This is a genomic window from Gammaproteobacteria bacterium (assembly GCA_019911805.1).
Taxonomy (GTDB): Bacteria; Pseudomonadota; Gammaproteobacteria; order Thiohalobacterales; family Thiohalobacteraceae; genus JAHJQQ01.
In genome coordinates this window covers 173014-288356 of record JAIOJV010000077.1, presented here as the reverse complement: position 1 = coordinate 288356, position 115343 = coordinate 173014, and the positions used below count along the sequence as shown (strand labels likewise).

Below are 115343 nucleotides of genomic sequence, written 5' to 3'. Positions count from 1 at the left end.
CTTCGCGGCAGGCCTGCGCTGGGTTGCCGCGCAGGGGCCGGACGTGCGCAGTGCGTTGCGACAGGCGGCACTCGACACCGCCGCGGCCTTCTCCATGCCCCGCTGTGCCGACCGCGCGCTCGCCTGCTACGCTGCGCTCCAGCCGCGCGCGGCGGCCGACACCCACGCGCACGAAACTGGTTGGGAGGAGGTCATCATCGCGATCAAGACGGAGTGGGACATCCTGAAGAGCATGGCCGGTGCGGGGGATGCGGCGCTCGGCACCGGTCTGTTCCCGGAAAAGGAGGACTGATGCGGATGCTGCGTCCCCCGCCGACGCATAGGAGCCTCTCGGACGTGAGACTGATCTGCTGCGCTCCCACCTTGCTCGCCATGATCGCTCCAGTCCGGCAGGCTCCCGGGCAGCGATGATCGCCCGGATCGAGATCGGCCTCCGGCGTCTGCGCCACCGCCTCAGCCGCAGCGTCTGGCTGGCGCGCCTGCTGCGCCTGCCGGTATCCGCGGGTGCGCCGACACGGCCGGGGCTGGTCATGATCCAGATCGATGGGCTGTCGCGGCCGGAATTCGAGCGGGCGCTGGCGCGCGGCGAGCTGCCGTTCCTGCGCCGGCTCATGGCGCGCGAACAGTACCGCACCCACAGCCACTATGCGGGCCTGCCGGCAACCACGCCCGCCGTCCAGGCGGAGCTGTTCTATGGCGTCGCCGGCGCGGTGCCGGCCTTTTCCTTCCTGGACCGGGAAAGCGGGGAGGTGGTCCGCATGTACGACCCGGAGGCGGCGGCGCGGGTCGAGGCGCGGCTCGTGGCCGATGGCGATGAGCCGCTGCTCAAAGGCGGCAGTGCCTATGCGGATGTCTTCACCGGCGGCGCGGCGGAGTCGCACTTCTGCCCGGCGTCCATGGGCTGGGGTCCGACGCTGCGCGCCGCCAATCCGCTGGTGGTGACGGCGTTCCTGTTAGCCAACCTCTACAGCTTTCTGCGCGTCGGGGTGCTGATGCTGCTGGAGTTGGGCCTGGCGCTGGTCGATTGCGTGCGTGGCCTCCGGCGCGGGTACGACTTGCTGAAGGAGCTGAAATTCATCCCGACCCGGGTAGGCATCTCCATCCTGCTGCGCGAACTGTGCGTGATCGGCGGCAAGATCGACGTCGCCCGCGGTCTGCCCAGCGTGCACATCAACTTCCTCGGCTACGACGAACAGTCGCATCGCCGTGGGCCGCGCTCGCTGTTTGCGCACTGGACGCTGAAGGGTATCGACGATGCCATCGCCCGGCTATGGCGCGCCGCCAACCGCTCGCCGTGGCGCCAGTACGAGGTCTGGGTGTATTCCGATCACGGTCAGTCCATGACCCAGGCCTACCGGGACCGGCAGGGCTATCCGCTGGACGAGGCAGTGACGGCGGCCTTCACGACGGCCGGGGTGCATGCGCCTGGCATCGACACCGGCAGCGGCGCCGGTCCGGGGGATGCCGGCGGCATCCAGACCCAGCGCGTGCGTCTGCTCGGCGGCCGCCACGTGCAGCGCCTGTTCGCGGTGCTCGGTATGGACGGCCTCGCCCACAACGAGGCCCGACCCCGCGTGGCCGCGCTCGGGCCGGTCGCTCATGTCTATTCTCCGCTGGCCCTGGACGCCGCCGTGCGCGACGTCATCGCGCGGGACCTGGCGCATTCCCACAAGGTGCCGGTCGTGCTCCACCGAGACGGGACGGGGCAACTGCACGCCTGCACTAACGTTGGCGAATTCCGCCTGCCGCAGGACACGGCCACGCTGTTCGGGCCGGACCATCCCTTCCTCGACGCGCTCGGCCCGGACCTGCTGCGTCTGTGTGAACATCCGGACGCCGGCGATTTCGTCCTGCTGGGCTGGCGTGCGGGCGTGCCGCCACTGACCTTCGCCACCGAGAACGGCAGCCATGCCGGTGCCGCACCGGACGAGACCCACGGCTTCGCCCTGCTCCCCGACGATGCCCCACTGGCGGCGCGCAGGGCTCCCTATCTGCGCCCCCTCGACCTGCGCACCGCGGCGCTACGCCACCTCGGCCGGTCGGTCCGCCGGCCGGCGGACGCCACCGTGGGCGTACCCGTACGCGCACCCTCGGATGCGCCCATACGCCCAGCCGCGGCACGCGCGGAGACCCTGCGGGTGATGACCTACAACGTGCACAGCTGCATCGGCATGGACGGCAAGATCGATCCCGAACGCATCGCCCGTATCATCGCCCGTGCCCGGCCGGACGTAGTGGCGTTGCAGGAACTCGACGTCGGCCGCGGCCGTACCCACGGTCTGGATCAGGCGCAGCTGATCGCGCGTTGCCTGGAGATGGATTTCCATTTTCATCCGGCCGTGCACCTGGAGGAGGAACGCTACGGTGACGCCATCCTGACGCACCTGCCACGCTGTCTGGTCAGGGCCGCCCCGCTGCCGGGGCTCGCCGACAAACCGCAGCTCGAACCGCGCGGGGCGCTGTGGGTAAGCGTCGACCTGCACGGCAGGACGGTGCAGATCCTCAACACCCATCTGGGGTTGAACGTGCGCGAGCGTATGGCGCAGACGGAGGCACTGCTCGGCGCAGACTGGCTGGGGAACGTACACTGCCGCACGCCGGTGATCCTGTGCGGGGACTTCAACGCCCTGCCGTCGTCGGCGGTATGCCGACGACTCGCCAGGCGCCTGAACGATGTCCAGATCGAGGCGCGCCAGCACCGCCCGCGCAGCACCTTCTCGGGGCGCTTCCCGACGCTGCGCATCGACCATATCTTCGTCAGCCCGGACATCGAGGTGACCGGCATCGAGGTACCGAATTCCGCGCTCGCGCGCGTCGCCTCCGATCATCTGCCGCTAGTGGCGGACTTGCGGATCCCGTGTGGGGTCGCCGGTCACGCCGGCGGTGATCACGAAGCGCATGGCCTCTTCCATGCCCATGTCCAGCGGGTGCACCGCGCTGCGTGGCACGAACACGGCATAGCCACCAATCTGGTAGCTCATGGGCAGATAGACCAGCACGCGGTCCTGCCCGTGGAATTCTGTGGGCAGGCGCCCGGTATCCGCCTGCGTGACGAAGCCGATCAGCTGCATCTCACCGAGCGTGACCGCCACCACCTGGCCGAAGTCTTTCTTGCGCTCAGGTGAGAAATAATCCATCAGGTCGCGGAGCGCGGAGTACACCGATTTGATCAAAGGCAGGCGTGTGAAGATCCGCTCGCCCAGCGCGAACAGGCGCCGCACCGCCAGGGCGCGCATCAGTAACCCCACCACGAATGCCGCCAGCAGACCGATGGCCACGCCCATTCCGGGCCAGTAGGCGCCCATCGGGAGTACCGTCTTGAGCAGCGTACCCAGCGCTGCCTCGGCAGACACCACCAGCCAGTAGAACAGGTAGAGCGTCAGCACCACGGGCAGAATCGTGATCAGGCCGGTAAGGATGTTCCTGCTGATGGCGCGCATCATGTCGGTGTCCTCGTTCGCGATGTCGCGCCATGATGCAGCACAACCGCCCGCCTTGCACGGGCGGCCGGTGACGGTCGCAACACGCGGCGGCGGCCCTCAGAGATCGTCTGCGAGACGCAGCCCGCTGAACTGCCAGCGGTCGTGCGGATAGAAGAAGTTGCGGTAGCTGGCGCGTATGTGCCCGGCCGGAGTCGCGCACGAACCGCCGCGCAGCACGAACTGACCACACATGAATTTACCGTTGTATTCACCCAGCGCCCCACCCAACGGCCGATAGCCCGGATAGGCCGCATAGGCCGAAGACGTCCATTCCCAGACGTCGCCGAACATCTGCGTCAGACCGGTGTGCGCAGTGGCGGCCGGTTGCAGCCAGCCGTTGGTGGCGAAGTTGCCCCGTACCGGCAGGCGCGTCGCAGCCACCTCCCATTCCATTTCCGTGGGCAACCGCTTACCACACCAGCGCGCGTAGGCGTCCGCCTCGAAGTAGCTCAGATGACAGACCGGTGCATCCGGATCGAGTGGCGTCCAGCCCGCGAGCGTCATGTGCTCCCAGTCCCCGGCCGTGCGCTCCCAATAGAGTGGATGATCCCATTTCGCGTTGCGTATCTGTGCCCAGCCCGCGGACAGCCAGAGCTCGGCGCGCCGATAGCCGCCGCCCTCGACGAAGGCCAGGTACTCGGCGTTGCTCACCGGCCGGGATGCGAGCAGGAACGCCTCCAGAAACACCCGGTGGCGCGGAAACTCAGTATCGAAACCGAAGCCGTCGCCGTCATGACCAATCTCATGGAGCCCCGCTGGAAAAGCGATCCAGTCCGCCTTCGGCGCGGCACAGCGCGGCGCGGCGTTCGCGTGATACACCGGACGCAGCGGGCTGTACGCGAAGATGTGCTTGATGTCCGTGACCAGCAGTTCCTGGTGCTGCTGCTCGTGGTTCAACCCCAGCTGTACCCGTTGGCGAATGGCATCGGCATGTTGCGCGGGCGGATCCGCCAGCAGCCGCGCCATCGCCGCATCGACATGCCGGCGGTAGGCGAAGACCTCTGCAACGGTCGGCCGCGCCAGCAGGCCGCGTTCCGGGCGCGGGTGAAAGGTGCCCACGGTTTCGTAGTAGGAATTGAACAGGTGCGCGAACTGCGGGTGGAACTCCGTGTAGCCGCGCGCGAACGGCTTGAGCACGAAGGTCTCGAAGAACCAGGACACGTGGGCGAGGTGCCATTTCGGCGGACTGACGTCCGGCATGGTCTGAATCCCATAGTCCTCGACTGCGAGCGGGGCGCACAACGCCTCCGATGCCGCGCGCACGCGCCGGTACTCCTCGCTGAGCGACGCGGCGCGCTCGGACACGCGGGCCGTGGATATCTCTGACAGGGTCATAACGCACCTTCCTGTGAACAGAAGAAGCCGCTGCCGGACTCGGGCGGATATCCGCGCTGCGTCCAGCTGTATTGAAGTCTAGTTGATCATGCGCCGTGTGCCGCACGGCCGCTGCAGGGCAGCGAATCGTAGCAACGCAGCATCAGCGCCTGGCAGGTAACGCGGAATGTAGTGGGTAGCCTTGTGCAGCCTATGGTCTTGTGGTCTTGTCTGTGTTTTTCCGTGTGCTTCCGTGGCCAATAACAGATTTTCCGCCTCACGCCTCACGCCTCACGCCTCACAACCCATCCCGCCTACCACATCAGATCATCCGGAACCTTGTAGTCCGCGTAAGGATCCTCCGCGTCCTCTGCCTGCGGCTGCGCGGTCGCGCGGCTGACGATACAGGCGGGATCGCGCTGCAGGATCCGGTCCGCCACGACCGCCGGGACGACTTCATAGCCCTCGTCGTAGCGGACGATGGCGAGCACACCACCCGCCAGCCGGTCGCGGATCATCTCAGTGACAAAGATCTTTCTGATGGCCGCGCCATCCTGGAAGTTGTAGCCGACCTCGCCGTCGTGCGGCAGTCGGTTCAATTCGATCAGCTGCCGGATCTGCGCCTGCACCGCCTTGCGCTCGGCCTCCTCCTGGTGCCGGCGGTTGAGTTCGCGGTCGCGCTCGGCGGCCTCGGCCGCGGCCTGCCGCGCCGCCACTGCCGCCTCATCGACCGTCTCGATCTTCTGTTTCAGTTTCTGCTTCTGCTGCTTGCTCTTCGCCTTCTGCGCCTCGTTGAGCCTGGCCTTGTTCACCAGGCCGGCCTTGAGGAACTGATCGCCAAAGGAATTGGCCATGGGTTTCACCTTCGTTTTTGCGATGTGGAGGGGCTGGGGTGGCCTGGGGTGATTCTAACCCAGGGGCGGCCCAGGGGCGGCATACTGCCGACCGCGGCCCGCCCGGCAGCGCCGTCGGCGTTGCCGCCGGCCGGACACTTGGGCACTATGACGCGCTAGACTGTGAACATGGGCGCTGTCCCCACCGGCACGGACCGGAGGCCGCTGTTTTTGGCCACGGAATCCACGGAACAACACGGAAAAAGTCATGATATAAAATCCGGAAACCCGACCGCGATGAGATGACTGCGGGCTACGTCGCTGCTGCCCCATAAACCAAAACCTATATTGGCCACGGAAACACACGGAAGACATTGAAGGAGCCTCTGATTAATCCGTCATTGCGAGAATGCCTAGACCCGAAGGGTGAGGTACCCATAATGAAGCCCGCAGGGCTTCTATGGGCGTAGCGACGCGGCACCAGCGAGCTTGCGAGCGCAGAACGCCCGCAGGGGTGAGCGCAGCGAATAATCTCCAAGCTGTTGATCTACCGTAGAAGGAGATTGCTTCGCTTCGTTCGCAATGACGGTACGACGAATTAATCAGATTCCTGAAATGAAACTGCGTCACGAAGCTCTGCCTCAGCACCTGGCGGGTGACGTAGGTTGTCGTATGACGCATATGATCTTGTCCGTGTATTTCCGTGTGTTTCCGTGGCCAATATAGGTTTTGGTTTATGGGACGGCAGTGGGTATACAGAGTGAATTTTTCCGGGCAAGCACGAACACCCACCAGGAGCATATCCATGACAGGTAAACCGCAGACCCAGAACATGGCCTTGTTCTGCGACTTCGAGAACGTCGCGCTGGGCGTGCGCGACGCCAAGTATGCCGACTTCGACATCCAGAAGGTGCTCGAGCGCCTGCTGCTCAAGGGCAGTATCGTGGTCAAGAAGGCCTACTGCGACTGGGACCGCTACAAGGCGTTCAAGGGGGCGATGCACGAGGCGGCCTTCGAGCTGATCGAGATCCCACACGTGCGCATGTCCGGCAAGAACTCCGCCGACATCCGCATGGTGGTCGATGCCCTGGATCTCTGCTATACCAAGTCCCACGTCGACACCTTCGTGATCATCAGCGGTGACTCCGACTTCTCGCCGCTGGTCAGCAAGCTGCGCGAGAACAACAAGATCGTCATCGGGGTGGGTGTGAAGAACTCCACCTCCGACCTGCTGATCGCCAACTGCGACGAGTTCATCTACTACGACGATCTGGTGCGTACGGAGCAGAAGCAGCGTCGTACCAAGAAGAAGACCCCAACCAACAAAAAGGTCGCCGCCGTGAAGCCGGCCGAGAAGACCGACGCGGACCGCAAGCAGGAAGGCATGGATCTGCTGCTGGCGATGGTCGAGGACCTGTTCGAGGAGCGCGGCGAACAGGAGAAGGTATGGGGCTCCATGGTCAAGCAGGCCATCAAACGCCGCAAGCCCGGCTTCGCTGAGCGCTACCACGGCTTCCGCAGCTTCGGCGAGATGCTCGAGGAGGCCGAGGCACGCAAGCTCCTGCAGCTGCAGCGCGACGAGAAGTCCGGTGGCTACGTCATCACGGGACTGGCGCCGGTGGGGTGAGGCGGTGCGATCGCTGCGCCGGCGGCCCGGACAATGCACGGGGCGCTGAGAAATACGCCCCAAAATACCCTCCAAGATACCCTCAAGGTGCACCGTACCCACCCATCGCTGTGTGACGCGATCACTGACCCGCGCCTCCCGCCTGGCCGATGATCGTCCAGCCCGCATCCGGGCATGGCATTGAGGGATGGGGAGAGCTCCGATGATCGAACTGCACCAGTTCCGGCCCTTCTGGGGCCTGCCGAACGCCAGTCCGTTCTGCATGAAGGCGGAGACGTATCTGCGCTTTCGTGATATCCCGTTCCGCGCGGTCCCGAGTGGACCGCGGCGGTCACCGACGGGGCAGATCCCGTTCGTCGTCGACGACGGCCAGATGATCGCGGATTCGGAGGCGATCGTCCGGCACTACGAGGCACGGCAGGCGACGCCGCTGGATGCAGGACTGAGCGCGGCAGAGCGTGCGACGGCATTCTTTGTCCGTGAACTGGTGGAGGAGCGGCTCTATTGGCAGGTGGTGTTCATGCGCTGGGGCGATCCGGCGGGCTGGGCGGTGTTCCGGCCCGACCTGGTGAAATCGCTACCCCTGTTCATGCGCGGCCCCTTGCTGTTCCTGATCCGCCGCACGCTCTTACGGCAGCTGCGCCGGCGCGGGCTGTCGCCGGCGGACCCGGTGGGTGCATATGCACAAGGCCAGCGGCTGCTGGATGCACTCGCCGACCTGCTGGGCGACCAGCCCTTCTTCCTCGGCGACGCACCGCGCACGCTCGACATGAGCCTGTACGCCTTCCTCGCCAACATCCTCGACCAGCCGCACGGCAATGCACTGCAGGCACACGGCCGCGCGCACGCCAACCTCGTCGCCTATTGCGCGCGCATGCGGGCGCGCTGCTATCCGGCCTGACGCGCCGGGCGACATGGGCATGGGTCGGCGGGAATCAGTGGCAGATCATGGCGGATGCCGGGCGTCACCCAGCCGGTACCACACCGCATACAACGCCGGCACGAACAGCAGCGTGATCGCCGTGCCGGCGAGCACACCGCCGATCAGGACATAGGCGAGCGGTCCCCAGAAGCCGTCGAAGGTCAAAGGTACGAAGGCGAACGCGGCCGCCACTGCGGTCAGCATCACCGGCCGGGCACGCCGCACGGCGGCCTCGATCACGGCGCTCTGCGCCGCCATGCCGTCACGCAGGTTGTCGGTGACCTGCTGGGTCAGGATCAGCGTGTTGCGCATCAGGATGCCCGCCAGGCCGATCAGACCGAGCAGCGCGACGAAACCGAACGGCTGATTGAACAGCAGCAGCGCGACGGTGGCGCCGATCAGCCCCAGCGGTGCGGTCGCGATCACCATGAAGGTGCCGGAGAAGCTGCGCATCTGCAGCATTACGAAGATGAGCATCAGGCCGACCATCACCGGCAGCAGCTTCTGAATCGACGCATCGGCCTTGCCCGACTCCTCCACCGTACCACCGATATCGATGTGATAACCCGCAGGCAGCGTCGCGCGGATCTGCGCCAGATCGCGCCAGATGACCTCGGTCACGTCCGGCGGCTGTGCGCCGCGCACCTCCGCGTTCACCGCCAGAAAAGGCTCGCGGTTGTAGCGCTTGATCACGACATCCTCGTACACCGTCTCGATGCGACCGAGGTGGATGACCGGTACCTTGTGGCCCGCGGGCGTCTTGATCTCCAGCCCCGCCAGTTGCTCCGGTGTCACGTCGTGCCGGCCGCGCGCGCGCACCTGCACCGCGCGGATACCCTGCCGCACCTCGGCGACCGCGACGCCGTCGAGCAGGAACTGCAGCTGCTCGGCGACCCCACGCGGCGTGAGTCCCATGCGCTGCAGCCGTTCGGTATCGATGGCCAGATGCAGCACGGGCGCCCGCTCGTCCCATTCCAGATGCGGTTCCACCGCGTGGGGATTCGCCGCCATCACCGCGCGCACGGCATGGCCGAGACGACGCAACTCGGCCGGGTCGGGACCGAGGATGCGAAAGCTCAACGGCCACACCACGGGTGGGCCATAGAGCAGCTGGGTGACGTGCATCCGCGCCTCCGGGAACTCGCCGGCGTCGATGTGGCGCTGGAGCGTGGCCATGACCGTGTCACGCGCGCTCACATCGTGGGCTACGGCGATGATCTTCGCGAATGCGGGGTCCGGCAGCTCGGGATTGGCGGAGATGAAGAAGCGCGGCGCGCCGGCACCGACGTAGGCCGACAGCGTCCTGACCTCGGGCATCTGCGCCAGGAGCGCCTCGATGCGCCGCACGACCGCGTCCGTGCCGGCGATGGCGCTGCCCTGCGGCAGCGACACGCCCACCAGTACCTCGGTGCGGTCGGAGGTGGGAAAGAACTGCTTCTGCACCGGCCCGGCCATGCCGACGACGGACAGTAGCAGCAGGCCCACGGTACCCGCGACCACCCACGTGCGGTGTACCACGCAGGCGCCGATGAGCGCGCGCAGCTGCCGGTAACGCGGTGTCTGATACAGTTCGATCTCGGCCCGGAGCGCCTCGCCCGCACGGATCTCCGGCAGCAGCCGATAACCCAGGTACGGCGTGAACACCACCGCCACCAGCCACGACGACAGCAGCGCATAGGCCAGCACCCAGAAGATGTTGCCGGCATACTCACCGACACCCGATTGGGCGAAGCCGATGGGCACGAAGCCGGCCACACTGACCAGCGTACCGAACAGCATGGGTGCGGCGGTGACGTTCCAGGCGTGCGCCGCGGCATGGGCGCGCTGCCAGCCCTCCTCCATCTTCACCAGCATCATCTCGATGGCGATGATGGCATCGTCGACCAGCAGGCCGAGTGCGATGATCAGTGCACCCAGCGTCACGCGATCGAGGTCGATGCCGGTGATCTCCATCAGCAGGAAGGTGATGCCGAGCGTCACCGGGATGGCGATACCCACCACCAGGCCGGCGCGCAGGCCGATGGCGAGGAAGCTCACCAGCATCACGACGCCGACGGCGGCCAGAAACTTGAGCTGGAACAGATCGACGGCCCAGACGATGGCATCGGCCTGATTGGTGAGCTGCGTGAGCGCCATGCCCAGCGGCAGTTGCGCACGCTCCTGCGCGAGAAAGCCGGCGAGGCGCTCGCCCAGCTCCAGGCCGTTTTCGCCCCGCTGCATCACGACGCCGAGCAGCAGCGCATCCTCGCCCTGGGCGCGCACCAGATAGGCAGGCGGATCTTCATACCCCGGGCGCACGTCAGCGAGTTCGTCCAGCCGCAGGATACGCTCGCCCACGCGCACCGGCACCGCACGCAGCGCGGCGGGGTCGGACAGATCCGCGTCGACCCGCAGATACAGCCGCGGCCCCTGTGTCTCGAACTGCCCCGCCGGCTGGACGCGGTTGTGCGCATCGATGGCGGCGAAGATCTGCTGCGGCGACACACCCAGATTCAGCAGCCGGGTCGTGTCGAATTCGAGATAGACGCGCTCCGGACGTTCACCGAGCAGCAGCGCCTTGTGCACACCCGCGACACGCTGCAGCCGGTCACGGACCGCCTCCGCCTCGCGCGTGAGCTCACGCAGCGGCAGCCCCGGCGCGGAGAGCGCCAGCAGCGTGAAGTAGACATCCGAGAAATCGTCGTTGACGATGGGCCCGACCACGCCCTGCGGCAGTTGCGGGGCCTCGTCGAGCATGCGCTTGCGCACCTCATAGAACAGATCGGGGATCTTCTCGCTCGGTGTGTAGTCGTGGAATTCGACCTGCAGATCGGCGCGCCCGGGCCGCACGGTGGTCTCGATACGGTAGAGGTACTCGACCTCCTGGATACGCTTCTCCAGACGGTCGACGGCCTGCATCTGCAGCTGCTCGGCGGTCGCGCCCGGCCACAGCACCGACACCACCATCACGCGCACGGTGAAGGCCGGATCCTCGGCGCGCCCCAGCGTCGCGAAGGCATAGATGCCCGCGAAGATCGACGCCAGCAGGAAGAACAGCGTGATCTCGCGCTCGCGCACGGCGAGCGCGGAGAGGTTCGGGAAACTCATCTAACCTGTTCCCGTACCGCCATATCCGGCGTCAGCAGATGCGTGCCGAAGGCCACCACGCGCGCCGCGGTGGGTAACGCGGCGCTGATGCGCGCCGTCTCCTGCCCCAGGGAGACGACTGTGACCGGCAACGGCTGCGCCCGGCCGTCCACCACCCGCCAGACGCGTGGCCCCTCGGCGCGTTCGTCGAGCGCCCCGATCGGCACGGCGAAGATCGGCCCGGCCGGTGCCGCCGCCTGCAGCGTCACGCGCACCACCGAGCCCAGGGCGAAGCTGGCGCCGTGCTCGAGCTGGTAGCGCGCCCGCCAAGTCAGACTGGCCGGGTCGGCGGCACCGGCCACCTCACGCAGCGTGATCGCGACGGGGGTCCCATCGGTACCGATCGCCTGCCCCCGCTGCGGTGCGGCGCCGTCGGGCAGCGCCACCTCGATCTCACGCATGCCCTCGACCGCGAGGAGCGCCAGGGTCTGGCCGCTCTCGACCACCTGCCCGGCCTCGCCCTGTACCTCGACGAGCACACCCGCACGGTCGGTACGCAACACGGCATAGCCGAGTCCATTGCGCGCGCGTTCGAGATCGGCCTCCGCCGCCGTGAGCCGGGCACGCGCGGTGCGTTCCGCCAGGACGGCACGATCATAGGCCTGCTGGCCGATAAACCCCTTCTGCAGCAGGTCCCGGTGGCGTTCGAGTTCGTCCTGTGCGGTCTTCACTTCGGCCGCGGCGGCCGCGCGCGCGGCCGCGGCGGCGTTCAAGGATTCGTGCAAGTCCTTGGGGTCCAGCTCGAACAGCACCTGTCCGGCCGCGACCGTCTGGCCGGCATCGACATGGCGCACCGCGATACGGCCATCCACCTGAAACGCCACCGGGGTTTCGAAGCGGGCCCGCACGCGGCCCGTCAGTCCGAGCTGCGGCGGGCCGTCACTGCGCACCGCGACCGTGCGGACCCAGGGCGGGGCCGCGGCGGCAAGCGGCGGCTCCTCGGTCTTCGAACACCCGCTCAGCGCCATAGCGATGAGCGTCAGGAGGACGGCGAAAGGCATGGTGGTGGTTCCCCGGCGGTACCGGCGTGTTGTCATAGTTGTGCCTATGGTAAGGGAATTCCGCCGAAGTCCGTACCATGGATTCCCACCTCGGCCTGCCTGACAACCACGGGCGGCCCCCCGGCCCCCGGCCCCCGAATCCCGAATCCCGAATCCCGAATCCCGAATCCCAAACCCCGGACATTCGTCAAATAAAGCTCAAAATTTCGTTATAGGGGCGTCAAGACAATTTTGTTCTATTCCGGCCCGTTCGTTGGTAAAGTGGCTCATCTCCTGTCTTTTCAACCTACTGCGAGGACTGGTCCGATGCACACGCGCGGCTCCCGGCGGGCGCTGGTGGTCACCCTGATCCTGGGGGCAGCCAGCGCCGGCCTGTACCTGTTGCTGTTCCTGTTCTCCGCCAAGCTGCCGGAGCTGGCCGAGGCCACCCGCCAGGGCGAGAAGCTCTATGCCCTCGTGCCGCTGGTGATCGCCATGGTGTTCTCGCTGGTACACGGCGCCTTCACGGGCTACTTCTGGGACCTGCTGGGCCTGCGCGCCAAAAAATAACGAAACCCATCCATGGAAAGTATCTCCTTCATCGAACTGAACCTCACCACGGTCGTGGTGCTGTTCCTGGTCGGCTTCGTCGGCGGCATGGTCAGCGGCTTCATCGGTTCCGGGGGCGCCTTCGTACTCACCCCGGCGATGATGAGCCTCGGTGTTCCGGGCGTGGTCGCCGTGGCCAGCAACATGGCCCACAAGTTTCCGAAGTCCCTGGTGGGCGCCTACAAACGCAATCTCTATGGCCAGGTGGACATCAAGCTGGGTATCGTGATGGGGCTGTTCGCCGAGGCCGGGGTGCTGTTCGGCAAGAATGTCATGGTGGCCATCCGCGACGCCTTCGGCGCCACCGGCACGAACCTGTACGTGTCGTTCGTGTTCGTCGTCGTGCTGGGCATCGTCGGCACCATCGTGCTGCGCGACAGTCTGCGCGAGAAGCGCGGCGAGACGACCGTCGAGGAAGGCCCCAGACCGCTCACCCCGCTGGTCCGCTGGGTACGCGAGCTGCGCATCCCGGGCACGATGATCCATTTCAAGAGCATCGACGCCAGGATCTCGTTCCTGGTGATCGCGCCGCTGGGCTTCGCCACCGGCCTGCTGGCGGCGACCATCGCGGTGGGCGGCTTCATCGGCGTACCGGCCATGATGTACGTGCTCGGTCTGCCGGCGTTGATGGCGAGCGCCACCGAGCTGGTCGTGGCCTTCGTCATGGGTCTGGGCGGCAGCTTCTTCTACGCGCTGGATGGCTTCGTCGACATCCGCCTGTCCATGATCATCCTGGCCGGCTCGCTGTTCGGTATTCAGATCGGCGCCATCGGCACCACCTATGTCAAGGACCATGTGGTGAAGTTCGTGATGGCGACGATCATGCTGCTGGTGCTGGTGAGCCGCTTCTTCTACATCCCCGGTTATCTCGTCGAGCTGGGCTATCTGGAGGGCTTGAACCAGGGAACCGTCGGCGTGCTCGATCGGATCGGACAAGGCACGCTCACGTTCGCGTTGCTGTTCGGTGCCGTGACGATTCTGGTGGCGTTGTATAAAGGGATGCGCGAGCACCGCCTGGTGGTCGCGGCTGCGGCCGCGACCGAAGCGGCCGTTGCCGTACCACTCGCCGAGACTGCACCGGAGGCCGCGCTGGCGGGCACGCAACTTTCGCCGCTGGGGCGCTTCGAGCGCTTCGTCGTCGCCAGTGACGGCTCGGAGTTCAGCGCCGCGGCGGTACGCGAGGCCATCTCCATGGCGCGCAAGTGCGGTGCTGAGCTGCATGTGATGTCCCTGGTTGCCACCGGCGTCGAACACGAAGGCCTGGGTGAGACTATCCTCAAACAGGAACTGGAGGCGGGCCAGGGCCACCTGGAGCAGGTGCAGGCGCAGGCGACCGAGGCCGGCATCAGCTGTGAGACACACCTGATCCACGGTCAGAACGTGCAGCAGGAGATCGTCGATCTCGCCGAACGCACCAAGGCGGACCTCATCATCATGGGCCGCCGCGGCCGCCGCGGCCTGGCGCGCATGATGCTCGGCCATGCCACCGCGCACGTGATCGGACTCGCACGCACCAACGTGCTGGTGGTACCCCGTACCGCCCATATCGAAGGCCGCCACATCGTGGTCGGCACCGACGGCTCACGCTTTGCCGAGACTGCCGCGGTGACTGCAACCAGACTGGCACGGCTCTGCGACGCCCGGGTCACGGTCGTCTCGGTGACGACACCGAGCCACGGGCCGGAACGCCGTGCGGAGGCGCAGACGGCCATCGATCTGGCTGTCGCCCATATGACATCGAAGGATGTGCGCGCCGAAGGCCTGCTCCTGGAGGGTCAGCCCGCCAGCGTGATCGTGGACGTGGCGCGCGACCGCAACGCCGACCTGATCGTCACCGGCAGCCACGGCCGCAGTGCCTTGGAACGGGTGCTGCTGGGCAGCACATCCGAGCGTATCCTCAGCGAAACACCCTGTGCGGTGCTGGTGGTCAAGGGGACGTGATGCGCGGGCCGGTGCTGGCCGGCACCGACTCGTCTGCAACCGCTGCTCCCGTTGACTCTGCCGGCTGAAATCCAACAGCCGACCCTGCTCCCGATCTGGAATCACCCGCCGGTTTCGGCTCTCACCTATACTCAGCCATGAGTGCGACAGTCAGATCGACGGCCGTCTGCGCAAGGACTCGATCAATCACCACTTGGCAGGTGCAGAGCGCTGGTGTGTGCAGCAGATGATCTTGTCCGTGTCGTTCCGTGGATTCCGTGGCCATTTTTTTCACGGCCAGACGATGATGGTCGGCTAGAACAACGGGAGAATCGAGCATGCTCTTCAAACAGCTTTTTGAACCGATCTCGAGTACGTATACCTATCTGCTCGGCTGCAAGGAGACCGGACAGGCCATTCTGATCGATCCGGTACTGCCTGCCTGGCAGCGCGACCTGGCCGAGCTCAGCGCGCTGAACCTCAAGCTCGCCTATACCCTGGATACGCACATCCACGCCGACCATCTGACCGCGGCGGCCCGACTCAAGCGTGAGACCGGCAGCCGCATCGCCAACCCGGCACTGGACCGGCTGCCATGCACCGATACCCCCATCGAAGAAGGTACACCGTTCACCTTCGGGAGCATCGCGCTGGAGCCGCTGCACACCCCCGGCCACACCGACAACCACTTCGCGTACCTGCTGGATGGCCGCGTGTTCACCGGCGACGCCCTGCTGATCGACGCCTGCGGCCGTACCGACTTCCAGAACGGCGATAGCGAGGCGCTGTACCACTCGATCACGGACAAACTCTTTACCCTGCCCGACGATACGTTGGTCTATCCGGCCCACGATTATGATGGTCGGCGGGTGTCCAATATCGGCCAGGAAATGACCCGCAATCCCTATTGCGGCGGCGGAAAAACCCTCGAGGAATTCGTCGAGATCATGGGTCAGCTCAAGCTGGCATACCCGAAATTCATTGACTTCGCCGTGCCCGGCAACCGCCAGTGCGGCGTCTGCCCGGAGGGTATCCCCGAGGATCTAATGCAGTACTGCGACGATGCTGCGGATAGCGTCCCGGGCTGAACCCTGTAATCAGGCGATCACCAGCGGCACGAGGGCGTAGAGCTTCTCGCACTGGCAGGTCAGATCCGCCTCGGCTACTATCCTGCCAGCATGTGCTGCCACTTGAATATTCCAAGTCCGACGGTCAGCCGGTGTGTTCAGCAGGATCGCCGGCTGCAAGAGCAATGACACGGGCCTTGCCTGGATACCTGCGAATGACAGGCGGACATCCCCGTTTTTCACCCAGCCAGCCGGTCCATCGCCCCAGCGCGGGAACTATCCGGAACACCATGCCGCCGCCCCTCCGCAAGATCCTGCACATCGACATGGATGCGTTCTACGCGTCGGTCGAGCAGCGCGACGATCCGGAGTTGCGGGGCAAGCCGGTGGTGGTCGCCTGGCGCGGCGCCCGTTCGGTGGTCTGCGCGGCCAGCTACGAGGCGCGGGTATTCGGCATACGCTCGGCTATGCCGGCGGTGCACGCGGAACGATTGTGTCCGCAGGCGATCTTCGTGCCACCGGATTTCGGCCGCTACCAGGCGGTATCGCGCCAGGTCCGCGCCATCTTTGCCCGCCACACCGACCTGGTCGAGCCACTGTCGCTGGACGAGGCCTATCTGGATGTCACTGCCAACCGCAGTGGTCTGCCCTCGGCCACCGCCACGGCGGAGGCGATCCGCACCGCGATCCGCGAGGAAACCGGGTTGACCGCCTCCGCCGGCGTGGCCCCCAACAAGTTCCTCGCCAAGATCGCATCGGACTGGAACAAGCCCGACGGCATCTGCGTGCTCCGGCCGCGCCAGGTCGAGGTATTCCTGACCCCGCTGCCGGTCGGCCGCCTGCCGGGCGTGGGTAAGGTGATGCAGGGTAAGCTGGCCGAACTGGACATCACCACCGTCGGCCAGTTGCGCCTGCTGCCGGTGGGCGAGCTGGAGCGGCGTTTCGGCCGCTGGGGCCGGCGCCTGCACGAGCTGTCGCTGGGCATCGACGACCAGCCGGTACGCCCGGAGCGCCCGGCCGTGCAGATCTCCGCGGAGGACACCTTCGAGCACGACCTGTTGCTGACCGAGCTGGAGCCCCACATCCGCCGCCTCGCCGAAAAGTCCTGGGCCCGTTACCAGCATGAGCGTTCGCGGTACCCGACCCGCATCGCCCGCACCGTCGTGTTGAAGCTCAAGACCGGCGACTTCCGCCTGCTTACCCGCAGCCTGACGCCCGCGTCACAACCGACGACCCTGGCGGCATTGACCGACATCGCCTGTGAATTACGCCAGCGGGTCGATCTGCCGCCGACCACGCGTTACCGCCTGGTCGGCGTCGGTCTGTCCGGCTTCATCGACCAGGACGACATGTGCACCCAGTCGGATCTGTTCGAATCCACCTGAGACCCACGTCCTGTTCATTGGCGCGGGCCGTCTGCACGAACGGCCCTCCCGCTGGCGCAGCAGATCAGTCCCGGTCCGACAGGCTCCTAGTCACGACCCAGCAACATGTCCACGAAACGACTCCGCATGGCGGGCGTCAGTTCCCGTCGGGTCGCGAACCGGATCGGTTCGTCCGGTCGCGAGGGGTCAAGCTCTATGCCCCACAGTGGTGCAATCCCGGTGGGGAGCATGGCGTAGCGCAGGTCACCGATGTAGTTCGGGTCGTGCGGATGGACGACCAACAGATGGTCCGAGTAGCCGTGGAAACGCTGGAGCTCGCGGTAGGCATGGGAGTCGTGCGGGAGATCCGCCCATGTTTCGGGAACGACCAGCTGCGCGGTGGTACCAGCGTACACGCGGGTGTCACCCGACACACTCACACGCACGGCGTCGATATGGGCGGTGGTGCCACTGATCGCGAGCGCGCGCCACAGCAGGACATTGCCCATGGTGGGTTTGACCAGCACGCGCTCGGGGGCCTGACCACGCTGAGATGCCAGCATTTCTGCGGCCCCGAGTGCGCGTTGGTGCTGAATCGCACCGAACCCGAGGTAGGCGATGGCCATGACGACGCCCAGCCGTGCCCAGTGGCGGTTGCGCGTTCGCCACGCGATGATCAGTGAGGCGATCAGGATGGCGCTGAACAGCGGGTCGACCACCGCAACGATACTCCAGGAAATCGATGCGTCGCTGAACGGCCACAACAGGCGGGTGCCATAGCTCGTGCACGCGTCGAGCACACCCGCCGTGGCGTAGCCGAGCAAGGCAAACCAGTAGATGCGACGCCACGTCAGGCGCCCACGCAACAGCGGCCACAACAGTACGGAGGCGATCAGTGCGCCGATCGGGATGAAGGCCAGTGCGTGACTGAAATGGCGATGATATTCAAGCACCAGCAGTGGATCAGTGTCACTGCGTATCAGCACGTCGGCATCGGCGAGCATGGCGGCGGCGGCCCCGCCGAACGCGGCGATGCGCACGTCGCGGCGATCGCCGCCGCTTTGTGCGGCGACCGCTCCGAGCAGGCCCTGGGTCACGATATCCATGCTGTTACCGAGCGTTGCATGTGCCTGACGGAGTACCCGTGGCCCGGATGCAGACCGTAAGGCCGGCATCCGGGACAAGATCACCGTTTTCCCGGGGTACGCTGCGCCCCCTCCGGGCTACGCAGCATCATGTGATTACGTGAACATCAATCGCAGTTCGGTGATAGTGCCATCATCCTGGTCGCGTTGCACCTGGAGATCGTGCCGGCAATCAAAGCGTTTTTCTTCTGGCGACTGTCAGGAGACCCATCAAACCGCTGCCGAGCAGCCATGCCGCCGCAGGTATCGGTACGACGGTGAAACTACCCTCTTCCACCGTGAAGGCGGAATAGATCACCTGGGCCTGGGAGAAGTTATAGAAACCCAGCCTGCCGTTGCTGAAGTCACCCGCGAGATCGAACTGCAGCACGTCATCGACATAGATCTGCAGGTCGTGAGGCCCGAAATCGAAGGTGAAGACGTAGTCGCGATTGAACTCCCAACGGGTACTGCCCAGGGTTGCGCCGCGGGCGAGCTCCTGGAGGCCGGATGTTTCCGGCGTTCCAGAGAGATTGGTATGCTGCCAGAACTCATCGGCATCCGGGATACCGAACACGCGGGATACCGCGAGCCCCGCAGGTGCGTTGCCGCCGGGTGAGGCCGACGGGGTGCCGAAATTGTATGACTGTGGGGCGCGTTTCCAGTCCACCAACAGGTAGTCCGCCGCCGGATTGGTCGAATCGTACGGTTGGAAACCGAGTACAAAACCGATGTAGTCATCGTCACCGCCGCTGTTCGCGACACGAATCGTTCCCTCGACCGCAGTACCGAACGCAGGAAAGTCACTATAGAAGACGGTCGGCTGTCCATTCACGGATTGAGTGACGCTGTCATTGGTCGCGTTGACGGTCCAGATGCCTGCACCGAAACCACTAACGGCCGGATATGACTCGGCAGACCAGAGCGAAAGATCGACCGCGGCTGCCGACACCGAGGAACTGACACCGGCCAGCGTCAGCGGCGCCAGCATGCAGATTCCGGCCAATCTCAGACGACCCATACTATTCATTTAGAACAATCCTCTTATTCGTTTGAATTCTGGTTCTCGCAGGGGCGGCATCTTGTGCGAACACCTGGTCTGCGATCTTGAGCTAGGCACTGCATCAACCGATGCCGAACCACCCCCGCTTGCCTGCACGCATTCCCAACGTCTGGTGCATGCGCCCATGAGACGCGACAAACCACTTCCCAACAGTCACGCAGCAGCCCGGCACGGCACAACGGCACCGCCTGTGGGGCACGTAGAGTCCAGGTTGGAATAATCGCGCTTCGACCCCGGTTTCAGTACTTGGCCGTGCGGATAGCCATTATTGGGTCTCACGCTGAAATACAGGAAATACGTTATTTCATGAGTTTATTTCTATTGTTGTCAGGGGCGAATTATAGCGATTCAACCCATTATGTCATGCGGTCGCATGGGCATTGTCGCGTAAGTTTTTGCTTACACTTCGACCGCCCCTCGTCGGGACGGTGCACTTAGCGCCTTTCCCGTGCCCATGCTTTGCGCGCGCCCCTGGCAGGGGTCCACGCAGTTTGTCTATAGCCTATCGCAAGGCTCGCTGACCACACATCGCTAGAGCGAGGCAAAAGACCCCGCCCGGCGTCCCAGCCCGGGGAATACCTGTACAGACGTCTGCATCACTGAACTGCTTCAGGGCGACCCCGGCTCGGGCGGATAGATATGCGTGCCATCACGCCCCAAACCCTCGACCAGACTTGCCTGCGGCCCGGCATCCCCAAGTGTTTCAACAAAGCGAACGGCATCTCCCACGTTGAGTTTGGAGAAGCCCGGTTTAGATACACTATTCTGGTGAAAATAGATTTCACGCCCGTCCGGCGTCGTTAAAAAGCCATAGCCCTCATCCGGGAACATCTTATTGATGACGGCATACGGCATTTCCTCACGTGGCTTTCGCGTCTCTCGCAGACGGTCGGAATAGCCCCGCAACTGCCGTTCAGCCGCATCGAATGCGTCACGAATCGTCACATAAATATCGCTGAAATTTGCGTGCTCGTTCGGCTCACGCGACACGACCAACTCTTCGCCCGGAACACTGACTTCGATGCTCACCCGATGGTTACGGACATCGTATTGCGGGGTCCGGTTAGGCACTTCCAGCGCGACACGACACGCTATGATATGCGGAAAATAACGACCCAATTTATCGACACGTTCACGCACGACCGCTTCTACCTGGTCAGAACGTTCCACGTCTCTGAAAGTAAGTTCTAAAGGTACCTGCATGATTCACCTCGTCTGGGAAACGTCGACGCGGCTACACCAGAAGCCGCAGATGGCGCACGTCGGTACAGCCCTTGCCACCCAAGGAGTGGACGCCTATCGCGGGTAAGTGGCATTCAAGTTCAACGCCCCTGAATACAAGGAGAATAGACACCCTTTTTGATCAAGTCCAGCGATCGCTCACAGCCCGAGACCCGGCGCGGTGGCCGTTCGTACCGTGGAATCGCATCATTCCTCCCGGTATTCGCATCGCGTACGGTGCTCGTTTAAACTGGCCCGCCTCCTACACCAGCAGATGCAACCCACATGAAACAAGCTGTCATCGTAATCGGTATCGGTGAACTCGGGGCGGTGTTTGCCCGCGGACTGCTGCGTCTGGGCCATCCGGTGCATCCCGTCACCCGCGACATGGACATTGCCGCGGTGGCGGATGCGCTGCCGACACCCCTGATGGCATTGCTGGCCGTCGCCGAAAAGGATCTCCAGGCGAGCCTGAGCACCATTCCCAAGGCCTGGCAGGATCGCCTGGCACTGCTGCAGAATGAACTCCTGCCGCGCGATTGGGAGGCGGCCGGACTGCCACAGCCCACCGTCATTTCAGTGTGGTTCGAGAAGAAGAAAGGTCAGGATGTAACGGTCGTGATCCCCTCACCGGTCTTTGGCACCCAGGCCACCTTGTTGAGTGACGCCCTGGAAGGGCTCGACATACCGACACGCATTGTGGCCAGCGCAGACGAACTGCTGTTCGAACTGGTGCGCAAGAATGTCTACATCCTTACCACTAATATTGCGGGATTGGTCGTTGGCGGGACGGTGGCGGAACTCTGGCGTGACCACGAGACTCTGGCGCGCACGGTGGCCCGGGACGTCATCGATATTCAGGAACAGCTCACCGGCAAGCAGTTCGACAGTGCCGCACTGATCGCCGGCATGCTGGAGGCCTTCGATGGTGACCCGCAGCACGCCTGTATGGGTCGCAGCGCACCGGCCCGTTTGCGCAGAGCCTTGGAGGAAGCGGATCTGGCCGGGCTGGCGGTACCGAAATTGCGGGAGATCGCCGCGGCACAGCTACCAGATTATTGAACGTATTATGCGCCTGACGGATCACCCAAGCCCGGATGCAGACCACCAGGCCGGAATCCGGGGTAAAAACCGTCATTTTCCCGAATTACGCTGCGCTCCATCCAGGCTACGCAGTGTCATGTGCTGACGTAAACAGCAATAATCACGAAGGACACGAAGGACACGAAGGACACGAAGGACACAAAGTAAAAGCCAAGTCCATGTTGGTGGAAGAAACATCGGTTCCCCCGGACGCGCGGGGCGGTCATTCTCTGCTGAACAGGTGAGTACTTTTGGTTTTGTATTGGCCGGGTTTTACTTCGTGTCCTTCGTGTCCTTCGTGGTAGAAGTTTTGTCCAGCCCACAACCCAGATACAGGCAACTCTCAATCACTGGGGTTTTTCGAGAACGACCGAAAGCCAGCGCTCCGCATGCTATAGATGACGCGCTACACGAGTTCGGGGACGGCTCAGTTCCGGGCCAACTGCGCCGCATCCCGTTCGCAGCGGAAGAAATCCGAGTTCGCCAGCCACTCCGGATCGGGATAGTAGGTGAAGAGGTACTGATTCTCCTTGATGCTATCGATCAGCGATGCGGCGACCTCCTGACGGACCGCAGGGCAGCCGTGGCTGCGGCCGAGGCGACCGGTCTGGGCGATGAAGGCTTCGCTGACATAGTCGGCACCATGGATGACGATGGCGCGCCGGTACGCCAGATCGTTCACCCCGGGTTCGAGCCCCTCCAGGCGCAACGAGTAGCCGTTTCTGCCCTGGTAGCTGTTCAGTGTGCGGAACAGGCCGATGCTGGACTGATGGCTCTCCGGTACGTTGGAGAAGGACCTGGCGACGGCATTGCCGGATCCCCGGCCATGGGAGACCAACTCCTTGAACAGCAGTTGCCGGTGCTGCAGGTCGAAGACCCAGAGGCGCGGCTCAGTGGAGGGCCGCGAAAAATCGATCACCGCCAGGCGCTCGGCATCCGGCGCGGCGCAAGTGATGGCCCGGGCCGCCAGACGCAGGACCTGAGGGTCGGCGTCAGGCGCCAGTCGGGTCAGCGTCTGGTCCAGGGTCCGCGAATGTCGTGTATCGGCGTTGTAGGCCGGAATCGGAACGGCATCGCTCGCCAGGACAGACAGGGTACCCAGCAGCAGGCTGCAGAGGGCCGTGCCGGGAAGCCAGCGATTCAGGCAGTGGGTCGGCATTCGGAAAACCTGCCTTGTGGCATGCTGTGCCCTGCTCCCGGCCGTTTCCGCTCGGCGGGGCGATCAGGCTGATAAGGTAAGGGCGCCGGCTTCTCCGCGGCCCCGTTTGGGCTGCCAGTATAACCCTGAGAGATACAATGACCAGACCTCATCGCCGCAGCAAGGAGGTCTCATGCCCGTAAGGAGAGACCTGAAGATACGGGTACTCACGGGGGTGATGCTGCTCGCGCTGATCGCCTGGGTCGCCACCGCGAAGGGAGGGCCCGCGGTGGCCGACGCCCTGGCCGAGCGGCTCCCCGGAGAGGTGCGTACCCTGCAGGATTTCTACGCCGCCCGACAGGGGCGGCCCGCCTGGCAAGAGGCCGAGACCGTCGCCGGCTTTGCCGCGGCCCTGAACGGCCTGGAAGCCGATGGCCTGAATTCACTGGACTACCAGCCAGATACCTTGGTGGCGAGACACCGTCACGTGCGTTCCGCGGGGCGCACACCCGATGACCAGGCGCGCTTCGACCTGCAGGTCAGCCGTGTCCTGCTGACCGCCCTGCAGCACCTTCAGCGCGGCAAGGTGGATCCTCACCACATCGATCCGGACTGGGAGGTACCCATCGATGCGCCACCTCTGGATCTCGCGGCAATATCGCAGGCGGTGGATGCCCAGCGCTTCGAGCAGGCCTTCATCCTGGCCCGACCTCCCGCGGCGCCCTACGAGCGCCTGCGGGCCGGTCTGGCCCGCTACCGCCGTATCGAACGGCAAGGTGGCTGGCCGAAGTTACCGGCCCGGCAGCAATCGTTGCGGCCCGGGGACATCCATGACGATGTGACGCTGCTGCGCCAGCGACTGACGATCATCGGCGAGCGGGAGGTGGTGGCACCGGACCGGTTCGCTGTTCGCGGGGCCGCATCGGAATCCCTGGAGCCACGCCGCTACGATGACCTCCTGGTGGATGCCGTCCGGCGTTTCCAACAGCACCACCTGCTGGAGGTGGACGGCATCGTCGGTCGGCAGACCCGAGCGGCCTTGAATGTCCCGGTGGCCGAGCGCATCGCACAGATCCGGGTCAACCTGGAGCGCGCCCGCTGGTTGCTCCATGGCCTGCCGGGAGCCTTCGTACTGGTGGATATCGCCGGTTACCGGATCAGCTACTTCCGCCCCACTGGGGAGACCTGGCGCTCACGCATCGTGGTGGGGCTGCCCTATCGCCGCACCCCGTCGCTGCGTTCGGCCATCACCCACCTGACCCTCAATCCGACCTGGACAGTGCCACCCACCATCCGCCGCGAGGACGTACTGCCGCGGGTGCGCCGTGACCTGGGCTACCTGAACCGGCAAAATATGAGTGTGCTGAGCCCCTCGGGCCTGCAACTGGACCCGGCGCAGATCGATTGGCGGAACCCTGGTAACGTCATCCTGCGCCAAGGCCCGGGACCAAACAACGCCCTCGGGCTGGTAGTGCTCCGCTTCCCCAACAACCACCTGGTGTATCTGCACGACACGCCCGCCCAGGCGCTGTTCGGCCGCGAGCAGCGTGCCTTCAGTTCCGGCTGTATCCGTGTGCAAGGCGTGCTGGAACTCGCCCAGCACCTCTTCGACGATACCGGTACCCCGGCCGATGTGGCCGCGCTGCTCTCCGCAGGGGAGACCCGCGACATCCACCTTACGCATCCCGTACCGGTGATCCTGCACTACTGGACGGTACACCCGGGTGCGGATGGCGGGCTGGTCTTCCGTCCCGATATCTACCAGCGCGACGCCGCCCTGCTGATGGCGCTCGACCGACCGCTGGCGTGGTAGCAGGGTGGATCACCGGCACCGGACGCGCGGCAGGCGAATCCCGGTCAACCATTGGCAGAACCTGCCGAAACAGGGCTAGCCGGGGAGCCCGGCAAACGCCATACCACGAGGTCGCCAAGGAGGCGCCGACCGTGTTTTCCGCCTTGAAACAGTTGCTGTTTCCAACATCGCCGTCGACCCCGCCCGCGGTCGGCAAGCGGCCGGCGCCGGGGGGGCGTAAGTACCGGCCGGCGGATGTCGAAGGTGTCACCATCCGCATGTCACCCGCGGACATCGATGCGGCGTTCTACGATCTCATGCTCGGTGTGCAGTCCACCCCTGACTGCAAGCCCAACACCTTTGAAACACGCGCCTTGCGCGAACTGGACCGGTTGCTGGCTTCCGATATTCACCATTCCAGCCTGGTGCCGCGACTGCCCGCGGTGATACCGCGCATCATGAGCACGCTGCGCGACCAGGAGTCATCGACGACAGAGCTTGCCATCGAGCTCGGCCGCGACGCGGTGCTGGTCGGCGAAGTCATCCGCTTGTCCAACAGCCCCTACTACCGCGCCGGGAAAGAGATCACCAGTCTGGAGAGGGCGGTGTTCACGCTGGGCAGGACCGGCATCCGTCAGCTGGTCGTACACGCGGCATTCAAGCCGCTGATCAACCTGAATGCCGGCCACTTCACCGGCCTGTCCGGGCCGCTGTTGTGGGAACAGTCGGAAAAAACAGCGCTCGCCTGCGATTGCATGGCCAGCAAGGAAAAGGCCGACCGTTTCAATGCCTACCTGATGGCGATTGTGCAGAATGTCGGGCTGACGGTCGCCTTGCAGATGCTGGACCATACTTTCGATGGTCGCGAGGCACCGCATTCGCAGCACTTCCGCGACCAATTGATGCGGTCGTCGCGCCTATTGTCTCTCATGATCGCCCGTCAATGGACCTTTTCACCGGCAGTACTCGACGCACTGGAAGCGCAGATCGAGCTGCACGATCTGACGAAGTTATCGACACTCGGTACCATCCTTTACCTGAGTGACAAACTCGCCAAGTTGCATACGCTGTCCTGTCAGGGACGGGTCTCCAGTGAGGTGCGGCCGGACATCCCTGTGCCGCTGCTGCACCTGTCGCAGTATTGCCGGGACTGTTACGACCGGCTGTCCTGAATTACCTCGCCGATATGCATCCAGAGGCGAAGCTCGGCGGCGACGGTACGTCGAAGGGCCGCGCCGAGGTGAACCGCTGGCTGGGGTTTGTCAATTCCGATATGCATCCACTATTCAAGCCGCTGTTCGGTTCAACCAGCTATCTCGGCGATGAGGCGACGATCGAGAAGACCAGGACGAATGCAAAGCAGGCGTTGCGCTCGCTCTTCGAGCGCAACGACAAACAACTTGACGGCCGCGACTGGATCACCGGCACGCGCTCGATCGCCGATCCGTATCTCTACGTGATGGTACGCTGGGCAAAGGCACAGGGAATTGATATTTCCGGGCTCGACAACCTGGAACGCTTCTTTGACCGTATGGACTCCGATGCGGCAGTGAAGAAGGTACTGAAAGATGAGGGGCTGGATTGATGATTAACCATGGCGCTGGCTGTGCAGACCATGCTTGGCGCCCGGTTCACAGCGATCGGCATTGGCCTGAAGTGTGGCTACTTCCCGGTATCCGGTGAAGAGGCTTCGACTTTGAGTTCTCTTATCATGTGTCCGGTCCGGATTACAGCCTCTGTTGCAACATCCAGCGGCGTATCAACTTCGAGGTCCTGACCGCGCCGGGGGAACTGAGTGTCGGGTTTGCGAGTCCTCGTTGGATGCCCAGACAATGGGTTCCATTTTGTTGTGTTCACCCATACGATAGGTGCTATTGTCTTCAAGTACTCTGACCCCTTGATCAAGGAGAACAACCATGTGGAAACGGATGTTGTTTGGAATTGCCGGCCTGGCGGCGGTGGGGCTGATACAGGCTGCAACGCCTGCGACGGATGAACCAAGCCTCTACTTCATCTCACCCCAGGATGGCGAGACGGTGACCAGTCCGGTGACCGTGCGGTTCGGCCTCAGGGGCATGGGTGTGGCCCCGGCCGGAGTCGAGAAGGCGGGGACCGGCCACCACCACCTGCTGGTCGACGTCACTGAGCTGCCCAAGGGCGTCCCGATTCCCGCCGACGACCACCACAAGCATTTCGGCGCCGGGCAGACCGAAACCACGCTGGAGCTGGCGCCTGGCCGCCACACACTGCAACTCCTGCTGGGTGATTATGCACACGTCCCCCACGACCCACCCGTGGTCTCGAAGAGCATTACGATTACGGTAAAATGATGGTCATCTGGCTCTGAATGCAAGAAGGCCTCCTTTCGGAGGCCTTCTTGCACCCCACCAGAAAGTACGGCTCCGCCATACCGATATCGGAATCAGATCCAGGATATGATCTTGGTCGATTGTCCGGAGTTCGCCCATGCACGATCCGCAAACACCCCGCCAGAACTATTTGCTTGCCGCCCTGCCGGATCAGGATTACGCCCGCCTTCTCCCGCACCTCGAACTGGTCCCGATGCCGCTTGGCAATGTGCTTTATGAATCCGGCAATGAGCTGAATCATGTCTACTTTCCCACCACGGCCATCATATCTCTGCTCTACGTCATGATCGATGGCGCCTCGGCCGAGATCGCCGTGGTCGGCAATGAGGGCATCATCGGTGTCGCCCTGTTCATGGGGGGACAGACCATGCCCAACCGGGCCGTCGTGCAAAGCGCCGGACACGCCTACCGTTTGAAAGGACAGCTCTTGAAACAGGAATTCAATCGTTCCGGTGAGTTGCAGCATCTGTTGCTGCGTTATACCCAGGCCTTGCTGACCCAGATGGCACAGACAGCGGTGTGCAACCGGCATCATTCGCTCGACCAGCAACTCTGCCGCTGGCTGTTGCTGAGCCTCGACCGTTTACCCTCCAACGAGCTGGTCATGACCCAGGAATTGATCGCCAATATGCTCGGTGTACGCCGCGAGGGTGTCACGGAAGCGGCCGGAAACCTGCAACGGGACGGCCTGATCAAATATCAGCGTGGCCGTATCACTGTAATCGATCGACCGGGCCTCGAGGCGCGCTCCTGCGAATGTTACGCGGTCGTCAAGAAGGAGTCTGATCGCCTGCTCCCGGAGATCGGCGCTCACTGATCTGAAAGTTCGAGTGCGATCACACGCGAATCACATGCCCGCATGTTCCTTCGCTTAAACGGCATTTTGGTCGTTGATGGCGGCGTCACTAAGGCCGCCACATTACTACAAGATCGCAAGCTGATCAGTTATAGCCCCGGCGATATCACCATCATTGACTACGGCGGCCTGGAGGCCGTGTCCTGCGAGTGTTATGCAACAGACAACTCGGCATACAGCCTGATAATGACACATTAGTACTGCAAAACTGCCCGACACCTGATCAACGCGCCTTATCAGTAGCCAGAAAATCCTTGGACTCTTGTTTCGATTTTTTTGCAGCCTTCTTTTCCTTCGGCGTCATGGTCGACTTTTTCTTATCTTCTTTGTTGCTCTTTCGCTCTCTGCCCATGATGTGGCTCCTGAGAAGATTCGGTGGTGCCTGGGTTGAGGTCGGCTATCGGAGTACCGGACACAACCGGCTACTGATAGCAACCCGTTTGTTCAATAGCGGTAGATGTTTCCATTCTCGATACGAACACGGTTGCCAATACGCAAGTCATTGACGCTCGGCTGATTCAGGGTTTGATAGCCGCCGTTGTCTAAGCGTACCCGGATGTTATACGTATCATTCTGCTGCTGCGTGCGCTTATCGACCTCGTGTCCCACCACGGCGCCGCCAACCACACCGGCCACGGTCGCGATATCCTTGCCGGTTCCACCACCGACCTGATGGCCGAGCACGCCGCCGACGACACCACCGATCACAGTACCGGCGCCTATACCGCTGCCCGCTATCCCACCACTACCGCCAGGAACTGCCTCGATCGCCTCGACAACGCCATACATAACGCCGGAATCAGATGACGCGGACGTGTCGGATGATGCGGGTCTGTAATTGGTGTTTGTGCAGCCGGCCATCAGAGCTGCTGCAGCGATCAAGCTTATGATGATTAAGGTGTGCGCTCTCATAACAATCTCCTCAGTGAATGGCTAAATCGTATCCACCCACTGGATGACCGTCTGTACGCTGCCGCACATGTCCGTGCAAATGCTCTTTGTTTGTAGCAGAAGCTGGTGTGATTGACTTTTTATCATTGATTTTATTGCAGTATTCAGCAGGAAGGGTGATCATATGGCTTACCTGCATGACCCACGGCAAAAACCATCTCCCCACCGCACTGCCCGAAGATGAAGTATGAACGGAGCAGCTGCTATCTACGCGCCAACAACAGCCCTCCGCCTACCGCAATCGCGCCGATCCCGATCCACACGGGTATATTGACTGTCTGCGTGTCCTTGACGGTCAGCTCCAGTGGACCGATCTGTGCCTTTTGCGTGTCCTTGGTGTATGTGAACCCGCCATACAGCAAACCCAGACAACCTGCCACGATCAATATGATCGCCAGTAGTTTTACTGCGCCCATCTCAACTTCTCCGATAGAACTATATAGGAGACATCTTTGCCGATAAAAACATGCTCATCGTAATGCGTTTCAGCACCACGCCAGTGCCGCTACACCACACGCCGACCCTGGATGACTCGCAACAAGACCACCACGATTGCAACCACCAGGAGAATATGAATAAACCCGCCCATGGTATAAGAGGTAACCAAGCCTAGCAGCCAGAGGACAATCAGAATAACCGCAATCGTTTCAAGCATGATCAGTACCCTCGAATTGTTCACTTCCCGACATCTGCGCCCAGCCACCCTTACCATGTGTACCACTGGTCCATGCCACGGTAACAAGCACGCTGAATCCTGCGGACAAGGTTACAGAACGGGATCAGTGCGGTCTGTCTGGTAGCACACATAGGGGATGTGGGCTGGGCTATCTGCAATCCAAATACCTTCAGCTCAAGACCACCTCAACGTGGTGTTCCCGGCGATCGTCCACAAGGGGGATCATGCCTTGCGGTCGCCCGGCCCTGTCGACGCTGTCACCAGCGACCAGGTTACCGTCCAGCGTCACGCGGATCGCAGACCCCGATGGTTCGGCGCTGCGCCTGATGTTGATGTGATAGACCGTTTCGCGATAGCGATAGTGGATCTTGTACGTGTCCCAATCGGCCGGGATGCGGGGTGCAATGAGCAGATGATCGACCTTTAACTGCAGGCCCAGCAGAGTTTCCACGATCAGTCGGTACATCCAGCCCGCCGCCCCGGTGTACCAGGTCCAGCCACCGCGACCGGCGTGCGGCGGCGCGGCATAGATATCCGCGCACATGACATAGGGCTCGACCATGTAGCGTCGCATCCTTTCCGGCTCAGCACCGCGCTCGATGGGGTTGAGCAGGCCGAACAATTCCCACGCACGCTCCCGGTCTTCCAGCAGGGCAAATGCCCAGGTGGTCCAGATTGCGGCATGTGTATATTGGCCGCCGTTCTCGCGCACACCGGGCAGATAGCCTTTGATATAACCGGGTTCGAGATCGGAGACATCGAAGGGTGGGTCCAGCAATTGGATCAACCGCGCATCGCGTCGCACCAGGCGTCGGTCCACTGCCGCCATGGCCTGGTGGGCGCGCTGGGGATCGCCTCCACCCGAAATGACTGCCCAGCTCTGACTGATCGAATCGATCTGACATTCATCATTCTCGGCTGAGCCCAGCGGCGTGCCATCATCGAAATAAGCGCGTCGATACCAATCTCCATCCCACCCATGGGCCTCGATATTCTTCCGTAGTTGTGCGCCCTGTTCGTTGCACAGCTCGGCAAAGTCCATATCGCCCCGGTCCCGTGCCAGGCCGGAAAACAGCTCGAGGTTCTCGTACAGGAACCAGCCCAGCCAGACGCTCTCACCCTTCCCTTCGTGACCGACCAGGTTCATACCATCGTTCCAGTCGCCGCCACCCATCAGCGGTAATTGATGTGGGCCGAAGCGTAAACCGTGCTTGAGTGAACGCACACAATGTTCATAGAGGCTGGCCACGTCGGCCGAACGTTGCGGCTGATCGTAATAGGCCTCCTCTTCCGGAAACAATTCGCGTCCTTCCAGGAAGTGGACGGCCACGTCGAGCACACTGGTGTCGCCGGTCGCCAGCACATAGCGGCAAGTGGCATAGGGCAGCCACAGATAGTCATCGGAGATGCGGGTGCGCACACCTTGTCCTTTGGGTGGATGCCACCAGTGCTGCACATCACCCTGGGGGAACTGGCGCTCGGCACATCGGATCAACTGCTCGCGAGCCAACCAGGGGGTTGCATGGATCAGCGCCATCGTGTCCTGCAACTGATCACGGAAACCATAGGCACCACCGGATTGGTAATAGCCACTGCGCGCCCACAACCGGCACGATAGTGTCTGATACATCAACCAGCCATTGGCCAACACTTGTAATGCCGGGTCCGGTGTCTCCACCTGTACCGCGCCCAAGGTGTGGTTCCAGTATTCCCATACCGCTTCCAAGGCCTGTCGTGCGCCCACCGGACCGGCGAATCGTTGAATGAAACGCTGTGCTTCTTCGGTGTCGCGAGCCGCGCCAAAGAGCAACACAATCTCGCGCTCCTGTCCCTCGGCCAGTTCGAACTGGGTCTGTAGCGCCGCGCACGGGTCAAAACCCGCACCAGTCTTACCCGACAAACGCTTGCGGTGCATGGCCGCCGGCCGGGCCAGCGTGCCATTACGCCCAATGAACTCGGTACGGTTCCCACTCACTGTACGCTCGCGCTCGCTGGCCCCTTCATAGTTGATATGGGCAAAGACGACTCGATCGGCGCATTCGCGGCCATAGGCATTGCGGGCAAACAGTGCCCCGCTGCCCGGATCCTTCTCGGTCACAATGTGCATCATATTGGCGTGACGCCACTCACCGAGCACCAGCTCCCAATACCCGGTCAGTGACAAACGACGCGGCCGCTTCGTATGGTTGCGCACCTTGATCACTACGAATTTTACCGGTGCGTCCATGGCGACATAGGTGAACAGTTCCGAGGCGATGCCGGCTTCGTAATGTTCGAACACACTGTAGCCAAACCCGTGCCGGCATACATAACCGGAGCGGCGTCGATCAGGTGTAAGCGCTGGCAATGGCGTTGGCGACCAGAACACACCGGTGTCCTCGTCGCGAATGTAAAGCGCCTCACCGCTGCTGTCGCTCAGCGGGTCGTTATGCCAGGTGGTCAGACGAAACTCGTGAGCGTTCTCCACCCAGGTATAGGCGCTGCCACTCTCGCTGACGACCGTACCGATGTGCGGGCTTGCAATGACATTGACCCACGGTGCCGGCGTGCTCTGCCCGGGCTCAAGGGTGATGACGTATTCGCGTCCATCGGGGGTAAAGCCGCCCAGACCGTTACAGAAAATTCGCTCCCGTGCCGCCAGCGGATAGATGGTTTCTTCTGTCACCGGTTGCAATGGTCCCAGGCGGTCCGACACACGCCCCGCCGCTACGCGCCGCTCCAATGGCTCGACCAATGTCTCAGCGGCATCGCTGAACACGACACGCGCGACCGTCTGCAGCAGAACGCGCTCATCTTCGGAAAGTTCATCGACACGCCGGACGAATACGCCACCCGGTCTGTCGATACTGTGCGCCTCCGGGCCTGCATTGATCAGTCCTATGATCTGGTCGTGTAGAACCGCCCGGTAGCCTGAGAAATCCTCGTTCATAATGACCAGGTCAACAGCCAGGCCCTTCATTCGCCAGTAGGTATGGGCCTGCAGCGCCTGTTTTACCAGCTCGATGCGATTCAGGTCGCCGATCTGCAGCAGAACGATCGGCAGATCACCCGAGATCGCAAAACGCCAAAGCCCTGACTGACCCAGCTGATTACGGGCAATGACGCTGGGCGCGGCCCGGTGTAAGATATGGCTATAAATCAGGAAGCTGGCCAGACGGCCAAAGACTTGTGCATCGGCTTCGGTGGCGTTGATCTGGTGCAGCACCTCCTGGCTCCGAAACCAGGCCATCTCAAAGGCCCGCTCCACGAAGTGCCCATCACAATATTTTTCCAACAAGACCAATGCCGCTTCCCGTGTAGCAGCGATCCCGGAGATGATCTGCACGGTCGCCGATTCATCGGGTGACAAGGTGAGCGTGCGGCGGATTGCCACGATGGGATCGAGCACCGGACCCTCTGTATTCGATAATCGCTGGGATATCCCCTTACTTCCCCGCATATCCGGCCCTTTGGAGGCTGGTGTCAGATTGTCATTGTTTTCCAGTACCAGAGGATTGGCGGCGGTTCGGCCCCGGCCGATGAATCGTGCCCGGTCGGTTTCATAGGAAAGTTTGTCGCTATGGACGCCGGGTGCCGCGAACAGGTGGAACATCCACGGCATCCGTTCATCCGGCATCCGGGGCCGCCGCGTGCAGAGAATCGCCTGTCGGTCAGGAAGGATTTCTGTCTGTACAAACAGGTTACTGAAAACCCGATGGGCCAGATCGGCGTTCAGCGGCGCCAACACGACTTCGGCGTAGCTCGTCACCTCGATATGGCGCTGTCGGGACGACTGGTTGGTGAGTGTAACGCGACGGATCTCAACATCATCTTCCGCAGAAACACTGACCTCGGTATGCGTCTCGATCGCCTCATCACGCCGTCGGTATTCGGCCCGCGCCTGAACGAATATCGCCTCATAATGATCGGCCTTGCGCAGTGTCGGCTGATACGCAGTCGACCAATACCGCCCCGTATCGCGGTCGCGCAAGTAGATGAAGGTGCCCCAGCCATCGATGGTGGCATCCTCGCGCCAACGGGTGACCGCCAGATCATGCCACCGGCTGTAACCCCCGCCGGCATGGGTCGCCATAACGTGATACCTGCCGTTGGATAGCAGGTGAACTTCAGGTATCACTGTGTTCGGGTGGGTAAATATGCGCATGATTGCGCCGGGTTCTGCCGCCGCGGGCCGCGCGGCAGCAGTCACCTCGGCGGCATGCGGATGCAGCATCGCGCCCTGCTTCGATACCCGTTCCTGAAGCAGCAATTTCGTCGCCCGCACCAGGGGATCCGACAGGAATCTGCGCTGCATCGGTCGGTCGAGCAACGCGTACCCGAAGGCTAACAGGCTCATACCTTGATGATGCGCCATGTAAGTGCGTACAAGGGCATGGTTCTTGCCTCGCGGCACGCGCGAGGGTGTGTAGTCAATCGCCTCGTAAAAGCCATAGCTGCCGAGAAACCCGCTCTCAGCCAATCCTTGCAGATTACGACACGCTTCCAGCGGCAGGGCCGTCAGGGCCAGTGCGCTGGCGTATGGTGCAATCACCAGGTCATCTCCCAGACCACGCTTGAAACCCAGCCCGGGGACACCGAATGCACGGTATTGATAGGCCTGGTGAATATCGGTGGCGTTATAGCAGGACTCCGAAATACCCCAGGGCACAGCGCGTTGTCTACCGTATTCGATCTGCCGCGATACTGCGGCCTTGCAGGTCTGATCCAGTAAGGTGTTCTCGTAACTCGGCATGATCAGCTGCGGCATGAGGTATTCGAACATCGAGCCGCTCCACGAAATCAGGCTGACGTCCCCACCATGACTTGTCAGCAGACGGCCGAGTGAGAACCAATGCTTCTGCGGAACCTGTCCCTGCGCGATAACCAGAAAGCTGGCCAGACGGGCTTCGGATGCCAACAGATCGTAGCAGGTTGGATCCCGACGGCGTTCCCCCACATCGTAACCAATGGCCAGCAAGCTGGACGATGTATCATAAAGAAACTCAAAGTCCATTTCCGTCAGTTCACGGCAGCGATCCACCAGATCGTCGATACTTCTTATCCGTTCCGCTGCGGCCTTGTAATCTGAACCCACCGCAGTGGCTGACCCGAGTTGTGAATGCACTTCAGCATCAGCGGTACGCCCCGACGTGGCCAGTGTCGCCAATGTCGGGATGTGGTCGAAGCGCCGCGGGTCTGGCACCAGCGACAGCAGGTCTTCTCGAAGTGTTTGAGCTTGTGTGTCGAAGACCTGTGCCCAGTAATACAGTTCACCATCGATATCGGTATCCGCTGGCAGCCAGGCAACCAGTCCGCCACCACTACGGTGAATCCCTTCCAGTATGTTGTCGGCACTGGCCAGCGTCTGTGGCTGCCGGCTCAGTGTGAGTGTCTCCAGCGCAGCCTGCAGAGACCTTACCTTCTGCATAAGTTCCGGGGTGGATAACACAGGCACATGGTCGACCAGTACCTGTAAGGTGTCCTGCAGTCCCTGAAATGCATTTACTGAGAGCACCGGCTGTTCTTTTAATTCGGCCAGCCCCGCTTGCAGGGTGAGCAGGCTGCCGAGCAGGTTGCCGCTGTCCACTGAAGAGACATATTGAGGGTGCAACGCTTGCAGTGTGCGCGTGTCGTACCAGTTGAAAAAATGACCACGATAGCGCTCCAGCTTTTCCAATGTTGTCAACGTATTCTCGACACGCTGCAGCAATCCGCTGGCAGGGATATACCCGAAATCGTACGCCGCCAGGTCGGACAGCAGCGCCATACCGATATTCGTTGGCGAAGTACGTGAAGCAATCGCTGGGGTGGGATATTCCTGGAAATTATCGGGCGGCAACCAGTTATCATCAGGGCCGACGAACTTCTCGAAATAGCGCCAGGTACGCCGGGCCGACGCACGCAGGAATATTCGCTGCGACGCACTCAACCTCGGTACGCGTGAGACTAACGGCTTGCTGATCCACCAGCCGACGAGGGGTGACAGCAACCACAGCAGCAACATGGGTGCAGACATGTACCACGTCATCGCCCCGCTGCCAGCCACTGTCCAACCTCCGCTCAGTACCAAGCCCAGAGCCACAGCCAACGCAGGGCCAGCCCACATCTCCCGGAGATAATCGGTTGGCGTGCGGCGTATGTCGCGGCTTGTGTAGGATGGCAATTGCCAAAGCAGCAACCCACGGCGAGTAAACAACATCTGCACACCAGAGCGCAGAATCGCATCGAGACGGATCAATGTGTCGTAAGGCAACATAACCAACGTCAGCAGAGCGATCGTGATCGGACGCCCTACGGTTTTACCGGTCACACTCACGTGTACCCTCCAACCCCGTTCTGCTGGCTTACGGATAAACTCGATCGCGGTGGACAGCAAGGTAGGTAAGAAGATCACTACCACGACCAGCAGACTCCAGAACCACGCTGACCTCGGACCGAACAGCCACCCACCTGTCAACAACGCAAGCAGCGCTGCCGACACGAGACTGCGTCGAAGATTGTCGAGAATTTTCCACATCGACAGGGCGGTGAGCGGATTGGGTTGCCGCTGTGGCTTTGCCCCATTCAGGCCAGGTGGTCCGGGCACGCGCGGAAGCAGCCAGCCGGCAATCTGCCAGTCGCCGCGTATCCACCGATGTCGTCGGCTGGTCTCGGCGGCGTAACTGGCAGGATGCTCCTCAATGAGCTCGATATCGGTCACCAGCGCCGAGCGCGCGTAGCCACTCTCCAGCAAGTCGTGGCTGAGGATGAGGTTCTCGGGAAAACGCCCCGCGAGCGCCTGGCGAAAGGCATCTACATCATAGATGCCTTTGCCGATGAACGAGCCTTCCCCGAAAATATCCTGATAGACATCCGACACCTCACGCGTGTAGGGATCGATTCCGGATTCACCTACGTAAATTTTTGTAAACCGCGAGCGCGCGGCGCTGGCCATACTTATCGATGCGCGCGGCTGCAGGATCGCGTAACCTTCAACAATGCGCCCCTTGGCGGGATCGTATACCGGTCGGTTGAGCGGGTGAGCGATGTTACCAATCAGCGCACGGGCCACGTCTCGCGGCAGTTGCGTATCGGTATCCAAGGTGATGACGTACTTTATGGATTCAAGGATGGACGTATCACCGATCACATCCGAAAATTCGCCCTGCGCCCCGCCCCGGAGTAAAGCATTGAACTGTTCCAGTTTGCCCCGCTTGCGCTCATAGCCCATCCACACCCGTTCAACTGGATTCCATACCCGGGGCCTGTGAAACAGATAGAAGATGCCTGAACGGTCCTCATGGTAGGTCTCATTGAGGGCCTGTACAGATTCGCGTGCATAGGCAAGCACTACGTCATCATCTGGTAGCGACTGCTCGGGCGCGTCACGGAAATCCGTCAGCAAGGCGAAGAATAGATTGGAATCACGATTACCGAGATAGCGTATCTCCAACGCCTCAAGAAGATCATCGACCTCTTGCAGACTGCTCAACAAGGTGGGAACAACCACCATGGTGCGGTGAATATCCGGAATGCCCTGCGAATAATCCATTCGCGGCAGCGTACGCGGCGGCAGGACCAGTGTGACGACCAGGTTCACCAGCGGGACGGCCAGTGCTGTCGCGCCGATCATGCCGGTGATGGCAAAGAACCAGTAGCGCCAGTCATTCAGTGCGGATCCATCGAAAGGAGAGAGTACGACCGCTGTTCCCAGTGCGGTGAGCAACAGGATGGGAACCAGATAAAGTGCCAGGCTGAAATGCCGGCCTACCCGGTTCACGCGTGATTTCCACGGCACACGGTAACCGACCTCCCGCTCCAGACTCTGCCGTCCATGATCGATCAGGTAGTAGCCCACATGGGCACTACGATCGCTCGCGCCGAGTCGCCCTGCAGCGGCCTGCGCAAGGGCAATGGCTGCGTGTGCTACTGCCGCCTCACTGCATGGACTGTCCCTTGCCACATCCTCGATGACATGCCGGTACCGGTCGCGGGTGGTGAAATCCTGATTGGCATACATCCCTATTGGATCTTCACGTAAGGTCTGTTCGACGACGCTGAGTGACTCGACGTAATCCTTCCAGTCCGTTGTCCCGATAAAGCGCAGACTGCCAATGCTGTTGGCAATGGATATATGGTTAGCCGCGGCTGTTCGGCCTGCGCCTTCCGACAGCTGCGTTGCTGTCACTCCTTGTTCCAGCAACTGTTGTTCGACCCAGGTTTGAACGAATGACATGGCGGGTCCCTGAGCCTGGAGTCTTGCATAAAACTCCTCCACAAACGGCGCGGTCAGCGGTACATCAGCATGGGCAAACTCGGCCAGTAACTGGATCAGCCGCCTTGGTTCTGTTTCCGCCAGCGCGAGCATGCGGTCTGCCCAGGTAATGGCTGCATCGCGCTCCTCGCGTCGATGGGCAATGCGCAAGCCGACGCGGCGGAGATTTTCCAACAGCGCCAACTGCAGCATGATCGGAAAGGCCCATAATTCACTCAGATTCAGCGGTTCGACGGTCTGGAAGGCGGCGATGAACTGGGTCACGTTGGTGTTATCGACGCGGCCGTCCATATGGGATATCAGCTCCAGCGCCAGGTTATAGATACGGGGGAAACCGGCTGAGGGGCCGTCAGCCAGGCGTGGCAACTGCCGGCTGTATGCGCGTGGCAAATGTCGACGCGCCAGGCTGATCTGTTGTTCGATCAGATAAAAGTTGTCGAGCAACCAGGCCTCGGCCGGCATGATCCGTTGTCCCTGCGCAACGGCGGCAGTCACGACATCATAGGCCGCCCGCAAAACGCGTGCGTTATCCGCCAGCCGGGGCCGCAACCGGTCAGGGCCTGAACGCGGATCAAGATTGTGCTGGCCTGCCAGCGTTACCGCGTGACGCTTCAGTTGCTCGATACTGAATAATTCAGAGCGAAGCAACTCGGTATCCTGATCGCCATGCAGTGTATGGCGCTTACGTGCCAAAAATACGGATTCCATGCTGCCGATGGCAACCTCCCCTTTCGTATTCAGTGGGTTCAGCCCAATGCCGGCCTGATGGCCGGCATTTTCCGATGGCGTATACCACGAGCTTATAATTCAACGACCTGCGACCTACCTACTCCCGATGTCCAGCACCGTTTTGGCAGATATCGAGGTTATCAGGGAAAATATAGACGGCTTCTTGTCAACAATCGCCCTCGGGAGGCAGGGTCGCGGCCGTGCCCCGAGGAAACCGCAGCTTCACTCGAATGTCCTTATCATGTCGAGCGTGGCCCACTCATCGCAATGACTTCACCAATTGCCTTGCGATTGATTCACAAGCTTGTTTGTCACGATGATCGATACATCAGAGCCTCATGCTCAGACATAGACCAGGATCGCCACATAGTGACTGATGCTGCCGGCCAGTACGAATAGATGCCATACCCCATGCATCCAGGGGTAACGCGTATCGAGTGCGTAAAATACAATGCCAGATGAATAAAAAATGCCGCCGACCAGAAGCCAGATGAAGCCGGCACGCGGCAATACCGCAAGCAGAGGATCGATCTCCAGCACAATCAGCCAGCCCATCACCAGATAAATCACTATCGGTAACACCCGTGCGCCCCGTCGCGGTATCGCATCGAGCACCAACCCGAATACCGCCAATCCCCAGATCGCGCCGAACATCCACCAACCCGCTACTCCGTTCAGCGTGATCAGTGTAAACGGCGTGTAACTGCCGGCAATCAAAAGGTAAATCGCCTGATGATCGAATATACGAAATACGCGCTTCGCGCGCCCCGGTGACAGACCGTGATAGAGCGTTGAAATCAAATACAGGAGAAACAGCGTGACCCCATATATAGTGAATGACACAATACGGCTCGTATCATCACCACGCGACGCCACTACTACCAGCACAACCGCACCCGCGAGTGCCAGTGCGGCCCCAACGAGATGCGAAATGCTGTTGAAACGCTCGCCCTCGACCATGCCAGAAGCGTCCGGATCAGTCAGCAATCTTCTTTGAGCGATTGACAGAGCCCGCTTCCATATACCCTTTCCATTGTCCGGCTACGGCGTACGCCATGCCGGGACTAGTTGTCAAAAACAGGGCTGGGATAGATCCTCTCGGTACTGACTCTGAACCTCCGCTTTGCTCATTGGCGCTACGGTTCCCAGGATAGGTCAACATCCGAACAGGAAGGCGGGCGCGGTGTATGTCCGCCCCTCTGTCTGGTTATCGATTGATGCGGGAAATCTTCGTTCCTTCTATGCTGATACCCGCCATCAATCCCTGCTGGCTGAAGATAAAGGCATAGGCATCATCCTTCAGCGTGGATGTCGAAAGATTCTTTGCGATGCCTTCATCCACCATAACCACGGTCGGGCCTACGCCGATCTCCCAGCCTTTCGTCTCTTCGATATAACGAACCGCCTTATCGGTCATGAGAAATACGGCATATCCATACGATTGCGCACCGATCTGAAGGCCCCAGGAGCCGGTAACCGAGTTATAGTAATCGACGACCTTCGAGCCCTTCATCAACACACCTTCGCCATAGGCGCCGCCGAAGACCAGCCCGGCCTGCACGATATTCGGGAAGACCAACACCGCCTTGGCGGATTGTCCCAGGGTCTTGGCAACAGGCGTGGCTTTATAGAGCGTCTCCAAGGCCTGGCGGGAATCCCGGTCCAAATCCTCCGCTGTTGCCGCGCTTGCCAGATCCATCGTGCTCATCGAGACGACCGCTAGCGTAGCGACGATGACTGCGAAATAGTGACTTCGTACGCTGTTCATAGTGATGCTCCTTCCTGGTGAGCGTGGAAATGCCTTCCTGCCAGTATGAAAGTACTGTGATATAGCCCTGCAGCGAACTTATTAAAACTCTGGGTACATGCGTAAGGATAGCTGCATGATTCGTTGCTGTCTGTACGCCATCGTACATAGGGTGGTGGGACGAGCGCACACATAAGTCAGACTAAGATTTCTGGAGTGAAGGGTAGTCTGTATAACCCTTGGGACCTGCGGTATAAAATGTATCCTCATCCCAGTCTGCTGTTTCCGCCTCCGCCTCAAACCGTTCGACAAGATCCGGGTTTGAGATGAACAGCTTGCCAAAGGCCACCAGATCAGCCAGGCCATCAGCAATAACTTGATTACCCGTTTTCCTGGTAAAGGCAGTATTGATTATCAAGGTCCCTTGATATAGCGGTCGGTAATGTTCGGCTATATTGGGTTCGGCTCCGGGCACATCGGTGACATCGTTAAATGGTTCTGATAGATGCAGGTAAGCCAGATTGTAGTTATTGAGTGCCCTTACGATATAGTCGAAAGTGGGGATGCTTTCTTCATCAAGAGTCATACCAAAGATCCCGTGAAGTGACGGGTTAAGTCTCAAACCAATACGGTTTTCAGGCACATATTTCTTTATCTCGTCGATGACCTCAAAAAGTATTTTAGCCCTGTTTTCTATGGAGCCACCGTATTCATCCGTTCTCACATTCGATGTTCCGCTGAAAAACTGATGCAGTAGATAACCGTTGGATGAATGGATCTCCACCCCATCAAATCCTGCTGCCATGGCATTGTTTGCGGCCCGACCGTAATCACTGATGGTCTGTTTTATCTCATCGATCGTCATGGCTTTAGGCGTCACCGTATCTTTGAATCCCTCAGGCGTAAACGATTCAGAGTTCGGGTTGATGGCAGAGGCCGACAGCGGCAGCTCGCCATTGTGAAAATCCGGATGTGACATACGACCCACATGCCACAGCTGGATAAATATCTTCCCACCCTTGGCATGTACTGCCGCGGTTACTTTCTTCCAGCCTTCGACCTGTTCAGCAGAATGAATACCCGGTGTATTAATATACCCAACGGCCCGCTCCGATATCTGAGAACCCTCAGTAATAATCAGGCCGGCAGAAGCTCTCTGGCTGTAGTACTCGGCCATCATATCGGTCGCCACCTTGCCGGCATTATCTGCCCGGCTACGGGTCAGAGGCGCCATAACCACCCGATTCTCAAGCTGCATCTCTCCGATACGATAATCTTGCAAAAGTGGCTGTATTGCTTCCATTGACTACTCCGTTGTCTTAATCCCGACCTATTCATTTCACGCGACATCGACGTCACCCGATCTTGATTAATGCTGCTACTTTTCGCTTGCCTTCTCAAAGACTACCTGGCACCTACTTGTGCCTCAGAACAGCAAAAAGCCCAAACTGCAACTTTGGCTTGGGTTTTAGAATCTGGTAGCGGGGACTAGGTTTGGTGCCCAGAGACGGCAGTTGCGGCTGCGTGCAAACGAAATGTATTCTGCTGCGGTAGCCTATCAATTCTTGCGGCAATTTCGATTACCAATACTACATTGCCATCTACAATACACTGATTTTCGGTGTCTGATGGCGAACTAACGCTTGGCGGTTTGGTTTTGGCTGACACTGCTTACAATAGTTGTTTACCCCACGGTTCGTCGGAAACCTGACTCTCTGTTCTTCACGTCTACCTGATAGTACCTCGTCACTGGATGCCGCAATACCAATCCCGCCAACCAGAAATACCATCCCAGGACCCAATTGGAGATCGGGCTGACTCTTCTGCGTCGACAGCATAGCAGTCCATTCTTTCGATCCTTCTCGTCAAACAGCTACGGCCATTCTCCTCGACGGATCGAAGGAGTGATCTCATCCGCCCCCGCGGCTCGCTATGATCGCCCAAATCCGACAGGTCCCTGGCAGTGCCAATATCAGGTTCTGGGATTCTATACGACTAATGAACACATCATGGACATACCTGGGCACACCGACATCTTCACAATCCAGCACAGCGGACTACAACAATAGTGCCCTGCAACCGTCTGTTATGACTATAGTAAACATTCATTACTAATCCATTGAGGCGGTTTTCAGTGACCACGACGCGAATCATTCTAATACTGATGTTATTCGTTATTGCGGGGATCTTCTTCGGCGCCGGCCTTGGCCAATACCTTACGCTGGACTATCTGAAATCGCAGCAGGCCGCCTTGGATAGATTCCGACAACTGCATCCCATTGTAACCGCTGCAGGTTTTTTCACGCTGTATATTGCCGTAACGGGGTTATCTCTGCCCGGTGCGGCCTTGCTGACCCTGGCTGCAGGTGCGATTTTCGGCCTGTTGACGGGAACACTGATCGTTTCCTTTGCCTCATCTCTCGGAGCCACCATCGCCTTTCTGATCTCCCGCCTGCTCGTACGCGACATTGTGCAGAACCGTTTCGGTGAGCATTTGAAGGCGGCGAATCGGGGGATTGAGAAGGATGGCTCTTTCTACCTGTTCATGCTCCGCCTCGTTCCGGCGTTCCCGTTTGTCGTGATCAACCTCGTCATGGGATTGACACCAATGCGGACCTGGAGCTTCTATTGGGTGAGTCAGATCGGGATGCTGGCGGGAACGCTCGTCTATGTAAACGCCGGCACCCGGATCGCACAACTTGAATCTCTCTCCGGCATCCTTTCTCCTGGCCTGATCGTTTCGTTGACCCTGCTCGGTATCTTCCCTCTGCTGGCCAAAAAGATCGTGGAACTGGTCAAATCACGACAGGCTCTACGCCACTATCCGAGACCGAAACGCTTTGACCGGGACTTGATCGTCATTGGTGCCGGCTCCGGTGGTCTGGTCAGTGCCTACCTCGGTGCAGCCGTCAAGGCCAAAGTGAGCCTGATCGAAAAACACCGCATGGGCGGTGACTGTCTGTACACCGGCTGCGTACCTTCGAAAGCACTCATACGTTCTGCGAAATTTCTCTCCCACACGCGCCGCGCCCAGGAGTTTGGTTTCACTTCCGCGAGTGTGGAATTCGATTTTGCCACGGTAATGGAGCGTGTCCAGCGCATCATCCGCACTATCGAACCGCACGACTCTGTGGAACGTTACACGGCACTCGGCGTCGATTGCATTCAAGGCGAAGCGCGGATCACCTCACCCTACCGTATCGAGGTCAACGGCCGCACGCTGACGACACGCAATATCATTGTCGCAACCGGCGGTCGACCGGCTATTCCGAGTATTCCCGGTATCGAGCAGACTGGCTACTGGACCTCTGATACCCTCTGGAACCTGCGTACACTACCGCGCCGCCTGCTGATACTGGGCGGTGGACCGGTCGGCTGCGAACTCGCGCAATGCTTCGCCCGCTTCGGCAGCCAGGTCATTCAGCTGCAACGCGGCTCACTACTCATGAAGAAAGAAGATCCGGAATTTTCCATGATGTTAATGGAACGCCTGCGAAATGACGGCGTCGAGCTGCGCGTCGAACACACGCCCAAAGCATTCCGGGTTGAGGATGGCCGCAAATTCCTGGTCGCAGAGTATGCCGGAGCTGACATCGAGATCGAATTCGATGAGTTATTGGTCGCTGTCGGCCGACGAGCGAACAGCCGTGGTTTCGGTCTTGAGGAACTTGGCGTTCCGCTGCGCAAAGACGGCACCATAGAAGTCGATGGCTACATGCGCACGAATTATCCGAACATCTACGCCGTAGGTGATGTGGCGGGCCCCTATCAGTTCACGCATATGGCTGCACATCAAGCCTGGTATGCCGCCGTCAATGGTCTGTTCGGATCCTTCAAGAAATACCATGTCGATTATTCCGCAGTCCCATGGGCAACCTTTACGGATCCCGAGATTGCCCGCGTCGGGCTGAATGAGCAGGAGGCAAAAAAACAGGGTATCCCTTATGAGGCCACTACCTTTTCGCTCGCAGGGCTCGACCGTGCGATTACCGATGAAGAAGCTCACGGCCTCGTAAAAGTTCTGACGGTACCCGGTAAAGATCGCATCCTGGGTGCGACGATTGCCGGAGAGCATGCCGGCGACCTCATCGCGGAATTTGTAACCGCAATGCGCCACGGTCTGGGGCTCAACAAAATTCTTGGCACCATTCATATCTATCCGACCCTGACCGAGGCGAACAAATATGTAGCCGGCCAATGGAAGCGTGAACACGCGCCCACAGGGATTCTGGCCTGGGTCGAACGCTATCACACCTGGCGTCGAGGCGATTACCGGCAGTCATCTTCATGACCTACAATATCCACACCCACATAGGCACCGCAATAAAACACTGAACATAGACAGCAGGGAATGGAGTTATGACACGACTTCAGCTTGGACGTAGCACCTGTGGTGAACTTGCACAGGCGATGGACCACGAATGGCTGGTCACAAACGGTATCGGCGGCTTTTCCTCAGGCACGATCTGCGACACGAATACACGTCGTTATCACGGCCTGTTGATCGCCTCACTCGCTCCACCCCTGGCACGGACACTCTTGGTCGCGGCTATGGATATCACCGTGACATATGCGTCGAACGAGTATCCGCTGGCAACTCACGAGTACGCTGACGGCACCGTCACACCGCAGGGTTATTTATATCTGGAATCGTTTCACCTTGATCAGGGTATGCCCGTGTGGCGCTATGCCATTGCCGATGCCCTGCTGGAAAAACGTATTCTGATGCAGCCCGGACATAACACGACCTGTGTGAACCTCCGTGTTGTGCGTGCCAGCGATGCATTGCAGCTGGACTTGACGCCACTATGCACCTACCGCGATCACCACAGCCACACGCACGGTGACTGGCGGCTTGGCATGCGTGAGATTCCGAACGGCTGCGAGGTCGAGGCCTTTGCTGGGGCGCAGCCCTATCGCTTAACCTGTGCCGGCGCATGCTTCATAACCGACTCGGATTGGTACTGGAATTTCAGGCATCGTGCTGAAAGCCTACGCGGACTGGATGACACTGAAAATCTGTTCCGGCCGGGCCGGTTTGTGCTATCGCTCGAACAGGGTGAACAGGCAACCGTCGTTCTATCCACTGACTTGGGCACTCCGCCAGATTTCGCCGCACTCCGCGGGAAAGCTGAGCGCCACAATGCTGTACTACTCGACAAATTACCTGCCGATACCCCATGCTGGATTCGACAACTCGCGCTGGCCGCTGATCAGTTCATCGTTGATCGTTATCAAGATGGGCATACGGTAGGCAAGACCATCATCGCTGGTTATCCCTGGTTTGGCGATTGGGGGCGTGACACCATGATCGCTCTGCCGGGGTTGACGCTCACTACCCGGCGTTATGAAGAAGCCGCCGCCATACTGCATACCTTCGCCGAATATATCAGTGACGGCATGCTGCCAAATCGCTTTCCCGACGGTGGTGAAGCCCCCGAATACAATACCGTCGATGCCACACTCTGGTATTTCCACGCCGTCGATCAGTACACCCGACTCAGCAGCGATACAGCGCTTGCTGCCGAACTCTATCCGGTACTGGCCGACATCATCGAGTGGCATCGGCGCGGGACACGCTATGGTATTGGCATGGATCCAGTGGACGGTCTACTGGCAGCCGGGCAGGACGGCGTACAACTGACCTGGATGGATGCCAAAGTCGGTGACTGGGTGGTGACACCACGTATCGGTAAATGCGTGGAGATCAACGCGCTCTGGTACAACGCCCTGCGCGTGATGGAAGGATTGGCGGAGCAATTGAGGAAAGGGCCAGAGGTTGCCGGTTTTCGGCGCGCCGCTGAATTGGTCGAACACAGTTTTCAACGCTTCTGGAATCCGCAACGCGCAGCACTGTACGACGTGATCGACGGACCAGGGGGTGATCCTGATCAGGATGGACGCCGTTACGATGGTCGCTTGCGTCCCAATCAGATCTTCGCCGTCGCTCTACCCCACAGCCCCTTGGATTCCGACCGGCAAAAAGCCGTTGTCGATAGCTGTGCACGTGCGCTGCTGACATCCCACGGTCTGCGCAGTCTCGCACCCGGCGAGCCGGGTTATGCAGCGCATTACCTGGGCGGGCCATGGGAACGTGACGGTGCCTATCATCAGGGCACTGTCTGGGCCTGGCTTATTGGACCCTTTGTCGACGCGCATTATCGGGTGTATGGCGATGTCGCGATAGCCCGATCATTCCTCGAACCACTTGCACTGCATCTGCAGTCTGCCTGCCTGGGCAGCATCAGTGAGATCTTCGACGCCGACCCACCCTTCACCGCACGCGGTTGCTTTGCCCAAGCCTGGAGTGTCGCCGAAGTGCTGCGCACCTGGGTAAATCTGCACTCCTACGAAGCTGCTCAGCAACTGAGCCCTCGCAAACAGGCGCACGAGCTGACGAAATTTAGCTTCACTGATTCGCGAACGGATCGCATACCTGTTTTTCATAGCCATGACAGTAGGTTAGACTCATTTTACTAACCCTCAACTAGTCATGACCCTTACGCTAATTCAACGTTTTTTTGGGATTTGGCGGAGCGGGCGGGATTATTCGGGCGCTGTGCGCCCTCACCCCTCCGGGGCCGCCTCCGCTGCGCTCCGGCGTTCTCCACGGCCTCCGGCCGCTCCGTCGAACCGCAGGGTCCTCATCAAAGCCGCCTACTTCACCAAATAAAAAAGGCCCCACACGGGGGCCTTCTTTATTTGGCGGAGAGGGCGGGATTCGAACCCGCGATACGTTGCCGTATACACACTTTCCAGGCGTGCTCCTTCAACCGCTCGGACACCTCTCCGGGAACCCACCAGTAGCCGCAGACGACCGTCTGTTGCGGTACTGAAATTTGCGCTGCTGGAGATCCACCCGAGACCCCCGCCGCAAAGAGCGCGTAGGGTAAACCACCGGCCGGTGGCATGCAATCGCGGGGCGCCCCCTCACCACCCTCGACCACCACACAATCCGACCAGTTGCATTCGGGCGCGGCGCCTCCTAGAGTGGGTTGACCGCCCGGGGCTGCCACCCACCCCCTCGTTCGCCCGATCTACCCGACCTGGTACTTCCATATACCGCCATGCCCATCCCGCTCGCCCGCCGGCTGTCCATCCTGCTGTCCATTCTGCTGTTCGTCCTGATGGTGTCGACAGGGCCGGTACGGGCCGACAGGTCACCAGAGGAAACGGCCTCCGACGCACCGCTGGACCCGAAACTGCTGCGCGACTGGGTTGAACAGATGCAGCAGGAGCCACGCGGTCCGTTCAGCCGCATCCGCTGGTTCTGTACAGACGGCGCCATCCTGCCGCCGACGCCGGGGGCCTGCAGCGAGCATGGCGGCGGCGTGCAGCACGGCGAGTGGAACACGCGCATCCTGGCCATGCGCAACGACGGCTACCTGGTGGCGAACCTGCTGGCCGACATCCGGCCACTGGATTTCATCGGGCCGGCGGCGCACCTGGATCCATTGCGTCAGCTGCTGCTGGAACAATTCCTGATCGCCAACGACGATGGCTTCCTGTTCCGGCAGGCGCGCTATTACCGCGGTGCCCTGCAGATCGAGGATGAGCACGCCGGTGCGCGCCAGCTGCTGCTGGCACTGGTCGAGGATCCGGACTGGCAGATACCGCAACGTTATCTGCTGCTGCGTGAGGCGGCGCGGCTGCTGCCAGTGCGCCTGGAACCGTCGATCGCCGAGGAGGTACGCCGGCTGGCCATCGAGATCGCCGACCAGGACCCGGCCTTCCAGCCGTTGCGGGTGAAGATCCACGGTATCCCCGACGCCAATGATCCGCAGCTGGTGCGTGAGCATGCCGCCCGGCACGGCCTGCCGGAACTCGCCGACCGGTACGCGCACCTGGCTGCACAGCTGGAGGCGTTGTATGCGCCGCAGACGGCGCTGCGCCAGCTCGAGGTGCTGGCCGTCGAGACGCCCAATCGCGCACTCAAGGCCGAGTTGCGCGCCGCCGCCGCGCGCCTCGGCGGCACGCGTGATCTGGCACCGCGCCTGGCGCTGGCCGCCGACTACGGCGTCGCCTGGCGCGAGCGCAGTGCGGCACCCGGTGATCTGAGTCCACCGAACCGCATCCGGATCCTGCTCGCCGGTCTGGCGATGGAAGATGAGATCTACGCCGTCGGCAACCAGCTCATCGAAGAGACACGCACGCCGGACCGCGCCACCTCGCTCCAGCAGCTGCAGGTCATGACGAAGGGGCTGTATGCGGCCGGCCTGCTGTCGGCACGCCAGCAGCAGGCGGTCGAACAGGAGATCGCACGGCTCACCGCGGCGCAGCCACTGTCCGCCGAGGCCTACCTCGCGGGACTGCGCTATCTCGCACGTGTGCCGCAGTGGGCGCAGCGTGCCATGGAGTTCCACTTCGGCCCCACGGTCGAGCGCTGGACGGTACTCACGCCCACTGCGGTGCACTACATCCCCGACCGGCTGCGTGCCAGCCCACTGCTTGCTTATACGCGTGTGCTCGACGGACTCACCGAAGATGCCAACCGCCTCGCCGGCGTGCGGACCACACTGTTCGGTCGGGCGCAGGCCACCGGCCTGCGCGGCCTCAACCCCGGCCTGAGCCGCGGCACCCTGCTGCCACCGCCGCAGAACGAGGCGGACTTCCGCCGTGACGGTATCTATCTGCTGCCATCGACCACGCCGGAACTGCCGCGCATCGCGGGTATCCTCACGCGCGGCGAGGGCAGCTCGCTGTCGCATGTACAGCTGCTGGCACGCAACCTCGGCATTCCCAATCTGGTCGTGGACGATGCGCTGCTTGGCGAGATCGAGGCGCACATGGGTCAGCCCATCGTCGTCGCGGTGAGTCCGCGCGGGGCGGTGGAGATCGCACTGGATGGGCCGCGCTGGGATGCCGTCTTCGGTCGCGAGACCTTGGACGAGGACATCGTCATCCAGCCTGATCTGGACAAGCTCGATCTGGAACACACCGAGCTGCTGCCGCTGCAACACCTGTCCGCGCACGACTCCGGGCGCACCGTCGGCCCCAAGGCCGCCAATCTCGGCGAGTTGCGCCGTAACTATCCTGCGGCGGTGAACGCCGGGGTCGCGATCCCGTTCGGCGTGTTCCGCACGCTGCTCGACCAGCCCATCGCGCCGGAACGCCCCGACAGCCCCAGCGCCTACGACTGGCTGAACGCGGAGTATGCGCGACTGCACGCGATTACCGACCCCAGCCACCGGCGCGACGAGGTGCGGCTGTTCCTCGCGCAACTGCGCGACTGGATCATCCACACCGACCCCGGCGAGACATTCCGCATGCGGCTGCGCACCGCCATGACCGAGGTGTTCGGCAGTGTCGACGACGTCGGCGTGTTCGTGCGCAGCGACACCAACGTCGAGGATCTGCCGGGCTTCACCGGTGCGGGCCTGAATCGTACCGTGCCCAACGTGGTCGGCTTCGAACAGATCGTGCAGGCCATCCAGCAGGTGTGGGCCTCGCCCTTCACCGAACGCGCCTACGGCTGGCGGCAGGCGCACATGGCGCAGCCGCAGCAGGTCTATCCAGCGGTACTGCTGCTGCAGACCTTCCCCGCGCAGAAGTCCGGCGTCCTGGTGACGGCGGATGTGGAGAGCGGTGATCGCCACTGGCTGTCGATCGCCGTATCCGAAGGCATCGGCGGTGCGGTCGAGGGCCAGGCGGCCGAAGAGCTGCGCGTGTACCGCGCCGACGGCGGGACGCGTCTGCTCGCCCAGGCCTCCACACCCCTGCGCGCCACGGCCGCACCTGGCGGCGGCATCGTGTACGTGCCGGCGAGTGGTGCCGAACGCGTGCTCACCGCGGCCGAGATCGAACAGCTGCGGCACCTGGCCGATGACGTCGAACGACGCTTCCCCATGCCCGGCACAACCGGCGGTCTGCCGGCCCCTGCAGATATCGAGTTCGGCTTCCGCGACGGCCACCTCGCACTGTTCCAGATCCGCCCCTTCGTGGACAGCGCCCGGGCACGCCGCAGCCTGTATCTGATCGAGATGGATCGCGCCCAGATGCGCGACGCGGATGCTGTGGTCAATTTGGGGGAGGAGTGGATGAGTGAGGAGTGAGGCGAAAACCCATTATGGCCACGGAAGCACACGGAAAAACACGGAAATTTTATTGCTGAAGAACCAGGAATAGCTTTGGAGTCTATGCATTTCCCGGGGAGCCACAGGTCGTCGTACCCCATCAGTGTGCCCCTGTGGGATGTTAGAGAACCTCTGATTAACCCGTCATTGCGAGGAGCGCAGCGACGCGGCAATCTCCAAGTTGTTGATCTGCCGTCGAAGGAGATTGCCGCGCTTCACTCGCAATGACGATACGACGAATTAATCAGATTCCTTAGCAATGACTTCTTTCCGTGTTTTTCCGTGTGTTTCCGTGGCTAAAAAAAGGTTTGGGTTTTTCGCCTCACGCCTCACGCCTCCCTAACATCAACTACTATCCAGACCATGCCATCACGAGCACATTTTCCGACCACCTGCCTCCTGCTCGGCGGCGTGCTGTCGCTCTGCGTCGGAACGGTCTGCGCCTATCCCATCGATGCCTTTGAGGAGACCGGCATCGCGCGGTTGGAGGGCTATCGTCTGGTGCAGCAGGGGGTGGTGCCGGGCAACCGGTTGCCACCGGGTGCGCAGCTGCCGGCGGCGCAGATCCGGCTGCGGCTGCAGGACCAGGCCGATCTGGAGATCCCGGCGGCCGATGCCGAGCTCACGCGCCGGATCGTGCGCCTGCTCGGCGCCGATGCGCCGCGCTACAGCATCAGCGTGCTGGACCTGAGCGATCCGGCTGCGCCGTTGTATGCCGAACACAACGGCGACACCCGCCGCAATCCGGGCAGTGTCGGCAAGCTGATGGTGGGGCTGGCGCTGCTGCAGACGCTGGCGGACATCTACCCGGACGATCTCGCGGCCCGCAGGCACGTGCTGAAAGACAGTCTGGTGACGGCGGACGCCTTCATCCGCACCGACCATCATGTCGTGCCCTTCTGGCGCCCTGAGGAGAACCGCATGCGGCGACGCCCGCTGCGCGAGGGCGACACCGCGAACCTGTGGAGCTATCTCGACTGGATGATGTCGGCGAGTTCCAACGCGGCGGCCAGCACGGTCATGCAGCAGGTCCTGTTGCTGCGACACTTCGGGGCGGATTATCCGGCCACACCCGAGCAGACACAGGCCTTTCTGGAACAGACGCCGCGCAAGGACCTGGGCGACCTGTGGGTCGACACCATGAAGTCGGCGGTGATGCGCAACGGACTGGACCCGGAAGACCTGCGCCAGGGCAGCTTCTTCACCCGTCAGGGCAAGCAGCGCGCGCCCGGCACCAACAGCGTATCGACCACCCACGCGCTGATCCGTTATCTGCTGCGCATGGAACAGGGCCGGCTGGTGGATCCGTGGTCGAGCCTGGAGATCAAACGGCTGCTGTATATGACACAGACGCGCATCCGCTATGCGTCGGCGCCGGTATTGCGGGATGCGGCGGTGTATTTCAAATCCGGCTCGCTGTACCGCTGCGAGCCGGAGGAGGGCTTCGTCTGCAAGCAGTATCAGGGCAACGTCGATAACCTGATGAACTCGGTGGCCGTCGTGGAATCGCCGGCCGGCGAGCCGCGGCTGTTCTATATGGTCGCGATCACATCAAACGTTCTGAAGCGGAACTCCGCCGTGGAGCATCAGACGCTGGCGACCCGGCTGCACGCGCTGCTGCAAGGTTTGCGGTCCGCAGCGGCTGCTGCAGAATGATGCCGTCCAGCTCACAGATCAGGTTGGACATCCACTCGCCGCCCTTGGGGCTCTCGGCCAGCGCCACGGCGATGTAGGTACGGCCGGCGTGCTCGACGATGGCGCTGTCGGCATGCCAATCGCGCCACGTCCCCGACTTGCGGTAGATCTGCACATCCGGGAAGTTCGCGGTGAGGCCCTTCACGAACTTGTGGTTGATGCCGGGCGAGCCGAGGATGGCCTTCATCTCCCTCGACAGGGCCGGCGTGACCAGCTGACCGGTCTCGAGCAGATAGTAGAAGCGGGCCACCTGGAACGCGGTCGCGCCGTGTGACAGGTTGTGCAGCGGGTCGCGGCGGTAGGCCACGCCCTGTGCGTATTCCTTGCCGACCCACAGGCCGCCGTTGTAGCGCGCATCATAGAGGTGGTATTTCGGTGAGCTGAGGACGTTGTTGATATAGTTACGCCCGACGCGGTGGATCAGTTCGGTGGCCGCGGTGTTGGAGGAGTGGCGAATCATGGCGGTCATCAGTCCGCGCAGTTCGTCGTCCAACGTGAGCTTCCCCTCGTGGACACGTTCGAATGCGGCCAGCAGGATCGCGATCTTCGGCAGGCTGGCGGCGTACACCATGCTGTCGCCATTGACATGGGCCAGACTGGGGTGTTGTGGATCGGTGACATCGACGAGCGCGATGGCCAGTTGACCCCGCTTCACCGGCCCGTCAAGATTCAGGCGTTTGATGCGCTGTTCCAGCTGGTGCTGGAGGGCGGCATCCTGGACATCCCGAAGTTGAGGGAAATATTCTTCTGCGTTAACAACTTGAAGCGGAATCACCAGCCCAAGCAAGAGTCCCAACACTGCTATGCGTCGCAACATGCGACCTCCCCCCCTGGCTTGCAGGGCTCATGGTAACCGAATACCGCTGGATCGCAAACGTCATGCCAACATTTCACAACGGCCGCCCCGTGCAAGCCGTGCTGCTGTTCACAAATTTCTTCCTCATCATCACGGCGCTGTATCACCTCAAGCCCGCAAGCCGCTCGATCTTCGTGACCGCGCTGGGCAGCGACCGGCTGCCGTATGTGTGGATCGCGACCGCGGTCGGCCTGGGCCTGATCATCAGCGTGTATCAGCGGCTGATCGAACGGCACTCGCGCCTGAACGTCGTGCTGGCCACCTGCGCGCTCATCATCGTCTGTCTTATCGGCTTCTACCCGACGTTGCGGCACAGCGCATTTGTGCTGCCGTTCACGTTTTACGTCTTCGTCGACATGTTGAGCGTGATCCTGGTCGAACAGTTCTGGAGTTTGACCAATACCATCTACAGCACCGACCGCGGCAAACGCTGGTACGGGCTGATCGCCACCGGCGGCCTGGTCGGCGGTGTGGCCGGGGGCGCGCTGTCGGCCACCTGGGTGCGTGGCTTCGGGTTGGATACCTTCGATCTGCTGCCGATCGCGGCCGGCATCATCGCGTTGCTGATGCTGCTCAGCCTGCTGATGGGGCGCCTCGGGTTGTATGTCGAACATCCGGGTGTCACGGATCATGACGCGGTGGACCACGGCCAATGGCACTTCATCGCAAGGCACCGCTATCTGTTCCTGATCGCGGTGATCCTGCTGCTGGCGCAGGTGGTGGAACCACTGGTCGAATTTCAGTTCATGAAGATGGTGGAGACACACATCGCGGCACGCGAGGCACGCACGGTGTACCTCGCGGAGGTGTTCAGCGTCCTGAGCGTGGTCGCGATCGGCATCAACCTGTTGATCACACCGCTGATCCACCGCTGGCTGGGTGCACTGGGCGGGTTGTTCGTGCAACCGCTGTCGGTCATGGCCGGCAGCCTGTATTTCATGTCGAGCGCGACGCTGTTCGCCGGCAGCGCCCTGAAGATCGCCGACCGCGGGTTGTCGTATTCCATCAACCGCGCGTCCAAGGAGCTGCTCTACATCCCCATCGATCCCGTGCTGATCTTCAAGGCCAAGGCCTGGATCGACATGTTCGGCTATCGGATGTTCAAGGTGTTGGGCTCGCTGCTGATCCTGCTGCTGACCCAATGGCTGCCCTGGAGCGTGTCGGCCCGGGAGCTCGGCTGGCTGGTGCTGATCACCTGCCTGGTGTGGATGTATGCCCTGCTGCGGCTGGGCGGTGAGTATCGGCGGGTGTCCCTGCGGGCGGCGGAGGCCGCCCGCTGAGCAAGTGTGACGCCGTTCACATGCCGCTGCGGACCCCTTCTATACACCCTCGAAGCGGTTATAATCCGCGCTTTCAACTGGAGACCGACCTCATGAACATGTTGCGTACGACCTGCCGCCGTATCGCCCCCTTCGTCCTCGGCGCCTTCGGTCTCGTCTCGCTGTACACGCCGATGGCCCAGGCCGGCATGATCTCCACGCCCGACTATGTCGAGCAGACCGCCGGCACCGGTGGAGCGGATGTGCAGCGCCAGCAGGTGCAGACCTTCCTGCAACGCGACGACGTACGCGAGCGCCTGAGCACACTGGGCGTCGACCCCGCCGCGGCCCAGGCGCGCGTGGATGGCCTCACGGACCAGGAGGTCGCCGCCATCAGCCAGCGGCTCGACACCCTGCCCGCCGGCGGCGACAGTTTCATCGGCGCGCTGGTGTTCATCTTCGTGGTGCTGCTGCTCACCGATATCCTCGGCTTCACCAACGTGTTCCCGTTCGTGAAGAAGACCGCCCGCTGAGTACGTCTCCGCAGCACCTCGCCGTACGCCGGATGGCCGGGCCTCGAAGGGCCTGAGACATCCGGCGTACGCGATCCTGCAAGCGGCATTTTCTATCGAAGTGGCATGGAAGCGGGCGCTGTGGCGGGTTTTCAGCTCCGTGTCTTTCCGTGTGCTGCCGTGGCCATCCGGCCTGCAGATGCCGCGACATACCCTGAGCCGCTCTCACGACATCCGGTGAGAACACCTCCTGTCACCGGCAGGTGCCGGCCCGCCCACAGCGAATCTGACGCTGCGTGTGCTCCAGTTCGTCGCGCAGCGGGCCGGCATGGATCAAGCCCTGGTCGATCAACGCCTCCGCCTCGTCCCAGCGTTGCTGCCGGGCCAGCAGCCAGGCCAGATTGTTGTACGCCGCCGGGTCCTGCGGGAACGCGGCAATGAGCACGCGGTAGGCGGCCTCGGCCTCCGCGTACGCACCCTGTGCATAGCGGGCGTTCGCATAACCGAGCTGGAATATCGCCTGATCAGGCCAGCGTCGGGCCGCGCTGTGGTACACCGCCTCGGCCATGGGCCAGTGCTGCAGCTGCTCCAACGCAATCGCCGCCTGCCGGACCTGTGCGGGCTCGACCGTGACCGGCAGCGCTGCGGGTGGTAGCGCGACCATCGCCCACTTGTCCGCCCGCGCCCAGGTGTTCTCGAACACCGTCGCATCGACCACACGCCGCTGCTCGCGCCCCGAGCGCAGGATCACCTCCCGCCGCGCGGGGTCGAGCCCGACCACCACCGCGTAGTGCCACATTGGCGACCAGTCGAGGGCGAGGTTCTGCAGGATCAGCACCGGGTGGCCGGCGGCCAGCTCCTGGTATACGGCGCCCAGATCTCCGGGGACCTGGTAGGGCACGCGCCCCAGGGCGCGCGTCTGGGCCACCAGTTCGATCTGCAGCGTGCCGTAGCGCGCCGGGATCATCAGCCGCGGCGCCAGCGCCGCGGGCGTGACGTCCACACCCGTCCACTGCAGTACCTCGGCCAGGGCCGCCGGACCGCAGTGATAGTCCTCCTGCGGGAAGAACGGCACCTCGGTGAGTTCGATCGCCGGCGCACCGGCAGGCAGGGTGAGCGGCGGCCCGCTCGCGCAGGCCGACAGCAGCAGCACCGCTGCCAGCAGCCCGAGCCGCGCCCCCACCCCCTGCGGCATCCCTACCTCACGAAGGTGAAGACGTTGGTCAATCCGATGATGTCGGTGATCAACAACAGCACGAAGATGAATGCCAGCGCGCCGACCACGCCCGCGCCGGCCGGCCGGTCGGCCAGATCGGCCGCCTGCGCCAGCTCCGCGCCGCTGAGGGCCGCGGCCCGCTCGCGCGCCAGCTGCGGATCGACGCCGAGGCTGATCAGCTGCGCCTCGACCTCCGCGCGCGCCAGAAATGCCTGCACCTTGTCCTGCGCGGCGGCCTCGGCCCCGGTCGCCGCATGCTGCTCGACCGAGATCATACCGGCCTGCGCCACCGGCACCGCCACGCTCATGAAACCGAACACCGCCGCCAGGATCAGCGCCCCGCGCCGCATCATTGCCTTCCAATGCGTCATACCCAGTCGCTCCTTGTGATGAAGTAAAGTCGCCCGATGATATAGATAACCGTGCCGGTCGGCCACGGCGTACGTATCGTCATCGGCATCCACCATTGCGTCGCAGCTGCAGCATCGCTCAGCAGCAGTGCGCGGCACCTCCGCCAGGGGCCGGATAAAGCCGCATGGATCATCGGTCCTTTTGCCGTGGCCTGCGGTATTCTGTTATATAGAGAAATTGGATCGGTAGCCGCCGCGGAGGCGAAATCAAATGAGTCGCATGGTGCAATGCGTGAAGCTGAGCCGGGAGGCGGAAGGACTGGACCGCGCGCCCTACCCTGGGGAACTGGGCAAGCGCATCTACGAGAACGTGTCCAAGGAGGCCTGGAAGATGTGGATGGGCCATCAGACGATGCTGATCAACGAGAACCGGCTGAGCCCGGTCGACCCCAAGGCGCGTGAGTTCCTGGAACAGGAGATGGAGAAATACTTCTTCGGAGAGGGTTCGGCCCTGCCGCCCGGCTACGTGCCGCCGGGCGCAAAGAAGTAGCCGGCCGGACACCTCGCCGCCAAACCATGTCCACCGCCCCCCGGACCGACCCGACCCGCAGCGATCCCCCGGCACCCCCGCACGCCGGGGTGTCGGGGTTCAAGATCGTGCTCATCAGTCCCTATGAGCTCGGCCGCCAGCCGTTCGCGCTGGCCGAGCCCACCGCCATCCTGCGGCAGGCGGGTTTCGAGGTCGCCTGCCTGGATCTGTCTCAACAGCGCTTGAGCCCCACCGCGCTCGCCGGTGCCGGCCTGGTCGCGATCTATCTCGGCATGCACACCGCGACCCGCATCGCGCTGGAGGCGCTGCCGCGCATCCGCGAGCTGGCCCCTGCGGCCCAGCTGTGCGCCTACGGCCTTTACGCCCCCATGAACGCCCCGCGGTTGCGCGAACTCGGCTTCGCGGCGATCTTTGGCGGCGAAGTGGAGAACGAGCTGCTGGCGCTGGCGCAGCGCCTGAGCGGCGTGGATCCGGGCGTGGTCGAGGCCAAGGTGCGCTTCGTCGTGCCCGATCGCACTGCCCTGCCGCCACTGGCGGGCTATGCGCACCTGACCCTGCCCGACGGTCAGACCCGGCGCGTCGGCTTCGCCGAGGGCAGCCGCGGCTGCAAGCATCTGTGCCGCCACTGTCCGGTGGTGCCCGTCTACCGCGGACAGTTCCGCGCGGTGCCGGTGGACGTGGTCATCGCCGATATCCGCCAGCAGGTCGCCGCGGGCGCCACCCACATCTCCTTCGGTGACCCGGATTTCTTCAACGGACCGACCCACGCGCGGCGCCTGGTCCAGGCGCTGCACGCGGAATTCCCCACCGTGACCTTCGACGCCACCGTGAAGATCGAGCATATCCTCGCCCAGCTCGACCTGCTGCCGGAATTGCAACAGGCCGGCTGCCTGTTCATCACCTCGGCGGTCGAATCGATCGACGACCAGGTGCTCGGCTACCTCGACAAGGGCCACACCCGCGCCGACTTCGTCCGCGCGGTCGAGGCGGTGCGTGCGGCGGGGATCGACCTGGCCCCGACCTTCATGCCCTTCACCCCCTGGACCCGGCTGGAGGGTTACGTCGAGCTGCTGCAGCAGCTGATCACCCTGCGCCTGGTGGAGAGCGTGCCGCCGATACAACTCAGCATCCGGCTGCTGGTCCCGGACGGCTCCTACCTGCTGGAGCTGGAGGGTTTCCGCGCCCTGCTGGCGGAGTTCGACCCGGTGATGCTCGGCCACCGCTGGGTGCATGCCGATGCCCGCGTCGATGCGCTGCAGCAACAGGTGCAGCGCTGGGTGGCGGACGCCGATAAGCAGGGCCTCAGCCGCCGCGAGACCTTCACCGGCATCTGGGGGCTGGCACACGCGGCACTGGACCGGACGCCGCCGGCACTGCCCGCGGACCTGGGCCACCCCATCGCCGCCATGTCCGAGCCCTGGTATTGCTGTGCCGAACCCACCGACCAGCAGCTGCAGGGATTCTGACCCCGGAGCCATGCCCCGCCCGCGCGTCCTGCTGCTCGCCCCGCACCTCAGTTACCGCATCGCCCCCTTCCTGGAGGCGGCGGCACGTCTGGACATCGAACTGCTGCTCGCCTCCGAGGGGCGCTACTCGCTGGTGGGTGCCATCGCCGCGGGCATCCACGTGGACCTCACCCAGCCGGATGCCGCCCTGGCGCGCCTGCTCGCGGCCGTCGACGGCAACCTGGCGGGGGTGGTGGCCAGCGACGATGCGACCGTGGAACTGGCCGCACGGGTCGCGGCCGCTTTGGGGCTGGCGCACAATGCGCCGGCGTCCGCGCGCCTGACCCGGCGCAAGGATCTGGCCCGCGCCTGCCTGGCGGCGGCCGGGCTGCCCGTGCCGGCCCACCGCCGCATCGATCTGACCGCACCCCTCGCACCGCAAATCCACGGACTGGCCTACCCCTGCGTCATCAAGCCGCTGTCGATGTCCGCCAGCCGCGGCGTAATCCGCGCCGACGACCCGGCCGCACTGGGGCGCGCCGCGGTCCGGCTGCGGGCGATCACCGCCGAGCTGACCGATCCCGAGGAACGCGACCACGCCCTCATCGAGGCCTACCTGCCCGGCTTCGAGGTCGCGCTCGAGGGCCTGCTCAGTCACGGGCGGCTGCGGGTACTGGCCCTGTTCGACAAGCCCGATCCGCTGGAGGGGCCATATTTCGAAGAGACTTATTACATCACCCCGTCACGGCTGACCCCCGCGCTGCAGGCGCGGGTCGCGGAACGGGTCGCCGCGGCCTGCACCGCCTATGGCCTGCGTGAGGGCCCGATCCATGCGGAACTGCGGGTCCATGCGGGCGAGGCCTGGATCCTGGAGGTCGCCGCCCGCACCATCGGCGGGGAGTGCGCGCGCCTGCTGCGCCTGAGCACCGGCCGCGGACTGGAAGAGCTGGTGCTGGAACAGGCCCTCGGCCGCGACCCGGTGCTGGAGCCCGCCAGCGGCGGGGCGGGGGTGTTGATGATCCCGATCCCGCGTGCGGGGATCCTGCGCCGGGTCGAGGGCCTGCTGGCGGCGCAGCGCGTGCCGCATATCGAAGACGTGACCCTCAATCTGCGCGAGGGGTACGAGCTGATACCGCTGCCCGAAGGCAGCAGTTATTTCGGCCACATCTACGCGCGTGCACCCGACGCGCGTGCAGCCGAGGCCGCGCTGCGGGCCGCCCACGCCGAGCTGCGCATCGTGACCGCGCCACTGGTGCGCCTGCAGCCCGACCCGGCGGCGCCACCCACCGGTGGACTCAGAGGGTGATCACCTGGTCCGGCATATTGCCCGCCAGCGCCGCGTACAAATTGGGGAAACAGCCGATGGGTATGCCCTCGAACAGCCGGTCGGCGATGTCGCGCTCATAGCAGCACTGATCGCAGCCCATCAGCAGGATGTTCTGCTCACGTGCGACCTTGACCAGCCGCTCACCGATGGGGTCGCCCTTGACCAGGACATAGTTGTTGTCCTCGAAGAAGAACATGCCGACGACCTCGACGCCGTGGGTGTTCTGCTCCAGCTGCGGCAGGATCATCTTGCCGAGCTTGTAGGAAACGGTATGCCCCTGGGTGGAAAAGATATAGGCGACTTTCATGTCGGGCTCCTCGAGGGTGTCGTGATGGTCAGGGTCAACGGATTAAAATGCGATTGATCCACGATGTTGACTCATCACGCGCAGAGGATCAATCGAGCCGGACCCGCATGGCGCTTGCTGAAACCCTTTTTGGCCACGGAAGCACACGGAAGACACGGAAAGAATTCACCATGTAAACTCAGGATCAGTCCCCACAGCTTGGTTTTCGGGCCTAATGCAATGGGCATTTTTCTGCCATTCAGTCCCCTTCGGTTTGTACATAGGTAAACCCGGGACCCACCCGCGCGACTTGGTTCTCGGTCTTTATGCAATACGCCTTTTTCCGTGTTATTCCGTGTGCTTCCGTGGCCAAAAAAGGGGTTATATAAATACCATCAGACCCAGACCCCATCGATACCCGATCGACCATGCCTTCATCACCACCCCAGAGGTCTTCAGGCGGCCTGCCAGTTCGCCGCGATCACGGGCTCCAACTCGGTGCGATAGGCCTCGGGCAGGTCGAACTCGCCACTGGCCGGCGGCGCGAACGCCGCCATGGCCTGGACCAGCTGATCCACCTGATCTTTCAGCAACCGATAGCCATCCCCGGCGTGGACTGCATCGATCCGATGCGCCGCACTGAGATACCAGCCCTGTACCTGGAAGTGGTCGTCGGTGCCGATGATCGCCACCTGCAGGTCGTCGCCGGCGCGCGCGAACCAGAGCTGGTCGTGCGCGATGCCGGCATCCAACTGCACGCTGTCCATGCCGGGACTCTGGTTGCCGGGGTCTGAATCCCACGGGTCATAATCGGCAATCCAGTCCTGGCCATCGCCACGGCCGAAGTGGTAGCGGTCGCTGCCCGCGCCGCCACTCAGCAGATCCGTGCCCGCGCCACCCCGCAGGACGTCATCGCCGTCGCCACCGCTGAGCATCTCGGCGGCCACGCCCCCGGTGATGCGGTCGTTGCCGGCACCGCCGTAGAGCACGAAGGTGCCTGCACCGCCCACGAGCACGTCGTCACCGGTGTCGCCGAACAGCAGGTTGTACCCGGCCCCGCCAACCAGGGTGTCGTCGCCGCTACCGCCCCACAGCAAGGCACTGCCGGCCCCGCTCGTCAGGGTGTCGTTGCCGGTCCCACCGTACAGGACATCCCAGTCCGCGGGGTCCGCTGTGCCGGTATCGGCCCTGAGCGTATCGTCCCCCGCACCGCCGTAGAGCACATCGTTGCCCGCCCCCGCCTCCAGCAGATCATTCCCGGCATCGCCGTACAGCGTGTCGTCGCCGGCGAGCCCGCGCAGGGTGTCGTTGCCGGCCGCACCGGTCAGTACGTTCGCGGCAGCGTTGCCGGTGATGATATTGGGGTGCGCGTTGCCGGTCCCGTCGATGGCCGCGGTACCCGTCAACCGCAGCCGCTCCACGTTGGCCGTCAGGGTATAACTCACGGAACTGTTGACCGTGTCCGTGCCCTGACCCGGCAGCTCGGTAACGTGATCCGCGGCGTTGTCCACCCGGTAGACATCGTTGCCGTGGCCACCCAGCATCCGATCCGCACCCGAACCGCCGTCCAGGATGTCGTTGCCATAGCCACCGTTGAGTTCGTCGTCGCCGGCCTCGCCGGCGAGCCGGTTGTTGGCGTGGTTGCCGGTGAGTCGATTGTCCAGGCCGTTGCCCCGGCCGTCGACGGCGGCACCGCCGACCAGTTGCAGCGCTTCGAGGTTTTCCCCGAGGGTGTAGCTGAACCCTGCATACACCGTATCGATGCCCGCACCGGCCGCCTCGACGATGGTGTCGCCGGCATCGATATGGTAGCGGTCGTCTCCGCGGCCACCGGCGAGTACATTGCCCGCCACGTTCAGGGCACCATCGAGATAATTGTCGCCATCGTTGCCGGTTCCCGAGATCGCCTCCGCCCCGGTCAGATGGAGGTTCTCAAGCCCGGGTGCCAGCACATAGGAGATGCTGCTGATGACCGTGTCGACGCCACCAGCGGCAACCTCGACGATGACATCGCCGATCTCGTCGACCCAGTAGGTGTTGTCCAGCGCGTTGCCGACCATGCGGTCCGCCCCGGCGCCGCCGTTGAGCTGCGTATAACCCGTACCCGCGATCAACGTGTCGTCGCCGTCCTCGCCTGCGAGAATGCTGAAACCGGCACCGCCGTGCAGTTCATCATTGCCGCTCCCGCCGTAGACCCAGGCGAACTTGCCGCCGGCGCGGAGCAGGTCATCGCCGTCCTCTCCGTACAGCGACTCCCAGGACCATGTGCCCGCGGCGTTGTCACCACCGATGAGGGTATCGTTACCCGCGCCGCCATAAGCTGTGTCATTGCCGTGGCCGGTATTCAGGGTATCGTTGCCGGTACCGCCTTCGAGGATGTCGTCGCCATCCATACCGAAGATCACGTCGTCGCCGGCCCCGCCCGCGAGCCGGTCGTCCCCGGCCCCGCCATAGAGCACATCGCTGCCGGCCAGGCCATTCAACTGATCGGCACCCGGCGTGCCCACCAGTTGGTTGTCGGTGTCCGTCCCGTCCAACGTCAGGCCAGCACGCTGCGGATCGAAGGTCGGTGGCGGTGGCGCCAGTGCCAGCAGATCGCGCAGGGACAACAGCGTGCCGTCGGCGAAGCGGAACCGTTCGATGCCAAGACCCAGACGGTGATCGGTGCGGGCATCCTCGGCGTAGAGACGATTTACGGGCGGCTCCCCGGGATCTTCGGACCCCGCCTCGGGCGTCACCGAGTGCGGGATGACCACGCGCACGCCTTCGCCCGGCGCCCAGGCGATGTCGAGCGTCGTGTACGGCAGACCGCCCTGGAACCCGCCATGCCCCGCATACACCGGCGTCGCGGGCGTGTAGACACCCCAGGACAGGCTGAGATCGGCAAGCGCAATCCCGGTGGCGAACTCCACGGTATCCACTTCGATGACCTCGGCGTCGATGAGCGCCGCCAGGGCGTGGTAGTCATTGGGTTGGATCGCGGGCAACGGCGCCAGGGCCTGATCCGGGGAGAGCCGCCAATACTCGGGCAATCCGATGGATCGGTAATACCAGTCCGAGTAGGGCGACGTCGGCGGACCGACCTCACCGCTCCGCATCGACAGACTGCCGGTGTCCATCACGACATCCCAGCCGCGATCGCCACGGCGCATGATATAGACATCCGCACCCATGCCACCGTCCAGAATATCGTCTCCGCCACCGCCGATCAGCACATCGTTGGCCGCCCCTCCGCGCACGGTATCGTCACCCGCATTGCCGTAGAGCAGCGCACCAAGGTTGTTCGGATCGAAGGTGCTCTGGTAATCACGCCCGTAGAGGTATTCCCATCGATAGTTGCTGTAATACGACGGTCCTGCGTAGGTCCCAGGATAGCTGGCCGATATCACGTCATCGCCGGCGCCGCCATCCACGATCGCGTAGCCACGGACCTCGATCGTGTCGTCCTCGCTGCTGCCGGTGACTGCCTCGACCCGGAGGGTGTCGTCATACTGATAGACGCGGTGTGTCAGCGTGCGCGTCGCGATGCCGGCCGGCTGCGCGCCGTCATTGTAGACCCAGTGGCCGAGTACCGTCCTGGGGTCGTCGACCGCGTACCGGTCCGAAACCAGCAGTCCCTGTCCATCATCCGAGTTCGTGCTGCTGCCGTAGGCGGTCAGGACCGTGGAGCCGGGCGGTACCGAGAATCCCGAGTACGCGCCCGTCGCAAAAAACTGCCGTGATCCGCCACCGTAACCGGTGGCCAGGGCGACGCCGCCAGGCTGGCTGTCGTAGCTGCCGACGCGCGTGGTGGACTCGCTCACCAGCGCGCTCTGCCGTACATACGTTGCGCTCGTCTGCACATAGGCCGTCCCCTCGACGGTGACGGGTACGAACGAGAGTGTGGTGCTGTAGTGCTGCGTGGTGCTCTGCTGAGTGCCGATGCTGGAGGTCGTCCGGCGCAGGATACCGTCTGCATCGAGGTGGTAGCCGGCAGAGTAGCCGGGTGGCGTCGCCGTATCCATGAGGATTGCCCGCAGCCGATCCTGATAGGCCGCGACCATCCCATCGATGTCGACGGGCCGGGTGCCGGGTGGCAGCGGTGCGACCAGCCCCGCCAGCGCCTGCCCGTCGCCGGCGGCGTTCCGGATCTGCCAGTGCGCCGGTGCGGCGGCATAATCACGGATGCGCACACCGTCCGTCCCACCCTTGAAGCGGACCCGCAGATCATCCCCATCACGCCAGATGTCCAGGTCATTGAACCGGATGCCGGGCCCGAGCTCGAGTGTGCCCGGATCGGCGCCGTCCTCGATGATCAGATCGAAGCCCATGCCCCAGTGCAGCATATAACGGTCTGCGCCGACACCGCCGGACAGGGTGTCGTCGCCGGGACCGCCATCCAGCACGTCATCGCCGGTGCCGCCGTGCAGATAGTCCGCGCCCCGCCCGCCGCTCAGCGTGTCGTCGCCCGCGGCACCGTCGATGTAATCGTCGCCTGCACCACCGTCGATGCGATCGTCCGTGCCGCTGCCGTGGATCACATCGTCGCGTGCCGTGCCCTCGATCAGGAACGGCACGGCCGCCGGTCCCACCAGTTCGGCGTGGCTAATGGTCGAACCGTCCGCGAAACGATAGGTCGGGATCGCACCGGCAAGGCCGTGTCGGATGACGAGCGCATCCCCGGCATGGCCGTAGTCGAGGCGCAAATAATAGGCACCATCGTCACCCTGATACTGGCCGACGACGAGGCTGTCGGCGTCGATACCGGCACCGAACTCGACGCTATTGACGCCTTCGTGATCGATGATCACATCGGTCCCGCTGCCGAGCTCGGCGACGAAGAGATCGTCTCCCGGGCCACCGTGGAGGGTATCGTCTCCCGGACCGCCCGCGAGCCGGTCGGCACCGTCGTCGCCGAACAACCGGTCGGCGCCCGGCCCACCGGACAGGACATCGTCACCGCCACGCCCCAGCAGCAGGTCATCACCCGCCAGCCCATCCAGGGTGTTCGCGGCGGCATTGCCGAACAGGCCGTTGTCCAGTGCATTGCCCACGGCCGCGAGCGCGGCGTCTCCCATGAGCGCGATGTTTTCGACCTCGGCCGGTGCGGCGAGACTGACCGTCGTCTCGAGGGTATCGATGCCTTCCGCCGCCTGTTCGACGACGGCGTCCACGACCTGGTCGACGACGTAGAGGTCATCGCCACGGCCACCGATCAGGATGTCGGCACCGGCACCACCGTCGAGGCGGTCGTTGCCGGCACCGCCTTCGATGACGTCGTCGCCCGCCTGACCATAGAGTTCGTCGCCGCTATCGACCGTCGCCAGGCCGGCCGCGTAACCGCGCAGGACATCGGCCTGATCACTGCCATAAATGATATCGGCACCGACGGTGCCGGCCAGGTCGACGGCGGGCGCACGCTGCATCAGCTGCGCATGATCCAGCGTGCCGTCCGCAAAGCGGTAGCGGCTGCCCGCCGCGAGAAACCCGTTATCGATCCAGAGGGCGTCCTGATCCTGGTCCGGGTCCGGGCCCACGCCCAACCCCAATCGTTGGTCGCCCCCGCTGCCGCTGGACTGCCGGATACCGACATCGGCGGCCCGCAGCGCCTCCAGGCTGATCAGCGCAGCCGTGCCGAAGACGGTGTCGCTGCCGTCACCGGCCCGCCACACGATCGTATCGAGGTCGTCCGCGTAGAGCGTGTCCTGCCCGGCCCCCCCGTCGAGCACGTCGGCGCCGTCCCCGCCGGTGAGCAGATCGTCCCCCGCACCGCCGCACAGGACATCATCGCCGGCCTCACCGTACAGGCGGTCCGCGCCGCTGCCGCCGTCCAGCACATCGTTGCCGGCGCCGCCGACCAGAATGTCATCACCGGCCTCGCCATAGAGCACATCGTCGCCGTGTGTGTGCAGTGGTATGTCGCCCGCATCGCCGTGGAGCCAATCGTTGCCGGCACCGCCGTACAGGAGGTCATGCCCCGCGCCGCCGATCAATCCACCCTCCAGCGGCGTGCCGTCCGCGGATACTCCTGCGGCGTCGTCGCCGTCACCGCCGTCGAGGAGGTCGTCACCATCGCCGCCGATGAGCAGATCGACCCCGTGGCCGCCCGCCAGATGATCGTTCCCGCCATCTCCGTACAGCCGGTCGTCACCGGCACCGCCGCTGAGGGTATCGTTGCCCTGCAGGTCGACGGGTACCTGTATGCCATCACCCACGAGGACATCCGCGCCGTCCTGGCCGAGCAGTACGTCACTGCCCGCGCCACCGAAAAGGACATCATCACCCACGCCGCCCTCGACGGTATCGTCGCCCGACTGGCCGAACAGCCAGTCATCGCCCGCGCCGCCGAAAATCAGGTCTGCGCCGCCCGCGTCCGCCAGCGTCACCTCGGCATTCGCATACGCGAGACCGTAATAGGTCACCGCCCCGTTGTGCGTGGATTCGCGCGTGATGATCCAATCCCGGTTGACGAACACCGTAGCGTCATCACCCAGTACCTGGTCGTTGCCACCGCCGGCGATGAGGACGTCCACGCCGCCACCGCCGAGAAGCACATCGTCGCCGGCATCCCCGACCAGGATGTCGTCCCCGGCGCCGCCATCGAGCCAATCACCGCGCTGACCACCACCCACCTGGCTTTCGCCGACGCTCACCGCGGTCTCGAGCGCTGTCTCGTCCGCGGCGAACAGCCGATCCTCCCCGGTCCCGCCCAGCACGATGTCCGCGCCGGGACCGGCGCTGACGAGATCGTTGCCGGCCGCGGCCCGCACCAGATCGTCCCCGGCACCTGCCTCGATGCGGTCATCGCCGCCGCGGTGGGCATCGATCACATCGTCGCCGCCGCCTGCCAGGATATGATCGGCGCCGGCGCTGTCGTAGAGCGTGTCGGCGCGATCGGGTGCCGGCCGTGACGGGTCGACGACCAGATTGCCCAGGTCGTCATAGCGGGTCTGCTCACCCGGCTGGCCGGCGTCGTGGTCCACCGGTGCCAGATCGCCCACGATCGTCTGCGTGTAATGGGCCTCGTCGGGCGCCCCGGCGTCCTCGATCACCAGGCCCGCGAGGGTGCGCGTCACCGCGCCCTCGGCGTCGGTACGATGCAGCGGCGTGAACTGCAGACGACCGATGATCTCGTCATCGAAGTCCACGTCACTCTGTGCCGTCAGTGTGAGGACCGCGGAGCGCTGTCCCGCCGGGATGATCAGCTCGTAATGGTCGAATACGTCATCGCCGTCGCGGTCGCGCGCCACCACACCCGAGACGGTGAAGCCGCCGTTGAGGACCGCCCCGCTGCCGCTGAAGACGATATCCGGGAAGCCGACCACGATATGCTGCTCACTGAGTACCAACGGGTCGCTCAGTGTCACCGTGAACGCCATCGATCGCGGCCCGTCACCCGCCTCCGTCCACTGCGCCAGATCCAGTGGCGGCATGACCGTAAGGGTCTGCACGGCCATCTTCAGCCGGTCCTGCGCCCGCAGGAGATCCGCCCGGGCAGCGCTGTGCCCGGCGTCGAACAGCGGCGTATCCAGCAACACCTCCATGTCCGCGATCACTGCCCGGGTCTGGTTCTGCGTCAGGGGCGGGATACCGTCGAACAGGCCCTCGAAGAACGACCACACGTTCCGGCCCGGTGCGCTGTAGGCCTGCACACCGTTGACGAGGAATTGCTCCAGCATGCGGTCGAGCAGCTGCCCCTGCTCGCTCTGGTCACGCAGCGTGGCGTAGATATTCGCCATGGCATGGCGGTCGAGCTGGTTCATGGCCAGCAGCAGCATCGGGACCGCGACACCGCCCGAGACGGTCCAGGCGGCCATCAGTTCGATAACGTTGAGGGTGCCGTTTCCGACCTGGACGGGCGCGGGTGTCGCCCCGATGTGGGTACCAACCGAGGAGATGGCACTGCCGGACACGGTCAGGTTGCTGAAGACGGCCGCATCCGTGGGTACATTGCCGAAACTCAGATCATTGGCCGACAGAAACGCCGCGAACTGTGCCGCCGCCACCCCTTCCGTCAACTGCCCCATGCCGGGCCCATCGAAGGTCCTGCCACCGAAGCCGAACACGTCCGCCGCCAGCTGCGCGAGGCCGCCGCCGAGGGAGTGGCCGGTGACGGAGATGGTGTACCCCTCTCCATAGGCTCGATTGATTACGTTCGCAAATTCGAGTGCCGCGACGAACTGCGGATGGTCGCCACCTACGGTCAGGGCGATATCCGCGCCCAAATCTCCGGTATCCGTGACCGTCGTACCCCTGTAGGCGATGACGATTTCCTGGGTTTGATCGTTCTGGACTGCAATTGCGTAAAGCCCGGTCGCCTTTTGCTCGTCCGTAGGCTCGCCCAGGAATGACCAGCCATAGGGGACGCCACCACCGTAGACCTCCAGACTCAGTTTCGCCAGATCCTCTGTGCTTGCCATGTCCGTTCTCCTTCCCTGGTGTTTGGATCAGTTACCTTCCGATAGCCTCGCGCCATCGTTTGGCGGCATCCCTGCCGGTCTTGTCATACCACTGCCCATGAAGCTTCTTCATGAATTTGTCAGGAACATGGACCTCATGCGAGGCATGGCATCGCCTACCTTCCCAAGGCTCGTCCACACAAAACTCCACAAGGACGGCCCGCTTCGGCGGCTCCATACAACCCATATTGAACGACATGTACGCTACTTCTGGATAGATTCTCCGGTCGTACTCGCGCATAAACAACGTGCCCCCGTCCAACCTGGTAACCGGACGGCGCGCCTTCTTTCCTGGGCTCTCGATACCTATTGGCCGCCTGTGCCAGGAAATATCCTCTGCACTTTGAGGGCGCAAGTACTGCGGAGAATCGGGTGTGTAGTATTTTCGCCCCATCTGTTCGTCATCTACCCAAGGAATTGAAGTACTCGATGGTACGTACATGTCGATAATGCAATCTCTACTTGTCATCGATGCATCAGGGCCTTTGTGAGGAAGCATCAACCGTCGAGACACGTGCTCCACCCGAAACGCCACCGCATACGCCCCTTCGAGCTCATCATCGACCCACTCCTTCGGCATCCCGAACCGCTCGGCGAACTCCGAGGTATACACCCAGACATTGATGTCCTCGCTGTAGGCCTTGTTCGCCTTCGGCGTGAATGTCTCCTCGTAGGTCGCGGCTGCCGCCACACCGACCGCCATCGAAAAAGCCAGCACTGCGATCATCTGTTTCATCACTGTCCTCTGGTTGGAATAGCCCATGGTTGTCGTGGAGGCCCAGCTCCACAGCCTCGCGTATTCGATGTAACGGCCGGTCGCTTCGCGATTACCACCAGCCATCGAGCTACCGCTCCCTCAACCCCTCGTCCCGGTACTTCAGCAGCGGGCTCAATACGAACTCGATCAGCCGCCGCGTTCCCGTCTTCAGCTCCACCGTCACCGCCATGCCCGGTGTCAGGTTCACCCGCCGGTCACCGACCTGCAGGGTCGTATCCCGCAGCAGCACGTGTGCCGCGTAGATCAGGCCTTTGTGCTCGTCGGTCACGGCATCGCCGGAGACATCCACGACCTCGGCATCCAGCGTCCCATAGCGGGTGAAGGGGAAGGTCTCGACCTTGACCTCGGCGAGCTGGCCTTCCGTAACGAAGCCGATATCCTTGTTCAATACCCAGGCCTCGATCTCCAGATCGCCTTCCTGCGGGACGATCCTGAGCAGCTCCTGCGCGGGCGTGACCACGCCACCGACAGTGTGTACGGCCAACTGCTGGACGATGCCGGCGATGGGTGCGGTCAGGGTCTGGCGGCCGGTGCGCCGTTCGGCCTTGATGAGTTCCTGTGCGAGCCCGGCCGCCTGGCGTTCGGCCTCGGCCAGCTCGGCGTAGACCTCACCGGTGAACTCTGCCACCGTGCGCTTGCGCTGCTGCCGGACCGCGGTAATGCCCGCATTCAGTTCGATACAGCGTTGGCGGTGGCTCTCCAGATCCTGCCGCTGCTCGATGCGTTCCTGTTCCAGCGCCAGCCACTGAGTTTCAGCGACGAGCTTCTTGCCGGCCAGCCCTTGCAGGGCCCCGGCGCGCCGGGTGATGAGCGGCAGGGTCTGCTGCAACTTGGCGACCTGCGCCTCGACGCCGGCCAGTTCGGCGTTGCGCTGATCGAGGTCGGCATCCAGGGCCGCCAGGCGGGTCATGAACCCGGTCCAGCGCAGGCTCAGCCGCTGTCGCTGCACGGCCAGCGCCGCCGGATCGAGGTCGGGCCAGCGGCTGGTGTCGATGTCGGAGTACCCCGGGGGATCGGCCGATTCAGGCTGGATGACATCGTGGCGTTCGAGGCGCCGGAGCAGGGCCTCCAGCCGGGCATGATCGAGTGCCGCGGTCCGGTACTCGCTGCTCAGCCGGTCGCGGTCGGCCGTGCTCACGGTGGGATCGAGCTCGATCAGGACATCGCCCCGGTCAACCTTCTGCCCCTCGCTCACGTGGATGGCGCGTACGCTGGCGATTTCCAGAGGTTGGATCACCTTGACGCGGCCGCTGGGGATGATCCTGCCCTGCGCAGTGGCGACGATATCGACGTGGCCCACGAGCGACCAGGCCAATGCGATCAGGAAGAAGGCCATGATCGCCCACAGCAGCGCACGGCCGAGCGGGGATGGCGGACGCTCCTGGATCTCCAGGGCGGCGGGCAGGAAATCCAGCTCATGCGTCGTGAAGATCCGTGTCATACGTTCAGCCCGACACCGACATGGCGGGCTCCCCCGACTGCAGCGCCCACAGGCGGGCATACTGTCCGGCCCGCTTCACCAACTCGTCGTGGCAACCCTGCTCGACGATCCGGCCGTGTTCGAGCACCACGATGCGATCGGTATGGCGCACCGTGGACAGGCGGTGGGCGATGATGATCACGGTCCGTCCCCGGCAGATCGCGCGCATATTCTGCTGAAGGATGCGCTCGGACTCGTAGTCGAGCGCGCTGGTGGCCTCGTCCAGGATGAGCACGCGCGGCTGGGTGACGAGTGCGCGGGCGATGGCCAGCCGCTGGCGCTGACCACCGGACAGCGTCGCGCCGTGCTCACCGACCAGGGTATCGTAGCCCTGCGGCATCTCCAGGATGAACGCATGGGCACCGGCCAGGGTCGCGGCCTGCACGATGGCCGCCATCGGCAGGCCGGGATCACTGAGCGCGATGTTGTCGCGCACCGAGCGGTTGAACAGCGTGTTTTCCTGCAACACCACGCCGACGCGGTGGCGCAGCCAGGCGGTATCCACCATGGCGAGGTCCACGCCGTCGACCAGCACCCGTCCGGCCTCGGGGACGTACAGGCGCTGGGCCAGTTTGGCGAGCGTGCTCTTACCGGAACCGGAGCGCCCGACGATGCCGATGACCTGCCCGGCCGGGATCTCCAGCGTGAGGTTGCGCAACACCTCGGCGCCAGCGGGCCGGTAGCGGAAGGTGACACGGTCGAAGGTGATCCGGCCGGCGAGCTGCGGCAACGAGCTGCGGGTCTGGTTGCAGGCGGGTTCGGTCGGCGTATCGAGGATATCGCCCAGGCGCTGCACCGAGACACCGGCCTGCTGGAAGTCCTGCCACAACTGCACCAACCGCAGCACCGGCCCGCTGACGCGCGCCGCGAGCATGTTGAAGGCGATGAGCTGACCGACACTCAAATGCCCCGTGATCACGGCGCGGGCACCGACCCACAGGATCAGAACCACGACCGCCTTGTTGATGAACCCGGCAAGCTGATTGGCGATATTGTTGAGATTGCCGGCCTTGAAGCTGGCATGGACGTAGCCGGCCAGCTGTTCCTCCCAGCGGCGCTGCATCTGCGGCTCGACGGCCATCGCCTTGAGGGTCTCGATGCCGCTGACCGATTCCACCAGGAAGGCCTGATTCTCCGCGCCGCGGTTGAACTTCTCGTGCACGCGGGCGCGCAGGATCGGCGTAACGCACACCGACAGCAGCACGTACCCGGGGATCGCGCCGAGTACGATCCAGGTCAGCAGCGGACTGTAGTAGTACATGACCGCGAGGAAGACGACCGTGAACAGCAGGTCGATGACGACGGTCAGTGCCGAGCCGGTGATGAAAGCGCGCACGGTCTCCAGCTCGCGCACGCGCGCCACCGAGTCACCGACCCGGCGTGCCTCGAAATAGGCCAGCGGCAGGGCCAGCAGATGGCCGAACAGCTTCGCACCGAGCAGCACGTCGATGCGATTGGCGGTGTGCGCGAACAGGTAGGTACGCAGCCCGCCGAGCACCACCTCGAACAAGGAGACGACGAGCAGCCCGAAGGCCAGCACATCGAGCGTCGTCAGCCCCTTGTGCACCAGCACCTTGTCGATGACGACCTGGAAGAACAGCGGCGTGATCAGCGCGAACAGCTGCAGGAAGAAGGATGCGATCAGGACTTCGGCGAAGAGCCTGCGGTATTTGACGAGCGCCGGGAGGAACCACTTGAAGCCAAACTTTGCGCCGGCATCCCCCACCGCCGCCCGGCGCGTCAGCAGGATCAGGGTGCCGGACCAGGCCGCCTCGAAGAGTGCCTGCGGCAGGGCCAACGGGCGCGATTCCAGCGGGTCCTGGATCAGGGCCTTGTCGCCGTCGACCCTGGCCAGCACAAAGTAATGCCCATCCTGGTGTCGCGCCACCGCCGGCAGCGGCGTCTTTGCCAGCCGCTCGAACGTTGTCGTGACCTCCCGCGCCCGCAGCCCCAGATACCGCGCCGCGCGCAGGATCTCACCGGTCCCGAAGGCCTCACCCGGCGGACCGAAGCGGTGCCGCAACTGCTCGGCATCGGCCGGCAGCCCGTGCACGCGGGCGATGATGGCGAGACTCAATAATCCAGTGTCTGGCCGACGTTCCGTATCGGCGGAATGGGGCATGGCGCTCCCGTCGTGTGGCTTGTTCCTGGTGTTCGCACGACTTGTTCTTATGAACGGACCGGTCGATCCCTCGACCCGACGTCCGTTCTGGAAAAGATCCTAGGCAACGCGATGCGGGATTGCAAGGCGGGTGCGCGACATTCCTCATCTCCTGGGTGGCACTCGGCCGTGTCGCATCGATTTCAGCGTTGTCCGGCTCAACCGCTCTACCCGGTCACGCCCCCGCTGCCGCCGTGTTGCGACGCTCAGTCGAGCCGGAATCCGATCTTGACCCGCACCTGATAGTAGCCAACCTTACCCTCCACGATATGCCCGCGCGTCTCCTGCACCTCGAACCAGTCGAGGTTGCGCAGGGTCACAGCGGCCTTGGCGATGGCGTTCTCGATCGCATCATCCGAACTCTTCGTGGACGAGCCGACGAGTTCGATCATCTTGTAGACGTGGTCAGTCATGGGAAATCTCCTTTCTTTTTGATCATAGTGGGTATGGCCACGGAAGCACACGGAATGACACGGAAAAATTCAGAAACCTCTGATTAGTCCGTCGTGCCGTCATTGCGAGCGAAGCGAAGCAATCTCCTTCGACGGCAGATCAATAACTTGGAGATTGCTTCGCTTCGCTCGCAATGACGGGTTAATCAGAGGCTCTTTCATTATGCCGACCCAGGATCAGCATCCACGGTTTGGTACCTGGGCTTTATACAATGAGCTTTTTCCGTGTTGTTCCGTGTGCTTCCGTGGCCATAAGGGGTTTAAGTAAGTGCCACAAGTGTATGAGACGAACCTGCGGACAGTTGAGTCTATCCTGCGGGTCAGGTCAAGGCGCGGCCCCGAAGGCTGGGATCGGTGACACCTGCCCGGCCGTGTGCGGCGGTGTGCCCGCGTCGCGAAACTGTAATGTGGCCAGGTGTGCATAGAGTCCATCCTCGGCCATCAGTTCGTCGTGGCGACCGCTGGCTACGATCCGGCCCTGGTCCATCACCAGGATACGATCGACCTTGCGCACTGTGGCCAACCGGTGGGCGATAATCAGCGTGGTGCGCTCTTGCATCAGCTGTTCCAGCGCCTCCTGTACCAGACGCTCGCTTTCGGCATCGAGCGCGCTGGTGGCCTCGTCGAGCAGCAACAGCACCGGGTTGCGCAGAATGGCGCGAGCAATGGCGATGCGTTGACGCTGCCCACCCGAGAGACGCACGCCGCGCTCGCCGAGGAAGGTATCGAAACCGGCCGGCAGGGCGTCGAGAAACTCGGTGGCATGGGCGGCCTCGGCGGCACGGCGTACCTCGGCATCGCTGACCCCCACATGGCCGTAGCGGATGTTTTCCCAGGCGTCGGCACCGAACACGACCGGGTCCTGCGGGACCAGCGCCATGCGCCGGCGCAGGTCCCGCGGATCGACCTGCTGCAGATCGACGCCGTCGAAGCGGATCGTGCCACTATCGGGGTCATAGAAACGCAGCAGCAGCTGCAATACCGTGGATTTGCCGGCCCCTGAGGGCCCGACCAGCGCGACCTTCTCACCGGGTTGCAGGTGTATCGACAGGGATTCGAGGGCCGGGGTGTCCGGGCGTGAGGGATAGTGAAAGCCAACCGTATTGAACTCCACTTCACCCCGGGCCGGTTCGGGCAACGCGACCGGCATGGCCGGCGGCCGGATCTGCGGCTCGGTCGCCAGCAACTCCAGTAACCGCTCGGTCGCACCGGCGGCCCGCAGCAACTCACCCACCACCTCGCTCAGCGCACCCACCGAACCGGCCACCAGCACGGCATAGAAGACGAAGGCCGACAGCTCGCCGCCGGTGATGCGCCCGGCCAGTACATCATGACCGCCGACCCACAGGACGATACTGATGGCCCCGAAGGTCAACAGCATCACCAGTCCGCTCAGCAGCGCGCTGACGCGCGAGCGGGCGACCGCGGTGGTGAAGGCGGCTTCGACGCGGCCGGCATAGCGCTCGCTGTCGATGCGCTCGTGGCAGAAGGCCTGCACAGTACGGATGCCGTACAGCACCTCGTCGATATAGGCACCGATGTCGGCGATGCGATCCTGACTCTGGCGTGACAGCCGCCGCACACGGTGACCCAGCCACCAGACCGGAATGACCACTACCGGCACACCGAACAGCACCAACAGCGCCAGCTTCGGGCTGGTGACGGTCAACATCACCAGCCCGCCCGTGACCAGCAGTGTGTTGCGCACGGCGACGGCCAGGGTGGTACCGACCATGACCTGCAACAAGGCAGTGTCGGTGGTCAGACGTGAGATCACTTCACCGGTACGGGTGACCTCAAAGAACGCCGGCTCGAGCTTCAGTACCTGGTCGAAGACGGCCCGGCGGATATCGGCCACCACGCGTTCCCCCATCCAGGCGACGAGGTACACCCGGGCGGCGACGGAACCCGCCATCACGGTGACGACCACCAGGAACAGCAGCAGCGCCTGGTTCAGTGCCGCCGGCGAGTCGCTGCTCAGGCCGTGATCGACCACCTGTTGCAGCACCATACCGAAGCCGAGCACGGCGCCGGCGGCCACCAGCAGGGCGGTGAGGGCAGCCGCCAGGCGTCCGCGGTACGGCCGCAGAAAGGTGAGCACCTGGGCGAGCACCCGCAGGTTGCGGCTGGTGGGACGTGCCTCAGTGGTCGATATTGGAGTGGGCGGTGGCATGGATCTATCCGGTCGGGGATTCATCCGGCGTGGCCACAGCGCGATGCTGGACCGGAGTGGAGCAGCCGTTCACCGATGTCCGCTGCGCAGCCGGCGCATGACCTGCCACGACACCCAGCCGCGTCCCAGCCACCTCCCCACGCGACGGGGTCGCAGTACGGCAAGCACAAGCACGACGCCGATCAACCACTCGGGATGCGCCCGGATATTCCGTACCGCGGTCAACCCCTGATCGGCCAGTGCCAGCGGGATGCGCCACGGCTCGATGTCCTGCACCAGCGCCCGGCGTTGTGCCGCCGCCTGCGCAACCAGCCGTTCACGCCGCTCTGCCAGCGTGGCCGAATTCCCGCTCATGACCTGAGCCCGAGTTGTTGCCGGTCTTTGTGCAACTCGGACAGACTCGCCGCAAAGGGCCTCGGCTGGGTACGCAGCCTGTACACCGCCACAGCCGCTGCGGCCAGACCGGTCGCCAGGAAGAACCCTGTCAGCAGGCCCAACACCAGCAGGCGGTGCGTATCCCAGAAGGTAACCACGAGCAGCATCGCTGCCAGCACCACGCCCACGCCGACGAGAAACAGGGCCGCCAACACCAAGATCAGCTGCGTGAGGAGTTGTGCCCGTTGTTCCTCGAGGTCGACGGACAACAGCTCGAGGCGCGTATGCGCAATGCCGACCAGCGTGGCCGCAAGGCTCGTCAGCGACCCCAGCAGCCCCTTGCCGGCACCGGGTACCTGTTCTGTCATAGTGCGCGCCGACTAACGTCGGCCACCGCTGAGCAGACCCAGCAGCAGACCGACACCGGCTGCAATGCCAATGGCACCCCACGGATGTTCGCGGACATAGTCATCGGTGGCCCTGGCCGCCTCTCTGGTCCTTGCCAACAGCGCCGCCTGCTCTTCCACCATCCTGGCTTTGGCCGCCTGGATGGATTCCTGCACCTTGGCGCGCACCTCGGCCACCTCCTGGCCACCCTGGTTGACGGTCGCTTTCAGCAGTGCTTCCGCATCTGCCACCACCGCTTTGAAATCGGCGATCAATTGTTCCCGTGTGACATCCTCAGATGACCTTTCCATAGCCTTCTCCGTTGATCGTTTCCCATACTGCCAATAACACAGGGATTACTCCCATCCATGCATCGTGCCCTTAGTATAGGTGAAGCCACCATACATCAACCCCACGATACCGGTCACAAACAACGCCTCGAAGGAGCGGGCGGGATTACTGCATAGGAAACATGCCCGCACCAAACAGCCCGAGCAAACCAATGACAATCAGATAGATAGCAACGATGTAGTTCAGCAGCCGCGGCACGAGCAGAATGAGGATACCCGCGATCAGCGCAACCAGGGGGCCGATACTCAACGTCATATTCATGTTCATGGCCATCTCCTTGGGTTTGGGGGACGGGGTGGGGGCATCATTATTCCAGCCTCGACTGCGTGATCCCGGCGGTCGTCGCTCGGTGGCATGGCGCGGCCCCCTGTATCAGGATAGAAGTCGTCGACGGGCATGAGGATACTATAGCCGCTGTGCTGGCAGAGGGGTGCGACCGGAAGATGGTCATTATGATGAAATGATGGTGCGGGATGGATACTTATCGTACAACCGGGCTTACAACCTCCGATCAGTTTGCTTGACCTTCGCGTTGGACGATACCTACACTATCGGGCTGATTCTCCAGCCAGAATTCATCGGTTATCGATGCCCCTTCAGAACAAGCCCATCGTCTTCTGTGATTTTGATGGAACGATTACGCAGCAAGATACCTTCTTTCGCGTATTTCAAACGTTCATTCCCGATGTCGCCGCCACTATCTGTCCGGCCATCGGCCGTGGAGATATCAGCCTCCGGGTTGGCCTCGAGCAACTGATCTCACATCTGCGGACGGCGGATGTGGAACGGATCACCGCCTTGATCTCGGCGCAACCGCTGCGCCCGGGATTCGAAGCATTCCTCGAGTATCTATCGACCAACAAAATCGCGTTTATCGTCGTATCGAGCGGCCTCCGTTTCGCCATCGAGAAACGATTGGCACCCTACCGCCCATTGATTCACAGTATACATGCCCTGGACGTCGACTTGAGTAGCCCCTTCATGCGCGCCGTCATCTCACATAACGATGCCGGAGAAGCCGTGAAAAAGGCCGACGTTCTGATCCGTCACCCGGCCAGCACACGCATCGTGATTGGAGATTCCATCTCGGACTATACGATGGCTATGCAGGCTGATTACCTGTTCGCCCGGGATCGCCTGTTCGACTTTGCTGTTCGTAACGACCTGACTGCAGAATACTTCGATGACTTTTATGACATACTCCAAAAACTTCCGAGTATGACATTTCATGTTGCGGGGAAATAGCTGACATTACGCGCGCTACGGACTCCCGGCCATCAGGCGGTAGAGCCAATGCTTGTCAGATTGGCCGGGACAGGTTGATCTTCACCCTCCCCACCGGCACCACCGTCAATACCGGGCATCGCTCGGGTGGCATTGATGACCACCAGGATACTGCTGGCCGACATCAACAGAGCCGCTACCAAAGGAGTGAGATAACCCATCATGGCGAGCGGGATCGCCACACCATTATACGCAAGCGACCAGCCGAGACTTTGTCGAATACGTGTCCGGGTAACCCGTATGTAGTCGATCGCGTATAACACACGCTCCAGCTGCTTTCCGGGGATGACGATATCTGCTGCCTCGGCGGCCAGCGCCGTAGGTGCCCCGAAGGCGATACCCAGGTCCGCTTCTGCCAAGGCTGGCGCATCGTTGCTGCCGTCGCCGATCATCGCTACGGTCCCCGCTGTTTTGAGCTGCCGGATGATCGCCGCTTTGGCCTCGGGAGGCACACCGGCGTGTACTTCATCGACATGTGCCTGATAGCCGCTGGGTCGTTCAGCACCCGTCAACAGCACCAGCCGACCGTGTCTGCGCAGTCGTTTTGCGACCTGCTCCCAGTTTGGGCGGGCGCGATCACGCGTTACGATGGCGCCTTCAACGCGGTTATCCCAGCCCACATAAGACACCACGCCCTCGCCGTGAAGGCCCTGTGATACTTGCGTAGCAAGCGCCTCTGGAATCGTCCAGCCCAGGGTCGCAAACAAGACCCGGCTGCCTACCGCCACACGCCGGCCATCCAGTGTGCCCAGCACGCCACGACCGGGATGGATTTCGATGTCGCTGGCGGTGGCGGGACTTGCATCCAGTTGTGCGATGGCCTTGGCAACGGGGTGGCTGGAGTGCTGCTCCACCGCTGCGGCGTACGTGCCGACTGCGGGTGAACCGATCACTGTCACGACGGACATGTCGCCAGTGGAAAGTGTCCCCGTCTTGTCAATGGCGATCACATCGAAGTCCGGTGCTTTCTCGAACAGATCCGCACTGGTCACGATGATGCCGTTGTGGAGGCCCGCACCAATCGCCGTCGCGGTGGTCAGCGGGATTGCCAGCCCAAAGGTGCACGGGCAGGAAACGATGAGCGTTGCCAGGCTTGCCAGCAACGCCTTCTCCATTGGTGCCCCACTCAGGTGGAAAAAGAGTCCTACCAGCGCCGCCAGTACCAATACGATCGGGACGAACACCCGTGACAGCCGATCGATACGTGCCTGCATGCCGGTGCGGGAGCTTTGTGTATTCCAGAGGATATGCGCCAGATCCGCCATCCGGCTCTCCACCTGTGCCCCGATCTCGATCTCCAAATCACCTTCGAGCAGCGCGCTACCACCAATGACCTTCTCACCGATACTGCGCGTGATCGGCAGTGGCTCACCGGTCATCAATGCTTCCGAGACAGCGCCCTGACCACTGCGGACCACACCATCTACGGGTATGGTCTCTCCCTGTTGCACGGCAACGCGATCTCCGGGCTGGAGCTCATCGATGTTGCAGACTGTATATTCACCATCCCGACACACCCGGGCCGTCGGCGACCACGCCTCCATGATGGCATTGAGCGTCTCCGTCGCGCGCAGGCGTACACGGCGCTCAAAAAATCGACCCGCGGTTATCACTGCGATCAGCGTACCCGCCACCTCGAAATAGAGATCTATCGGGTCATAGAACAGCTGCACCACGCTATAGCTGTAGGCGGACAAGAAGGACAGTGCGAGCAGGCAATCCATATTGAGCATGCCAACACGGATACCCGTCCAGGCACCACGCAATATCGGCAATGCAACATAGAAGACCAGGATCGAAGTGAAGACCAGCAGCGCCAGCGGCGCCATTTTGAAAGCCAGCCACTGGATCGCCTCATAATCTGCATGGACGGCGAAACCGGCATGGATGGGGTAGATGAACAACAATGACAGCATCATCACGGCAGCGGCCAGACCGCCACCGCTCACCAGGCGCAGCAGGTCCTGGCTTTCGTCGTACTCGGGCGCGCCTTCGCTGCGCAGTCGTGCACGATAACCATAACGGCTCAGAAGTGACGGTAGAGCGGATTCCTGGATCTGCTGAGGATCGTAGGTGATCCTTGCCGTCGAAGTCGCGTAACTCGTACTCGCCGCCAGAATCCCGGGAGTATCAAGGGCAATCTTCTCTGTCAGGATCTCACAGGAGGCACAATGCATACCCTCGATCCACAGGTAGGCATCCAGACCCGGTCGGGTAGCGGCAGTGGAGCGGCTGGCGTCCTGTCTTGCGGCAAAAATGCCAGCGCCGAAATGCCGATATACCTCGCGACATGCGAAGCAGCAGAATTCATGCTCACCATCACGCAGTGGCGGCTGGGGTGTAGGCAGTCCACATAGCTTGCAAGGCATGAGGACCCTCTTATGCATGCAGCTTCGATCCAGGATACGGGGGGCCCCGTAACCCGCGAAGCGTCCGCATTGCTGCGGACGCTTCCTTGGGATACCACCACTCAGGCGGGTACTGTGGTCTGCTCGCCACCAAATGACGTCGTCGTGATCTCTCTGGATTTCATCAGGTTGTACGTATAGACGACCAATGATGCGCCCAGAATCAGCCCGAAGACGACGATGAGGTTACCGTAGAGCATCCACCCCTCCTGGTTCCAGTCGGCGTACCGCTTCGGCATCCCGGCCGCACCGGCTGCCAGCATGGTCACCGCCGCGCCGACACCGCCGACGAAGAATAGCCGGATGAACCAGTTACCAAGCGCGGGGTCGAGCCTGCGACCGGTCATCACTGGGTAGTGGTGATACAGGATACCCAGCCAGCCGACGGACATTGACACGATCACCGTCATGGTATGGCCGGTCTGCCACACCGTTCCATGCAGCTGGTAATGCCAGGCGATATTTGACGTCACCATCGCACTGGCGCCGTCCAGGGTATACAGCGCCCAACCGGCCAGCGCCGCGATGATGGCGGGCTCTCTCTTCAGGCCGTGCTGCCAGATCGTGGCAAAGATGGTGAAGATGCTGACCGCCGCGCCAACGCCGGTGGCCCAGCTCATCAGGTTACCCCAGTAGGACAAAATCGACGGTTGGTTGGGACCGAGGGTGATGAAATGATGCAGGAAAGAAGTGACCGATGTGACGAACAGAAGCCAGAGTGCGAGATTGGCAAGTTTGTCGCTGTACAGCTTGCGCGAACCGTCGGCGAGGTACAACGGCAGCGTCGCGTAGATCGCGCTAATGATCATAATCGCCATTGCTTCCATCAGATTATGAGCAAAGATATAAAAGCTGTACTGAAATACCACCGGCTCGAATGCCCAGCCCACCAGGGTCATGGGGAGGATTTTATACAGTCCAAGCATGAATGCCGTACCAGTCACCGTCAGCGGCAGGCCGGATACCAGCAAAATGAATGCGGCGAGTGCCATACCCAGCATACCGGGATCGCTGACCTTCCGCTCCGACAAGATCAACTCCTCCCGCTTCTGCCCGAAGAACAGCATCTTGATAAGCATGAGCGGATAGAACCAGATCATGCATGCGAGCATCAGATAAATGCCGGTGAAGCCGACCACTACCGAACTCATGCTCCACATCCCCATCTCTGCACCAACCATAGGCAGTGGGTACATGACGACCATGCTGACCTTCAGCCCCATCAGGACGGCGACCGTAAAGAGGGCCGCCCCCACGTTCATGGTGAAGAACACCATGGCGGCGAGCCATCCGGTAATCGGCTTTCCGACGCAGCCACCCGAGCGATGCAAACCGACCCCCATCATGAGCTGGAATGAGAACGGAAATGCGAGGGCTGCCCCGTGGAGCGTAAGACTGGTATAGAACAAGTCTGAGTTGAGATCGAATATCTGCGTGGCCGGCATGACGAAGCCGAGCAGGCCGGCGACACCCAGCCAGATGAAGGATGCCATGATCATCAGCGATGGCCAGGCATTGATGTCCTCCAGGCCGGTACTCTTGTCGACCGCGAAAATCTTGCCGAAGATCGGTGTCTTTTGAAGTATGGTACTTGCAACGGTGCTCATATCGTTTCCCCCTCCGCTTCGCAGCAGATGCGCTTAGTTGCTCGCGACAACAGTCAATTCATCCAGCATCGCATGATGGGCGATGCCACAATATTCGAGACACCGCACCTTGTAGGTCCCCGGATCTGTGAACGTATGCACCACCTGCGTCGGGTTGGTCAGACCCGGCATGAGGATCATGGTGAACAGCATGCGCCCATCCGGGTGGTATACGGCGAAACCGTGCTGGGTATCAGTACTCTTGCCGGAAAAACGGACCGGAAAGCCGGCGATGATCTTGCGATCGGAAATGTCATAGGCCCAGGATTGGGCGCTCACATTGATTTCCTGAACCGGTTCGCCCGTGGTGGCTGCATGCGCTGTGGCAATGGTAGGCATGAACTTGAGACTGGCGAGATTCACTCCGACGAAGACCACGAAGACCACTGTCAGCCACACCCCCTCGTAGCGCGACAGAGTACCCCGGGATACTTTGCTTGTCCGGGGCCCCTTCCTGCCAACGATGTACACGAACATCAGTGCGAACGGGCCAATCATGAACAGCACCATCCAGAACGCACCCCATGATGAAAACAGCCAGTCCAGCATAGCGATCACCTCCTCAATATGGGTCCCACGTACAAATCTCTAACCTACGCAGAGCGTGAGCTTGTGCTCGCCGCTTGCTGGCTCATCCCTACCTTACTATGGTGCTTCGACCATAAGGTGGTAAGGCATCCGGGACAATTAGGACATCCACCTAGTTCGGAGGAGGATTTCCCCCAGAGATCTGCTGCACAGCACACCCGGGATGGGTCAATACCTCGAATCCCTATAAGCTGTGTTTATAAGAATCAATTTGCCCCCCCTTTTTTAACTGATGGCGGCGGCAGGGTCGAGACGTTCAAGGCCGGCTTCGGGTTCCAGGTGTGACCCTGTCCCCGACTATGAGCATGCGCCCAATCCCGCGAAAGATCGGTCTTGATACCCGGCACTCCACGGTGGAGACCGGCAATGATATTGAGTCGGTAATCCGTCGACCGGCTGCGCCACCTACGGTGTGTTCACCCGCAGCTGCATCGATAACTTCACCAGATCGGCCAGCGACTTCGCGTGGAGTTTCTCCATGACTTTGGCACGATGAGCCTCGACCGTTTTTGAACTCAGCTCCAGTGTGTAGGCGATGGCCTTGTTCGACATTCCCTCTGCCACCAGATCGAACACCTCGCGTTCGCGCGGGCTCAATGTCGAGATCAGCTCCGTGATTTCCACCTGCTTCGCAACCTTCCCACGTTGCTCGGCGTCAAAGATGATCGCTCTCTGTATTTTGTCGAGCAGCTCCTGATCGCGGAATGGTTTTTCCACGAAGTCGAAGGCGCCGACCTGGATTGCCCGTACCGCCATTTTCACATCGCCGTGTCCGGTAACGAAAATGATCGGCACATGATAGGCATAACGTTTCGCCAACTGCTCTTGCAGCTCCAAACCGCTCAAGCCTGGAATACGCACATCCAGCAGCATGCAACCCGGTGTCGTCTCTTCGTATGTGTCGAGAAAGGTCTGTGCGGAAGTAAACAGCTCCACTTTAAGTTTTACTGCCTCGATCAACCACCGCAAACTGCGTGCCACTGCAGGGTCATCGTCAATAATAAATACCGTAGGCTCGCTCATCACCGACGTACTCATGCACATGTGCCCTCAATGATAAGATGCACGTCGTTCCGCACCGATATACTCAACCGCATGTGTCCGCAAAGAGAAGGTGAAGGTCGCTCCACCCTCGGATTGGGGCAGCACCTGTAATTTTCCTCCATGAGATTCCATGATCGAACGACTGATGGACAACCCCATGCCCACGCCCTCACTCTTTGTCGTGAAGAACTGGTCGAATATCCTGCCTGCTACCAAGCGGTTGATCCCTGGCCCCGTATCGCTCACTTCCACCAGAACATAGTCTGACTCACCCTGCTTTGTGGTAATGGTAATATGACGTAGCGATGATTTTGACTCTACCATCGCCTCCACTGCATTACGCACCAGATTGCAGACTACCTGTTCTATCATGATGGCATCGGCTTTGACCTGCGGTAGGTCATCCGATAATATGAGGGTCACCTGCACGCCTTCCTGGCGTGTTTCCAGCTCGATGAACTTGTCCACACTGCGGATGATCTGGTTGATATTGGCGGGGACGATCCGCGGCTCACTCTTTCTCACGAAATCGCGTACATGCCGCATAATCTCCCCAGCACGCTCCGCCTGCTCACACACCTCTTCCAGCGGCTCGATCAATTCTGCCGGCGTCATCTCGCCAGAACGCAGCCGGCGGATACAACCGCGGGTGAAATTGGCAATCGCCGCCAGCGGTTGATTGAGTTCATGCGCCAGGCCGGTCGCCATTTCACCCATAGTGGACAGTCTTGCGACGCGCGCCAGTTCCAACTGATGTTGGCGTGCCTGATCCATCGCCCATTTATGTTCCGTTATATCGCGTGTGATACCCAGCAGGGCATACACATCGCCTCCTTCATGGCGCAGAGGTACCGCGTGCGTCTCCATCCAGCGGACCCTTCCCTTGAGTGTGATCGACTTGAACTCGTAGACAAGCGATTCACCAGCGAAGACCCGCTGTAGATTCTCCTTGTAGCAAGCGACAAAATCGGGCGCTACGACGGTATAAATCGGCTTGCCAACGATCTCTCCGGGAGAGCCTGCATCGAGCAGACGGAGCCCGGCTGGATTGATCTCTAGGACGGTGCCATCGCGGGCCTGCAGTTTTACACACTCTGGCTCTGATTCGATGATCGCCTTCAGGCGCATCTCACTTTCTTGGAGCCGTTTGGTTATTTTCCGCTGCGTGATCTCATCGGCCTGTATCGATTGCTGCAGTTCGCGATGCTTGAGCAGTAGCACCATAAACGCAACAACTACCATGGTCACGACCCAACCCAATACGACTATGCTCAGCAGGAATATTTCATGTGTCATGATCATTTCCTGATTGCTGGTTCCCGCACCAGGGCATCACATTTTCAGTATGTACCCCGCCACCTTCACTCTTGCAGCCGTTTGGTTGTTTCCCGCTGCGTGATCTCGCTGGCCCGCATCGATTGCTCCAGCTCACGGTACTTGCTCAGTAGCACGAAAAACACAACAACGAGCATGGTCACGATCCAACCCAGTACGAGGATACTGAACAGAGATATGTCATGTGTCATAGTCATTTCCTGATTGCTGGTTTCCGCACCAGGGCAACATATTTTCAGCAGGTGCCCCACCACCTTCACTATGTCTGTTTTCCGTGACTGCCCATCCGGGTTATCACTATGATATGAACACGATCAAAGACCCGGTTGTCTGGCCCACATTGGTCATACAGATCTACAGACCCGGGTATGCAACGATCTGCCAATGCACGCTGCATGCCATGATTGGAACCTGGTCCATCACAAGACTACTCCGAATGAGGAATCTTTGATAATGGGATGTCACGGGCATGCGGTTCGCTGGCCCCCCGCGTGCTGCAGGTGCTTTCCCGGTGAGGGATAGCCGAACGGCCAAAGCGGCCCCTGCCGACATCTCTCCTGACAGAAGGGGGTCCACGCCTGAGCCATGCATGCTGCGCTGACAGGGCGCGATACACGTCCCGGTCTCCTGCAAACAAGCCACACACGGAACTCGTGTAACTATCTATTTCTATTGAGCTCTATAAAGCGTGCTGCCCAGCCTCGATCCCGATCGTGGCCCGCGGCTTCGAGCCGAACGCCATGCACGGCCGGCCGTGATCGAGAGACAGTGAGCAAGACCTTACGTGGCCGCCGATCGGAAGCGTTGCCCGCCGAAACTCACTCGTGGGATGGATTGCCTGGAACGCGGCCCTGGTGGACGTCGCGCGCGGGCAATGCCTCACGATGTTTCAATACGATCATTCCAGCGCATTGTCGGGCACGGCTGCATTAGCCGTTTCTAATAAGGCACGTAATGATCCACCAGCAATGCTGTGAACAAGAGTGACAGGTAGGAAATAGAGTAGCGGAAGGCGCCACGGGCTGCGGCATCGCTGTAGTTACGTCTGAGGTTCCATGCCTTAACCGTGTATATGCTGCTCAGGGTTGCCGCGGCTGCCAAGTACAACCAGCCACTCATGCCGGTAACGAAAGGCAGGATAGAGACAAATCCAAGCACTACGGTGTAGGCCAGAATATAGTTCAGCGTGTACGAGAATCCCCGTACTACCGGCAGCATGGGAAAACCTGCACGCGAGTAATCTTTGACCCGATAGAGGGCCAGCGACCAGAAATGCGGCGGCGTCCAAAGAAAGATAATCAGAAACAGTATCCACGCCTGATACGGCACATCACCTGTGACGGCTGCCCAGCCGAGTACCGGTGGCATCGCACCGGACGCCCCTCCGATAACGATATTCTGCGGGGTGAGCGGCTTCAAGATCACCGTATAGATGATTGCATAGCCCACAAATGTACCCGCTGTCAGCCACATGGTCAGCGGATTGACGAGATAGTACAGGGTCCCAAGCCCCGCTACCGAGGTTACGCTCAAAAAGATCAGCGCCTCGGATGAACACACATCGCCGCGTGGTAATGGACGGCCGCGGGTTCTTGCCATGAGTGTATCGATCTGCCTTTCGATGAGACAGTTCAACGTCGCGGCGGAACCCGCAACCAAGGCGATGCCCAGGGTGGCTGCGAGCAGCAGTGGAAGGGGCACCATCCCCTCGGTGGAAACCAGCATGCCAATCACTGCACAGAATACGATCAGCAGAACGACACGCGGCTTGGCGAGACGAAGGTAACTCTTCAGGATGATGCCGGGGCGCCCCCCGGCTAGAGCCGCTTTATCCATGTGGGCTTCGACCTCGAAAGTCCGGAGACTTCAGTCTATTCAGCCCGGGCACTTATTCAATAAGTAAATACGATGGGGCCATTAGGTAAATATCCCCGGGGCGCAATTGTGAGTACTTTTTCCATCTCAGGTCTGTCGCCCCTATACCGGCAAGCTGTCGCAAAGCCTTGGCACATATTCTGCTTGCAGGCACTCCATTGCTTGGCTGCATGCCTCTCAGGAGTCTCCGCTGACGATATTGCAGAGTTCTGTCGTCATCAATCCATCCGGCAGTCAAACAAGTCTCCTCCCTTTTACCGCCAACCTGCTTGGCGGTTTTTTTTGTCCCCATTTCTGCAGCGACCGCCACCCCGCGCTACCGTGCGCGCTGTAACAGAACTGTCGCACAGCGTATCGCAACCAACACATTATTGATCTCTTTCGTCACATCACGAGCTTCCCAGCCCGCCGTACTGCAACCCCACATCTGGCCAAAGCATCCGTCGAAACGCCCGCACTGCCAGCCGCGATTCTCCCGGAACCAGCCTAAATAACCTTTTTATTAACAAGGTGTTATGGGGCATATAGGTACACCTGCCGGCACCCGTTTGAATATCTTCTCTTTATACCCACATAAATTGGCATAGAACATGCCCCATTCCTTCTGTCGCCCCGAACGACAGCGTGAAACTTCGAGGACGCGACAGTCGAGGGCGCACGCCCATGCCCTCCCCCCAAGACACAGCCACCACCGACATCGATAGGGAGAACACCCATGCCCCAATCCCAACTCAAGGCAACGCTCAGCGCGACCATGGAATCATTCACCGCAAATCCTGACGGTGCAAAACTCGTATTCAGCGCCAAGACCAAGCTGGAGAATGGTGTTAGTTGCAGTGCGAAGGTGCGCAACTTCATGCCGATCGCAACCGATGAGCCACCGGAACTCGGCGGAAAAGACAGCGCCATGAATCCTGTGGAACTCGTCCTCTGTGCGCTGGGGACCTGCCAGGAAGTCATGTATTCAGCGTACGCCGCCGTGATGGGCATCGAACTCGAAAGCGTTGAAGTGGACGTTCGTGGCTATCTCGATGCGCGCGGTCTGTTTGGTATGGCGGACGTCTTTCCTGGATACGACAAGATCCGCTATGAGACGCGCATCACCAGTTCCGCCGATCCGCAATCCATCAAGAATCTGATCGATGCAGTCGAGTCTCATTGCCCCGTCATGGACACCATCGTCCGCCCCGTGGCAGTCACTGGAAAGTCCTTCTTGAATGGCAATCCGGTGCACACGACAGCGGCTACTGGTGAGTCTGGCAACAAGGCCACTGCGCCGTCCACCGCCAGCTAGCTACAGGGCTTGTGTGCTATCGATAACATGCTCTGTCTGCGGGCATGGCCAGGATATGAACAAGCATCCCATAAGATAGAAACGATCTCGAAGGAGAATTTGATGAAATCCACCCGACTGAAGCTGTTGGCGGCCTGCGTCAGTGCCGCCGTCTTGTCACCCGCAGCACAGGCCGGACCACATGGGTTCGATGCACACAATACCCTTGCGCCCGCCTCCGGCGCCCTTGCCGGGACAAGCATTGCCAAGCCCCAGGACACGGTATCCGCCGTATTTGGAAACCCGGCTACCTTGACCCAGTTCAAGGGAACGCAGTTCACCTTCGGCGGGACCTTCTTCAAACCGACGGTAAAGCTGACCCACGACGGCAGCGTCACCGGCACCGCGTTCAACGGGACATCCGGCACCGATATCTTCCCGGTACCGGAGATTGCGGTAACCCAGGATCTGAGCGGCCTCGGTATGCCTGCCACCCTGGGCCTGGGCATAACGGCGCTCTCCGGACTGGGCTCCGAGTTTCGCGGTACGGCCGGGAGCCTCGGTGCCGGCGGCGAGTCTGTAACCCTGGGTATCAATGCCGGCCTCGGCTATGCGGTGACGGACAATCTGTCCGTCGGCGGCGCCGCGACGATAAGCTTTTCCGAACTCGACATCGGGCTTTCATCCTCCAGCGCCATGACCCACGATCTCGGTATTCGTGGGACCCTGGGCGCAACCTATGCGGTCGGCGACACCACCATCGGTGGCTTCTATCAGACGGCACTGAAGCATGATTACGACAATATGGTCGAGACGGCCCCGGGGATCTATGCAAACGTGGCCATCGAACAGCCGGCCAATATCGGCATCGGGATCGCCAATAGCAGCCTGCTGGGCGGTGACCTGCTGCTCATGGCGGACATAATCCACAAGTACTGGCGTGATGCGGATTTCTGGGGTGATCTCTATGACGACCAGACCGTGTACTCTGTCGGTGCCCAGCTGACCCGAGGCAAGGTGAAATACCGTATCGGCTATGGCTATGCGAAAGAACCCACACGCGCGGATGCCCATGCCCCCCTCGGCCCCCTGACCCAGATCAACAGCGCGTACGGCGTGATACCCCTGTCCGATCCGGTCGTACAATACCTGCAGGCCACACAGGCGGCGGTACTCTACGAACACCGGCTGACCGCCGGCGTGGGTATCGACGACGTCCTGATGCCTGGGCTCACGCTGGACCTCGCCGGCGGTTACGAATTCAAGGAAGACCGCGATTACGGTACGGGTTCACTGCCGGGTGGCGGCCATACCCATGCGGAGACCAAGGCCTGGCAGGTTGGATTTGCGCTTACCTGGAAGTTCCTGTAAGCCATCCCGAGGCATTACCCACTGAAACCGGTAACAGGAGGCTGTTACCGGTTTTTTGTTACTGCCGTCTCATGGCTTTTATCCTGAAGCAATTCATTTCAGCCACGGAAGTACACGGAAGTAAAACCGCGTTGCCAAGCTCTGCCTCTGTACCTGGCGAATGCCGCAGGCTGTTGAAGCAGATGATCTCATCCGTGTTTTTCCGTGTGCTTCCGTGGCCAATGTATTTTTTTGTGGCTGTCGCCGGCCCGTAAGCCACCACCTCCGCGTCTGCTCAAGCCGGAATATCTGGATTGGTGCGATTTCATTTGCGAGACACTCGATTGCGTCACCTGATCCAATACCAAACCGTTCGCATTGCCGCTTGGACACACTGCGTCGTTTACGACACACCCCGACATGCCATGTGGCACGACTGTCACGGCCAGATCGGCCCAATCGCACGTGCGATCATCTCCTTCCGCACTGGTACGAAATTTGCCTTCCCCCCTAGTGAAACATTCCAGTGAACCATTTACGGCCCTGAGGCGATCCGCATGGCAAAACGACTCGTAATCCTGGGCGCAGGACCGGCTGGCTACGTCGCCGCCCTGAAGGCCAGCGCTGGCGGCTTGGATGTTACTTTGATCGGCACCCATGACACCGGCGGCACATGCCTCCAACGCGGTTGCGTTCCCACCAAAACGCTCGTCTCGAGTTGCGACGTGTTGGATAAAATCCAGCGTGCCGATCAATATGGTATCCACGTGAACGGAACTGCCACCCCTGATTGGCCCAGCCAGCAGCGACGCATGGCCAAGGTGGTTGCCACGATGACCGGTGGCATCACCGGTCTGCTGACGCAGAGGGGTGTAACACAGATCCCCGGCTACGCGCGCTTCGTCGACCGACACACGGTGGAACTGACCGACTCCACCCGGCTCCACGCGGACTACTTCCTGATCTGTACAGGGTCTGCGCCGTTGCAGCCATCGCTGTTTCCCTTCGACGGCGAGCGTGTCGCGGTCAGTGACGATGTCCTGAAATGGGACCATCTGCCGAAGTCGCTGGTGATCGTCGGAGGCGGCGTCATTGCCTGTGAGTTCGCCTTCATCTTCCAGATGCTCGGAGTGGATGTCACCGTCATCGAGGCAACGGACAGGCCGCTTCCTGGAGAAGATCGCGATATATCCATGCTGATGGCCAGAGAGATGCGCAAGCGGCGAATCCGTTTCGTGCCTTCCGCGATGGTCGACCACGTGGAGCTGCAGGCCGATTCAGTAGTCTGTCACCAGAATGGAAGCCAGCTCGCCGCTGCCGAGCGCGTGCTCGTAGCCATCGGGCGACGACCGCATACGGAAGGACTCCAGCTGGAAGCGGCAGGAATCCGTACCGGGGGGCGTGGCGAGATCGAGGTTGATGGTGTCATGCAGACATCGGCTTCAGCCATCTACGCCGCCGGTGACGTTACCGCTCAGTTGATGCTGGCTCATATGGCGTATGCACAAGCAGGCGTGGCAGTAGATCACATGCTGGGCAAGAAACCGCACGGCCTCTTGACGGATAATATCCCACGCGTCACATTCACTCATCCGGAGGTGGCGAGTGTTGGCATCACCGAACAGACTGCCCGCGACCGTGGGCTGAATGTCCTGTGTGGCACATTCGACTTCCGTGCCCTTGGCAAGGCACACGCCATGGGAGAACTCGTGGGCACGGTGAAGGTAGTGGGTAATGCGGCCAACCGACAACTGCTGGGTGTTCACATGATGGGTGCGCATTCAGCCGAAATGATCCATGAGGCCGTCATCGTCCTGAATCGTGGCGGTACAGTCGACGAAATCTGTTCGACCGTACACGCCCACCCTACCCTCTCCGAGGCTATACTGGAGGCAGCCGAAGCCGTCTTCGGAGCCGCTACCCACAAACCATTTCAAGCACTGGCATCACAGGACATCGCTCATGACAATCCCGGAAGACTTGCTGTATAACACAGGGCACTTGTGGTGCAGGTGCGAACAGGAGGGCCTCTATCGCATCGGAGTCTCCCACCACGCCCAGTCCAGCCTTGGGGAAATTGCCTACGTCGAGTTACCGGACCCTGGCGCGACGATCGTACAGAACGAATCGTTCGGCGCGATCGAGTCGATCAAGGTGGTGAACGAACTCATGTCACCTCTCAGTGGCACCGTGGTGGAGATTAACGATAATCTTCGCACTACTCCGACGCTGGTGAACGAGACCCCTTACAACGATGGCTGGATGCTGCTTGTCAGAGTCGACGACGACACCCAGCTGACCATTCTCATGAACAGCGGGGACTACAGCGCATTCATACGCTGAAGGCACCCCTGTCTGCGCGGCGCGCTTGGCGAGCACCTGTCACCCGGGGAGGGTTTTCACGCTGCCCCTGGGTTTCAAACTTTCACGGTGTGCTACGAGGGCTTCGTAGACGAATGTTGTGAGGCCGCTGCCGCCAACACCCTTGCTGTCGATATGCTCTAAAAGCAACTGGCGCATACGCGGGTCCCAGGATCGACGCAGGTGGTCGGCGGTATCATGCCTCGCCTGATCGAGGTCGGGCATTGTTTCGAAGAACGCCCCTATCTGGTTTGCCATTGTCACGAGACTTTCGACCTTCATGGTTCGGCTCCATACACCAGGCGTTCATGTAATCTTTCCGGATGGCTATAGACGACGAAACAATCATCCCGCGCAAAGCCCACCAGGGTTACATTGGTCTCTTCTGCAAGACGGATGGCCAATGCCGTTGGCGCCGATATCGCTGCTAAAAAGCCGATCCCGACACTGGCTGCCTTCAATACCATTTCGTAGCTCGCACGGCTGGTCACCAGGAGACCCCCCTGGTTGAAATCGCAGCGGGAGCGCGTCAGCGCGCCGATCAATTTATCCAATGCATTGTGCCGCCCCACGTCTTCACGGATCAGGCCCAGCCGACCCTGGCTATCCAACCAGCCTGCCGCATGCGTCGCGCCGGTGTTCTGCATCAGAATCTGACCCGCACGCAGCTGTTCGAAGCCGCTACGCAACGACCTCGGTCGGTGCCGGCTCACACTGGTCACGGCTGCGGGTACACGGTACACCTGCTCGAGGGATTCTGCGCCGCAGAGGCCGCAACCCGTCCTGCCGACGAGCGAACGACGCCGCTCCTTCAGGCTTGCAAAGGCCCTTGCCGCGATGTGCAGCCGCACCGAAATACCATGCTCCCGAGCCTCGATCTCTATATCATAGAGTTCACTGAGGTCAGTGACGATGCCCTCAGTGAGACTGAACCCAATCGCAAAATCCTCCAGGTCGGCGGGCGACGCCAGCATGACGGCATGCGTGGTGCCGTTGTACTCGAGCGCCACCGCCTCCTCTTCGGCGACCTGTTCGGCCACCTGCCGGCTCCGGCCATTGGACCAGCGGCTCACTTCAAAACCAGTGAACGTCTTGTGATCCATCTCCAGAGTCTGCAGCCTGTGTGCCACAACGCATTCCATGGCCAGTCAGCTCGTCACAGAGGTTGCCGGCTCGGATTCCGCCGGAAGCAGTTCCAGCTGCTGTCGGTTGAACTCTGCGCGGGTACGCTGCCACTCAGACAGCTGCTCTACGGCCTTTACCTGCACCGCGGTCACTTTGTATTCCGGGCAGTTGGTCGCCCAATCTGAATTATCCGTGGTAATCACATTGGCGCCACATTCGGGAAAATGGAACGTAGTATAAACCACACCAGGCTGCACCCTCTCGGTGACGTCCGCTCGCAGGACCGTCCGGCCCACCCGCGACTCTATGCCGACCCAGCCCCCATCCACGATACCGCGCTCCTCGGCATCGTGTGGATGTATTTCCAGGAGATCTTCATTGTGCCAGCGATTGTTATCGGTCCGGCGCGTCTGTGCACCCACGTTGTACTGCGTAAGAATACGACCTGTGGTCAGGATCAATGGATACTTCCGGGTCACCTTCTCGTCTGATGGGACGTACTGCGTAATGATGAACTTGCCTTTACCGCGCACGAACTCATCGACATGCATGACAGGCGTGCCGTCTGGCGCCGCATCATTGCACGGCCACTGCACGCTCCCCAGCCGATCGATCTTCTCGAAACTTACACCATTGAACGTCGGCGTCAGTGCAGCGATCTCATCCATGATCTCGGCTGGATGCGTATAGTTCATGGGATAGCCAAGCGCATTGGACAGGGCCATGGTGACCTCCCAGTCGGCCAGGCCTGCCTTTGGCGGCATGACCTTGCGTATGCGGGATACCCGCCGTTCCGCGTTGGTGAAGGTTCCGTCACGCTCCAGAAAGGATGATCCCGGCAGAAATACGTGCGCGTACTTCGCGGTCTCATTCAAGAAGAGATCCTGTACCACGATACATTCCATCGCCGACAGCGCAGCGGTCACGTGCTGTGTGTTGGGGTCCGACTGGGCGATGTCCTCTCCCTGACAGTAAAGCCCCTTGAAGTGGCCACCCAGGGCCGCATCGAACATGTTCGGGATACGCAGGCCGGGCTCATCTTGCAGCGTCACACCCCAGGCCTGTTCGAATTGTCGCCGGGTGTCATCATCGGAGATATGGCGATAGCCTGGAAGCTCATGCGGGAACGAACCCATATCGCAGGAGCCCTGCACATTGTTCTGTCCGCGCAGGGGATTCACGCCTACACCGTCCCGGCCGATATTGCCGGTCGCCATCGCCAGGTTTGCGATCCCCATGACCATGGTGGATCCCTGCGCATGTTCAGTGACGCCCAATCCATAATAGATCGCCGCGTTGCCGGCCGATGCATACAGACGTGCCGCGGCGCGCAATTCCTCAGGGGCAACACCGGTAACGTCTGCGAGCGCCTCCGGCGAATTCTGTGGACGTGCCGCAAACTCCCGCCAGCTTTGAAACGATTCCTGGTCACAGCGCTGTGCCACGAACGCCTCATCGACCAGGCCTTCCGTCACGATCACGTGTGCCATGGCGCTGATCAAGGCGACATTGGTACCAGGGCTTACCTGGAGATGATAGTCCGCATGAACATGCGGCGATCTGACAAGATCGATAGCACGTGGATCCACCACAATGAGGCTGGCGCCCTCCCGCAGACGGCGTTTGAGCCGTGATGCGAACACGGGGTGGGCATCGGTCGGGTTCGCCCCGATCACCATGATCACGTCGGCACTCTCGACCGACTCGAACGTCTGGGTACCCGCTGATTCACCGAAGGTCTGTTTCAGACCGTAGCCCGTCGGTGAGTGGCACACCCGTGCGCAGGTATCCACGTTGTTATTGCCAAAGGCGGTGCGCACCAGTTTTTGTACCAGATAACACTCTTCGTTGGTGCACCGGGAGGAAACGATTCCGCCGATGGAATCCTGCCCATATTTCTTCTGAATACGCTGCAACTCGGACGCCGCGTACTCGATCGCCTCTGTCCAGGACACCTCCCGCCATGGGTCCTGGATGGTTTTGCGGATCATCGGCGTGAGGATTCGGTCCTTATGACTCGTATAGCTCCAGGCGAACCGCCCCTTGACGCAGGAATGGCCTTCATTCGCCTTGCCATCCTTGTAGGGCACCATGCGTACCAGCTTGTTGCCCTGCATCTCGGCAATGAACGCGCAGCCCACGCCACAGTATGCACAGGTGGTGACGATGCTATGGTCCGGCTGCCCGTTTTCTATGATGGTATTTTCGACCAGCGCTGCGGTGGGGCACGCCTGCACGCAGGCGCCACATGAAACGCATTCCGAGGTCATGAACGGCTCGTTCTGGCTCACCACGACACGCGATTCGAAACTGCGGTCCGCGATGGTCAGGGCATAGGTGCCCTGAATGTCGTCACAGGCACGCACACAGCGGCTGCATACAATGCATTTCGTCGGGTCGTAGGTAAAATATGGATTGGACTCGTCTTTCTTGTCTTGAAAATGATTCCATCCAGAGTAGCCATAGCGCATGTCCCGCACGCCGACGATACCGGCCATGGTCTGCAGCTCACAGTTGCCGTTCGTAGGGCAGGTCAGGCAATCCAATGGATGGTCGGAGATATACAACTCCATAATCCCACGGCGCAGCTCCGCCAGCCGGGGACTCTGCGTGCGCACCTGCATGTCCGCTTTCACGGGTGTCGTGCAGGATGCCGGGAAGCCGCGCTGCCCTTCGATTTCCACCAGACACAAGCGGCAGGACCCGAAAGGCTCCAAGGTGTCGGTGGCGCACAGCTTGGGTATCATGCTGCCGGCCTCTGCGGCGGCCCGCATGACGGAGGTGCCGGCCGGCACGGTCACATCCACCCCATCGACGCTGAGAGTCACCTCATCTGCGGCTGTCCGGGCGGGCGTTCCAAAGTTTTTTTCGCTGATCTGATACATGGCAGGATCTCCTTACGCGGTACCCTCACCCAACGGCCTTGTCTGCAGTCGGTACGGAGAAATCTTCGGCAAAGTGGTCGAGCGCGGAGAGCACGGGGTAAGGCGTCATCCCACCCATGGCACACAAGGAGCCGTCCACCATCGTGCCACACAGATCGCGCAGCAGTTCGATACGCTGCTCGACGGCACGTCCGGCGATGATATCGTCGATCACCTCGACACCCCGCACCGAACCGATCCGGCACGGCGTGCACTTGCCACAGGACTCCAGCGCGCAGAACTCCATGGCGAAACGCGCCTGCCTGACCATGTCCACCGTATCATCGAACACGACGATCCCGCCATGGCCCAGCGAACCGCCGACAGCCGCCAGGGCCTCGTAATCCACTTCGACATCGAGACTGGTGGCGGGCAGATACGCACCCAGCGGTCCACCCACCTGCACGGCCCTCACGGGGCGCCCGCTGGCCGTGCCACCGCCGAAGGTCTCGATCAATTCACGCAGCGTCACCCCAAATGCCTTTTCGACCAGGCCGCCCTGGCGGATGTTACCGGCCAGCTGCAGCGGCAGCGTGCCGCGCGAGCGCCCCATGCCGAAGTCCCGGTAAAACTCCGCGCCGCGCGCCAGTATGAGTGGCACCGTCGCGAGTGAGATCACATTGTTGATCACGGAAGGCTGGCCGAACAGACCGGCGAGCGCCGGCAGGGGTGGCTTGGCCCGCACGATGCCGCGCCGGCCTTCCAGACTTTCCAGCATCGCGGTTTCCTCACCGCACACATACGAGCCGGCGGCCTTGCGCACCTCGATATCGAACGCCTTGCCCGAGCCGAGGATGTCCCCGCCGAGATAACCCCGATCTCGCGCCACCATGATCGCGGCCTTGAGTGTCTCGACAGCGTACGGATATTCGGAACGGATGTAGACATAGCCTTCCGTCGCACCCACGGCAAGACCGGCGATCGTCATGCCTTCTATGAGCATGAACGGGTCGTCTTCCATGACCATGCGGTCCGAGAAGGTCCCGGAATCACCCTCATCCGCATTGCAGACGATATAGCGTGTCGGTGCAGCCGCCTCGAGCACCGTCTTCCATTTGATGCCCGTGGGGAAACCTGCACCGCCACGACCGCGCAGGCCGGATGCGGTGATCAACTCCACGATTTCCCTGCCGTCCATGCCCAGGGCCTTGCGCAGGCCTGCATAGCCCTCATGGGCAACGTAGTCTTCCAGCGAGAGTGGATCGGTGATGCCGATACGGGCGAAGGTCAAGCGTTCCTGGCGGCTCAGATACGGGAGGTCTGCGGTCAGCCCATGGGCGCGCGGGTGATCTCCGCCCTCCAGAAAGGAGGCGTCGAACAATGCCGCCACGGCGTCGGGCTCGATCGGACCGTAGGCTATGCGCCCCTGTGCCGTTTCGACCTCCACCAGCGGTTCCAGCCAGAACATCCCCCGCGAGCCGTTGCGTACGATCCGGACATCGACTGCACGCCGCTGGGCCTCCGACAGGATGGCGTCGGCCACCGCATCCGCACCGAGGGCCAGTGCTGCCGAGTCCCGTGGTACGTACACCGTGTAGCTCATCCTTCGTCCTCCAGTGAGGCGATCAGTGCATCGAAGCGTTCCGGTGTCACACGGGCGTGAACCCGGCCATCGATCATCAGCGCAGGTCCGGTGGCACAAAGACCGAGACAGAAAACCGGCTCGAGGCTGATGTGTCCATCCGTCGTGGTTTCATGAAATGTACAGCCAAGGCGCTGCTGTGCATGGGCGGCAAGGGCGACTGCATTCTGGGCCTGACACGCCTCGGCGCGACACAGCTCAATCAGATGCCGCCCACACGGCCGCGTCCGGAAGTGATGGTAGTAGCTGATCACACCGTGTATTTCCGCTCGCGACAGGTTCAGCGCAGCGGCAACCGTGGGAACCGCCGAAGCGGGTATATAACCGATACGATCCTGAATGGCGTGCAGTATGGGTAATACCGAGTCCGGGGCATGCCGGTGTTCGGCAATGGCCGCGTCGATTGCAGCGGCGGCGTCTGTCGTTTGAGCTTTCACGGCTAACCCCTCTCGCCTGATGGTGGCCTGTCCACGGCGCTGCCAGTGGAACTCCGGGTTCGTGGACACAGGGCACATCAGGCATGCCCGAGGCGCTGATGGTTATTAAACCCTGGCAATTGATAAAGCCTCACGCCGTGTCGGCAAGTGTCGGCCGTATGGGCGCGGCCGTCCAACCCACATGGACAAGGTGAGACCGCGGAGCGGTCGGGAAGATACCCCGGGGCACGTATCCATGAGCCATCTGCATCGCCGCCAGACCAGTTTTGCATGATGTATGCCAGCCCGATGTTTGGGATACACCGAACAACCACTCACGTCCGGGCGCGGGTCACCGCGGCCCGACACCGCCAGTCCGCAGACATCCAACCGCGGCTGGCCGTGCCCTGCCGCCGGCAAGACGGCCACGAGGGCCCAGATGGTCAGTCATCAAAACCGGCCGCCTGCGGAAAGGTGCGCAGTAAACGTTTCACTCATCAAGCAGTTAGTGGTGTGCCCGGGGCACCGTGCGTGCGTGTGGCAGCCGCTCGCTGAGCGGGTGAGCAGTTTACGGGCCAGACTGTCCCATATGCGGCACAGTTGCATCTTATTGGTTACAGCGGTATACCCGACACATGACGTCGATAGCGCTACACGTGACGTCACATCCCATCGGCCTATGACACCGCCTGACGACAAACCATCCGGATATTTCTGGTACAGGTGTCACGGTCCAGGGTCATGCTGGTCAGGATCCATCACGGTTACGGCATGAATGATGCTATGACCGGAACACGTATCCGAGGTGATGTTCATGGATATCTCTAAGGCCCTCTCCAGACATCGTGAGCGCGTCCTGTCGGTAGTCTCCGGCGAGCACTCATCCCCCCCGATCGACCACTCGATCCTCAACTCGTGGCAGCGCTGCGTCCAAGATTATGGCCTCGATCCGTCCATTACCCATGAACCGGTCGTTGTCGACGGACCGGAACTCAGCCAGCGGCGGGAACGGCTGGCAAGTCTCCTCTCCATCGCACGGGTGGAGATGAGCAATCTCTACCAACAGATCGCCGGCTCCGGTCATTCAATTCTGCTCACCGATACAGATGGCGTCGTTCTCAACTACGTAGGTGATCCGAGCTTCAATGAGATCGCGGCCAAGCGCGGCCTGATAGAGGGCGCCGTATGGAGTGAGCAAGCCCAGGGCACGAATGGGATGGGCACCTGCCTTTTCGAACAGCAACCTGTGATTATCCATCAGCGCGAGCATTTCTTCACCAATAACCTCGCGCTGACGTGTACGGCCGCGCCCATTTTCGATCCCAGCGGCAAAGTTCTCGCTGTTCTCGATGCATCGAGCGAATCGATTCGCGCCCAGCAGCACACCCTGGTGCTGGTCAATATGTCAGCGAAAATCATCGAGAACCGGGTTTTTTTGTGCATGTTCAAAAATCACTTCATCATGCGCTTTCATAGCAGACCCGAATTCGTCAATACGCTCGGTGAGGGCTTGATCGCCTTTCAGAGTGATGGCGTCATTCTCGCGGCCAACCGCAGCGCCTTGTTCCAGCTGGCCTATAAAGACCAGGACGACATCCACACCAACAAGATAGGCGAGATATTCGATAGCACCTTCAGCCGTCTGCTCGACCAATCCAGTAACCAGCTCCTCGCCATTCCGATCCATGATGCAAAGAATGCGCAGCGTTTCTACGCCGTTCTGCAGGTCCCCGAAGCCAGGCGAACCACCCCCGGCACCCACAAACAGGTCTGTCCGGTGGATTCCAAGGCGCATGCACCGGCCGGGGGCCTGCTGGATACACTGGAGTTCGGTGATGCCCGGATGGCGCAGAATATCCGTATTGCCCGGCGGGTGCTCGACCGCGATATTCCGATTCTCATCAATGGAGAAAGCGGAACTGGCAAAGGTCTGTTTGCCAAAGTGATCCATCTCGTCAGCATGCGATCGGAAAAGCCCTTCGTTGCCATCAACTGTGCCTCTATCCCGGAATCTCTCATTGAGAGCGAATTGTTTGGTTACAAGGCCGGTGCCTTCACGGGCGCCAGCCGCCATGGGAGCCCCGGCAAGATCGTCCAGGCCGACGGTGGCACACTCTTTCTCGACGAGATCGGCGACATGCCACTGTCGCTACAGGCACGCCTGCTGCGGGTACTGGAGGAGAAGGAGGTCGTACCGCTGGGTGGACATACACCGATCACTGTGGATCTGCGTGTCATCAGCGCCACGCACCGTGACCTCCCCGGCATGGTTGCCGACGGCAGTTTTCGTGAGGATCTCTACTACCGCCTGCAAGGCGTCACTGTCACACTCCCCCCTCTGCGGGAACGCAGCGACAAGCTCAACCTCATTAAATACCTGGTCGGTGTGGAGGCGGGCGAGCGGCATGGTATTAAGATAGATGAATCCGTATACGATCGGCTGGCGGGTTACTACTGGCCTGGAAATATCCGTCAACTCCGCAATGTCCTGCGTACCCTGATCGTCCTGTGCGACAGCGATTACATCACGCTGGATGACTTGATCGACGATCTGTTCCTGGAGGCGCGCGGAAAGGACACACCCGACAGCCGGAAAGTCACACACACTTCCAACGATGCCCCCACTGATCCGCTGCGCAATGCCGAGCGGGAGGCCCTGCTTCGTGAACTGGAGTGTCACCGTTGGAACATTTCGAGTGTCGCCAAGCGACTCAAGATCAGCCGCAATACGCTGTATCGCAAGATGAAACGCTGCGACATCACGCCACCGTGCTGAATGCCCGGGACACGCCCCGGGCACCCGTGCCCGTCGGATGCGGTGCGGACTGTAACCGCAGGAGCGCCGCCGACCAGTATGACCCGGAGCCGATGATCGTCAGGAGAGCACCGTAGTGGCGACTTCTTTACCGACGGGTTTCTCCGTGAGCATAGATCCCGGTGGGCTGCGCTTCAGCGCCGCTCATTTCATAACCTACGGCGGTAGCTGCGAAAATCTTCATGGACATAACTTTCATGTAAGAATCGATGCGCATGGCAATAATTCCGACGATGAACTGGTGGTCGACTTCGTCCTCTTGACCCGCCTGGCGCAGGCGGTCTGTGACCAACTGCATGACAAGGTACTGGTGCCCGGCAAGAGCCCCGTCGTTCAACAAACAGGTGAGAACGGCCTCGTCCACGTACGCAGCTACGACAAGTATTTCGTATTCCCCGAAGACAACGTCTGCGTCCTGCCCATCGCCAATACGACTGCCGAGATGCTCGCCTGGCATGTCGGCGAGCAGCTGCTGGCGACGCTGCGCGAGACCACTGACATCTCCAATCTCGCGATTCTCGAGATCGCTGTAGAGGAAGCCGACCGACAGTGGGGGATATCACGCCGGGTTCTCCGCGATGACCGCTGAGAACTCCAGGCCACGCCGCGCCTGGGCATTGACAGGTTCCGGCCACTATCTGCGCGAATGCCTGGAACTCGCGCTCGAACACCCCGCTACGGATCTCTTCCTCAGTGCCGCCGCTGCTGAAGTGTTGACCATGTACGGCCATTCGCTCTCTGACCTGCGCCGTCGGGTGCGGATATTTCGCGACAACACCGCCAGCGCACCGCCAGTCGGTCTGTTCTACGAGGGCCACTACCATACCCTGGTGATCGCGCCAGCCACCTCCAATACCATCGCCAAGTGCGCCTATGGCATTTCCGATAGCCTGGTTACGAACATCTATGCGCAGGCGGGCAAATGCCGGATACCTTCCATCGTTTTCGCATGTGACACCAGTCCATGCCTGGAGAGTGAGGCACCGCGCGGCACAGTCATGGTGTATCCGCGCCGGATCGATCTCGACAATGTCGCGCGGCTGCGAGACTTCGAATTCACGCACGTCGTCGCGGATATCGACGAACTGCGTGCCGCACTCGGAAACCCTGTTGCATGTCCGACCGTATCCTGTTCCTGACCGGCAGACTTGCCGAGGCCAATCTGAACAAGGTCTTGGAAAGTATGCAGCCGACGCCGTTTCAACCGGTCGTGCATCAGCTGGGGCTCAGCGTCGCCGGCCTCATGACCGTGGACATGATCCGACGACGCCTGCGCATAGCGGAAACGTTCGCCGGCATCGTCGTGCCGGGGCGCTGTCGTGGCGACCTGACCGTGCTGGAGGCCGAGTATGGCATTCCGGTCACGCGCGGACCGGAGGAGCTGAAGGATCTCCCGTATTTCTTCGGCCAGGAGTCGCAGCCACCGGTTCTCGACCACTACGATATCAAGATCTTCGCGGAGATCGTCGATGCCCCACAATTGACCGTGGAGGAGATCCTGGACCGCGCCGAAACCTTCCGACGCCACGGTGCGGACGTGATCGATCTGGGCTGTCTGCCGGACACCGCCTTTCCCCATCTGGAAGATGCCGTCACAGCACTGCGGGCACAGGGCCTGCGTGTCAGCGTGGACTCGATGGAGCCACGCGAACTGGTGCGGGGCGGCCTGGCTGGCGCGGAGTTTCTGCTGAGCCTGCAGGAAGACACGCTCTGGGTGGCCGACGAGGTGGCATCGACCCCGGTGCTGATCCCGGCCCGACCGGGCGACCTGGACAGCCTGTTGCGGGCCATGGAACAGTTGGACCGCAAGGGCCGGCACTATCTGGCGGACCCCATCCTGGACCCACTGCTGATTGGATTCACCGACTCGATACTACGCTACCACGAACTGCGCGCCCGCCGGCCGGACGTGGACATCCTTCTCGGCATCGGGAATGTGACCGAACTCACGGACGCGGATACCGCCGGTATCAATGCCGTACTCATGGGCATGGCGACAGAACTCGGCATCACCCATGTGCTGACGACACAGGTGAGCCCGCACGCGCGCCGGGCGATCCGCGAAGGCGACATCGCCCGGCGCATGATGTACTACGCTCGAACCGTCAGCAGCCTCCCCCGTAATATCCACAGCGGCCTGCTGGCGCTGCACGAACGTCGCCCCTACCCCTACAGCCTGGGCGAGATTCAGGAAACGGCCGCTGCAGTCCGTGACCCGAGCTATCGCGTCCAGGTCAGTGAGGAAGGCATCCATGTCTACAACCGCGACGGTCTCGTGAGCGGGACCGACCCCTTCACACTGTATCCCAAGCTCGCCTTCGCTGGCGACGTGAGCCATGCCTTCTACATGGGAACGGAGTTGGCCCGCGCGCAGATCGCCTGGCAACTGGGAAAACGGTACACCCAGGACCAGGAACTCAACTGGGGCTGCGCAGTGGAACAGGAAAACGAGGATCGGCAAGGGTGCCTCCCAGCCCTGGATGATATCGATGACACGGGGACCGGCCTGTGATTCTGGAAACCATCATCACTACCCGTAACGAGGATGGCGGGGTCCACCTCGCACCGATGGGTGTGCATGACCGTGACGGCCAGCTGGTGCTTGCACCCTTCCGGCCATCGCGTTCGCTGGACAACCTGCTGCGCGAGCGCACGGCCGTGATCAACTGTACCGACGATGTCCGGGTTTTCGCCGGCTGCCTGACTGGCCGTCGCACATGGCCGACGTTGCCTGCCGCGCAGATAGCCGGGGCCCGGCTTGCCGATGCGCTGAGCCACACCGAGGTCTCGGTGGAGAACATCGAGGATGATCCGGTCCGCCCGCGACTGCTCTGCAGGACACTCCACAGCGCGATACACCGCCCATTCCGCGGATTCAACCGGGCGCAGTCCGCGGTGATCGAGGCCGCCATCCTCGTCAGCCGACTGCACATGCTGTCTCCAGAAAAGGTCGATGCCGAGGTGGCCTATCTCACCATTGGGGTAGAGAAGACCGCAGGCGCCCATGAACGTGAGGCCTGGGAATGGTTGATGAATGCCATTCGGGCCCACCGCACGGGGTCGTCCCGTGAGGCCTCGGTATGACCGGTCTCCTGGCCAGTGTCAGCGATACGCGGGAGGCCCTGCTGGCCTTGGCAGGCGGGGCGGACATCATCGACTTGAAGGACCCGGCACGCGGGGCCCTCGGCGCCGTGCCGGCAGAGATCCAGCGACAGGTTGTGCAGTTGATCGGCGGCCGCAGGTCAGTGAGCGCAACCGTTGGGGACCTGCCGATGAACCCGGCGCGTCTGACCGCGGCGGTGCTGCGCACGGCAGCAACCGGTGTCGATCTCGTCAAGATCGGCCTGTACGATCTGCATGCCAAAATGGGCTGCGTCACTACGCTCGGACAGACCTGTGCACAGCGGGTGCCACTGATCGCCGTCTTGTTCGCGGATCAGCAACCTGACCTGGAGTGGCTGCCTGATCTGGCCGCGGCCGGATTTCATGGTGTCATGCTGGATACCGCCGACAAGGCCGCGGGACGGCTGCTACAGCACGCGTCGATCGAGACGCTGCAGGCATTCGTGCAGCGCGCCCATGGCCTGGGTCTGCTCACGGGATTGGCCGGCTCGCTGAGGATAGAGGATATCCCCACGCTGCTGCCCTTAGCCGCGGACTATCTCGGTTTTCGTGGTGCACTTTGTGTCGGGCGACGGCGCACGGGTTCGCTATCGATGGCTGCGATCGCGGCGGCCCGTTCCCGCATCAGCCAGCGGGAACAGCCAGTCGATACTGTGCTGCGCGATACCGTGCCGGGTTGCTGTTAGGGGACCTCTGAAAAAGTCCATCAAGCGGATGATCGCAAGGCGGATCGAGGCGAAAAAGCGGAGTTTATGCAGATCTGCCGCTACCCGGCCCCATATTTTGAGCAGCGATCCAACGCCGCGAGCACCGCTTCAGGGGCTTTTTCAGAGGTTCCTTAGGTGGGAAAAGGGAGGGTCGTGCGGTATCGCACCGACTCTGTCCCGGCAGCCATGGCGACCTGTGTGCCACCGGGGACACCGGGGACCTCCGCCAGCAGCATCTGTGGAAGCAGCCCGTATTGTTCATCCGATAGAATAATGGTCTCCACGGCCGTGGATCGGAAATAATCCGGAAACGCCTCGTCCACGATACCATTCAACGCAAGTTCGTCGACGGATACGATCGGCTTGCCCACCGTGATCGACTTCACCAGGATCAGACGCGTCGCACCCAGCCGTTGCGCCAACCAGGCGGCGAGACTATCGGATGTGACGCCCCAGCTCTGCTCTATCGTCGGGTCTTCGCTGACCATGGTCAGCGGTAACCATACCGGTACTGTCGATCGGTGCAGTGCCGCGTGGATATCCGCTACGCTGGTCGCCGGAACCAGGCCTGGCTGCAGGCCGGTCAGCATGATCCCGTACTGCGCCATTGCCAGCAAGGCCATATAGTGCGCACTGGGGTCGTCATATTTCCAGAACAACTGCGAATCGTGTACCAGTTCCGCAAACGGGCCACCGCCAGGCACGATGACGACTTGGCCACGGAAATAGCAGTTCAGTGCATCCAGCCACAAGGGCAAGGTCTCAGCCGTGGATAAACTGCCGCCGATCTTCACAATCCACATAGTCGCTCTCCGTGAGCTTCAGAAGGCTCAATAGCGGTGCCACCTTGTCGAGGGTTTCCTGATATTCGGCTTCCAGTTCCGAATCATGAACGATACCTCCGCCGGCCCAGAACCGCAGGGTCTCCCCGGAATGCACCAGGGTCCGGATCGCAATATTCGTATCCATGGATCCATCGACACCGACATACCCGATGGCACCGCAATACACGCCACGCCGGTGGGGTTCGAGTTCCTCGATGATCTCCATCGCGCGGAGTTTCGGCGCACCTGTTATGGAGCCGCCCGGAAAACACGCCTGCAGGAGCGCCAGCGCATCGCAGTCGCGGCGTAATTTTCCGGTGACGGTACTGACCATATGATGTACCGACGCATAGGTCTCCACGTCGAACAGCTTCGGTACGGTGACACTGCCGAGATCACAGACCTTGCCCAGGTCGTTCCTCATCAGGTCGACGATCATCAAATTCTCTGCACGGTCTTTCACGCTGGTGCGGAGGTCCTGGGCGTATGCCCGATCAATACTCTTGTCCTGCGCCCGTGGCCGTGTGCCCTTGATCGGCTTCGTTTCGACACGCCCGGACTCGACCCGCAGGAATCTCTCCGGTGAACTGCTCAGGATCTGACAATAAGGGGTATTCAGGAACGCCGCGAACGGCGCCGGGTTGAGGCTGCGCAAGACACGGTAGGCCTGCCACAGAGAGCCTTCGACCTTCGCACTGAAACACTGCGCCAGGTTGACCTGATAACAATCCCCCTCGCGTATGTAGTGCTTGATGCGGTGAAATGCATTTGCATACTGTGCGAAGGAAAGATTGGAGGTTGGCGCCTCCAGCACCCTGAAGGGCTTGGAGACCGGAGGCACGGGCCGGGAGGTGTCGAAGCAGTCGCACAGCTCCGCCCAACGGTCCAGCGTCCGCGGATCCCGCCCCAGCGCGACCAGTTGACTGCGCCGGCGAAGATGATCGACGACCACGGCCCAGTCGTAAATCCCGATGGCCATATCGGGAACAGGGTCCGTAGCGGCGGCCTTCACCGGGAGCCTTTCGAAGCGACGCCCAAGGTCATAGGAAAAGTAGCCCATCGCACCGCCACGGAAAGGTAACCCGGAAACCGATGGCTCGACCGGCCCAAGGTAGCGGCGCACTAATGCATAGGGACTCTCCGTAGAGATCTCGACGCCTGCTGCCGTGTGGATTTCGGTAAGCGGGCCGCGGGTAGTCAGTGTGATGCCTGGATCCGCCGCCAGGATGTCATACCGACCCTGCCCGATATGCGGCTGCCCGCTGTCCAGGAAGATGGCCCAGGGCAGTTCCGCCACCCTGGCGAACAAGGTGGCGCTGTCCGTGGAATAGGGGAGTTCCACGCTGTGGGGGCGGCTCATCCCGTATCCTCCAAGGCCAGGCCGGCCACCGCCACGGCCGGGGCACAATCGGACACATCTCCGCCAGACAGCATCCCGACATCGATGAATGACTGAAATTCCAGGTAAGAACGTCGCATACGTTGCGCCAGACGCCGTACCAGGAAGCGCCCTACTCCGGCGCCCACGAGCGGTGCGTCGGCCGCCAGGGTGTGATGATCCAGGACCCGTGCGCAGGCACTCCCGATCAGGGCCAGTTGCATGGCAGAGAAACGACGCGCCACTTCGCCCCAGCAGTCGAGGTCACGGCCGTCCTCCAGATCCAGGCCCAGCATGCGCGCGATACGGCGCACGCTGGCGTGAACGGTCTTGGGGCGGCCATCGGATGTGGGGTGGAGGTCGGCGTGGGTCGGCAGTTCACCCGTCACGCGGTAGACATCCGCCATGGTCGCGAAATGTTCGGCCATCAGCGGCACCCAGCTACCCTCATAGTGTACCCCCGAAGCGACAGCCATCAGCGGTGTCCGTACCACCCCCGTATAGACCAGTTCCCCCGAGCATAACCGTGCATGGTCCGTGCTACCGCACACGGTGGGTTTGCCGCCTTTGAACACGATGATATCCGTCGTGGTACTGCCCACATCGATGAACACGCCCGCGGGCAGCCGCCGGGCAACCAGAGTGGCACTGGCAAGCCAGTTACTGGAGGCGACCAGATGCTCCACGGTGGGCGCCAGGGGCGGCTCCACAAAGCCCTCACTGCCGGCAAAAATCCGGGGTCGCGCCGGCGACAGCAGTGCGGAGAGTCGCTCGACGATGAAGCGCACACCCTCGACCCGCGACTCGAACAAATCCACGAGCTCTCCGGTCATGGTCACGGCGTGGACGGCGTGCCCACCCGGAAAGGTCGCCATCACCTTCCGGACCGCGTGTCCGAGATGATCACCGCCCTGCCACAGCGGGCATGCCACCTGCTTGACGGCAAGCACGTTCCCACTGGTACTCAGGCAGGCGGCCTTTACATGCGCACCGCCCACATCCCATCCGATCACGGTTTCATGCGACATGCGCAAGGTCCTCACTGAGCGCGACGGTCACCGTGCGCAGCCGCTCGCAGACCGGTAGAGGTGTCCCCGGGTCCAGCAGGGAGAGTACCAGTGCCGCCACATTCTGTCGCACCGCAGTCCGCAGCGCCACGTAGGATGTCGTCAGCCGCGGATTGATCTCCACCACCAGCAGCCTGTCGTCCCGCGTATGGATCACATCGACGCCGACATATCCCCACAGGCCGGGCAAGGCCCGGGCGATTGCGGTTGCCAAGCGTGTGAAGCGTTCTTCTTCGGATGCCAGGTCGATATTGACCCGGATGGCACACAGATGGAGTCGCCCATCATTCTCTAGAAACTGTTGGGCATTGACACACAGGACGCTCGCCTCCCCATGGCGGCACAACAGCGAGAGGCTGAGTGGTTCCCCTTCGATGAAGGGCTGCACGACGGGCCTGCTGGTCCGATCACAGCCTGCAAAGTAGTGGCGCAGCCCGGCAGGAGAAGCGAATATCCGGAGGCCTTCGCAGCCGACACCGTCGTCGGGCTTGATGATCCAGCGTGCGCCTGTCTCCGGCATGTCATCCGGTGAATCGAAGGTCGCTACGACATCGATACCGGCCACATCGAGCCGCTGCGCGGTATGCCGCTTGGAGCCCGCTATCGCCACGGCCTCCGGGTGACTGCTCAACAGCACCCGACCCGCCGACTCGACCAACTCGCCGACCCTGTGCAACAATCCACCCGTTTCCGGCATGATGGGCCAGACCGCATCGCAGCTGTGAATGCAGGCGGCCCATTGATCCCAGATATCCTGATCGGCGCGTGGCTCGAATACCGGGCAGTCGACCGCCGGTGCCGCGAGACGTGGGTCACGGCTGACCAGCAACTCGATACCGGGCAGGTCAGCGAGATCACGCAACAGGGCATCCACCATGAGCTGCGCCTCGACCCCGATGCCAGGCGGCCATTCCTGCCCGATCAAACCACCGCCCGTGATATATTCGACAACAAATATCCGCATCGGAGCACCCTGCCTCTGCTACCAGTAATCCCAGTGATCGATCTCGCCGGCGGCCGCGTGGTACACGCAACGGGCGGCGATCGGCGCAGCTATCCCGCCATTCGCAGCGTATTGAGCGACTCCGATCTGCCCACCGAGATCATCGCCGGCTTTCTACGTGTTCATCCCTTCACGCGTCTCTATATCGCCGATCTGGATGCCCTCTGCGGCCGGGACGACCAGACGCCCGTGATCGCGGAGCTCGCCGGTCGTTTCCCACAGATCGAGTTGTGGGTCGATGCCGGGTTCGCGACCATGGACCAGTTGCTCCGCTGGCAATCACTGCAGATCGGTACCGCTGTCCTCGGCAGCGAGACCATCGGTCCCGGCCTGCTGGCGGCGCTCGTGGGCCAGCAGGACGACTACATCCTGTCGCTCGACTATCGGCAGGGCCGCCTTCTGGGCTGCGCCGATGATACCGTGTCACCCTCGCTGTGGCCGGCCCGCGTCATCGTCATGAGCCTTGATCACGTCGGGCACCATGCCGGCCCCGACTTTGATCGCCTGCAGCGCCTGAAGATCGGCAATCCCCAGCACAGCCTGTACGCGGCCGGTGGCGTACGGCATGCCGACGACCTGCACCGACTGCAGGCGCTGGGCCTGGCTGGCGCCTTACTGGCCAGTGCACTGCACAGCGGGGCCATCGATAGCCACACGATGCCCTTCGTACCTTAGGGGCCTGTCGGGCCCAGGTCCGACAGGTGCCTAGGCCACGACGGACAGGGCCGGTTTTGCAGCACCGCCCAAGCCCGCGCGCAGGGCCGATGATCGGCCATCCAAGGCAGTGAAATAATGCAGCAGCGCCTCGCTCCCGCGCTGCTGGAATTCAGCCAGTGTCGGCCCCCGATAGTGACACCATGACTGCTGCGTCTCGAACAGCCGCAGCTCTTCCAGGCCCGGCAGATAATCGATCAGCCGTTCCCAGATGTAGATGCAGAGCATCTCGGTGGTGGAGCGCCAGGCAAGTTCGGGGGCGACATAATTGAGATGGTGGTGATCGAACAGGTCCACGACGTGGCGGGTTACGACGCGCTTCAGATAGCCATAGTCGATCACACAACCGGTCTCCGGATCCACCCGACCGCGCACCCGCACCTGCAGCGTATATCGCCCTCCGTGCTGGTTCGAGCACTTGGCTGGATGATCGGTGATGAAATGTGCCGAGTCGAACACCAGTTCCTTGACGACACTGACGACCGGCGTGTCATCGTGCAGACGCTCCCATACCCCGGGCAACTCCTCGAGATGTCGGCGCAGATAATCGGTGAGGCGGGTACTGTCGTCCAATGTACGGCAACGCAGCAGCGCGCCCTCGCTCCCCGCCGTAGCCTCCAGGATCAATACATCGATCTGCTCATTGCGCCGCAGCGTGGTACGGATCTCTCTGGCATCGGCCTCATTACCGACATGAATGAAAAGATACCCCTCCTGCATTTCCCCGGTCAGCGCCACGCAGACGGCGAGCATGAGGCGAAAGTCCGGTGGCGGGGCCAGTGACAGCGATGCGGCTGCGGATCCAAGCAGATTGCTTCGCAGCGTCTTGAGGCGGCTGAACGAGACGACACGGTTGGTGGACGTATTGAAGCGGTATTCCTGCCGGAACATAAATCCATAGTCTTCGAGGTACTGCAGACACCACAAGAGCAGGTCGAGCCGACGGATCTCGCCCGGAACGACGGCGAAGCCGTCCTCTTCCCGCAGGATACCGGCTACCCGGGTCGCCTGCAGGACAGCCCTCGCCCTCTCGGAAGGGTGTCGGCGCACGCGCGGATAGTTGCCTTCCGAATCCGGAACATTGACTTGATCCGCAGCCAGAAGCATGTCGAGCGGCAGTTGGTGGCGTAGCGCATATTCATGCAGCGTCAGCCCGGAACACTGCAGCAAATGATCGTTTTCCAGGCGGGCGATGCGCTCGCCGCATTCCAGACATTCCATAGCGGAAGCCTCCATATTGTCGGCTTTTGACCGGTTCTCCGCGATAACTGACGTTGCCCCGGCGATCCGGGGCAACATCCAGCTTCCTGCTAGGCGTGCGCCGCGAAAGGGTGCTCGGTGCTGTCCTTCTGCTTGACGACGTCAGCCACATTGGGCTCACCCAAGACCGCACGCTTGATCGACAGCTTCGTGGCCTCGTAATTGAAGTCCTGGATCTTGGCATCGTCCTCTGCGAGCCAATGGATGAAGACACCCACACAAATGAACAGATCTTCCGCCTCAGCCATCGGGATGGTGCCGTCTTCCACACAATCGGCGACGGCCATGGCGACGCCACGCTGCGCAGGCCCGAACATCTGCACTGCCTGCTTGGCACCCTTGATCGTGACCTTGTTGAACATGACCGTCGCCGGTTTCACCATCAGATTCGGCGTCACCACGGCCAGAAGGCCATTGACCCCTTCCTTCTGGTTGGTCAGCGTCTGACAGAACGCCGTCTCCGCGGCACTGTTACGTGGGCCGATGATCAGGTCGATGTGAGCGACCTCGTTACCATCACCCACCAGGGCCTCACCTACCATCACTTTGTTTATCTTTGCCATTACTACGTCTCCTTATTGCAGGTTGCTTCTTGAAAGAACGGTCGAGGAATAGCAACCTGAGCCATTTCCTTCCCCGTGGTCGAACAGAACAGTTGAAGCAGGTAGCGTCTTCTCGAGCCTCCATAGCGTGAGGGTGGCGACGATCAGATCCGCCGTTGTGCCGGGATTCACGCCCCGACGTTTGAGCTCTGCATCGAATTCCAACAATGCGTTGGTCGATGCCTCGCCAGTGTGATGCCGGCTCAATTCCAGCCCCACGCAGCGCGCCCGGCGACACACAGCACGCGCGACATCGTGACCATGCCGCCGGACGATGTGCGAATCCGGGATGGACGACAACGTATCGATGTACGTCGCCGCGATCGCCCATTCCTGCCGGCCCCAATGTGCTATGGCGGTGTGATAACGGGGCAGCAGATCATCAAAAATGTCCCGGAAGCCATGGGCATATTGATAGGCTATGCGGTCGTGCCCCTGCGCCGCGCGCATCGCCTCGAGCAGGGATACTTGCGGCTCCGCCTCGGACAGGTCGTGGTCACCGACGCTCCCCATGCCGCCGGGCTCAGCCAGTCTGATCGCCCGGTAGGCCAGACAGGCATCCGTGTCGTCCAATGTCGTCAGCACGTCTGCGAGCGCAGCCCGCAATGACACCCGGGAGGTGACGTGGAACACTGCGTGTACCAGCGGCGCGCACAGCAAGACGATACCGAGATTCGTGTTCATCCGGACGACGTTCCGGGTCGCCTGAATGGCACGCAAAATCCGTTCACCGACACGCTCGGCCGGCCTCGAGAGCGCGGCGGAGGCCGCCGAGGCGCTGACAACGAAGTCATCCACGCGCATACCATGCCCCGCACCGTAGATGCTGACATTGCCCGGCTTGAGCGCGCCGACCTCGGCGATACACGCGAACAATACCGCGTCCTCCACGCACCGCCGGGCCATGCCGCTGTCATGCTGCAGTCGCACCGTGTTCATGCGGATATCACCCGCAACCCGCCGTTCAGCAGATAACGTGAACAGAAGTCATCGACCAGGGCATGAGCCATGTCCGTCTCGGTTGTCTCCTGCAGGCCCTTCCAGGCGGGTATCCCATTGACCTCCAGCACCGAAAACGCACCTGTCTCATCCAGAACCAGATCGACGCCCGCGTAATCCATCTCCAGTGCCGCAACGGCCGCTTCGGCAATCGCCGCCAATTCACCCTCCGCACGTTCCGTACTGCAGCGTGCACCTTGAGCGACATTGTGAATCCAGCCGCCTCCATGCCGTTTCATCGCGGCCACTGCACGGCCATTGATCACGAACACGCGCCAGTCGTAACCACACCCTTCGATGTAACGCTGCATATAGTAGACACCGTTGTACGCAGCGACATCCGGGAGATCGTCCGTTCCACCGACCCGCACCACCCCCTTTCCCTGCGAGCCGAACAGCGGTTTCATGACCAGCTGGTGTCCGGCCGCACACTCCCTGCGCAGGATATCCCGCGCCAGGTCCGGATTTGCCACCACCCAGGTCGGTGGCGTCCGTACACCTGCCCTGGACAGGAGAAGGCTGGTCATCCCCTTGTCGACGCTTCTTTCGATCGCGCGACCGCTGTTGTATACCGGGACCCCCAGGAGCTGCAGCCCATGCAGCACATCGAGTCGCAGGATGACCTCTTCCAGCGTGCCGCCTGAAATACCGCGTACGAATACACCGTCCGGCAACCTGTGCTCGAAACCCGGCAGGATCGGCCCCGGCCGCGCGTCCCCGGCTGCCAGGCCGCAATCTGCCAGCGAGACGACCACGAGTTCGCAATCCCGCTCGGCGAACGCCGCCTGCAGGCGTGCCCCGTGCCACCCGGGATCGTCGCTGACGAGTGCGATGTTGAACGTCACGGGGCGCCTCCGAACGATCTCTCCAGGACGTCCGGATCGAAATTGCCGGCGTGGTAGCTCCTGCCGCTATCCAGGCAGGACACCGTCACCTGCGCGGGGCTGAACAACAGCGGGTCTATCTCGAAGAAGTCATAGTCATAGTCCTTGAATACCTCGGCGAACGGGCGACCATAATCACGTGATGCAGAGCTCGGCATCCGTTCCGCCAGGTCTCTTGCCGCCGCGTCGCTTCCCCGGACGTAGAGCTGTACGTGACCGGCATACAGAATGGCGTCATTCGTACGCCCCATGGCAACCACGAAATCCGGTGATGGTGGTGGCAGCGGCGCGCTGCCCATACCGTCGATGATGTCCTGGAGCGGAAAGCCCAGGCTGTGCGCCTTGTGCAATGCCACCTCGAGTACCCTGGCGACTACTTGCGTGGTCCCGGCCAGACTCTGGGTGGGGGTCAACAGGAGCGTCAGCCGTTCCGGTGCCACACCGCAAGCGGCCGCAATCTTGCTCGTGAGTTCGACCGGCGGTTGCTTGGAGACCTCCAATACGAGGCAGGTTTCGTCGGCCTCGTCCTGGTAGTCGAGCTCACCGAAGAGATCCTCCTTGCGTGCCAGGGCACGTCCCGGTCCCGAGCCGAGGGCGTGGAAACCCTCCTTGCCCTTGCCGTGTGCCAGAGACCAGCCCGCATATTGACTGGCCAGGCAGGCGAGTACGGGATTGCAGCTGTGGACGTTGAGACGCACGGGCCACGTCCCATCGTTACCTGCGGCACCCACACCGACACGACCGAGTCCGCCCATGCAGATCTCGGCAATCCGCCGCCCCGCCTCCAGCCCTCCCGGCGCGGCGATACCGGCATCGATCAGCAGGCAGCCGTTGTCGAGACGCACTTCGCTCAACCGCAGCGACAGCGCGTCCGCGCGCAGCGCCGCCACCAGTCGGTTGGCATGGGCATTGACGCTCGGCTTCATAGCGCACCCACCGCCGGAGCAACTCCGCTACGCGCCAGGTGTGCAGGTGCCCGCCGCCACGCGCGGGCGCCTCCGCCGCACGCCAGGGCCCGCAGGACGCGACCACTTCTTTCCGACAGCCGCTGCCGACTGCGCCCCAGGCCATCACTGACGGCCAGCACTGTGCATATCGGTTCTCCGGGCTGGAATTCGGTCAGGTCCGCCGGGATATCACTGCACCACGAAGGCCATTGCACAGGTTGCGAAATCCGTACCGCATGGTTCGCCCTGACCACTGCATGGGCCCACATGGGGCCGGTCGTCGACTGGCGGCGCAGCGTGCCGCCGCGGCACGCCTCGATATGTTGTTGCAACAAGCCGGTCTTACTGCCCTGGTCATAGAGATCCACCGTCGCAGTCGGCCTGGCATTGAGCTCCAGGACCACAGGACCCGTGTCGGTCACGATCAAATCGACACCATTCAGACCACGCAGGTGGAGTCGCTCCTGCAGCCCCTGGAGCATGTCCATCACCGCAGCACGCAACTGCCGGCCTACAGGCATCCGGCTTATGGCCCCGCCGTAGGCGTTGCGATTCGATCCCACGCGTCCCGCTGTAAATAGTGAATTGAAGCCGATCACGGCGATGTCCCGCCCATTGGCCACAAACAACACGGACACAAGCTCGCCGACCACCTGTCTCTGATAATAGCAACCGCTCTGCTCACGCACTGTTCCGGCCGCTGCCACGTGCGCGCCACCGCTGGCCCCCACACGCTTCGCCAGCCATCCGTCGGGGTCCGCAGGGCGATCCGTCCGGACGGTCGGGTGCGGAATCGCAAGCTCGTCAAGCAACGCAAAAAACCTCACCGGATCGGTGATCCGTCGAAGCACATCCGGTTCATTGCCGAGCAACTCCCGCTGCTCTGCGAGCTGCTCCAGTGTGTCGGGACACGGCTCGAAACCGGCGCCATACACCAGGCATGGCCACTGCGATGCGGGAAACAGGTCCGCTGCGGTTGCAAGCAGGGCCGTGGTATCGAAGCGCATGACGCCGCCATCGACCGTGCCCGCCACCCGGACACAGGTGGCCGCATAGCGCCTTGTATCCTGATCGGCGAAACAATCCAGCACACCGACACGTGTCCGCTCGATCGCTGCCGACTGGGCCAGTACGCGCCCAGACAACGCGGCGATCAGGCTGTGATCAGCTATCCGCGACATGGCTGCGAGCAACCTCGAAGGCGTCCTGAAAATCGAGAAACAGCGGCTTGTCCGACTCCACCATCAGCCGGAACAACGCCTGCTGGACGTGATATTTCACATTGCCGACGGCGAGCGCACCAACGCCACGCACCTGCTCCAGTCCGGCAAGCGGATCGCCATTGTGAAAGAGCTCGACGCCCTCGACACCCAGGGGCGGAACGGCATTCAGGTCGCCGACCAGCTTGAGATCGTGGGA

The 115343-nt window shown here is 62.0% G+C and carries 87 protein-coding genes, 1 tRNA gene and 3 pseudogenes (2 of these 91 only partly in view); 35 read left to right on the top strand and 56 right to left on the bottom strand.

The features are described 5' to 3' along the window. Window positions 1-292, top strand: the 3' end of a protein-coding gene (locus tag K8I04_10395) for a glycosyltransferase (protein ID MBZ0072118.1). 995 nt of this gene lie to the left of the window's left edge; only the last 292 of its 1287 coding nucleotides appear in the window; the start codon falls outside the window, past its left edge; the stop codon is at window positions 290-292. Window positions 293-407: 115 nt separating this feature from the next. Beyond that, window positions 408-2864: pseudogene (locus tag K8I04_10390) on the top strand (endonuclease/exonuclease/phosphatase family protein). Here K8I04_10390 and K8I04_10385 read toward each other — a convergent pair. The 3 genes from K8I04_10385 to K8I04_10375 all read right to left on the bottom strand — a co-directional run bounded on the left by K8I04_10385 (window position 2835) and on the right by K8I04_10375 (window position 5650). Further along, a complete protein-coding gene (locus tag K8I04_10385; GenBank protein MBZ0072117.1) occupies window positions 2835-3443 on the bottom strand; it encodes a DUF502 domain-containing protein in 609 nt (202 codons plus the stop codon). The pseudogene K8I04_10390 and the gene K8I04_10385 sit on opposite strands and share 30 nt — an antisense overlap. Before the next feature lie 96 nt (window positions 3444-3539). Then, window positions 3540-4817 (bottom strand): ergothioneine biosynthesis protein EgtB, encoded by a 1278-nt coding sequence (gene egtB / locus K8I04_10380; GenBank protein MBZ0072116.1) that lies wholly within the window; start codon window positions 4815-4817, stop codon window positions 3540-3542. A gap of 293 nt (window positions 4818-5110) precedes the next feature. Further along, window positions 5111-5650: a DUF2058 domain-containing protein gene (locus K8I04_10375; protein MBZ0072115.1), complete on the bottom strand. Its 540-nt coding sequence runs from the start codon at window positions 5648-5650 to the stop codon at window positions 5111-5113. Window positions 5651-6434: 784 nt separating this feature from the next. Here K8I04_10375 and K8I04_10370 point away from each other — a divergent pair. Next, a complete protein-coding gene (locus K8I04_10370) occupies window positions 6435-7256 on the top strand; it encodes an NYN domain-containing protein (GenBank protein MBZ0072114.1) in 822 nt (273 codons plus the stop codon). A gap of 202 nt (window positions 7257-7458) precedes the next feature. Beyond that, window positions 7459-8157 (top strand): glutathione S-transferase family protein, encoded by a 699-nt coding sequence (locus tag K8I04_10365; GenBank protein ID MBZ0072113.1) that lies wholly within the window; start codon window positions 7459-7461, stop codon window positions 8155-8157. A 45-nt stretch (window positions 8158-8202) separates the two neighbouring features. Here the strand turns inward: K8I04_10365 and K8I04_10360 are convergent, their stop codons facing one another. Further along, window positions 8203-11265, bottom strand: a complete 3063-nt coding sequence (locus tag K8I04_10360) for an efflux RND transporter permease subunit (protein MBZ0072112.1) — start codon at window positions 11263-11265, stop codon at window positions 8203-8205. Continuing rightward, window positions 11262-12305, bottom strand: a complete 1044-nt coding sequence (locus tag K8I04_10355; GenBank protein MBZ0072111.1) for an efflux RND transporter periplasmic adaptor subunit — start codon at window positions 12303-12305, stop codon at window positions 11262-11264. Before K8I04_10355 ends, K8I04_10360 begins: the two co-directional genes overlap by 4 nt. Before the next feature lie 306 nt (window positions 12306-12611). Here K8I04_10355 and K8I04_10350 point away from each other — a divergent pair, with 306 nt between their 5' ends. The 4 genes from K8I04_10350 (at window position 12612) to dinB (ending at window position 17265) form a co-directional block, all read left to right on the top strand. Further along, the gene (locus tag K8I04_10350) at window positions 12612-12854 is read left to right on the top strand and encodes a hypothetical protein (protein ID MBZ0072110.1); all 243 of its coding nucleotides are present in this window, start codon (window positions 12612-12614) and stop codon (window positions 12852-12854) included. A 12-nt stretch (window positions 12855-12866) separates the two neighbouring features. Continuing rightward, window positions 12867-14834: a universal stress protein gene (locus K8I04_10345; GenBank protein ID MBZ0072109.1), complete on the top strand. Its 1968-nt coding sequence runs from the start codon at window positions 12867-12869 to the stop codon at window positions 14832-14834. Window positions 14835-15151: 317 nt separating this feature from the next. Beyond that, window positions 15152-15901 (top strand): MBL fold metallo-hydrolase, encoded by a 750-nt coding sequence (locus K8I04_10340; GenBank protein MBZ0072108.1) that lies wholly within the window; start codon window positions 15152-15154, stop codon window positions 15899-15901. A gap of 269 nt (window positions 15902-16170) precedes the next feature. Then, entirely contained in the window at window positions 16171-17265 is a 1095-nt protein-coding gene (dinB, locus tag K8I04_10335) for a DNA polymerase IV (GenBank protein ID MBZ0072107.1), read from the top strand. 86 nt (window positions 17266-17351) lie between these two features. Here the strand turns inward: dinB and K8I04_10330 are convergent, their stop codons facing one another. From K8I04_10330 to K8I04_10320, 3 genes are all read right to left on the bottom strand, one after another. Then, on the bottom strand, window positions 17352-18350 hold the full coding sequence (locus K8I04_10330; protein ID MBZ0072106.1) for a metal-dependent hydrolase: 999 nt from the start codon (window positions 18348-18350) through the stop codon (window positions 17352-17354). A gap of 211 nt (window positions 18351-18561) precedes the next feature. Beyond that, window positions 18562-19359 carry a VPLPA-CTERM sorting domain-containing protein gene (locus K8I04_10325; GenBank protein MBZ0072105.1) on the bottom strand — a complete coding sequence of 266 codons (798 nt, stop codon included), beginning with the start codon at window positions 19357-19359 and terminating at the stop codon, window positions 18562-18564. A 681-nt stretch (window positions 19360-20040) separates the two neighbouring features. Next, a complete protein-coding gene (locus K8I04_10320; GenBank protein ID MBZ0072104.1) occupies window positions 20041-20634 on the bottom strand; it encodes an HPF/RaiA family ribosome-associated protein in 594 nt (197 codons plus the stop codon). Between the two features lie 303 nt (window positions 20635-20937). On the opposite strand from K8I04_10320, the gene K8I04_10315 reads away from it, so the two are divergent. Continuing rightward, a complete protein-coding gene (locus tag K8I04_10315; GenBank protein ID MBZ0072103.1) occupies window positions 20938-21714 on the top strand; it encodes a hypothetical protein in 777 nt (258 codons plus the stop codon). 448 nt (window positions 21715-22162) lie between these two features. Here K8I04_10315 and K8I04_10310 read toward each other — a convergent pair whose 3' ends face one another. Then, window positions 22163-22894: a murein L,D-transpeptidase catalytic domain family protein gene (locus tag K8I04_10310; GenBank protein MBZ0072102.1), complete on the bottom strand. Its 732-nt coding sequence runs from the start codon at window positions 22892-22894 to the stop codon at window positions 22163-22165. Between the two features lie 217 nt (window positions 22895-23111). On the opposite strand from K8I04_10310, the gene K8I04_10305 reads away from it, so the two are divergent. The 5 genes from K8I04_10305 to K8I04_10285 all read left to right on the top strand — a co-directional run bounded on the left by K8I04_10305 (window position 23112) and on the right by K8I04_10285 (window position 27851). Beyond that, entirely contained in the window at window positions 23112-24686 is a 1575-nt protein-coding gene (locus tag K8I04_10305) for a L,D-transpeptidase family protein (GenBank protein ID MBZ0072101.1), read from the top strand. Between the two features lie 131 nt (window positions 24687-24817). Next, window positions 24818-25837 (top strand): HDOD domain-containing protein, encoded by a 1020-nt coding sequence (locus K8I04_10300; GenBank protein ID MBZ0072100.1) that lies wholly within the window; start codon window positions 24818-24820, stop codon window positions 25835-25837. A gap of 14 nt (window positions 25838-25851) precedes the next feature. Next, the gene (locus K8I04_10295; GenBank protein ID MBZ0072099.1) at window positions 25852-26250 is read left to right on the top strand and encodes a hypothetical protein; all 399 of its coding nucleotides are present in this window, start codon (window positions 25852-25854) and stop codon (window positions 26248-26250) included. A gap of 331 nt (window positions 26251-26581) precedes the next feature. Next, a complete protein-coding gene (locus tag K8I04_10290; protein MBZ0072098.1) occupies window positions 26582-26995 on the top strand; it encodes a DUF4399 domain-containing protein in 414 nt (137 codons plus the stop codon). A 136-nt stretch (window positions 26996-27131) separates the two neighbouring features. Next, entirely contained in the window at window positions 27132-27851 is a 720-nt protein-coding gene (locus K8I04_10285; protein ID MBZ0072097.1) for a Crp/Fnr family transcriptional regulator, read from the top strand. Window positions 27852-28334: 483 nt separating this feature from the next. Here K8I04_10285 and K8I04_10280 read toward each other — a convergent pair whose 3' ends face one another. The 8 genes from K8I04_10280 to K8I04_10245 form a co-directional block, all read right to left on the bottom strand. Next, entirely contained in the window at window positions 28335-28802 is a 468-nt protein-coding gene (locus K8I04_10280; GenBank protein ID MBZ0072096.1) for a glycine zipper 2TM domain-containing protein, read from the bottom strand. A 10-nt stretch (window positions 28803-28812) separates the two neighbouring features. Continuing rightward, on the bottom strand, window positions 28813-28965 hold the full coding sequence (locus tag K8I04_10275) for a hypothetical protein (protein MBZ0072095.1): 153 nt from the start codon (window positions 28963-28965) through the stop codon (window positions 28813-28815). Window positions 28966-29044: 79 nt separating this feature from the next. Then, entirely contained in the window at window positions 29045-29257 is a 213-nt protein-coding gene (locus tag K8I04_10270; protein MBZ0072094.1) for a hypothetical protein, read from the bottom strand. A gap of 89 nt (window positions 29258-29346) precedes the next feature. Next, on the bottom strand, window positions 29347-29496 hold the full coding sequence (locus K8I04_10265; protein ID MBZ0072093.1) for a lmo0937 family membrane protein: 150 nt from the start codon (window positions 29494-29496) through the stop codon (window positions 29347-29349). 190 nt (window positions 29497-29686) lie between these two features. Beyond that, window positions 29687-38398: a cyclic beta 1-2 glucan synthetase gene (locus tag K8I04_10260; protein ID MBZ0072092.1), complete on the bottom strand. Its 8712-nt coding sequence runs from the start codon at window positions 38396-38398 to the stop codon at window positions 29687-29689. A 423-nt stretch (window positions 38399-38821) separates the two neighbouring features. Continuing rightward, on the bottom strand, window positions 38822-39439 hold the full coding sequence (locus K8I04_10255) for a hemolysin III family protein (GenBank protein ID MBZ0072091.1): 618 nt from the start codon (window positions 39437-39439) through the stop codon (window positions 38822-38824). A 247-nt stretch (window positions 39440-39686) separates the two neighbouring features. After that, window positions 39687-40247 carry a lipid-binding SYLF domain-containing protein gene (locus tag K8I04_10250; protein MBZ0072090.1) on the bottom strand — a complete coding sequence of 187 codons (561 nt, stop codon included), beginning with the start codon at window positions 40245-40247 and terminating at the stop codon, window positions 39687-39689. 181 nt (window positions 40248-40428) lie between these two features. Then, window positions 40429-41529 (bottom strand): alkene reductase, encoded by a 1101-nt coding sequence (locus K8I04_10245; protein ID MBZ0072089.1) that lies wholly within the window; start codon window positions 41527-41529, stop codon window positions 40429-40431. Window positions 41530-42390: 861 nt separating this feature from the next. On the opposite strand from K8I04_10245, the gene K8I04_10240 reads away from it, so the two are divergent. Beyond that, the gene (locus tag K8I04_10240) at window positions 42391-44517 is read left to right on the top strand and encodes an FAD-dependent oxidoreductase (protein MBZ0072088.1); all 2127 of its coding nucleotides are present in this window, start codon (window positions 42391-42393) and stop codon (window positions 44515-44517) included. 68 nt (window positions 44518-44585) lie between these two features. Then, window positions 44586-46562, top strand: a pseudogene (locus tag K8I04_10235) (amylo-alpha-1,6-glucosidase). 39 nt (window positions 46563-46601) lie between these two features. Here K8I04_10235 and K8I04_10230 read toward each other — a convergent pair. Both K8I04_10230 and K8I04_10225 read right to left on the bottom strand, forming a co-directional pair. After that, a pseudogene (locus K8I04_10230) lies at window positions 46602-46679 on the bottom strand (IS1595 family transposase). A gap of 250 nt (window positions 46680-46929) precedes the next feature. Further along, window positions 46930-47017, bottom strand: a tRNA-Ser gene (locus tag K8I04_10225). A gap of 276 nt (window positions 47018-47293) precedes the next feature. On the opposite strand from K8I04_10225, the gene K8I04_10220 reads away from it, so the two are divergent. Together K8I04_10220 and K8I04_10215 are read left to right on the top strand one after the other, a co-directional pair. After that, entirely contained in the window at window positions 47294-50278 is a 2985-nt protein-coding gene (locus tag K8I04_10220) for a phosphoenolpyruvate synthase (GenBank protein MBZ0072087.1), read from the top strand. 384 nt (window positions 50279-50662) lie between these two features. Further along, window positions 50663-51955 (top strand): serine hydrolase, encoded by a 1293-nt coding sequence (locus K8I04_10215; protein MBZ0072086.1) that lies wholly within the window; start codon window positions 50663-50665, stop codon window positions 51953-51955. Here K8I04_10215 and K8I04_10210 read toward each other — a convergent pair. After that, the gene (locus K8I04_10210) at window positions 51846-52811 is read right to left on the bottom strand and encodes a class A beta-lactamase-related serine hydrolase (GenBank protein MBZ0072085.1); all 966 of its coding nucleotides are present in this window, start codon (window positions 52809-52811) and stop codon (window positions 51846-51848) included. The two genes, K8I04_10215 and K8I04_10210, sit on opposite strands and share 110 nt — an antisense overlap. A 62-nt stretch (window positions 52812-52873) precedes the next feature. Here K8I04_10210 and K8I04_10205 point away from each other — a divergent pair, with 62 nt between their 5' ends. Continuing rightward, window positions 52874-54130 carry an ATP translocase gene (locus tag K8I04_10205; protein ID MBZ0072084.1) on the top strand — a complete coding sequence of 419 codons (1257 nt, stop codon included), beginning with the start codon at window positions 52874-52876 and terminating at the stop codon, window positions 54128-54130. Window positions 54131-54222: 92 nt separating this feature from the next. Then, window positions 54223-54642: a PA2779 family protein gene (locus tag K8I04_10200; GenBank protein ID MBZ0072083.1), complete on the top strand. Its 420-nt coding sequence runs from the start codon at window positions 54223-54225 to the stop codon at window positions 54640-54642. 232 nt (window positions 54643-54874) lie between these two features. On the opposite strand, the gene K8I04_10195 is transcribed toward K8I04_10200, so the two are convergent. After that, entirely contained in the window at window positions 54875-55816 is a 942-nt protein-coding gene (locus K8I04_10195; GenBank protein MBZ0072082.1) for a PA2778 family cysteine peptidase, read from the bottom strand. A 2-nt stretch (window positions 55817-55818) separates the two neighbouring features. After that, the gene (locus tag K8I04_10190) at window positions 55819-56190 is read right to left on the bottom strand and encodes a PA2779 family protein (GenBank protein ID MBZ0072081.1); all 372 of its coding nucleotides are present in this window, start codon (window positions 56188-56190) and stop codon (window positions 55819-55821) included. Window positions 56191-56458: 268 nt separating this feature from the next. Here K8I04_10190 and K8I04_10185 point away from each other — a divergent pair, with 268 nt between their 5' ends. Genes K8I04_10185 through K8I04_10175 form a run of 3 tightly spaced genes read left to right on the top strand, consistent with a single transcriptional unit; the run spans window position 56459 to window position 59488 of the window. Further along, complete coding sequence (locus K8I04_10185; protein ID MBZ0072080.1) at window positions 56459-56737, top strand: oxidative damage protection protein; 279 nt, start codon at window positions 56459-56461, stop codon at window positions 56735-56737. Between the two features lie 26 nt (window positions 56738-56763). Next, window positions 56764-58203: a radical SAM protein gene (locus K8I04_10180; GenBank protein ID MBZ0072079.1), complete on the top strand. Its 1440-nt coding sequence runs from the start codon at window positions 56764-56766 to the stop codon at window positions 58201-58203. Between the two features lie 10 nt (window positions 58204-58213). Then, window positions 58214-59488 (top strand): ATP-grasp domain-containing protein, encoded by a 1275-nt coding sequence (locus tag K8I04_10175; protein ID MBZ0072078.1) that lies wholly within the window; start codon window positions 58214-58216, stop codon window positions 59486-59488. Here the strand turns inward: K8I04_10175 and K8I04_10170 are convergent. From K8I04_10170 to K8I04_10120, 11 genes are all read right to left on the bottom strand, one after another. Then, window positions 59478-59816: a sulfur reduction protein DsrE gene (locus K8I04_10170; GenBank protein ID MBZ0072077.1), complete on the bottom strand. Its 339-nt coding sequence runs from the start codon at window positions 59814-59816 to the stop codon at window positions 59478-59480. The two genes, K8I04_10175 and K8I04_10170, sit on opposite strands and share 11 nt — an antisense overlap. Window positions 59817-60250: 434 nt before the next feature. After that, window positions 60251-68194 carry a hypothetical protein gene (locus K8I04_10165; GenBank protein ID MBZ0072076.1) on the bottom strand — a complete coding sequence of 2648 codons (7944 nt, stop codon included), beginning with the start codon at window positions 68192-68194 and terminating at the stop codon, window positions 60251-60253. Between the two features lie 31 nt (window positions 68195-68225). Beyond that, entirely contained in the window at window positions 68226-69074 is an 849-nt protein-coding gene (locus K8I04_10160) for a hypothetical protein (GenBank protein MBZ0072075.1), read from the bottom strand. 4 nt (window positions 69075-69078) lie between these two features. Beyond that, a complete protein-coding gene (locus K8I04_10155) occupies window positions 69079-70452 on the bottom strand; it encodes an HlyD family type I secretion periplasmic adaptor subunit (GenBank protein ID MBZ0072074.1) in 1374 nt (457 codons plus the stop codon). A gap of 4 nt (window positions 70453-70456) precedes the next feature. Further along, window positions 70457-72613: a type I secretion system permease/ATPase gene (locus K8I04_10150; protein MBZ0072073.1), complete on the bottom strand. Its 2157-nt coding sequence runs from the start codon at window positions 72611-72613 to the stop codon at window positions 70457-70459. Window positions 72614-72858: 245 nt separating this feature from the next. Next, a complete protein-coding gene (locus tag K8I04_10145) occupies window positions 72859-73065 on the bottom strand; it encodes a dodecin family protein (GenBank protein MBZ0072072.1) in 207 nt (68 codons plus the stop codon). 364 nt (window positions 73066-73429) lie between these two features. Continuing rightward, the gene (locus K8I04_10140) at window positions 73430-75277 is read right to left on the bottom strand and encodes an ATP-binding cassette domain-containing protein (protein ID MBZ0072071.1); all 1848 of its coding nucleotides are present in this window, start codon (window positions 75275-75277) and stop codon (window positions 73430-73432) included. A 69-nt stretch (window positions 75278-75346) separates the two neighbouring features. Continuing rightward, the gene (locus K8I04_10135) at window positions 75347-75631 is read right to left on the bottom strand and encodes a YqjK-like family protein (protein MBZ0072070.1); all 285 of its coding nucleotides are present in this window, start codon (window positions 75629-75631) and stop codon (window positions 75347-75349) included. Continuing rightward, on the bottom strand, window positions 75628-76020 hold the full coding sequence (locus K8I04_10130) for a phage holin family protein (GenBank protein MBZ0072069.1): 393 nt from the start codon (window positions 76018-76020) through the stop codon (window positions 75628-75630). The genes K8I04_10135 and K8I04_10130 overlap by 4 nt, the downstream gene beginning before the upstream one ends. 12 nt (window positions 76021-76032) lie before the next feature. Then, window positions 76033-76350, bottom strand: a complete 318-nt coding sequence (locus tag K8I04_10125; GenBank protein ID MBZ0072068.1) for a DUF883 family protein — start codon at window positions 76348-76350, stop codon at window positions 76033-76035. Between the two features lie 145 nt (window positions 76351-76495). Next, a complete protein-coding gene (locus tag K8I04_10120; protein MBZ0072067.1) occupies window positions 76496-76651 on the bottom strand; it encodes a DUF3096 domain-containing protein in 156 nt (51 codons plus the stop codon). 327 nt (window positions 76652-76978) lie between these two features. Here K8I04_10120 and K8I04_10115 point away from each other — a divergent pair, with 327 nt between their 5' ends. Then, window positions 76979-77635, top strand: a complete 657-nt coding sequence (locus tag K8I04_10115) for a haloacid dehalogenase-like hydrolase (protein MBZ0072066.1) — start codon at window positions 76979-76981, stop codon at window positions 77633-77635. Window positions 77636-77667: 32 nt separating this feature from the next. On the opposite strand, the gene K8I04_10110 is transcribed toward K8I04_10115, so the two are convergent. The 7 genes from K8I04_10110 to cyoE all read right to left on the bottom strand — a co-directional run bounded on the left by K8I04_10110 (window position 77668) and on the right by cyoE (window position 86531). Continuing rightward, a complete protein-coding gene (locus tag K8I04_10110; GenBank protein MBZ0072065.1) occupies window positions 77668-80061 on the bottom strand; it encodes a cation-translocating P-type ATPase in 2394 nt (797 codons plus the stop codon). An 83-nt stretch (window positions 80062-80144) separates the two neighbouring features. After that, window positions 80145-81689, bottom strand: coding sequence for a cbb3-type cytochrome c oxidase subunit I (locus K8I04_10105; GenBank protein MBZ0072064.1), 1545 nt, complete (start codon window positions 81687-81689; stop codon window positions 80145-80147). A gap of 33 nt (window positions 81690-81722) precedes the next feature. Continuing rightward, complete coding sequence (locus tag K8I04_10100; protein ID MBZ0072063.1) at window positions 81723-82277, bottom strand: hypothetical protein; 555 nt, start codon at window positions 82275-82277, stop codon at window positions 81723-81725. A gap of 444 nt (window positions 82278-82721) precedes the next feature. Further along, complete coding sequence (locus tag K8I04_10095) at window positions 82722-83342, bottom strand: response regulator (protein MBZ0072062.1); 621 nt, start codon at window positions 83340-83342, stop codon at window positions 82722-82724. Between the two features lie 24 nt (window positions 83343-83366). Continuing rightward, a complete protein-coding gene (locus tag K8I04_10090) occupies window positions 83367-84656 on the bottom strand; it encodes a PAS domain S-box protein (GenBank protein ID MBZ0072061.1) in 1290 nt (429 codons plus the stop codon). A 65-nt stretch (window positions 84657-84721) separates the two neighbouring features. After that, entirely contained in the window at window positions 84722-84886 is a 165-nt protein-coding gene (locus tag K8I04_10085) for a hypothetical protein (GenBank protein MBZ0072060.1), read from the bottom strand. A gap of 748 nt (window positions 84887-85634) precedes the next feature. Continuing rightward, the gene (gene cyoE, locus K8I04_10080; GenBank protein MBZ0072059.1) at window positions 85635-86531 is read right to left on the bottom strand and encodes a heme o synthase; all 897 of its coding nucleotides are present in this window, start codon (window positions 86529-86531) and stop codon (window positions 85635-85637) included. Window positions 86532-87285: 754 nt separating this feature from the next. Between cyoE and K8I04_10075 the strand changes: the two genes are divergently transcribed. The 4 genes from K8I04_10075 to gcvH all read left to right on the top strand — a co-directional run bounded on the left by K8I04_10075 (window position 87286) and on the right by gcvH (window position 91536). After that, window positions 87286-87864, top strand: coding sequence for an OsmC family protein (locus tag K8I04_10075; protein MBZ0072058.1), 579 nt, complete (start codon window positions 87286-87288; stop codon window positions 87862-87864). 102 nt (window positions 87865-87966) lie between these two features. Then, window positions 87967-89214, top strand: coding sequence for an outer membrane protein transport protein (locus K8I04_10070; GenBank protein ID MBZ0072057.1), 1248 nt, complete (start codon window positions 87967-87969; stop codon window positions 89212-89214). 536 nt (window positions 89215-89750) lie between these two features. Continuing rightward, complete coding sequence (gene lpdA, locus K8I04_10065; GenBank protein MBZ0072056.1) at window positions 89751-91184, top strand: dihydrolipoyl dehydrogenase; 1434 nt, start codon at window positions 89751-89753, stop codon at window positions 91182-91184. Then, window positions 91156-91536 carry a glycine cleavage system protein GcvH gene (gene gcvH / locus K8I04_10060; protein MBZ0072055.1) on the top strand — a complete coding sequence of 127 codons (381 nt, stop codon included), beginning with the start codon at window positions 91156-91158 and terminating at the stop codon, window positions 91534-91536. Before lpdA ends, gcvH begins: the two co-directional genes overlap by 29 nt. Window positions 91537-91575: 39 nt before the next feature. Here the strand turns inward: gcvH and K8I04_10055 are convergent, their stop codons facing one another. Genes K8I04_10055 through K8I04_10035 form a run of 5 tightly spaced genes read right to left on the bottom strand, consistent with a single transcriptional unit; the run spans window position 91576 to window position 97700 of the window. Further along, the gene (locus K8I04_10055) at window positions 91576-91836 is read right to left on the bottom strand and encodes a formate dehydrogenase subunit delta (GenBank protein MBZ0072054.1); all 261 of its coding nucleotides are present in this window, start codon (window positions 91834-91836) and stop codon (window positions 91576-91578) included. Then, window positions 91833-92696 carry a formate dehydrogenase accessory sulfurtransferase FdhD gene (gene fdhD, locus K8I04_10050; protein ID MBZ0072053.1) on the bottom strand — a complete coding sequence of 288 codons (864 nt, stop codon included), beginning with the start codon at window positions 92694-92696 and terminating at the stop codon, window positions 91833-91835. The genes K8I04_10055 and fdhD overlap by 4 nt, the downstream gene beginning before the upstream one ends. Window positions 92697-92702: 6 nt before the next feature. Continuing rightward, window positions 92703-95564, bottom strand: a complete 2862-nt coding sequence (fdhF, locus tag K8I04_10045) for a formate dehydrogenase subunit alpha (GenBank protein ID MBZ0072052.1) — start codon at window positions 95562-95564, stop codon at window positions 92703-92705. Between the two features lie 25 nt (window positions 95565-95589). Next, the gene (locus tag K8I04_10040) at window positions 95590-97146 is read right to left on the bottom strand and encodes an NADH-quinone oxidoreductase subunit NuoF (protein MBZ0072051.1); all 1557 of its coding nucleotides are present in this window, start codon (window positions 97144-97146) and stop codon (window positions 95590-95592) included. Beyond that, entirely contained in the window at window positions 97143-97700 is a 558-nt protein-coding gene (locus K8I04_10035; protein MBZ0072050.1) for a formate dehydrogenase subunit gamma, read from the bottom strand. Before K8I04_10035 ends, K8I04_10040 begins: the two co-directional genes overlap by 4 nt. 715 nt (window positions 97701-98415) lie before the next feature. Here K8I04_10035 and K8I04_10030 point away from each other — a divergent pair. The 6 genes from K8I04_10030 (at window position 98416) to K8I04_10005 (ending at window position 104225) form a co-directional block, all read left to right on the top strand. Further along, complete coding sequence (locus K8I04_10030; protein MBZ0072049.1) at window positions 98416-100377, top strand: sigma-54-dependent Fis family transcriptional regulator; 1962 nt, start codon at window positions 98416-98418, stop codon at window positions 100375-100377. Window positions 100378-100522: 145 nt separating this feature from the next. After that, window positions 100523-101005, top strand: coding sequence for a 6-carboxytetrahydropterin synthase (locus K8I04_10025; protein ID MBZ0072048.1), 483 nt, complete (start codon window positions 100523-100525; stop codon window positions 101003-101005). Continuing rightward, window positions 100995-101555 (top strand): flavoprotein, encoded by a 561-nt coding sequence (locus K8I04_10020; GenBank protein MBZ0072047.1) that lies wholly within the window; start codon window positions 100995-100997, stop codon window positions 101553-101555. Before K8I04_10025 ends, K8I04_10020 begins: the two co-directional genes overlap by 11 nt. After that, entirely contained in the window at window positions 101531-102928 is a 1398-nt protein-coding gene (locus K8I04_10015) for a DUF6513 domain-containing protein (GenBank protein ID MBZ0072046.1), read from the top strand. The genes K8I04_10020 and K8I04_10015 overlap by 25 nt, the downstream gene beginning before the upstream one ends. Continuing rightward, a complete protein-coding gene (locus K8I04_10010; protein MBZ0072045.1) occupies window positions 102925-103500 on the top strand; it encodes a DUF447 family protein in 576 nt (191 codons plus the stop codon). The genes K8I04_10015 and K8I04_10010 overlap by 4 nt, the downstream gene beginning before the upstream one ends. Next, entirely contained in the window at window positions 103497-104225 is a 729-nt protein-coding gene (locus K8I04_10005; GenBank protein ID MBZ0072044.1) for a (5-formylfuran-3-yl)methyl phosphate synthase, read from the top strand. The genes K8I04_10010 and K8I04_10005 overlap by 4 nt, the downstream gene beginning before the upstream one ends. Before the next feature lie 152 nt (window positions 104226-104377). Here K8I04_10005 and K8I04_10000 read toward each other — a convergent pair whose 3' ends face one another. Genes K8I04_10000 through K8I04_09985 form a run of 4 tightly spaced genes read right to left on the bottom strand, consistent with a single transcriptional unit; the run spans window position 104378 to window position 108479 of the window. Next, a complete protein-coding gene (locus K8I04_10000) occupies window positions 104378-105049 on the bottom strand; it encodes an amino acid kinase (protein ID MBZ0072043.1) in 672 nt (223 codons plus the stop codon). Further along, window positions 105009-106430 carry an aminodeoxychorismate synthase component I gene (pabB, locus tag K8I04_09995; protein MBZ0072042.1) on the bottom strand — a complete coding sequence of 474 codons (1422 nt, stop codon included), beginning with the start codon at window positions 106428-106430 and terminating at the stop codon, window positions 105009-105011. The genes K8I04_10000 and pabB overlap by 41 nt, the downstream gene beginning before the upstream one ends. Continuing rightward, the gene (locus K8I04_09990; protein MBZ0072041.1) at window positions 106427-107476 is read right to left on the bottom strand and encodes a H4MPT-linked C1 transfer pathway protein; all 1050 of its coding nucleotides are present in this window, start codon (window positions 107474-107476) and stop codon (window positions 106427-106429) included. The genes pabB and K8I04_09990 overlap by 4 nt, the downstream gene beginning before the upstream one ends. Continuing rightward, the gene (locus K8I04_09985; protein MBZ0072040.1) at window positions 107466-108479 is read right to left on the bottom strand and encodes an ATP-grasp domain-containing protein; all 1014 of its coding nucleotides are present in this window, start codon (window positions 108477-108479) and stop codon (window positions 107466-107468) included. The genes K8I04_09990 and K8I04_09985 overlap by 11 nt, the downstream gene beginning before the upstream one ends. Window positions 108480-108512: 33 nt before the next feature. Between K8I04_09985 and K8I04_09980 the strand changes: the two genes are divergently transcribed. Then, window positions 108513-109193: a hypothetical protein gene (locus tag K8I04_09980; GenBank protein ID MBZ0072039.1), complete on the top strand. Its 681-nt coding sequence runs from the start codon at window positions 108513-108515 to the stop codon at window positions 109191-109193. A 30-nt stretch (window positions 109194-109223) separates the two neighbouring features. Here the strand turns inward: K8I04_09980 and K8I04_09975 are convergent, their stop codons facing one another. From K8I04_09975 to K8I04_09945, 7 genes are all read right to left on the bottom strand, one after another. Continuing rightward, window positions 109224-110453 (bottom strand): 6-carboxytetrahydropterin synthase, encoded by a 1230-nt coding sequence (locus tag K8I04_09975; protein ID MBZ0072038.1) that lies wholly within the window; start codon window positions 110451-110453, stop codon window positions 109224-109226. 89 nt (window positions 110454-110542) lie between these two features. After that, entirely contained in the window at window positions 110543-111055 is a 513-nt protein-coding gene (gene fae, locus K8I04_09970; GenBank protein MBZ0072037.1) for a formaldehyde-activating enzyme, read from the bottom strand. Between the two features lie 12 nt (window positions 111056-111067). Continuing rightward, window positions 111068-112033, bottom strand: a complete 966-nt coding sequence (locus K8I04_09965; protein MBZ0072036.1) for a triphosphoribosyl-dephospho-CoA synthase — start codon at window positions 112031-112033, stop codon at window positions 111068-111070. Next, the gene (locus K8I04_09960; GenBank protein MBZ0072035.1) at window positions 112030-112938 is read right to left on the bottom strand and encodes a RimK family alpha-L-glutamate ligase; all 909 of its coding nucleotides are present in this window, start codon (window positions 112936-112938) and stop codon (window positions 112030-112032) included. Before K8I04_09960 ends, K8I04_09965 begins: the two co-directional genes overlap by 4 nt. Then, a complete protein-coding gene (gene mch / locus K8I04_09955; protein ID MBZ0072034.1) occupies window positions 112935-113903 on the bottom strand; it encodes a methenyltetrahydromethanopterin cyclohydrolase in 969 nt (322 codons plus the stop codon). The genes K8I04_09960 and mch overlap by 4 nt, the downstream gene beginning before the upstream one ends. Further along, window positions 113900-115105, bottom strand: a complete 1206-nt coding sequence (locus K8I04_09950) for an ATP-grasp domain-containing protein (protein ID MBZ0072033.1) — start codon at window positions 115103-115105, stop codon at window positions 113900-113902. Before K8I04_09950 ends, mch begins: the two co-directional genes overlap by 4 nt. Further along, window positions 115089-115343, bottom strand: the final stretch of a protein-coding gene (locus K8I04_09945) for a methylenetetrahydromethanopterin dehydrogenase (GenBank protein MBZ0072032.1). 651 nt of this gene lie beyond the right edge of the window; 255 of the gene's 906 nt are visible here — the last part of the coding sequence; its start codon lies off the right edge, out of view; the stop codon is at window positions 115089-115091. The genes K8I04_09950 and K8I04_09945 overlap by 17 nt, the downstream gene beginning before the upstream one ends.

Coding starts and splice junctions, on each gene's coding strand:
- K8I04_10190 (MBZ0072081.1), bottom strand. CDS start 56,190: ATGATGCGGCGCGGGGCGCTGATCCTGGCGGCGGTGTTCGGTTTCATG.
- K8I04_09950 (MBZ0072033.1), bottom strand. CDS start 115,105: ATGTCGCGGATAGCTGATCACAGCCTGATCGCCGCGTTGTCTGGGCGC.
- K8I04_10285 (MBZ0072097.1), top strand. CDS start 27,132: ATGCACGATCCGCAAACACCCCGCCAGAACTATTTGCTTGCCGCCCTG.
- K8I04_10350 (MBZ0072110.1), top strand. CDS start 12,612: ATGCACACGCGCGGCTCCCGGCGGGCGCTGGTGGTCACCCTGATCCTG.
- K8I04_10355 (MBZ0072111.1), bottom strand. CDS start 12,305: ATGCCTTTCGCCGTCCTCCTGACGCTCATCGCTATGGCGCTGAGCGGG.
- K8I04_10150 (MBZ0072073.1), bottom strand. CDS start 72,613: ATGCCCCATTCCGCCGATACGGAACGTCGGCCAGACACTGGATTATTG.
- K8I04_10105 (MBZ0072064.1), bottom strand. CDS start 81,689: ATGAGCACCGTTGCAAGTACCATACTTCAAAAGACACCGATCTTCGGC.
- K8I04_10200 (MBZ0072083.1), top strand. CDS start 54,223: ATGAACATGTTGCGTACGACCTGCCGCCGTATCGCCCCCTTCGTCCTC.
- K8I04_09975 (MBZ0072038.1), bottom strand. CDS start 110,453: ATGGAATGTCTGGAATGCGGCGAGCGCATCGCCCGCCTGGAAAACGAT.
- gcvH (MBZ0072055.1), top strand. CDS start 91,156: ATGACAATCCCGGAAGACTTGCTGTATAACACAGGGCACTTGTGGTGC.
- K8I04_10265 (MBZ0072093.1), bottom strand. CDS start 29,496: ATGCTTGAAACGATTGCGGTTATTCTGATTGTCCTCTGGCTGCTAGGC.
- K8I04_10125 (MBZ0072068.1), bottom strand. CDS start 76,350: ATGGAAAGGTCATCTGAGGATGTCACACGGGAACAATTGATCGCCGAT.
- K8I04_10370 (MBZ0072114.1), top strand. CDS start 6,435: ATGACAGGTAAACCGCAGACCCAGAACATGGCCTTGTTCTGCGACTTC.
- K8I04_10275 (MBZ0072095.1), bottom strand. CDS start 28,965: ATGATCACCCTTCCTGCTGAATACTGCAATAAAATCAATGATAAAAAG.
- K8I04_10085 (MBZ0072060.1), bottom strand. CDS start 84,886: ATGACACATGACATATCTCTGTTCAGTATCCTCGTACTGGGTTGGATC.
- K8I04_10290 (MBZ0072098.1), top strand. CDS start 26,582: ATGTGGAAACGGATGTTGTTTGGAATTGCCGGCCTGGCGGCGGTGGGG.
- K8I04_10330 (MBZ0072106.1), bottom strand. CDS start 18,350: ATGGATATCGTGACCCAGGGCCTGCTCGGAGCGGTCGCCGCACAAAGC.
- fae (MBZ0072037.1), bottom strand. CDS start 111,055: ATGGCAAAGATAAACAAAGTGATGGTAGGTGAGGCCCTGGTGGGTGAT.
- K8I04_10000 (MBZ0072043.1), bottom strand. CDS start 105,049: ATGTGGATTGTGAAGATCGGCGGCAGTTTATCCACGGCTGAGACCTTG.
- K8I04_10110 (MBZ0072065.1), bottom strand. CDS start 80,061: ATGCATAAGAGGGTCCTCATGCCTTGCAAGCTATGTGGACTGCCTACA.
- K8I04_10185 (MBZ0072080.1), top strand. CDS start 56,459: ATGAGTCGCATGGTGCAATGCGTGAAGCTGAGCCGGGAGGCGGAAGGA.
- K8I04_10365 (MBZ0072113.1), top strand. CDS start 7,459: ATGATCGAACTGCACCAGTTCCGGCCCTTCTGGGGCCTGCCGAACGCC.
- K8I04_10180 (MBZ0072079.1), top strand. CDS start 56,764: ATGTCCACCGCCCCCCGGACCGACCCGACCCGCAGCGATCCCCCGGCA.
- K8I04_09985 (MBZ0072040.1), bottom strand. CDS start 108,479: ATGCGGATATTTGTTGTCGAATATATCACGGGCGGTGGTTTGATCGGG.
- K8I04_10375 (MBZ0072115.1), bottom strand. CDS start 5,650: ATGGCCAATTCCTTTGGCGATCAGTTCCTCAAGGCCGGCCTGGTGAAC.
- K8I04_10100 (MBZ0072063.1), bottom strand. CDS start 82,277: ATGCTGGACTGGCTGTTTTCATCATGGGGTGCGTTCTGGATGGTGCTG.
- K8I04_10215 (MBZ0072086.1), top strand. CDS start 50,663: ATGCCATCACGAGCACATTTTCCGACCACCTGCCTCCTGCTCGGCGGC.
- K8I04_10155 (MBZ0072074.1), bottom strand. CDS start 70,452: ATGACACGGATCTTCACGACGCATGAGCTGGATTTCCTGCCCGCCGCC.
- K8I04_10245 (MBZ0072089.1), bottom strand. CDS start 41,529: ATGGAAGCAATACAGCCACTTTTGCAAGATTATCGTATCGGAGAGATG.
- K8I04_10140 (MBZ0072071.1), bottom strand. CDS start 75,277: ATGCCACCGCCCACTCCAATATCGACCACTGAGGCACGTCCCACCAGC.
- K8I04_09965 (MBZ0072036.1), bottom strand. CDS start 112,033: ATGAACACGGTGCGACTGCAGCATGACAGCGGCATGGCCCGGCGGTGC.
- K8I04_10360 (MBZ0072112.1), bottom strand. CDS start 11,265: ATGAGTTTCCCGAACCTCTCCGCGCTCGCCGTGCGCGAGCGCGAGATC.
- K8I04_10165 (MBZ0072076.1), bottom strand. CDS start 68,194: ATGGCAAGCACAGAGGATCTGGCGAAACTGAGTCTGGAGGTCTACGGT.
- K8I04_10035 (MBZ0072050.1), bottom strand. CDS start 97,700: ATGTGCCCTGTGTCCACGAACCCGGAGTTCCACTGGCAGCGCCGTGGA.
- K8I04_10030 (MBZ0072049.1), top strand. CDS start 98,416: ATGGATATCTCTAAGGCCCTCTCCAGACATCGTGAGCGCGTCCTGTCG.
- fdhD (MBZ0072053.1), bottom strand. CDS start 92,696: ATGGAATGCGTTGTGGCACACAGGCTGCAGACTCTGGAGATGGATCAC.
- fdhF (MBZ0072052.1), bottom strand. CDS start 95,564: ATGTATCAGATCAGCGAAAAAAACTTTGGAACGCCCGCCCGGACAGCC.
- K8I04_10175 (MBZ0072078.1), top strand. CDS start 58,214: ATGCCCCGCCCGCGCGTCCTGCTGCTCGCCCCGCACCTCAGTTACCGC.
- K8I04_10160 (MBZ0072075.1), bottom strand. CDS start 69,074: ATGGCTGGTGGTAATCGCGAAGCGACCGGCCGTTACATCGAATACGCG.
- K8I04_10020 (MBZ0072047.1), top strand. CDS start 100,995: ATGACCGCTGAGAACTCCAGGCCACGCCGCGCCTGGGCATTGACAGGT.
- K8I04_10270 (MBZ0072094.1), bottom strand. CDS start 29,257: ATGGGCGCAGTAAAACTACTGGCGATCATATTGATCGTGGCAGGTTGT.
- K8I04_10115 (MBZ0072066.1), top strand. CDS start 76,979: ATGCCCCTTCAGAACAAGCCCATCGTCTTCTGTGATTTTGATGGAACG.
- K8I04_10090 (MBZ0072061.1), bottom strand. CDS start 84,656: ATGACACATGAAATATTCCTGCTGAGCATAGTCGTATTGGGTTGGGTC.
- K8I04_10310 (MBZ0072102.1), bottom strand. CDS start 22,894: ATGCCGACCCACTGCCTGAATCGCTGGCTTCCCGGCACGGCCCTCTGC.
- K8I04_10005 (MBZ0072044.1), top strand. CDS start 103,497: ATGACCGGTCTCCTGGCCAGTGTCAGCGATACGCGGGAGGCCCTGCTG.
- K8I04_10250 (MBZ0072090.1), bottom strand. CDS start 40,247: ATGAACAGCGTACGAAGTCACTATTTCGCAGTCATCGTCGCTACGCTA.
- K8I04_10075 (MBZ0072058.1), top strand. CDS start 87,286: ATGCCCCAATCCCAACTCAAGGCAACGCTCAGCGCGACCATGGAATCA.
- K8I04_10135 (MBZ0072070.1), bottom strand. CDS start 75,631: ATGAGCGGGAATTCGGCCACGCTGGCAGAGCGGCGTGAACGGCTGGTT.
- pabB (MBZ0072042.1), bottom strand. CDS start 106,430: ATGAGCCGCCCCCACAGCGTGGAACTCCCCTATTCCACGGACAGCGCC.
- K8I04_10320 (MBZ0072104.1), bottom strand. CDS start 20,634: ATGCAGGTACCTTTAGAACTTACTTTCAGAGACGTGGAACGTTCTGAC.
- K8I04_10255 (MBZ0072091.1), bottom strand. CDS start 39,439: ATGGTCGAGGGCGAGCGTTTCAACAGCATTTCGCATCTCGTTGGGGCC.
- K8I04_10295 (MBZ0072099.1), top strand. CDS start 25,852: ATGCATCCAGAGGCGAAGCTCGGCGGCGACGGTACGTCGAAGGGCCGC.
- K8I04_10305 (MBZ0072101.1), top strand. CDS start 23,112: ATGCTGCTCGCGCTGATCGCCTGGGTCGCCACCGCGAAGGGAGGGCCC.
- K8I04_10340 (MBZ0072108.1), top strand. CDS start 15,152: ATGCTCTTCAAACAGCTTTTTGAACCGATCTCGAGTACGTATACCTAT.
- lpdA (MBZ0072056.1), top strand. CDS start 89,751: ATGGCAAAACGACTCGTAATCCTGGGCGCAGGACCGGCTGGCTACGTC.
- K8I04_10130 (MBZ0072069.1), bottom strand. CDS start 76,020: ATGACAGAACAGGTACCCGGTGCCGGCAAGGGGCTGCTGGGGTCGCTG.
- K8I04_10240 (MBZ0072088.1), top strand. CDS start 42,391: ATGTTATTCGTTATTGCGGGGATCTTCTTCGGCGCCGGCCTTGGCCAA.
- K8I04_10040 (MBZ0072051.1), bottom strand. CDS start 97,146: ATGAGCTACACGGTGTACGTACCACGGGACTCGGCAGCACTGGCCCTC.
- K8I04_10325 (MBZ0072105.1), bottom strand. CDS start 19,359: ATGCTGGCGCCGCTGACGCTGGCCGGTGTCAGTTCCTCGGTGTCGGCA.
- K8I04_10210 (MBZ0072085.1), bottom strand. CDS start 52,811: ATGTTGCGACGCATAGCAGTGTTGGGACTCTTGCTTGGGCTGGTGATT.
- dinB (MBZ0072107.1), top strand. CDS start 16,171: ATGCCGCCGCCCCTCCGCAAGATCCTGCACATCGACATGGATGCGTTC.
- K8I04_10120 (MBZ0072067.1), bottom strand. CDS start 76,651: ATGAATATGACGTTGAGTATCGGCCCCCTGGTTGCGCTGATCGCGGGT.
- egtB (MBZ0072116.1), bottom strand. CDS start 4,817: ATGACCCTGTCAGAGATATCCACGGCCCGCGTGTCCGAGCGCGCCGCG.
- cyoE (MBZ0072059.1), bottom strand. CDS start 86,531: ATGGATAAAGCGGCTCTAGCCGGGGGGCGCCCCGGCATCATCCTGAAG.
- K8I04_10205 (MBZ0072084.1), top strand. CDS start 52,874: ATGCCAACATTTCACAACGGCCGCCCCGTGCAAGCCGTGCTGCTGTTC.
- K8I04_10145 (MBZ0072072.1), bottom strand. CDS start 73,065: ATGACTGACCACGTCTACAAGATGATCGAACTCGTCGGCTCGTCCACG.
- K8I04_10015 (MBZ0072046.1), top strand. CDS start 101,531: ATGTCCGACCGTATCCTGTTCCTGACCGGCAGACTTGCCGAGGCCAAT.
- K8I04_09990 (MBZ0072041.1), bottom strand. CDS start 107,476: ATGTCGCATGAAACCGTGATCGGATGGGATGTGGGCGGTGCGCATGTA.
- K8I04_10385 (MBZ0072117.1), bottom strand. CDS start 3,443: ATGATGCGCGCCATCAGCAGGAACATCCTTACCGGCCTGATCACGATT.
- K8I04_10345 (MBZ0072109.1), top strand. CDS start 12,867: ATGGAAAGTATCTCCTTCATCGAACTGAACCTCACCACGGTCGTGGTG.
- K8I04_10315 (MBZ0072103.1), top strand. CDS start 20,938: ATGAAACAAGCTGTCATCGTAATCGGTATCGGTGAACTCGGGGCGGTG.
- mch (MBZ0072034.1), bottom strand. CDS start 113,903: ATGAAGCCGAGCGTCAATGCCCATGCCAACCGACTGGTGGCGGCGCTG.
- K8I04_10195 (MBZ0072082.1), bottom strand. CDS start 55,816: ATGCCGCAGGGGGTGGGGGCGCGGCTCGGGCTGCTGGCAGCGGTGCTG.
- K8I04_10070 (MBZ0072057.1), top strand. CDS start 87,967: ATGAAATCCACCCGACTGAAGCTGTTGGCGGCCTGCGTCAGTGCCGCC.
- K8I04_10170 (MBZ0072077.1), bottom strand. CDS start 59,816: ATGAAAGTCGCCTATATCTTTTCCACCCAGGGGCATACCGTTTCCTAC.
- K8I04_10280 (MBZ0072096.1), bottom strand. CDS start 28,802: ATGAGAGCGCACACCTTAATCATCATAAGCTTGATCGCTGCAGCAGCT.
- K8I04_10220 (MBZ0072087.1), top strand. CDS start 47,294: ATGCCCATCCCGCTCGCCCGCCGGCTGTCCATCCTGCTGTCCATTCTG.
- K8I04_10055 (MBZ0072054.1), bottom strand. CDS start 91,836: ATGAAGGTCGAAAGTCTCGTGACAATGGCAAACCAGATAGGGGCGTTC.